Annotated in this window: 111 protein-coding genes, 2 tRNA genes, 1 pseudogene and 1 riboswitch (1 of these 115 only partly in view); of the genes and pseudogenes, 93 read left to right on the top strand and 21 right to left on the bottom strand. The window is 38.8% G+C overall.

Going from position 1 to position 115,343, the window contains the following annotated elements:
- Positions 1-91, top strand: partial view of a ribonuclease E inhibitor RraB gene (locus tag IGI37_RS12320; protein WP_438762275.1) — the final stretch only. The gene continues 260 nt to the left of window position 1, outside the view; the window shows 91 of its 351 coding nt (coding positions 261-351); its start codon lies off the left edge, out of view; its stop codon occupies positions 89-91.
- Positions 92-102: 11 nt separating this feature from the next.
- Here IGI37_RS12320 and IGI37_RS12315 read toward each other — a convergent pair whose 3' ends face one another.
- Positions 103-390, bottom strand: a complete 288-nt coding sequence (locus IGI37_RS12315) for a hypothetical protein (RefSeq protein WP_438762274.1) — start codon at positions 388-390, stop codon at positions 103-105.
- A gap of 382 nt (positions 391-772) precedes the next feature.
- Here IGI37_RS12315 and IGI37_RS12310 point away from each other — a divergent pair, with 382 nt between their 5' ends.
- The 15 genes from IGI37_RS12310 to IGI37_RS12240 all read left to right on the top strand — a co-directional run bounded on the left by IGI37_RS12310 (position 773) and on the right by IGI37_RS12240 (position 14,094).
- On the top strand, positions 773-2,263 hold the full coding sequence (locus IGI37_RS12310; protein WP_438759380.1) for an IS1182 family transposase: 1,491 nt from the start codon (positions 773-775) through the stop codon (positions 2,261-2,263).
- Between the two features lie 261 nt (positions 2,264-2,524).
- Positions 2,525-2,797 (top strand): (4Fe-4S)-binding protein, encoded by a 273-nt coding sequence (locus IGI37_RS12305; RefSeq protein WP_438762273.1) that lies wholly within the window; start codon positions 2,525-2,527, stop codon positions 2,795-2,797.
- A 2-nt stretch (positions 2,798-2,799) separates the two neighbouring features.
- The gene (locus IGI37_RS12300; RefSeq protein ID WP_438762272.1) at positions 2,800-3,075 is read left to right on the top strand and encodes a GNAT family N-acetyltransferase; all 276 of its coding nucleotides are present in this window, start codon (positions 2,800-2,802) and stop codon (positions 3,073-3,075) included.
- A 171-nt stretch (positions 3,076-3,246) separates the two neighbouring features.
- On the top strand, positions 3,247-3,483 hold the full coding sequence (secG, locus tag IGI37_RS12295) for a preprotein translocase subunit SecG (protein ID WP_438763648.1): 237 nt from the start codon (positions 3,247-3,249) through the stop codon (positions 3,481-3,483).
- A 127-nt stretch (positions 3,484-3,610) separates the two neighbouring features.
- Positions 3,611-4,378: an alpha/beta hydrolase gene (locus tag IGI37_RS12290; protein ID WP_438762271.1), complete on the top strand. Its 768-nt coding sequence runs from the start codon at positions 3,611-3,613 to the stop codon at positions 4,376-4,378.
- Positions 4,375-6,747, top strand: a complete 2,373-nt coding sequence (rnr, locus tag IGI37_RS12285) for a ribonuclease R (protein ID WP_438762270.1) — start codon at positions 4,375-4,377, stop codon at positions 6,745-6,747. The genes IGI37_RS12290 and rnr overlap by 4 nt, the downstream gene beginning before the upstream one ends.
- Before the next feature lie 15 nt (positions 6,748-6,762).
- The gene (gene smpB, locus IGI37_RS12280) at positions 6,763-7,227 is read left to right on the top strand and encodes an SsrA-binding protein SmpB (RefSeq protein WP_438762269.1); all 465 of its coding nucleotides are present in this window, start codon (positions 6,763-6,765) and stop codon (positions 7,225-7,227) included.
- Between the two features lie 332 nt (positions 7,228-7,559).
- Positions 7,560-8,282 (top strand): F0F1 ATP synthase subunit A, encoded by a 723-nt coding sequence (gene atpB / locus IGI37_RS12275; protein ID WP_438762268.1) that lies wholly within the window; start codon positions 7,560-7,562, stop codon positions 8,280-8,282.
- Positions 8,283-8,319: 37 nt separating this feature from the next.
- Positions 8,320-8,532, top strand: a complete 213-nt coding sequence (gene atpE / locus IGI37_RS12270; protein ID WP_438762267.1) for an ATP synthase F0 subunit C — start codon at positions 8,320-8,322, stop codon at positions 8,530-8,532.
- A gap of 124 nt (positions 8,533-8,656) precedes the next feature.
- Entirely contained in the window at positions 8,657-9,184 is a 528-nt protein-coding gene (gene atpF / locus IGI37_RS12265; RefSeq protein WP_438762266.1) for a F0F1 ATP synthase subunit B, read from the top strand.
- Positions 9,171-9,713 carry an ATP synthase F1 subunit delta gene (gene atpH, locus IGI37_RS12260; protein WP_438762265.1) on the top strand — a complete coding sequence of 181 codons (543 nt, stop codon included), beginning with the start codon at positions 9,171-9,173 and terminating at the stop codon, positions 9,711-9,713. The genes atpF and atpH overlap by 14 nt, the downstream gene beginning before the upstream one ends.
- A gap of 30 nt (positions 9,714-9,743) precedes the next feature.
- Positions 9,744-11,300: a F0F1 ATP synthase subunit alpha gene (gene atpA / locus IGI37_RS12255; protein WP_438762264.1), complete on the top strand. Its 1,557-nt coding sequence runs from the start codon at positions 9,744-9,746 to the stop codon at positions 11,298-11,300.
- A 17-nt stretch (positions 11,301-11,317) separates the two neighbouring features.
- Positions 11,318-12,229 carry a F0F1 ATP synthase subunit gamma gene (locus IGI37_RS12250; RefSeq protein WP_438762263.1) on the top strand — a complete coding sequence of 304 codons (912 nt, stop codon included), beginning with the start codon at positions 11,318-11,320 and terminating at the stop codon, positions 12,227-12,229.
- Between the two features lie 22 nt (positions 12,230-12,251).
- Entirely contained in the window at positions 12,252-13,658 is a 1,407-nt protein-coding gene (gene atpD / locus IGI37_RS12245; RefSeq protein ID WP_438762262.1) for a F0F1 ATP synthase subunit beta, read from the top strand.
- A gap of 13 nt (positions 13,659-13,671) precedes the next feature.
- A complete protein-coding gene (locus IGI37_RS12240) occupies positions 13,672-14,094 on the top strand; it encodes a F0F1 ATP synthase subunit epsilon (RefSeq protein WP_438762261.1) in 423 nt (140 codons plus the stop codon).
- Between the two features lie 182 nt (positions 14,095-14,276).
- Here the strand turns inward: IGI37_RS12240 and tnpC are convergent, their stop codons facing one another.
- The 3 genes from tnpC to IGI37_RS12225 form a co-directional block, all read right to left on the bottom strand.
- Complete coding sequence (tnpC, locus tag IGI37_RS12235; protein WP_438763647.1) at positions 14,277-15,869, bottom strand: IS66 family transposase; 1,593 nt, start codon at positions 15,867-15,869, stop codon at positions 14,277-14,279.
- A 117-nt stretch (positions 15,870-15,986) separates the two neighbouring features.
- Positions 15,987-16,340: an IS66 family insertion sequence element accessory protein TnpB gene (gene tnpB / locus IGI37_RS12230; protein WP_438759491.1), complete on the bottom strand. Its 354-nt coding sequence runs from the start codon at positions 16,338-16,340 to the stop codon at positions 15,987-15,989.
- 1 nt (position 16,341) lies between these two features.
- Complete coding sequence (locus IGI37_RS12225) at positions 16,342-16,524, bottom strand: hypothetical protein (RefSeq protein WP_438760623.1); 183 nt, start codon at positions 16,522-16,524, stop codon at positions 16,342-16,344.
- A gap of 1,159 nt (positions 16,525-17,683) precedes the next feature.
- Between IGI37_RS12225 and IGI37_RS12220 the strand changes: the two genes are divergently transcribed.
- From IGI37_RS12220 to IGI37_RS12150, 15 genes are all read left to right on the top strand, one after another.
- A complete protein-coding gene (locus IGI37_RS12220; protein WP_438762260.1) occupies positions 17,684-17,917 on the top strand; it encodes a DUF1146 family protein in 234 nt (77 codons plus the stop codon).
- 95 nt (positions 17,918-18,012) lie between these two features.
- On the top strand, positions 18,013-19,311 hold the full coding sequence (murA, locus tag IGI37_RS12215; RefSeq protein WP_438762259.1) for a UDP-N-acetylglucosamine 1-carboxyvinyltransferase: 1,299 nt from the start codon (positions 18,013-18,015) through the stop codon (positions 19,309-19,311).
- Positions 19,312-19,335: 24 nt separating this feature from the next.
- Complete coding sequence (locus IGI37_RS12210) at positions 19,336-19,512, top strand: DNA-directed RNA polymerase subunit beta (RefSeq protein ID WP_438762258.1); 177 nt, start codon at positions 19,336-19,338, stop codon at positions 19,510-19,512.
- Between the two features lie 78 nt (positions 19,513-19,590).
- Positions 19,591-19,869, top strand: a complete 279-nt coding sequence (gene yidD / locus IGI37_RS12205) for a membrane protein insertion efficiency factor YidD (protein ID WP_438762257.1) — start codon at positions 19,591-19,593, stop codon at positions 19,867-19,869.
- Entirely contained in the window at positions 19,866-20,321 is a 456-nt protein-coding gene (locus IGI37_RS12200; protein ID WP_438762256.1) for a GNAT family N-acetyltransferase, read from the top strand. The genes yidD and IGI37_RS12200 overlap by 4 nt, the downstream gene beginning before the upstream one ends.
- 102 nt (positions 20,322-20,423) lie before the next feature.
- A complete protein-coding gene (locus IGI37_RS12195) occupies positions 20,424-21,296 on the top strand; it encodes an ROK family protein (RefSeq protein WP_438762255.1) in 873 nt (290 codons plus the stop codon).
- A gap of 303 nt (positions 21,297-21,599) precedes the next feature.
- Complete coding sequence (locus IGI37_RS12190; protein ID WP_438762254.1) at positions 21,600-22,769, top strand: ABC transporter substrate-binding protein; 1,170 nt, start codon at positions 21,600-21,602, stop codon at positions 22,767-22,769.
- 149 nt (positions 22,770-22,918) lie between these two features.
- On the top strand, positions 22,919-23,797 hold the full coding sequence (locus tag IGI37_RS12185) for a branched-chain amino acid ABC transporter permease (protein WP_438762253.1): 879 nt from the start codon (positions 22,919-22,921) through the stop codon (positions 23,795-23,797).
- Positions 23,798-23,807: 10 nt separating this feature from the next.
- The gene (locus IGI37_RS12180; protein WP_438762252.1) at positions 23,808-24,785 is read left to right on the top strand and encodes a branched-chain amino acid ABC transporter permease; all 978 of its coding nucleotides are present in this window, start codon (positions 23,808-23,810) and stop codon (positions 24,783-24,785) included.
- Positions 24,766-25,542, top strand: a complete 777-nt coding sequence (locus tag IGI37_RS12175; RefSeq protein ID WP_438762251.1) for an ABC transporter ATP-binding protein — start codon at positions 24,766-24,768, stop codon at positions 25,540-25,542. The genes IGI37_RS12180 and IGI37_RS12175 overlap by 20 nt, the downstream gene beginning before the upstream one ends.
- Positions 25,542-26,246, top strand: a complete 705-nt coding sequence (locus IGI37_RS12170; RefSeq protein ID WP_438762250.1) for an ABC transporter ATP-binding protein — start codon at positions 25,542-25,544, stop codon at positions 26,244-26,246. Before IGI37_RS12175 ends, IGI37_RS12170 begins: the two co-directional genes overlap by 1 nt.
- Before the next feature lie 3 nt (positions 26,247-26,249).
- Complete coding sequence (locus tag IGI37_RS12165) at positions 26,250-26,903, top strand: CBS and ACT domain-containing protein (RefSeq protein ID WP_438762249.1); 654 nt, start codon at positions 26,250-26,252, stop codon at positions 26,901-26,903.
- Positions 26,904-27,101: 198 nt separating this feature from the next.
- Positions 27,102-27,335 carry a DUF2969 domain-containing protein gene (locus IGI37_RS12160; protein WP_438762248.1) on the top strand — a complete coding sequence of 78 codons (234 nt, stop codon included), beginning with the start codon at positions 27,102-27,104 and terminating at the stop codon, positions 27,333-27,335.
- Positions 27,336-27,424: 89 nt separating this feature from the next.
- Positions 27,425-27,508: transfer RNA gene (locus tag IGI37_RS12155), tRNA-Tyr, on the top strand.
- 1 nt (position 27,509) lies between these two features.
- Positions 27,510-27,581, top strand: a tRNA-Gln gene (locus IGI37_RS12150).
- 232 nt (positions 27,582-27,813) lie between these two features.
- Here the strand turns inward: IGI37_RS12150 and IGI37_RS12145 are convergent.
- A complete protein-coding gene (locus tag IGI37_RS12145) occupies positions 27,814-28,380 on the bottom strand; it encodes a TetR/AcrR family transcriptional regulator (protein ID WP_438763646.1) in 567 nt (188 codons plus the stop codon).
- Positions 28,381-28,600: 220 nt separating this feature from the next.
- Here IGI37_RS12145 and IGI37_RS12140 point away from each other — a divergent pair, with 220 nt between their 5' ends.
- On the top strand, positions 28,601-32,842 hold the full coding sequence (locus IGI37_RS12140; RefSeq protein WP_438762247.1) for an acyl-CoA dehydratase activase-related protein: 4,242 nt from the start codon (positions 28,601-28,603) through the stop codon (positions 32,840-32,842).
- A 45-nt stretch (positions 32,843-32,887) separates the two neighbouring features.
- On the opposite strand, the gene IGI37_RS12135 is transcribed toward IGI37_RS12140, so the two are convergent.
- The gene (locus IGI37_RS12135; RefSeq protein WP_438762246.1) at positions 32,888-33,523 is read right to left on the bottom strand and encodes an alpha/beta fold hydrolase; all 636 of its coding nucleotides are present in this window, start codon (positions 33,521-33,523) and stop codon (positions 32,888-32,890) included.
- Between the two features lie 206 nt (positions 33,524-33,729).
- Here IGI37_RS12135 and IGI37_RS12130 point away from each other — a divergent pair, with 206 nt between their 5' ends.
- The 3 genes from IGI37_RS12130 to IGI37_RS12120 all read left to right on the top strand — a co-directional run bounded on the left by IGI37_RS12130 (position 33,730) and on the right by IGI37_RS12120 (position 35,679).
- On the top strand, positions 33,730-34,164 hold the full coding sequence (locus tag IGI37_RS12130) for a MerR family transcriptional regulator (protein WP_438762245.1): 435 nt from the start codon (positions 33,730-33,732) through the stop codon (positions 34,162-34,164).
- Complete coding sequence (locus tag IGI37_RS12125) at positions 34,157-34,735, top strand: NAD(P)H-dependent oxidoreductase (RefSeq protein WP_438762244.1); 579 nt, start codon at positions 34,157-34,159, stop codon at positions 34,733-34,735. The genes IGI37_RS12130 and IGI37_RS12125 overlap by 8 nt, the downstream gene beginning before the upstream one ends.
- A gap of 236 nt (positions 34,736-34,971) precedes the next feature.
- Complete coding sequence (locus tag IGI37_RS12120) at positions 34,972-35,679, top strand: GntR family transcriptional regulator (RefSeq protein ID WP_438762243.1); 708 nt, start codon at positions 34,972-34,974, stop codon at positions 35,677-35,679.
- A gap of 65 nt (positions 35,680-35,744) precedes the next feature.
- On the opposite strand, the gene IGI37_RS12115 is transcribed toward IGI37_RS12120, so the two are convergent.
- The gene (locus IGI37_RS12115) at positions 35,745-36,377 is read right to left on the bottom strand and encodes a YigZ family protein (protein WP_438762242.1); all 633 of its coding nucleotides are present in this window, start codon (positions 36,375-36,377) and stop codon (positions 35,745-35,747) included.
- Between the two features lie 112 nt (positions 36,378-36,489).
- Between IGI37_RS12115 and IGI37_RS12110 the strand changes: the two genes are divergently transcribed.
- The 25 genes from IGI37_RS12110 to IGI37_RS11990 all read left to right on the top strand — a co-directional run bounded on the left by IGI37_RS12110 (position 36,490) and on the right by IGI37_RS11990 (position 60,536).
- Positions 36,490-36,792, top strand: coding sequence for a DUF7662 domain-containing protein (locus IGI37_RS12110; RefSeq protein ID WP_438762241.1), 303 nt, complete (start codon positions 36,490-36,492; stop codon positions 36,790-36,792).
- Positions 36,793-36,850: 58 nt separating this feature from the next.
- The gene (locus tag IGI37_RS12105; RefSeq protein ID WP_438762240.1) at positions 36,851-38,167 is read left to right on the top strand and encodes a DEAD/DEAH box helicase; all 1,317 of its coding nucleotides are present in this window, start codon (positions 36,851-36,853) and stop codon (positions 38,165-38,167) included.
- Entirely contained in the window at positions 38,157-38,837 is a 681-nt protein-coding gene (locus tag IGI37_RS12100) for a ComF family protein (RefSeq protein ID WP_438762239.1), read from the top strand. Before IGI37_RS12105 ends, IGI37_RS12100 begins: the two co-directional genes overlap by 11 nt.
- Before the next feature lie 144 nt (positions 38,838-38,981).
- Positions 38,982-39,536 carry a ribosome hibernation-promoting factor, HPF/YfiA family gene (gene hpf, locus IGI37_RS12095; RefSeq protein ID WP_438762238.1) on the top strand — a complete coding sequence of 185 codons (555 nt, stop codon included), beginning with the start codon at positions 38,982-38,984 and terminating at the stop codon, positions 39,534-39,536.
- A 267-nt stretch (positions 39,537-39,803) separates the two neighbouring features.
- A complete protein-coding gene (gene secA / locus IGI37_RS12090) occupies positions 39,804-42,341 on the top strand; it encodes a preprotein translocase subunit SecA (RefSeq protein WP_438763645.1) in 2,538 nt (845 codons plus the stop codon).
- 104 nt (positions 42,342-42,445) lie between these two features.
- A protein-coding gene (prfB, locus tag IGI37_RS12085) for a peptide chain release factor 2 (RefSeq protein ID WP_438762237.1) occupies positions 42,446-43,562 on the top strand; the annotation gives its coding sequence in 2 pieces (ribosomal slippage) (positions 42,446-42,517 and positions 42,519-43,562; 1,116 coding nt in all).
- Between the two features lie 103 nt (positions 43,563-43,665).
- Positions 43,666-44,352, top strand: coding sequence for a cell division ATP-binding protein FtsE (gene ftsE / locus IGI37_RS12080; RefSeq protein WP_438762236.1), 687 nt, complete (start codon positions 43,666-43,668; stop codon positions 44,350-44,352).
- Positions 44,345-45,229, top strand: a complete 885-nt coding sequence (ftsX, locus tag IGI37_RS12075; RefSeq protein ID WP_438762235.1) for a permease-like cell division protein FtsX — start codon at positions 44,345-44,347, stop codon at positions 45,227-45,229. Before ftsE ends, ftsX begins: the two co-directional genes overlap by 8 nt.
- A gap of 106 nt (positions 45,230-45,335) precedes the next feature.
- Entirely contained in the window at positions 45,336-46,784 is a 1,449-nt protein-coding gene (gene cls, locus IGI37_RS12070) for a cardiolipin synthase (RefSeq protein ID WP_438762234.1), read from the top strand.
- Between the two features lie 453 nt (positions 46,785-47,237).
- Complete coding sequence (locus IGI37_RS12065; protein ID WP_438762233.1) at positions 47,238-48,092, top strand: phosphate ABC transporter substrate-binding protein PstS; 855 nt, start codon at positions 47,238-47,240, stop codon at positions 48,090-48,092.
- A gap of 133 nt (positions 48,093-48,225) precedes the next feature.
- Positions 48,226-49,146 (top strand): phosphate ABC transporter permease subunit PstC, encoded by a 921-nt coding sequence (gene pstC / locus IGI37_RS12060; protein WP_438762232.1) that lies wholly within the window; start codon positions 48,226-48,228, stop codon positions 49,144-49,146.
- Positions 49,146-50,030, top strand: coding sequence for a phosphate ABC transporter permease PstA (gene pstA / locus IGI37_RS12055; protein ID WP_438762231.1), 885 nt, complete (start codon positions 49,146-49,148; stop codon positions 50,028-50,030). Before pstC ends, pstA begins: the two co-directional genes overlap by 1 nt.
- Positions 50,031-50,042: 12 nt before the next feature.
- On the top strand, positions 50,043-50,849 hold the full coding sequence (gene pstB, locus IGI37_RS12050; protein ID WP_438762229.1) for a phosphate ABC transporter ATP-binding protein PstB: 807 nt from the start codon (positions 50,043-50,045) through the stop codon (positions 50,847-50,849).
- A 46-nt stretch (positions 50,850-50,895) separates the two neighbouring features.
- A complete protein-coding gene (gene pstB, locus IGI37_RS12045) occupies positions 50,896-51,654 on the top strand; it encodes a phosphate ABC transporter ATP-binding protein PstB (protein WP_438762227.1) in 759 nt (252 codons plus the stop codon).
- Positions 51,655-51,664: 10 nt separating this feature from the next.
- Positions 51,665-52,336: a phosphate signaling complex protein PhoU gene (phoU, locus tag IGI37_RS12040; RefSeq protein ID WP_438762225.1), complete on the top strand. Its 672-nt coding sequence runs from the start codon at positions 51,665-51,667 to the stop codon at positions 52,334-52,336.
- A 173-nt stretch (positions 52,337-52,509) separates the two neighbouring features.
- Positions 52,510-52,734, top strand: a complete 225-nt coding sequence (locus IGI37_RS12035; protein WP_438762223.1) for a hypothetical protein — start codon at positions 52,510-52,512, stop codon at positions 52,732-52,734.
- Between the two features lie 168 nt (positions 52,735-52,902).
- On the top strand, positions 52,903-54,510 hold the full coding sequence (gene liaX, locus IGI37_RS12030) for a daptomycin-sensing surface protein LiaX (protein WP_438762221.1): 1,608 nt from the start codon (positions 52,903-52,905) through the stop codon (positions 54,508-54,510).
- A 73-nt stretch (positions 54,511-54,583) separates the two neighbouring features.
- Positions 54,584-54,892, top strand: a complete 309-nt coding sequence (locus IGI37_RS12025) for a PspC domain-containing protein (RefSeq protein WP_438762219.1) — start codon at positions 54,584-54,586, stop codon at positions 54,890-54,892.
- Positions 54,892-55,248: a phage holin family protein gene (locus IGI37_RS12020; RefSeq protein WP_438762217.1), complete on the top strand. Its 357-nt coding sequence runs from the start codon at positions 54,892-54,894 to the stop codon at positions 55,246-55,248. The genes IGI37_RS12025 and IGI37_RS12020 overlap by 1 nt, the downstream gene beginning before the upstream one ends.
- A 160-nt stretch (positions 55,249-55,408) precedes the next feature.
- Positions 55,409-56,344: an HPr(Ser) kinase/phosphatase gene (gene hprK / locus IGI37_RS12015; RefSeq protein ID WP_438762216.1), complete on the top strand. Its 936-nt coding sequence runs from the start codon at positions 55,409-55,411 to the stop codon at positions 56,342-56,344.
- A gap of 11 nt (positions 56,345-56,355) precedes the next feature.
- Positions 56,356-57,189: a prolipoprotein diacylglyceryl transferase gene (gene lgt / locus IGI37_RS12010; RefSeq protein WP_438762215.1), complete on the top strand. Its 834-nt coding sequence runs from the start codon at positions 56,356-56,358 to the stop codon at positions 57,187-57,189.
- A gap of 62 nt (positions 57,190-57,251) precedes the next feature.
- Positions 57,252-58,271, top strand: coding sequence for an NAD(P)H-dependent glycerol-3-phosphate dehydrogenase (locus tag IGI37_RS12005; RefSeq protein ID WP_438762214.1), 1,020 nt, complete (start codon positions 57,252-57,254; stop codon positions 58,269-58,271).
- 36 nt (positions 58,272-58,307) lie between these two features.
- Positions 58,308-59,228, top strand: a complete 921-nt coding sequence (galU, locus tag IGI37_RS12000; RefSeq protein ID WP_438762213.1) for a UTP--glucose-1-phosphate uridylyltransferase GalU — start codon at positions 58,308-58,310, stop codon at positions 59,226-59,228.
- A gap of 291 nt (positions 59,229-59,519) precedes the next feature.
- Positions 59,520-59,957 carry a DUF948 domain-containing protein gene (locus IGI37_RS11995; protein ID WP_438762211.1) on the top strand — a complete coding sequence of 146 codons (438 nt, stop codon included), beginning with the start codon at positions 59,520-59,522 and terminating at the stop codon, positions 59,955-59,957.
- A gap of 18 nt (positions 59,958-59,975) precedes the next feature.
- Positions 59,976-60,536, top strand: coding sequence for a YtxH domain-containing protein (locus IGI37_RS11990; RefSeq protein ID WP_438762209.1), 561 nt, complete (start codon positions 59,976-59,978; stop codon positions 60,534-60,536).
- A gap of 132 nt (positions 60,537-60,668) precedes the next feature.
- Here the strand turns inward: IGI37_RS11990 and IGI37_RS11985 are convergent, their stop codons facing one another.
- Positions 60,669-61,772, bottom strand: a complete 1,104-nt coding sequence (locus IGI37_RS11985) for an aminopeptidase P family protein (RefSeq protein WP_438762208.1) — start codon at positions 61,770-61,772, stop codon at positions 60,669-60,671.
- A gap of 200 nt (positions 61,773-61,972) precedes the next feature.
- On the opposite strand from IGI37_RS11985, the gene ccpA reads away from it, so the two are divergent.
- Positions 61,973-62,974, top strand: a complete 1,002-nt coding sequence (ccpA, locus tag IGI37_RS11980) for a catabolite control protein A (RefSeq protein WP_438762206.1) — start codon at positions 61,973-61,975, stop codon at positions 62,972-62,974.
- Positions 62,975-63,042: 68 nt separating this feature from the next.
- On the opposite strand, the gene IGI37_RS11975 is transcribed toward ccpA, so the two are convergent.
- On the bottom strand, positions 63,043-65,496 hold the full coding sequence (locus IGI37_RS11975) for a transglycosylase domain-containing protein (RefSeq protein WP_438762205.1): 2,454 nt from the start codon (positions 65,494-65,496) through the stop codon (positions 63,043-63,045).
- A gap of 356 nt (positions 65,497-65,852) precedes the next feature.
- Between IGI37_RS11975 and IGI37_RS11970 the strand changes: the two genes are divergently transcribed.
- From IGI37_RS11970 to IGI37_RS11940, 7 genes are all read left to right on the top strand, one after another.
- Complete coding sequence (locus IGI37_RS11970) at positions 65,853-66,761, top strand: AEC family transporter (RefSeq protein WP_438763644.1); 909 nt, start codon at positions 65,853-65,855, stop codon at positions 66,759-66,761.
- Positions 66,762-66,838: 77 nt separating this feature from the next.
- Positions 66,839-67,729, top strand: a complete 891-nt coding sequence (locus IGI37_RS11965; protein WP_438762203.1) for a deoxyribonuclease IV — start codon at positions 66,839-66,841, stop codon at positions 67,727-67,729.
- A 116-nt stretch (positions 67,730-67,845) separates the two neighbouring features.
- Positions 67,846-68,064, top strand: a complete 219-nt coding sequence (locus IGI37_RS11960; protein ID WP_438762202.1) for a YneF family protein — start codon at positions 67,846-67,848, stop codon at positions 68,062-68,064.
- Between the two features lie 160 nt (positions 68,065-68,224).
- A complete protein-coding gene (locus tag IGI37_RS11955; protein ID WP_438762200.1) occupies positions 68,225-69,976 on the top strand; it encodes an ABC transporter ATP-binding protein in 1,752 nt (583 codons plus the stop codon).
- A gap of 1 nt (position 69,977) precedes the next feature.
- A complete protein-coding gene (locus IGI37_RS11950) occupies positions 69,978-71,759 on the top strand; it encodes an ABC transporter ATP-binding protein (protein WP_438762199.1) in 1,782 nt (593 codons plus the stop codon).
- A 462-nt stretch (positions 71,760-72,221) separates the two neighbouring features.
- Positions 72,222-73,064, top strand: a complete 843-nt coding sequence (gene licT / locus IGI37_RS11945; RefSeq protein ID WP_438762198.1) for a BglG family transcription antiterminator LicT — start codon at positions 72,222-72,224, stop codon at positions 73,062-73,064.
- Positions 73,065-73,200: 136 nt separating this feature from the next.
- Positions 73,201-75,108, top strand: coding sequence for a beta-glucoside-specific PTS transporter subunit IIABC (locus IGI37_RS11940; protein WP_438762196.1), 1,908 nt, complete (start codon positions 73,201-73,203; stop codon positions 75,106-75,108).
- A 91-nt stretch (positions 75,109-75,199) separates the two neighbouring features.
- On the opposite strand, the gene IGI37_RS11935 is transcribed toward IGI37_RS11940, so the two are convergent.
- Positions 75,200-76,120, bottom strand: a complete 921-nt coding sequence (locus tag IGI37_RS11935) for a MurR/RpiR family transcriptional regulator (RefSeq protein WP_438762194.1) — start codon at positions 76,118-76,120, stop codon at positions 75,200-75,202.
- A gap of 241 nt (positions 76,121-76,361) precedes the next feature.
- On the opposite strand from IGI37_RS11935, the gene IGI37_RS11930 reads away from it, so the two are divergent.
- Together IGI37_RS11930 and IGI37_RS11925 are read left to right on the top strand one after the other, a co-directional pair.
- Positions 76,362-77,795, top strand: coding sequence for a 6-phospho-beta-glucosidase (locus tag IGI37_RS11930; protein ID WP_438762193.1), 1,434 nt, complete (start codon positions 76,362-76,364; stop codon positions 77,793-77,795).
- Between the two features lie 156 nt (positions 77,796-77,951).
- Positions 77,952-79,421, top strand: a complete 1,470-nt coding sequence (locus tag IGI37_RS11925; protein ID WP_438762191.1) for a glycoside hydrolase family 1 protein — start codon at positions 77,952-77,954, stop codon at positions 79,419-79,421.
- Positions 79,422-79,464: 43 nt separating this feature from the next.
- On the opposite strand, the gene IGI37_RS11920 is transcribed toward IGI37_RS11925, so the two are convergent.
- The 3 genes from IGI37_RS11920 to IGI37_RS11910 form a co-directional block, all read right to left on the bottom strand.
- Entirely contained in the window at positions 79,465-79,884 is a 420-nt protein-coding gene (locus tag IGI37_RS11920; protein WP_438762190.1) for a type II toxin-antitoxin system death-on-curing family toxin, read from the bottom strand.
- A 16-nt stretch (positions 79,885-79,900) separates the two neighbouring features.
- Positions 79,901-80,143 carry an AbrB/MazE/SpoVT family DNA-binding domain-containing protein gene (locus IGI37_RS11915; protein WP_438762188.1) on the bottom strand — a complete coding sequence of 81 codons (243 nt, stop codon included), beginning with the start codon at positions 80,141-80,143 and terminating at the stop codon, positions 79,901-79,903.
- Between the two features lie 879 nt (positions 80,144-81,022).
- Positions 81,023-82,405, bottom strand: coding sequence for an MATE family efflux transporter (locus IGI37_RS11910; protein WP_438762186.1), 1,383 nt, complete (start codon positions 82,403-82,405; stop codon positions 81,023-81,025).
- A gap of 244 nt (positions 82,406-82,649) precedes the next feature.
- Here IGI37_RS11910 and trxB point away from each other — a divergent pair, with 244 nt between their 5' ends.
- The 8 genes from trxB (at position 82,650) to IGI37_RS11870 (ending at position 91,741) form a co-directional block, all read left to right on the top strand.
- Positions 82,650-83,582, top strand: a complete 933-nt coding sequence (gene trxB, locus IGI37_RS11905; protein ID WP_438762184.1) for a thioredoxin-disulfide reductase — start codon at positions 82,650-82,652, stop codon at positions 83,580-83,582.
- A gap of 244 nt (positions 83,583-83,826) precedes the next feature.
- On the top strand, positions 83,827-85,554 hold the full coding sequence (locus tag IGI37_RS11900) for a phospho-sugar mutase (RefSeq protein ID WP_438762183.1): 1,728 nt from the start codon (positions 83,827-83,829) through the stop codon (positions 85,552-85,554).
- A gap of 183 nt (positions 85,555-85,737) precedes the next feature.
- Positions 85,738-86,031, top strand: coding sequence for an ArsR/SmtB family transcription factor (locus IGI37_RS11895; RefSeq protein WP_438762180.1), 294 nt, complete (start codon positions 85,738-85,740; stop codon positions 86,029-86,031).
- 132 nt (positions 86,032-86,163) lie between these two features.
- Positions 86,164-87,453: a homoserine dehydrogenase gene (locus tag IGI37_RS11890; protein WP_438762178.1), complete on the top strand. Its 1,290-nt coding sequence runs from the start codon at positions 86,164-86,166 to the stop codon at positions 87,451-87,453.
- A gap of 3 nt (positions 87,454-87,456) precedes the next feature.
- The gene (gene thrC, locus IGI37_RS11885) at positions 87,457-88,515 is read left to right on the top strand and encodes a threonine synthase (RefSeq protein ID WP_438762177.1); all 1,059 of its coding nucleotides are present in this window, start codon (positions 87,457-87,459) and stop codon (positions 88,513-88,515) included.
- Entirely contained in the window at positions 88,512-89,375 is an 864-nt protein-coding gene (gene thrB / locus IGI37_RS11880; RefSeq protein ID WP_438762175.1) for a homoserine kinase, read from the top strand. The genes thrC and thrB overlap by 4 nt, the downstream gene beginning before the upstream one ends.
- Before the next feature lie 166 nt (positions 89,376-89,541).
- Positions 89,542-90,813: an O-acetylhomoserine aminocarboxypropyltransferase/cysteine synthase family protein gene (locus IGI37_RS11875; protein ID WP_438762174.1), complete on the top strand. Its 1,272-nt coding sequence runs from the start codon at positions 89,542-89,544 to the stop codon at positions 90,811-90,813.
- A 1-nt stretch (position 90,814) separates the two neighbouring features.
- A complete protein-coding gene (locus IGI37_RS11870; protein WP_438762172.1) occupies positions 90,815-91,741 on the top strand; it encodes a homoserine O-succinyltransferase in 927 nt (308 codons plus the stop codon).
- A gap of 15 nt (positions 91,742-91,756) precedes the next feature.
- Here IGI37_RS11870 and IGI37_RS11865 read toward each other — a convergent pair.
- A pseudogene (locus IGI37_RS11865) lies at positions 91,757-91,879 on the bottom strand (DUF3788 family protein); the annotation flags it as partial.
- 98 nt (positions 91,880-91,977) lie between these two features.
- Positions 91,978-92,820: a pyruvate, water dikinase regulatory protein gene (locus tag IGI37_RS11860; RefSeq protein WP_438762170.1), complete on the bottom strand. Its 843-nt coding sequence runs from the start codon at positions 92,818-92,820 to the stop codon at positions 91,978-91,980.
- 92 nt (positions 92,821-92,912) lie between these two features.
- Between IGI37_RS11860 and IGI37_RS11855 the strand changes: the two genes are divergently transcribed.
- The 9 genes from IGI37_RS11855 to recO all read left to right on the top strand — a co-directional run bounded on the left by IGI37_RS11855 (position 92,913) and on the right by recO (position 100,355).
- On the top strand, positions 92,913-93,341 hold the full coding sequence (locus IGI37_RS11855; RefSeq protein WP_438762168.1) for a Fur family transcriptional regulator: 429 nt from the start codon (positions 92,913-92,915) through the stop codon (positions 93,339-93,341).
- 268 nt (positions 93,342-93,609) lie between these two features.
- The gene (gene rpsU, locus IGI37_RS11850; protein ID WP_002356740.1) at positions 93,610-93,786 is read left to right on the top strand and encodes a 30S ribosomal protein S21; all 177 of its coding nucleotides are present in this window, start codon (positions 93,610-93,612) and stop codon (positions 93,784-93,786) included.
- A 23-nt stretch (positions 93,787-93,809) separates the two neighbouring features.
- Entirely contained in the window at positions 93,810-94,259 is a 450-nt protein-coding gene (locus IGI37_RS11845; protein ID WP_438762167.1) for a GatB/YqeY domain-containing protein, read from the top strand.
- Positions 94,260-94,548: 289 nt separating this feature from the next.
- Positions 94,549-95,472: a PhoH family protein gene (locus IGI37_RS11840; protein WP_438763643.1), complete on the top strand. Its 924-nt coding sequence runs from the start codon at positions 94,549-94,551 to the stop codon at positions 95,470-95,472.
- Between the two features lie 22 nt (positions 95,473-95,494).
- Complete coding sequence (locus IGI37_RS11835; RefSeq protein WP_438762166.1) at positions 95,495-97,693, top strand: HD family phosphohydrolase; 2,199 nt, start codon at positions 95,495-95,497, stop codon at positions 97,691-97,693.
- Positions 97,693-98,169, top strand: a complete 477-nt coding sequence (gene ybeY / locus IGI37_RS11830) for an rRNA maturation RNase YbeY (protein WP_438762164.1) — start codon at positions 97,693-97,695, stop codon at positions 98,167-98,169. The genes IGI37_RS11835 and ybeY overlap by 1 nt, the downstream gene beginning before the upstream one ends.
- Positions 98,153-98,551, top strand: coding sequence for a diacylglycerol kinase family protein (locus IGI37_RS11825; protein ID WP_438763642.1), 399 nt, complete (start codon positions 98,153-98,155; stop codon positions 98,549-98,551). Before ybeY ends, IGI37_RS11825 begins: the two co-directional genes overlap by 17 nt.
- Before the next feature lie 18 nt (positions 98,552-98,569).
- Positions 98,570-99,469, top strand: coding sequence for a GTPase Era (era, locus tag IGI37_RS11820; RefSeq protein ID WP_438762162.1), 900 nt, complete (start codon positions 98,570-98,572; stop codon positions 99,467-99,469).
- A gap of 109 nt (positions 99,470-99,578) precedes the next feature.
- Positions 99,579-100,355 carry a DNA repair protein RecO gene (recO, locus tag IGI37_RS11815; RefSeq protein ID WP_438762160.1) on the top strand — a complete coding sequence of 259 codons (777 nt, stop codon included), beginning with the start codon at positions 99,579-99,581 and terminating at the stop codon, positions 100,353-100,355.
- Positions 100,356-100,486: 131 nt separating this feature from the next.
- Here the strand turns inward: recO and IGI37_RS11810 are convergent, their stop codons facing one another.
- On the bottom strand, positions 100,487-101,302 hold the full coding sequence (locus IGI37_RS11810; RefSeq protein ID WP_438762158.1) for an AraC family transcriptional regulator: 816 nt from the start codon (positions 101,300-101,302) through the stop codon (positions 100,487-100,489).
- Positions 101,303-101,418: 116 nt separating this feature from the next.
- Between IGI37_RS11810 and IGI37_RS11805 the strand changes: the two genes are divergently transcribed.
- The 3 genes from IGI37_RS11805 to glyS all read left to right on the top strand — a co-directional run bounded on the left by IGI37_RS11805 (position 101,419) and on the right by glyS (position 106,837).
- Entirely contained in the window at positions 101,419-103,425 is a 2,007-nt protein-coding gene (locus IGI37_RS11805; protein ID WP_438762156.1) for a beta-galactosidase, read from the top strand.
- Positions 103,426-103,836: 411 nt separating this feature from the next.
- On the top strand, positions 103,837-104,751 hold the full coding sequence (glyQ, locus tag IGI37_RS11800; protein ID WP_438762154.1) for a glycine--tRNA ligase subunit alpha: 915 nt from the start codon (positions 103,837-103,839) through the stop codon (positions 104,749-104,751).
- A gap of 1 nt (position 104,752) precedes the next feature.
- The gene (gene glyS, locus IGI37_RS11795) at positions 104,753-106,837 is read left to right on the top strand and encodes a glycine--tRNA ligase subunit beta (RefSeq protein ID WP_438762152.1); all 2,085 of its coding nucleotides are present in this window, start codon (positions 104,753-104,755) and stop codon (positions 106,835-106,837) included.
- A 134-nt stretch (positions 106,838-106,971) separates the two neighbouring features.
- Here the strand turns inward: glyS and IGI37_RS11790 are convergent, their stop codons facing one another.
- From IGI37_RS11790 to IGI37_RS11780, 3 genes are all read right to left on the bottom strand, one after another.
- Complete coding sequence (locus IGI37_RS11790) at positions 106,972-107,913, bottom strand: AEC family transporter (protein WP_438762150.1); 942 nt, start codon at positions 107,911-107,913, stop codon at positions 106,972-106,974.
- 196 nt (positions 107,914-108,109) lie between these two features.
- Positions 108,110-109,051 carry a membrane protein insertase YidC gene (gene yidC / locus IGI37_RS11785; protein ID WP_438762149.1) on the bottom strand — a complete coding sequence of 314 codons (942 nt, stop codon included), beginning with the start codon at positions 109,049-109,051 and terminating at the stop codon, positions 108,110-108,112.
- 136 nt (positions 109,052-109,187) lie between these two features.
- The gene (locus IGI37_RS11780) at positions 109,188-109,466 is read right to left on the bottom strand and encodes an acylphosphatase (protein WP_438763641.1); all 279 of its coding nucleotides are present in this window, start codon (positions 109,464-109,466) and stop codon (positions 109,188-109,190) included.
- A gap of 160 nt (positions 109,467-109,626) precedes the next feature.
- Here IGI37_RS11780 and IGI37_RS11775 point away from each other — a divergent pair, with 160 nt between their 5' ends.
- The 3 genes from IGI37_RS11775 (at position 109,627) to IGI37_RS11765 (ending at position 112,489) form a co-directional block, all read left to right on the top strand.
- Positions 109,627-110,388: a TrmH family RNA methyltransferase gene (locus IGI37_RS11775; protein WP_438762147.1), complete on the top strand. Its 762-nt coding sequence runs from the start codon at positions 109,627-109,629 to the stop codon at positions 110,386-110,388.
- A 133-nt stretch (positions 110,389-110,521) separates the two neighbouring features.
- Positions 110,522-111,025 carry an HD domain-containing protein gene (locus IGI37_RS11770; RefSeq protein ID WP_438763640.1) on the top strand — a complete coding sequence of 168 codons (504 nt, stop codon included), beginning with the start codon at positions 110,522-110,524 and terminating at the stop codon, positions 111,023-111,025.
- 73 nt (positions 111,026-111,098) lie between these two features.
- Positions 111,099-111,166, top strand: a riboswitch (Fluoride riboswitch).
- A gap of 54 nt (positions 111,167-111,220) precedes the next feature.
- Positions 111,221-112,489, top strand: a complete 1,269-nt coding sequence (locus IGI37_RS11765; RefSeq protein ID WP_438762146.1) for a voltage-gated chloride channel family protein — start codon at positions 111,221-111,223, stop codon at positions 112,487-112,489.
- Positions 112,490-112,573: 84 nt separating this feature from the next.
- Here the strand turns inward: IGI37_RS11765 and IGI37_RS11760 are convergent, their stop codons facing one another.
- Positions 112,574-113,776, bottom strand: coding sequence for a YdcF family protein (locus tag IGI37_RS11760; RefSeq protein WP_438762144.1), 1,203 nt, complete (start codon positions 113,774-113,776; stop codon positions 112,574-112,576).
- 221 nt (positions 113,777-113,997) lie between these two features.
- Positions 113,998-115,326, bottom strand: coding sequence for a serine hydrolase (locus IGI37_RS11755; RefSeq protein WP_438762142.1), 1,329 nt, complete (start codon positions 115,324-115,326; stop codon positions 113,998-114,000).
- Positions 115,327-115,343: the final 17 nt, after the last annotated feature.

Below are 115,343 nucleotides of genomic sequence, written 5' to 3'. Positions count from 1 at the left end.
CGCTCAAGTAATTCAAGAGGTCGAAACGCTTAGCGAAAAACATAACGGTGTCTATGATGGCTGGAGTTCGATAACGGTGAAAAAAAAGTGAGCATTCTGCTTCTATTTTTGGTAGAAGTCGAATGCTTTTTCATATAATTCTCTGGTTTGTTTCTCGTCCCCATAAGATAAACAGTCATCTGCATAACTTAAGGTCCAAAAAGGTTCTTCTTTAGCTAAACAATCTGGCAGATAGGTATTCCAGATGCTATACATCTTCCGGCCAAATTCATCAATTTGCAACTCATCAGAAAAATAAATTTTTTTGAGCTTCTCGAATAAGTATTGACCAAATAATGCCCCATTTAGCGCCTCCTGCCGTTTGTAGATGATTTTATGAATACGCTGCATGTATCCTGAGAGAGGGACTCTAGCTCCAATAGAAGGCTATTTTCGGGATTGTTTATGAAATAAGTATCTAGCCTCGTCTGAAAGCGCACTTGTTTGACTAATTTTTCTTCGGCTAAAATAGCCAGCACTAAAAGTTCTTCCACCATATAAAAATCGCCACCTTTCGTCCATTAATTTTAGCATAGAGAAACAACTAATTCTTTAAAAATAGACGAAAAATTAAGAGTGGAGAAGGGGGGCTGCTGAAAAAGTCTCTGACAATTTTACAAAAATAAAGAAAAATAGTGGTTGAGAAAACGTCTATTTTTCTTTTTTTTTGTATAAAAAACCCATTGTATAGCCATTTATTGGTATAATAGAAGAAGTGGAAGGAGTGCTTTAAATGCTAGATAAGGGACGTCAAACGAGCTTAGAAGTAGGCATGTATTCAGGTTTATATGATATTTTGATTGAAAAGGATAATTTTTGGAGACAAATCAATGAAACGGTTGATTTTTCTTTTATTTATGCTGAAGTAAAACAAAATTATTCAGAAACAGCTGGTCGGCCAGCTGAATGCCCCATTCTCCTCTTTAAACTAATCTTATTAAAAACCTCGTATAAGCTATCAGACCGCGATTTGATTGCTCGTTTACGTACGGATATGCAAATGAAATACTTCCTAGAATATGAACCAGAAGAAACTGAATTTATGGCTCCTAGCTTACTTTCTAAGTTCCGTCACCTACGCTTGAAAAATACGAATCTATTGGACTTACTTCTCACAAAAACTGTCGAAATCGCCTTGGACAAAGGCGTAATTGAAGTGGAAAATAAATTAATTCAAGATTCTACCCACTCGAATGCCATGTTCCAACACGTTTCGCCAAGAGAAGAAATTATCAAACGAGCGAAAGAAGTAAGAAAAGCCGTGTATGCTGTTGCCCCTCAAATGAAAGAAAAAATGCCAAAGAAAAAGGAACATACGGGGATCCTTGAAGACACCCTCCACTATGCAAATGAAGTGATAAAAGTGATTGAAACAGAGGGTGGTTTTGATAACTGCACAGCCGTGATGGAGCGAATGAATTACTTAAAAGAAGGCATCGAAGAAACAGAGGGAGCGTTTGAATTTTCTAAAGATCAAGAGGCAAAAGTTGGGCATAAGACGGCGGACACCGCTTTTTTTGGCTACAAAACACACCTTGCTTTAACTCCTGAACGAATCGTTACAGCCGCGACGATTACCAGTGGCGAAAAACCTGACGGCAAAGAAATGAAGACACTCGTCGAAAAAAGCCAACATGCAGGGATTGAAGTCAAGGCAATTATTGGAGATGGTGCGTATTCAGAGACGGATAATTTGAATTACGCAAAAGCAAACGGAATGAAACTAGTATCGAAGTTAAGTAAGTCAGTCACTCATGGGAATGGAAAAAACAAGGATAAATTCGCGTACAATAAAGATGCAGAAATGTATGTTTGCCTAGCAGGACACATGGCAATTAAAAAGAGAAAGTCAGGAAGTAAATGCGATAAAAAGGGAGTAGACTCGCGTGTAGAGGCCTATTTCTTTGACGTGGAAAAATGCAAAAGATGTCCGTTTCGCGAGGGTTGTTATACTGATGGAGCGAAAACAAAAACTTTCTCAGTAAAAATAAAGTCAGATACACATATCGCTCATATGGATTATATGGAAACCGAAGAATTTAAAGAGCTTTATAAAGAGCGGTATAAAATAGAGGCTAAGAATGCGGAGTTGAAAGGTCGATACAATTATGGAACCGCACAAAGCTGTGGTCTATTAGGGATGACCATCCAAGGGGCGAGTACGCTGTTTTTAGCTAATATGAAACGAATTATCAAGTTAGAAAAGGAAAATACGGGGAAATAGAGGGTAGATTCCCTTTATTATTATGAAAATACACAAAAAACAGTGAAATTCTTTTTTTTTGAAGAATTCCACTGTTTTTTTGTGAGTGTTTTTCAGCAGCCTCTGGAGAAGGTGTCCTCCCTTTTCTCGTTTCCTTCTACAGATGCCGCGACACATCTAACCATCCATTCAAATGATCAGCTCGCCGTGTGCAAATAGTTGTGGTTTTAACAATTACTTGCTAGAATTAGTTAACATTTATAAAAAAGGGGCGTATTAAAAATGGATGGAAGCAAGTTAGGTAATCAGACCGCAACCGAAGAAGCTTTAGTTGCGAATGGTTATCGGAAGTATACTGGAAAAGAAATTGATATTTTTTATAACAAAGAGGTTTGTATTCATGCAGGGAAGTGTGTGGCTGGTAATTCAGACGTTTATGAAGTGGGGCGGCGTCCATGGATTATAGCCGATCATGCAGCACCTACAGAACACACTCAAATTATTTCGACTTGCCCAAGTGGTGCTTTGAAATATGTGAGAAAGGATGGCATCTAATCATGGAAATAAAAGAAGAAAAGAATCGTTTTGTCCTATTCAACGATGCGTCAAAAAAAATAGGGGAGATGACCTGGTCTGATGCAGGTGAAAAAATCATGATTATTGACCATACCTTTGTTGAACCAGCTTATCGTGGACAAAAACTAGCAGAGAAACTTGTTTTAGCAGGCGTTGAGAAAGCTCGCCGTGAACACAAAAAAATTGTACCATTATGTCCATTTGCCAAAAAAGAATTTAATCAAAAACCTGAATATGACGATGTTTTAAGAAAATAAACGGTCATTTTTAGCAAAAAAATAAAAATAACAGACAATGAAGTGCCTGAAATTATTTATTTCCTACGCTTCATTGTTTATTTTTAGAAAATTCCACTAGATATCTGAGTCATTCTGTGATACATTAAAATAGATGAATTTTCGTGAAAAAGGAGGTTTTATTACGTGAACTTGTATAATCTTATTTTAGGCGCTGTAATCGTCTTGTCTGTTTTATTAGTAATTGCTATTATGATGCAGCCAAGTAAACAAAATAGTGCTGCTAGTGCCTTTACTGGCGGAGCAGATCAATTATTTGGGAAACAAAAAGCACGCGGTTTTGAGGCCGTTATGCAAAGAGCCACTGCTGTGATGGGTGTGCTTTGGATAGCTTTGTTATTCGCATTAGCTTATCTTTCTTCTCGCTAAACAATTACACGGTTACTGTAGGATGATTTACTTCCTGTGGTAACCTTTTTCTTTTGCCAAAAAGATGCTCTGGCCGAAAGTTCATAAACAATCTATGGTAGAATAGGAACTGAAGAGGTGAGTCTCAATGAAACAACCAATTAATTTACCCAAGCCGCTCTTTGCACCTCACGGCAAACGAGCTGTCTTATTGCTTCATGCATACTCGGGGAGTTCAAACGATGTCCGAATGATGAGTCGTTACTTAGAAAGTGCCGACTACAGTGTGTATTCACCCATCTTTTCGGGGCACGGAACATTAGATCCATTAGATATTTTAAAGCAAGATAAAAACACATGGTGGCAAGACACTTTGCGCGCGCTATCGTTTTTAAAAGAGCAAGGCTATGCACAAATCGCTGTCTTTGGTCTTTCAATGGGCGGTATTTATGCGATGAAAGCTTTGGAGTTACAAGATCCGACAATTATTGGTGGCGGCTTATTCTGTTCGCCTATTTTTCCGGAAAATAATCATGTGTATCCAAACTTTATGTTATATGCCAAACAAGTACTAAAAGTTGCAGGTGCCACACCGGACGAGCTTCAATCAAGACTTGCAGTATTTGATCCACTGGCTAAAAATCAACTGCTAGCCATTCAAGATGTCGCACAGCAAGTATCGACTGAGTTAGCAATGATTAACGTCCCCGTCTTTTTGGCACAGGCCGGAAAAGATGAGATGATTGAGGCAACCAATGTTTTTAAAACTGCACAGGCATTAAAAAATAGTCGATATACACTTCAGTGGTACCCAAACAGTACACACGTAATCACTGTTGGACAAGATCGACGACAATTACAGCAAGACGTATTGAATTATCTAAACGACTTGCCTTGGAATGAGGAAAAAGAATGAATCAAGAACTAATACAAAAGAAATTATTGTTCTATATGGAAACCAGTCAAAAAAAGACGTTTTCGATGGAACAAATTGCAGAGGCACTAGGTCTTCAAAAAAGTGCAGACTTTAAGAGCCTCGTTCAAACCGTTGCCGCAATGGAGCGGTCTGGACAAATTGAATTTAATAAAAAAGGCAAAATCAAACTGCCTTTTTCGCCAGCTTTAGTTGAAGGAACCTTCCGCGCAAATGAACGGGGATTTGGGTTTGTGACGATTGATCCTGAAGAAGGGGATATCTATATCCCCAAAGAAGCAACTGGTTTTGCGATGGACGGAGATACAGTGGCGATTGATATTTTAAAAACCTCTGACCCGTTTTCAGACAAAGGGGCAGAAGGAAAAGTTGTCGAAGTTCGACAACGGAAGCTTACCCAAATTGCTGGGGAGTTTGTCGCCTACACAGCCGACGAAACTGCTGAAACAGATTTATATGGCGTTGTTTTGCCGAAAGATAAAAAGTTAGGAAACTTCAAGGTGTATGCCATAGCAGAAGGCGTCCGTCCTGTAGATGGTAGCATTGTTCTAATTGAAATTACCCATTATCCAGAGCCAGGCTACTCAACAAGTCTAGAAGGAATTATCAAACAAGTGATTGGTCATAAAAATGATCCCGGAATGGATATTTTATCGGTGATTGTCGCTAATGGGATTCCAACAAGCTTTCCAGATGATGTGCTTTCAGAGGCCGATAACGTCCCTGATGAGATTGAGGAAGCTGACTTAGCTGGCCGTAGAGATTTACGCGATCAATTGATTGTTACAATCGACGGGGCAGATGCCAAGGACTTGGATGATGCTGTGACCGTGAAAAGATTACCAAATGGCAATTATTTCCTTGGTGTGCATATCGCTGACGTTTCTTATTATGTGACAGAAAAAAGTCAGTTGAACCGTGAAGCTTTTGAGCGTGGGACCAGTGTCTATTTAACGGACCGGGTAATTCCGATGATTCCTCAAAGACTCTCAAACGGCATCTGCTCATTAAATCCCAAAGTACCTCGTTTAACCATGAGCTGTGAGATGGAGATTGATTCACTAGGAAACATTGTCCAACATGAGATTTTTCAAAGTGTGATTCAAACAACCGAACGAATGACGTATACGGCTGTCAATGAGATTTTGGAAGAACAGAATCCAGAAACAATCTCACGATACGAAGCATTAGTCCCGATGTTTAGAGAGATGGGGCAACTCCATCAAATTTTGGAAGCAATGCGAATTAGACGGGGGGCGGTTTCATTTGAAGATCGCGAAGCCAAGATTTTGGTTGATCCTGAGGGCCATCCAGTGGACATTCTATTAAGAAGTCGAGGAATTGGTGAGCGTTTAATCGAATCCTTTATGCTCGCTGCAAATGAAACCGTTGCTGAGCATTTTACGCGCCAAAAGCTCCCTTTTATCTATCGTATCCATGAACAACCAAAAGAGGAAAAGATGCAACGTTTCTTTGATTTTGCTGCAGCTCTAGGAATCGTTGTACGCGGAACAAAAGGAACGATTACGCCTAAAGACTTGCAAAAGGTCGTTGAAGAGGTTGAAGGCAAACCAGAATCGGCTGTTATTAACACCATGCTTTTACGTAGTATGCAACAAGCAAAATACTCTGAAACCAATTATGGACATTACGGCTTAGCAGCTGAGTACTACACTCATTTTACTTCACCCATCCGTCGATACCCAGACTTGATTGTTCACCGTTTAATTCGTTCGTATGGCATGGATAAAAGCGAAACAATGCAAGATAAGTGGGCAGAAGCTCTGCCAGAGATTGCCGAGCATAGCTCTCGAATGGAACGTCGTGCAGTAGAGGCAGAACGAGAAGTTGATTCACTGAAAAAAGCAGAATTTATGGCGGATAAGGTTGGGGAAGAGTTCGATGGTATTATCAGCTCTGTTGTCAAGTTTGGTCTGTTTATTGAGCTGCCCAATACCGTTGAAGGTTTGATTCATATTAATGAGTTAAAACAAGACTATTTCCACTTCTTAGAAAATCATTTAGCTTTGGTGGGTGAACGAACGGGAATGACCTTCAAAATTGGTCAAAAGGTTCGAATTAAAGTCGTCAAATCAGATCCCGAAACACGAGAAATCGACTTTGAATTGTTAGAAGCTGAAGAAATTGCCAAACTTCAAGCACCGAAAAAAGAAAAACGCCGAAAACCGACAGATGAATACCGCTCACACAAATCCAAACAAAAAACAGAAGGGCCGTCTTACCGAAATAAGAAAAAACAAAAAGGTAACGGGAAATCATCGGGTACTGGTAAAGGAAAGAAACCATTTTATAAAGGAATTGCCAAAAAAGGCAAGAAAAAGAAAAAATAGCTAGGAGAGACTTTTATGCCTAAAGGAGAAGGGAAATTAATTGCCCAAAATAAAAAGGCACGCCATGATTATGCCGTGCTGGATACGATGGAAGCTGGAATGGTCCTCCAAGGGACTGAGATTAAGTCAATTAGAAATTCACGAATAAATCTAAAAGATGGATTTGTTCGTGTCCGTAATGGCGAGGCCTTTTTATACAATGTCCATATCAGTCCTTATGAACAAGGAAACATCTTTAATCACGATCCGTTGCGAACACGCAAACTGTTGCTTCACAAAAAACAAATTGCGCGACTAATAGGAGAAAGTAAGACTACAGGGATTACAATTGTTCCATTAAAAGTCTATATTCGCGATGGGTACGCGAAGGTTTTAATCGGAATTGCTAAAGGGAAAAAACAATACGACAAGCGTGAAGACCTAAAACGAAAAGACGTAGATCGACAAATTAGTCGTACTTTAAAAAATTATTCTAGATAGGGTAAATATACTTTTTCACATATTCAATAGATTTTCTTTTACTATTTACGAAAGTTTGATAGCATTACACTATCTAGGAAACAATTCATGAATTTTGGGCGCTTATTTTTTGTCACTCTTATATAGGAAGAAACTCATATTTTGACAAATAATTTATTAGGAAAATTCTTCTTTTTTAGTCAAAGTGAAAAAAATGTCTATTTTTCATGAAAATGCTTTGAAATTTCTGATTCATGGTGGTATGATACCCAATGTCATCATATATTTGTAACGACATACCACCACTGGATCAGTATCTAGAGATGAGTTTACGGGAAAAGAGGTGAAATGAATTGGATGAAAAATCATTAACTTTTCACATTGGCCCCATTTGGTTTGATGGAACGATTTGTTTGATGGTCTTACTAACGTGCGCAATTGTTTTTTTCACCGTTTATTTTTGCACACGAAATTTGACCATGAAGCCAAAAGGAAAGCAGAATGCCATCGAATGGGCAATCGACTTTGTCAGGGGAATCATTACTGACAATATGCCAAAGAAAGAGTTGAATAATTTTCATTTATTAGCCTTTACATTATTCTTATTTGTTTTTGTATCAAATATGTTAGGTTTAGTAACGAAGATTGTCTTGCCTGGTGAGTTATCTGTTTGGAAAAGCCCAACCGCAGATCCGATAGTGACACTAACCTTAGCATTCATGGTAATCGTTCTTTCAAACTTGTATGGAGCTGCTAGATTTGGATTAAAAGGATACGTAACAAATTCCTTCTTTAAACCTGTTTCTTTCTTAGCACCAGTAAAATTTATGGAAGAATTTACCAACGTTCTGACTCTTGGTTTGCGTCTATATGGAAACATATACGCAGGCGAAGTACTTCTTACCTTAATTTCATCAAAATTAGGTGGACTAGGTGGAGGCTGGGGTATCCCGTTGGCCATCCCGCTAGAAATGATTTGGATTGGTTTTTCAATATTCATTGGTAGTATCCAAACCTTTGTTTTTGTCTCATTATCAATGGTTTACATGAGTCACAAAATTGAAGTCGAGGAATAAAATAAAAAAGCTACATTATCTTAGGAGGAAAATAATCATGCAATATATCGCAGCAGCAATCGCAATTTTCGGCGCATCAATCGGTGCAGCATATGGTAACGGACAAGTAATTTCAAAAACAATTGAGTCAATGACTCGTCAACCTGAAATGTCAGGACAATTACGTACAACAATGTTTATCGGGGTTGGTATGATTGAAGCTGTGCCAATTCTAGGGGTAGTTGTTGCTTTACTACTTATCTTTATCTAAATTTTTCAAAGAAGGCAGGACGCCGATTACTCGGGACACCGTCGCTGCTTTCTTTCTATATGTGGCGTTTCATCTCAGACTCTTTAACGAGAAACTCTGACACAGGAAGGAAGTTGAAGCATCTATGTTTAATCAATTGGTTATTGCCGAAGCACAGGGGAACTCTATGATAGGCACTATGCTAGTTGTTAGTGGTGCGTTTTTAATCCTCATACTTCTATTAAAAAAATTCGCATGGGGAGCAATCACTGATCTACTAAAACAACGTGAAGACAAAATCGCCAATGATTTAGATTCTGCTGAACAATCTCGACTATCAGCTGCTAAACTTGAACAAGAACGTCAGCAACAATTACTTGCTTCTCGTTCAGATGCAGCCGATATTCTTAAAACAGCGAAAGAAAACGGAGAAGCTAGTCGTCAAACCATCTTAAAAGATACAAAAGAAGAAGTTAGTCGCTTAAAAGAAAAAGCGCAAAACGATATTCTTTTGGAACGTGACGCAGCTTTAACATCTGTCAAAGACGATGTGGCTGATCTTTCACTACAGATTGCAGCAAAAATTCTTAAAAAAGAATTGACACCTGAATCACATGAATCTTTAATTAATCAATATATTGAAGGTCTAGGTTCAACAAATGAAACTAGATAAATACACAGTTGGTAAACGCTATGGGAAAGCCTTGTTCAACTTGGCGATGGAAGAGCAAGCAACAGAAGAGATTTACCAACAATTATTAAGTTTAAGAGACGTTTATGCAGAATTGCCTGACCTTGGGAATATCTTAAGTGATACACGTTTAGAACCTAATGAAAAACGGGCGATTATGGATAAACTAGTGTTGCATTACGAAGGAACAATCAAAAAGTTTTTAGAAGTCGTTTTTAACTATAACCGGATGGACGATTTGCTCTTAATGATTGAAGAATATGAGCATCGGTTCGGTGAACAACAAGGCTTGATTTCAGGTGTTGCAACTACAGCAGTGCCCCTTTCAGAAGAACAAAAATCAAAACTGGAAGTAAAAATCGCACAATATTTAGGTTACAAAGAGGCCAAACTTGCCAATAAGGTGGACCCATCAATTGTCGGTGGCGTCGTGGTCGAAGCGAATCACCAAGTTATAGATGGTAGCATCGGGAAACAATTAGAAACGATCACTAGACTCATTAAAAAATAAGAACAGAAATGTATTAAAGAGGTGAATCGAATGGCTATCAAAGCAGAAGAAATTAGTGCCTTGATTAAACAACAAATTGAAAATTATCAAAACGAGCTTTCTGTAGAAGAAATTGGGACAGTTACCTATGTAGGTGACGGGATTGCTCGTGCCCATGGATTAGACAACGCAATGAGTGGGGAGCTATTGGAATTCTCAAATGGCTCTTACGGCATGGCGCAAAACTTAGAATCAAATGACGTTGGGATTATTATCCTAGGTGATTTTGAAACCATTCGTGAAGGGGATAAAGTAAAACGCACAGGTAAAATTATGGAAGTTCCTGTTGGGGAAAGCCTAATTGGTCGTGTCGTGAATCCTTTAGGTCAACCAATTGATGGTTTAGGAGAAATAAAAACAGATAAGACTCGTCCAGTCGAAGCAATGGCTCCAGGAGTTATGCAGCGTAAATCAGTTAACGAACCGATGCAAACAGGCTTGAAAGCAATTGATGCACTCGTTCCTATCGGTCGTGGCCAACGTGAGTTAGTCATTGGTGATAGAAAGACTGGGAAAACATCGATTGCCATTGATACAATCATCAACCAAAAAGGGCAAGATATGATTTGTATTTATGTTGCGATTGGTCAAAAAGATTCAACCGTGCGTGCACAGGTTGAGACTCTTCGTCAATATGGTGCCCTTGACTACACAATTGTCGTTACAGCTGGTGCCTCTGAACCTGCGCCATTACTTTATATCGCACCTTATGCTGGAACTGCTATGGGTGAAGAATTCATGTACAATGGCAAACACGTTTTGATTATTTTTGATGACTTATCAAAACAAGCCGTTGCTTATCGTGAACTTTCTTTACTACTTCGCCGTCCACCAGGTCGTGAAGCTTACCCAGGGGATGTTTTCTACTTGCATTCACGTTTATTAGAACGTGCAGCCAAATTGAGTGATGAACTTGGTGGTGGTTCAATGACTGCCTTACCATTTGTTGAAACACAAGCTGGTGACATTTCTGCTTACATTCCAACAAATGTTATCTCAATTACAGATGGACAGATCTTCTTAGAAAGTGATTTATTCTATGCCGGTACAAGACCAGCCGTAGATGCAGGACTATCTGTTTCTCGTGTTGGGGGTTCTGCCCAAATTAAAGCGATGAAAAAAGTAGCTGGAACGCTTCGTCTAGATTTAGCAAGCTTCCGTGAACTTGAAGCTTTCACTCAGTTCGGTTCAGATTTGGATGCAGCTACACAAGCAAAATTAAATCGCGGCCGTCGAACAGTTGAAATTTTGAAACAAAAACTTCATGCACCATTAGCTGTTGAAAAACAAGTCGTTATCCTTTATGCATTAACTCACGGCTTCTTAGATAGCATTGCAGTGAATAAAATTTTAGAATTTGAACAATCTTTATTTGAATATATTGATGCCAATCATGCAGATTTATTCCAAACGATTCGTGAAACAAAAGACTTACCAGATGAAGAGAAGTTGAATGAAGCAATCAAGAACTATCAAGAAATTTTTGTTGCTTCTAATAGAGAAGGTTTGTCGGCAAAAGAACAGTTACAATCGATCCAAAATGCCTAATAAAGGAGTGAAAAACAATGGGCGCTTCCTTAAATGAAATTAAGCAACGGATTGCTTCGACTAAAAAAACGAGTCAAATTACGAAAGCCATGCAAATGGTTTCCGCAGCAAAATTGACGAAATCAGAAGCTTCTTCAAGAAATTTCCAAGAGTATGCTTCTAAAGTACGCTCAATTGTTACCCATTTAGTGGCTTCACAATTGGCAGATTTGGAAGAAATTACGGAAGCTACATCAAATGATGCCTTAAATTATCACAGCATGCTGTTAAAACGTCCGGTTAAGAAAACGGGCTACATCGTAATCACTTCAGATGGTGGACTTGTTGGAGGTTACAACAGCTCCATTTTGAAACAAACGATGGGCATGCTTTCTGATGATCATACTTCACAAGATGAGTACGTAATGATTGCGATTGGAGCAACAGGTGCTGATTTTTTCAAAGCTCGTGGCATCAACTTAGCTTATGAACTACGTAATCTATCTGATCAACCTAGTTTCGAAGAAGTTCGTAAAATCGTCTCAATGGCAACAACTATGTATGAAAGCGAAGTGTTTGATGAGTTATATGTTTGTTACAACCATCATATTAACTCATTAACCAGTCAGTTTCGTGTTGAAAAAATGTTACCTATCTCTGACTTGGATGCAGATGAAGCAACAACGTATGAACAAGAATACATCTTAGAACCATCTAAAGATATTATTTTGGACACGTTATTACCTCAGTATGCAGAAAGTTTGATTTATGGCGCCATTGTTGATGCAAAAACAGCAGAGCATGCTGCCGGAATGACCGCAATGAAAACTGCGACCGACAATGCACAAAATATTATTAGTGATTTAACTATTTCATATAACCGTGCTCGTCAAGGAGCAATTACTCAAGAAATTACCGAAATCGTAGCTGGAGCAGCTGCATTAGAGTAATGTCATGATTGGAGGAATACAAATGAATTCAGGCAAAATTGTTCAGGTTATTGGTCCCGTTGTTGACGTGGAGTTTTCACTTGACCATTCATTACCAGATATTAACAATGCCTTAGTCGTTTATAAAAATGATGAAAATCGACAAAAAGTCGTCTTAGAAGCTACCCTAGAACTAGGAGATGGCGTCATTCGTTCAATCGCAATGGAATCTACAGACGGTCTTCAACGTGGAATGGAAGTTATCGATACAGGAAAAGCGATTTCTGTTCCTGTCGGGAAAGAAACTTTGGGTCGTGTGTTTAACGTATTAGGTGACACAATTGACTTGCAAGAACCGTTTCCAGAAGATGCACCTCGTAGCGGAATTCATAAAAAAGCACCTAATTTTGATGAATTAAGTACAAGTACTGAAATTCTTGAAACTGGGATTAAAGTAATTGATTTATTAGCCCCTTATCTTAAAGGTGGGAAAGTTGGGTTGTTCGGTGGTGCCGGAGTTGGTAAAACCGTCCTTATCCAAGAGTTAATCCATAACATCGCGCAAGAACATGGTGGGATTTCTGTATTTACAGGTGTGGGTGAACGAACACGTGAAGGAAATGACTTATACTATGAAATGAAGGATTCTGGCGTTATTGAGAAGACTGCCATGGTGTTTGGGCAAATGAATGAACCACCAGGTGCACGTATGCGTGTTGCCTTGACTGGTTTAACCATTGCTGAATACTTCCGTGATGTTGAACAACAAGACGTTCTTTTATTCATTGATAATATCTTCCGTTTCACTCAAGCGGGTTCTGAAGTATCAGCACTTTTAGGTCGTATGCCTTCTGCCGTTGGGTACCAACCAACATTAGCAACAGAAATGGGCCAACTTCAAGAACGAATTACATCAACGAAAAAAGGCTCTATCACATCAATCCAAGCGATTTATGTGCCAGCCGATGACTATACTGACCCGGCTCCAGCAACAGCCTTTGCCCATTTGGATGCAACCACTAACTTAGAGCGTAAATTGACTGAACAAGGGATTTATCCAGCCGTTGACCCACTGGCTTCTTCTTCAAGTGCTTTGGCACCAGAAGTTGTTGGCGAAGAACATTACGAAGTAGCAACAGAGGTTCAACATGTCTTACAACGTTACCGTGAATTACAAGATATTATTGCTATCTTAGGGATGGACGAACTATCTGATGACGAAAAAGTGTTAGTTTCTCGTGCACGTCGGATTCAGTTCTTCTTATCACAAAACTTTAACGTAGCTGAACAATTTACTGGTCAACCAGGTTCTTATGTACCAGTAGAAGAAACAATCAAGGGGTTCCGTGAAATCTTAGACGGCAAACATGATGCTCTTCCTGAAGAAGCCTTCCGAAGTGTCGGTCGTATTGAAGACGTCATCGAAAAAGCAAAAACATTAGGTTACTAGAAAGGGGTGCCCCATGGATAATTATTTAACCGTGAATGTGGTTACTCCAAATGGCCTTGTCTATGACCATCATGCCGTGATCGTTGTTGCAAAAACTCTTGATGGTGAAGTGGGGATTTTACCTCGACATGCACCAATCATTGTTCCTTTAGCCATTGACGAAGTTCGGATTAAACGCGTTGACTCAGACACCCATGTGGATTGGGTTGCTGTGAACGGCGGGGTTATGGAAGTCAGAGAGAATGTTGTTTCTATTATTGCCGATAGTGCCGAACGTGAACGTGATATTGATGTTCCACGTGCCGAACGTGCAAAACAACGCGCTGAACAGATGATTAAAGAAGCAAAACAAAATGAGGATATAGATGAGCTTAGTCGAGCAACCGTTGCATTACACCGAGCAATCAATCGTATCAAAGTATCAAAACACAGTTAATATACTGATTATTGAACCAAGATAGAAAGTCGTTTACACAAGACTTTCTATCTTTTTTGAACTGCAAAGGGATTATATAATGTTGAGGTGTAAGAAAGCTATTGGTAATAGGTAAGTGCCTAATAAAATAGTACCTACACGCCAAATAACCCAAGTCTTATACTAAGCTTAGGTTATTTGGTCTATTTGTAAGTGGTTGTACATAAAGCTTGAACGTCTGGTTTCCAAGGAAGTAAGGCATCTAACCCTTCATCTGATAGCGTCTCCATATTTGGCACGCGATCAAATAGGAATTCTATATACCGAATCGGGTCGAGACCATTAGCCACTGCCGTTCGATAGATACTCAAAATCACGCCTGATGTTCGTGCGCCTTCTAAACTACAGGAATGCATGTAATTTTTTCGCCCAATCACCAGCTCTTTTATGTGACGCTCGGCCAAATTATTACTTAATTCCAATCGTCCATCCTCAAAGATTCGCTCAAAACCGCTTCGTATCTTCCGTACATATTCAACGGCGTTCGCTAGCTTCGATTTGGGGACGGCAACGAACGTATCTAACCATTCATAAAAGTTATTCACTAATGGCTTCAGATAAGCTTGACGCTTATCAAAACGATCCTCAATGGTGACTTCCTTCCATTTACGTTCCAGCTCGAACCAGATGTCAAGCATTTTCACAGCGACAACTGCTGGCGTATGTTCGGCCTTACCATTTTTTGGAATGGCTTCAAAAAACTTTCGACGTGCGTGCGCAAGGCAATAGACGAGCTTCACATCCGTTACATAATTATACCCTGCATAGCCATCACAATGAAGATACCCCTTAAAGTCAGACAAAAACTCTTTCGGTACTGTCCCAGATTTAGACTCTGCATGATGGTAATAGGCAATAGGCTGTGCACTATGTTTCCCGGTTGAGAAGAGCCAGTAATAGGTTTTTGCTTTTTTACTCTGAATCACTTGATAGCTCGTCTCGTCTGCATGAAGAATCTCTTCTTGATTCAAATAATGTTTGAATCGTTCGGCAACCGGATCTAACGCATGATGACAAGCTTTGATATGCCAGTTTGTCATATTATCGCGTGAGATATCGAGTCCGAGTGTTTCTCGCCAATAAATTTCTTGGCGATTCGCTGGACTTTTTTGACCGAATTTTAGACGGATTGTTTCCGCAATAATACTGTTTGAGCCTAAACTATTTGGGACGACTGGTTTAGGAACAGGTGCCTTCTTATAGGAAGAAACATCTGCCTTTTCACATGCCTTACAACAATAAGTGTGTTGAATGTGAGCCAATCGATCCAACATTGCTTGATGGAATCGGACCTCTTCACGTAATTTTGTTGTACCGATATCAATCATTTGAGTACCACACTGTTCACAAGAACGTTCTTCTTGTGGAAGTTCATGGTGTATTTCAGTTAAAGGAAGGTGCGCGATTTTCTCAGCTTTTTGGCCACTCTTCCTTTTAGACTTTTTTTCAGGGGCCGGTTTTTCTTCTTTGGGTACGGTAAATATAGAGGCCTCTTCGAGTTCCTCTGTGAATAAATTTAATTGACCACTAACATCTGAGGAAATAGTTTCCTTTGAGCGCCCGAATTGGCGATTCATAAAGTAGTTGAGTTTTTCATTCAGTAGTTGAATTTCGGTGGTTAATGCTTGGTTGGTTTTCTTTAGAGAATCAATCGTTTCAGTCTGATTTTTTAAAAGTTCAAGTAAGACATTTACATCAATCTCAACGTTATTTGTTGAACTTACATCTGTCGATATATCCAAAAAAATCCACCACCATTCTATCTATTTTCCTTCCCTTTATTATACCATTTTTTAGAACAAAAAAACAGATAAAAACCGCATTAAATCAATGTTTATTACGGTTTTTATCTATTAGAATTGGCCTCTTTTCCCTGGCTTTATCGCCCTGGGTTGATCGATGTCCAACCCTTCAAATAACCAACGAATTTGTTGACTAGTTAGTTGTCGAACCTCTTCTTTTTTTCTAGGCCACTTGAGTCGGCCATCTTGAATCCTTTTATAACATAAGAGGAAGCCGTCACCATCCCAATACAAAATTTTGAAACGATCACATCGATTACCGCAAAAAAGGAAGAGGGCATCTGAATAAACATCTAGCTCGTACTCTTGTTGGATGAGACTCGCCAATCCGTCAATTCCACGACGAAGGTCTGTTTTCCCAGTGACGATATACAAGTTCTTTACTTTAGTGAAATCAAGAAGCACGTCATCTCAACTCCCTAAGCACTGCGGCAAGAATATAACTACTGATACCATTATAAAGATGTATTTCAGAGCCATCTTTTCTTTTTATTCGTGCAGCTAGCTTCGCACTCGCTACTTTCTGATTTTGTTTCTGGTCTGGCTGTGTATGAATCTGAATGGGTACAATTTCGTTTGTCTTGGTCAAACAAACACCTCCAATTTACTTGTTAAGCCAAGTATACTCGGAGGTGTTGCTTAATTATAGGTACCTAGTTATTAGGCACTTACGGTAATAGGCTTTCCAGCACCTTTCATGAGACCAACGTAGCAAGGCCCATCCATGATTTCTTCCATCAAAAAGTTCGCAGTCTGGTCGCAAGCGAGGTTGGGACAGAAGTGTTTAACTCCGAGAACCGGGTAGGTACTGTTCTACATCAACTCATACTTCGTTGTGTTTTACAGCACCGAGTAGGTACTGTTCTACATCTATTTACTTTGTAAATAGATGTAGAACAGCAATTTCAGCTTATTTTTCGAACCTTCAACTCTAGCATGTCCCATGCGTAGAAGTTGTTGAGAGCGGAACAACGTCCTTCAATTCTTAAGGTGTTTCACCTTTAGAGAATGGTCCTGAAAAAGTGGAACTGGCAATTGTCAGCTGTTTGCCAAGTATTTACAGTTGGCTCGAGCCAAACAATGGAATCACCAACGTTCTTAGGTGAGTCGCTTGCGGCCAGACTATAAACTTTTTGATGGAAGGAATTCTGGATGCAAACTGCTTTATTCATAGATGATTAAAGCAGGATGGTAGGAATTGATTGCCTAATGGAAACTCAAAACCTCGGCTTGCCGAGGCTATTTGATGATTCTTAGATTTATCGGCTCTACCTCAAATGATGGGAATGACTAGAATATTTATCATTACTACTCACGATTATTTGAACAATTTTACCTGAGTCTTATAGGAGTCATAACCAGATTAGCCAAAATAGTGTACATGATTATTCTTTTGCTTTTCGCTGTAGGATTTACGAAAAAAAAGAAGACGGCAGCCAAATTATCTTCATTTTTTATTAAGGGAAAATCTGAATTACGAGTGTCACATTCTTGATTTGTCCGTGAATAATAACGATTCATTTCCCACATATGAGGATGCCATTATTTCCAGAGAGCTTCGTAGTTTGAAAATAAAAACTATAAAATTTATTCTCAATTCTTAAAATGACAATGACCCTTTATCTGTTTTAGTTTTCTTAAAGACTTTTAATAATCTTTCGAGTGCGCAACGATTTTCCTTTTCCTCTATTTGTGTTATTATCAGTATGTTAATATTCTATACTCAAAGAATTGGCAAGGAGAGACTTATGCAAGTTTATGGAGTGGATGCAATCGTTCGTATCGTTAGCCACCTAACATTTATTTATTTGGCTTTTTGGGCCTTACGTTCTTTGCGAGTAGAAACACTATTTAAAGTCATGATGCCAACCCAAGTTCGCATGGTGATTGTCTTATTTTCTATTTTTTTAGGCTATACAGCAAGTAGTTTTTTCTTAGAACTAATTGCTCTCTGCCGAAATTTATTCTATGTCGGGTTATAAATACAAGAAAGGCTACTATTTAGGGACAAATAGTGCTATAATAGAAAAGATTTTTGTGTGAAGAAACACGCAAAAGAATGTGTGGAGGGGACAAAATGGAACAAATTATTGTTCAAGGTGGAAATCAATTACAAGGAACTGTTGAAATTGAAGGTGCCAAAAATGCTGTATTACCAATTTTAGCTGCAAGCTTACTAGCTGAAGAAGGCACGACCACTTTAAAAAATGTACCAATTTTATCAGACGTATTTACCATGAATCAAGTGATCCGTCACTTAAATGTAGATGTTGATTTTAACGAGGAATTAAAACAAGTAACATTGGATGCGACAAAAGAGTTAGAAATCGAAGCACCCTATGAGTATGTGAGTCAAATGAGAGCGTCAATCGTTGTCATGGGACCATTGCTTGCACGTAATGGCCATGCCAAGGTTGCAATGCCTGGTGGTTGTGCAATCGGTAAACGACCAATTGATTTACATTTAAAAGGCTTCCAAGCATTAGGAGCGAAGATTATACAAAAAAATGGCTATATTGAAGCTATTGCTGACCAATTAATTGGAAATTCTATCTATTTAGATTTCCCAAGTGTTGGTGCAACTCAAAATATAATGATGGCAGCCGTTAGAGCAAAGGGTACGACTATTATTGAAAATGTCGCTCGTGAACCTGAGATTGTTGACTTAGCAAACATCTTAAACAAGATGGGGGCCAGAGTTTATGGTGCTGGAACTGAAACGATGCGTATTGAAGGCGTAGATTCGCTACATGCTGTAGAACATTCAATCGTTCAAGACCGAATCGAAGCCGGCACATTTATGGTTGCTGCAGCGATGACTCAAGGAAATGTTTTGATTGAAGATGCTATCTCTGAACACAACCGTCCACTAATCTCAAAACTAATTGAGATGGGTGCAACGATTACAGATGAAGAGAATGGGGTTCGCGTAATTGGACCCAAAGAATTAAAATCAACTGACGTAAAAACAATGCCACACCCTGGCTTCCCAACAGATATGCAAGCACAAATGACAGCTATCCAATTGGTTGCTAAGGGGACAAGCGTAACGACAGAAACAGTCTTTGAAAATCGTTTCCAACATCTTGAAGAACTACGCAGAATGAATGCACATGTTAAGATTGATGGAAATATTGCGATTATCGATGGTGCACATGAATTACAAGGTGCTGAGGTCTATGCGACTGACTTGCGTGCGGCGGCAGCCTTAATTTTAGCTGGCTTACGTGCAAACGGTATGACTCGTGTTCGCAACTTAAAATATTTAGACCGTGGTTACTACCAATTCCATAAAAAATTACAAGGTTTAGGAGCAAATGTAGAGCGTGTTGGAGAAAATGAAAAAACTCCCTCAGCTGCTACCGTAACTGCTTAAGTCCCAAGTTAAGGAGGCGTTTCAATGGGTGCTACGCGACATATTTTATTTTCACTACTTAAAATAGTAGTGGTCATTGTCTTAATTATGCTTCTTTTCGTCATCGGAATGATGATTGGGTATGGTGTGATAGGTGGAGGAAAACCTTTGTCTGTGTTCAGTCATGACCTTTGGGATCACATTTTTACTTTTTTCAAATAACAATAAAAGAGACAAAGACCAAAACATTCGTTTTCGTTCTTGTCTCTTTTTCAAATCAAATGAAGGACTGCATAATAAATGAAAAAAATATTAATCGGATTGGTTCGAGCCTATCAGAAATATATTTCGCCTGCATTTCCTCCAAGGTGTCGGTATTATCCGACCTGTTCTGGGTACATGATACAGGCGATTACTGTGCATGGTGCGTTTAAGGGGACATTAATGGGGATTTCTCGCATCTTGCGCTGTCATCCACTAGTTAAAGGTGGACTAGACTACGTCCCACGAAAATTTAGTTTAAAAAGAAATACAATCGATCAAATTCAACCAGAATATACCTATAGGAGAGAAAGATGATTCGGTCATTACTACAAACAGAACCACTTCCTTGGCACTTACTGTTAGATGCCGATCCAGAAAAAGAGATTGTCGAAGGTTACATTAACCATTCAGAGATTTTAGTAGCCGTCAGAGAAGAGAAAATCATTGGCTGCTTAGCTTATCAAATACGTGAAGAGGAAGCGGAATTGATGAACGTAGCAGTGGATTCTGCTTATCAAGGTCAAGGTCTTGGCAAACAGCTAGTTGAACAAGCGTTAATAGAGATTGGCGCGAATAAACCTTACTCACCATTTCCAGTCTTGGTTAAAACGGGGAACAGTACACTTTCTGCCTTGGCGCTCTACAAAAGCCAAGGGTTTCAAGAAGTGGCACGAGTGAAAGACTATTTTTTAACTCATTACAGTGAAAAAATTTATGAAGAGGGTATTTTATTAACGGATCAAGTAATCCTGAATCAAATGATCTAAGGGAAAGTAACTATTTTTTAAATAGCTGATTGAAAGCTCTTTCCTAATGTCGTACAATAAGATGAATTGATTTTTGAATTTAACTTATTGGAGGCACAAATTATGGGTTTATTAGTTTTTGATTTTGGTGGTTCAGCTGTTAAATATGGTTACTGGAATGGAAAAGCCTTAGAAAAACAAAACCAATTTACGACACCAGCTAGTTGGGAAGAAATGAAAGTACAATTAAAAAAGGTTGCCGATCAAATGGATCAGCCTTTTGATGGAGTCGGAATTAGTGCACCAGGAGTGGTGAATGTTGAAACGCAAAGAATCGAAGGAATTAGTGCAATTCCTTATATTCATGGATTTGATATTTTTAGCGAGTTGAGAGACTTGTTTGGCCTACCGATTACCATAGAAAATGATGCCAACTGTGCGGGTATGGCCGAATTTTATCAAGGAGCGGCAAAAGACTACGATAATGTCGCCTTTGTTGTCATTGGTACAGGTGTTGGTGGTGCCTTGTTTATAAATGGGGAAATCTCTAAAGGTGCTCATTTATATGGGGGAGAATTTGGCCTTATGTTCTTAAATGGTGGAAAAACATTCAGTAATTTAGGAACTGCCGTACAAATGGCTTGGCGCTACTGTGAACGTAAAGGACTTGAAAAAACAGCTTTCTCAGGAAAAGAAGTTTTTGAGTTTGCTGAAGCAGGTGACGAACTAGCAAAAGAAGAAGTGGAGAACTTTTATGAATATTTGACACAAGGATTGTTTAGTATTCAATTTGCTTTTGATCCTGAAGTGATTGTACTAGGTGGTGGTATCTCTTCAAAAGAAGGCCTTCTAGACGAAATTAATCGACGAATGGGCGAAAAATTAGCATTACAACAGCTAAATGACTTTGTTCCAAAAATTCTTTTATGTGATTATCGAAATGATGCCAATCTAGTCGGTGCCGCTGCAAATTACACAGCGCTAATAAACCAATAAGTAAATAGTTGATACAAATAGATACACGAACTCGAACGAAAAGCTTTTGAAGCTCTTAGATTCTGGTTCGTGTCTTTTTTTATTTCACTTTATTCGAATAAAAAATAAAGTAGCGAAACCGCGCTAAACCAATGTATGCGCTTCACTTATTGTCTTTCTTGACTTCTTTAAAAATCCAAAAATAAACAGAGTAATTTTAATTGACTGAATTATACAAATTTTCTGATAATTCATTGACAAGCCCTTGATTTTTCAGTATATTGATATACATATCTTAAAAAAAGATTAAAAGGGGGAAATAAAATGAAGAAAAAATTTGCGTTTTTGTTTGCGAGCTTGCTGTTGTTATCAGCCTGTGGTGCAGGAGGAGCAGCCGGACCAAAAAAATCTGGAAACTCAGCAGAAGGAGATACAATCAAAATTGGAATGAATATGGAGCTTTCCGGAAAAGTTGCTGCTTATGGTTATGCTGAAAAAGAAGGAATCGACTTAGCCGTTGAAGAAATCAATGCAGATGGAGGCGTCCTAGGAAAGAAAATTGAATTAATCGAAAAAGATAATAAGTCCGATAATGATGAAGCTGCTTCAATTGCAGCCAACTTAACAACAAATGATAAAGTCGTAGCTGTTGTTGGACCAGCAACATCAGGTTCTGTTAAATCAACCATTCCAAACATGACAAAAGCAGCGGTACCTGCAGTTACACCGTCTGCAACAGATGATAGTATTACAATTCAAAATGAGACGGTTCAGGAATTTATCTTCCGTGTCTGTTTCCAAGATAGCTTCCAAGGAGTTATCCTAGCCAAATATGCACAAGATAATTTAAAAGCTGATAAAGCCGTAATTATCGGAGACAACTCAAGTGACTATGCAATTGGTTTGACAAAAGCCTTTAAAGATACGTATAAAGGAACGGTTGTTAAAGAAGAGAACTTTGTAGCAGGAGATAAAGATTTCCAAGCAATCTTAACAAAAATCAAAAATGAAGACTTTGACGTTATCTATATCCCAGGATATTACACAGAAGCTGGCTTAATTATTAAACAAGCACGTGAAATGGGTATTGAACAGCCTATCATCGGAGCAGATGGTTTTGGAGATGAAAAACTCGTTGAAACAGCTGGCGCAAAAAATGTCTCAAATGTCTTCTACACGGGACACTTCTCAACCGAAGCACCTGCGACAGACAAAGTAACACCATTTGTGGAAGCCTTCAACAAAAAATATAACAAACAGCCTTCTGCATTTAATGCACTAGGATACGATTCTGTTTACATGCTAAAACAAGCAATTGAAGAAGCTGATTCAGCTGATTCAGCAAAAATTACTGAAGCGTTAACTAAGATTAAAGGATTTGTTGGCGTTACAGGTGAGATGGCGATGGATAAAAACCATAATCCGGAAAAACCAATCGTTGTCCTTGGTTTAACAGAAGGAAAAGAATCTTCTGCTGAAACGGTAACACCCTAAAAATCAAAAATTAATCGTTGTCTAGTCAAAAAATAAAAAGTATAGATAATGATAGAATGACTCGTTTTATGAAAATATTGGCTGGCACAAGAGTTTTTTGTTCCAGCCTCTTTTTAAGCAACACGAAAAAAACATTGGAAGTGATGGCAATGGAACTAATTTTACAACAATTAATCAACGGCCTATTCCTTGGAAGTATCTACGCTCTTATGGCGCTTGGATATACCATGGTATACGGTATTATCAAACTAATCAATTTTGCGCATGGTGAGATCTATATGATTGGAAGTTTTATCGGCTATTATTTAATTAATCAATTCAATATGGGCTTCTTTCCTGCCCTTGTCTTATCCATGGCGTTAAGTGCGGTCGTCGGGGTAACAATTGAATTTTTAGCCTACAGACCTTTGCGTAAATCAACAAGAATTGCGGCTTTAATTACTGCAATTGGGGTTTCATTTTTCTTGCAAAATATCATGATTTATTTCTTCAGTTCAAGTACTCGAGCGTTTCCTCAAGCCATACAACGTCATTCTTATAAATTGGGCTTTATCGAAGTCAGCAACATTCAACTATTAATCTTAGGAATCTCCTTAACTTTAATGATTCTCTTACAATTGATTGTGAAACAGACAAAGATGGGAAAAGCCATGCGTGCCGTTAGTGTAGACGCAGATGCTGCTCAATTAATGGGAATTAATGTCAACCGAACAATTTCATTTACCTTTGCATTAGGTTCAGCCTTAGCAGCCGCTGGTGGGATGTTAATTGGGCTTTACTACAATTCTATCGACCCAATGATGGGAGTAGTTCCTGGTCTAAAATCCTTTGTTGCAGCTGTTTTAGGTGGAATTGGAATTATTCCTGGCGCAGCATTAGGCGGGTTTGTAATTGGGCTGATTGAAACAATAACAACAGCGATTGGTTTTTCTGACTATAAAGATGCCGTTGTTTACGGGGTGCTAATTCTTATTCTACTAATTAGACCTGCAGGAATTCTAGGCAAAAATCTGAAAGAGAAAGTGTAGGTGAACAACCATGAAAAAAAATCTAAAATTTAATCTTGTCTGGTTGCTCATTGCCGCTGGTGTTTATGGTATTTTATATGCGTTATACAGTGCTGGAATCATTACTATCTTCACTGACTTTATTATTGTCAATATTGGAATTAATATTATTCTAGCTTGTGGGTTAAACTTAATTATCGGTTTTTCTGGGCAATTCTCATTGGGACATGCTGGGTTTATGGCGATAGGTGCCTATAGTGCGGCAATTATGAGTGTCAAGAATCCAACAATCGGAGGATTCTTTTCAGGACTTGTTTTGGGAATCTTTTTATCAGGATTAGTTGCGTTAGTCGTTGGAATTCCGACGCTTCGCTTAAAAGGAGATTATCTAGCGATAGCTACTTTAGGTGTCGCTGAAATTATTCGAATTCTGATTGTCAACTTCCGCGACATTACAAATGGACCTTCTGGCATCTTTGGGATTCCGTCAATTGCGAACTGGTCAATAATCTTTGGTTTTGTCGTGATTACAACTTTAGTCATTGTTAATTTTCTTCACAGCGGACCAGGGCGTGCCACAATAGCGATTCGTGAAGATGAAATTGCTGCAGAGTCTATGGGAGTTAATACAACCAAATATAAAGTGATCGCCTTTATGATTGGCGCAATGACAGCTAGTATCGCTGGTGCTCTCTCAGCGAGCTATGTTCAATCTATTGCACCACAAAATTTTGGTTTCATGAAATCAATTGATATTTTAATTATTGTGGTATTCGGTGGTATCGGTAGTATCACAGGAACATTTGTAGCAGCGATTGTTCTAGGTGTTCTAAATATGTACCTTCAAGATTTTGGTGCATTACGAATGATTATCTACGCATTAGCTTTGATCATCATCATGATCTTTAAACCAGGCGGTCTTTTGGGGACTTGGGAATTTTCTGTAAAACGTATTTTTGAAAAATTTGGAAAAAAGGAGGACGATTCTGATGCCTCTATTGGACGTTAAAAATTTAACAAAAAACTTTGGTGGATTGGCGGCTGTATCAAATGTCAATTTACATTTAGAATCAAATGAACTAATTGGCTTAATTGGGCCAAATGGTGCAGGAAAAACAACTTTATTCAATCTTTTAACAGGCGTTTACGAACCTAGTGAAGGCGACGTTCTCTTTGAGTCATTAGGACAAACACATCGTTTGAATGGGCAAAAACCTTATAAAATTGCCGATTTAGGTTTGAGTCGAACTTTTCAAAATATTCGTCTCTTTAAAGATTTAACGGTGATGGATAATGTCCTAATCGCGATGAATAGTAAAAATAAAGAGAGCTTAGTTTCTAGTATTCTTCGTTTTCCAAGCTTTTATAAAAAAGAAGAAGAAATGCAGAAAAAAGTAATGGAGCTATTAGCAATTTTTAGTATGGAAAATAAAGCCCAAACCTTAGCTAAAAACCTGCCCTACGGTGAACAACGTCGGTTGGAAATCGTCCGAGCACTAGCAACCCAACCAAAGATTCTCTTTTTGGACGAACCCGCAGCAGGAATGAATCCTCAAGAGACGGCAGAATTGACCGATTTAATTCGGAAAATTCAAGCAGAATTCCAGATTACAATTCTTTTAATTGAACACGACATGAGTTTAGTTATGGAGGTCTGTGAACGAATTTATGTATTAGAATATGGCCGTTTAATTGCAGAGGGGCAACCAGAAGAAATCAAAAATAATCCTCGAGTAATTGAAGCCTATCTTGGAGGTGAGCTGTAATGTTAAGTGTTCAAAATTTATCGGTTCACTATGGAATGATTCAAGCGGTTCGTGAAGTCAGTTTTGAAGTGAAACAAGGTGAGATTGTCTCTTTAATCGGCGCAAATGGTGCTGGAAAAACCACAATTCTACGAACAATTTCTGGTCTGATTCGACCTTCTAACGGTAGCATTACATTTGAGGGAACTGAAATTCATAAAACTGTTCCACAAAAAATTGTTGCCTCTGGACTTTCGCAAGTGCCAGAAGGGCGTCATATTTTCGCAGGGTTGACTGTGCAAGAGAACCTTGAGATGGGGGCTTTCCTACGTAAAGATTCTTCAGAAATGAAAACAGATTATGACCAAATTTTTAAAAAGTTCCCTATTTTAGCTGAAAGAAAGTCTCAAGATGCAGCAACACTTTCTGGAGGAGAACAACAGATGTTAGCAATGGGACGGGCATTGATGTCCAAGCCAAAGCTATTGTTACTTGATGAGCCTTCTATGGGGCTAGCTCCTATTTTTATCAAGGAGATTTTCAACATCATTCAAGAAATTCAACAACAAGGAACAACTGTCCTACTGATTGAACAAAATGCCAAAATGGCCCTCTCAATTGCTGATAGAGGGTATGTATTGGAAACAGGTAAAATAGTTCTTGAGGGGACAGGCGCAGAGCTATTAGAAAGCGAAGAAGTCAAAAAAGCTTATTTAGGAGGGTAATTCATGAGCGTTCAAGATTTTATGACAAAAAACTTAATTGTAGTGCGACCTCAAACAAAAATTTTTGATGCGGTTGACTTAATGAAAAAAAATGACATCCACCGATTACCAGTAGTAGAAAACGAACGTTTGGTTGGTTTGATTACTGAGGGAACGATTCAAGAAGCTTTACCCTCTAAAGCCACTAGCCTAAGTGTTTATGAAGCAAACTATTTGTTAAACAAAACGACCGTCGCTGATGTCATGGTCAAAAATGTCCAAACTGTTTTGCCAGAAGCCTTATTAGAAGAAGGCATTAGTTTGATGCGAAAAAATAATGTCGGTGTTCTTCCCGTAGTTGATCAAAAAGAAAATCTCGTTGGAATCATTACGAACAATGATATCTTTGATGCTTTCTTAAAAATCACTGGCTACAAAGATGGTGGGACACGCATTCAAATTCAGATTACTGATGATCACAAAGGAATCTTAGCAGACTTAACGAAGCTTCTTGCGGACAATGACTTCAGTATTTTGACGGTTATTGTGAATAGAAAAGAACTCGAAACAATTGTTGAATTGCAAATTCAAACAAGAGAAACAGAAAAAGTTCAACAGGTACTGCAAAATGCAGGTTACCAAGTCCTTGAAGCCGTTTTAACCAACAATCAGGACTAAAACATAGAAGAGGAGGATGGGACATGACTTAAAACGTTATGTCCCATGCTCTTATTTCTCGGAGTTAAACACTTCTGTCCCAACCTCATTCTCAATCTTATTTTTGTCTCAAATCATTCCAATAAAAAACTACAGAGTGAAAACATCTCAGATACAAATAGACTGGAATATGGTAAAATAGGCATCGAGGTGAAAATTATGTCAAAAAAAAATAAAGATATTGAAGTACGTGTTGAAGAAACATCAAAAAATGTCAATGGACAAGCAATTGATGTGACACAATTATTTATTGGAAAAAAAATGATTGGGGAAGTTCTAACAAACGATGCCAAACATTTCGAAATTTTTATGGATAACGAATCTCAAGGCGTGACAAAAACTTTAGATGAAGCGTTAGAGTCAGTGATTCGACAATGGAATCTTCACGATTAAAAAAATAACTAAAAAAATTTGAATTTTCCTCTTGCAATAACACGCATTTTTATGTATTATAACTAAGTCAGGTTTTTTACTAGACTTTTGGAGGAATAGCGAAGTGGCTAAACGCGACGGACTGTAAATCCGTTCCTTAGGGTTCAGTGGTTCGAATCCACTTTCCTCCACCATTGGGGTATAGCCAAGCGGTAAGGCAAGGGACTTTGACTCCCTCATGCGTTGGTTCGAATCCAGCTACCCCAGTTTTTAACCGAATCAAATGATTCGGTTTTTTTTTGCCCTTTTTCGCACACAAAAAAAGCGATTGGGTTACTTTATCTATGCGTTAGACTTTAAATAACACGTACATAACTCTCTCCAATATCCCCCTAACTAAAAAGATAACATTACAAAAAATAAAAAAATTAGCTAGCTAAACCAGTCAAAAAAGAAGAGACGTGGACTAGTCTGACCACGTGCTCTTCTTTTCTATCGCTTACTTTTCTACATCAATTCCTAAAACAGTCAAATGACCATTTCCGACAAGCTTAATCACTAATCGCGCTAAGTGATTCGGTGTCATATCTGTGTCACTTGTAATCCACCAGTGAAGTGTCCCAATAAAAATCGACGTCATATACTCAATAATAAAGTCGATAGGGACTTCAATCTCATTTTCGGTGATTTTCAGCTGGCTAAAGATATGTTCGTATTTGTCATTCAGAATATCCGCTAGCTTTTGACGAAGAAGTTCATTGGAAGAACCATCCATAATTGTCAAAAAGAATTTTTTATTCTCATGAATTTTCATATAGATGCCTGTTAAAACAAATTCAACCTTTTTAATCTGTAATTTATTTCCTTCAACTAGCTGCTCTGGATCCAAAACAGAGGTAAATGCGGACACTGACAAATCGAAAATTCGGTCATATAAATCAGGTTTATCTTTAAAATGTGAATAAAAAGTAGCCCGATTAATCATTGCCTCATCTGCGATATCTTGAATCGTCACGTTTTCATAACCTTTTTCCTCAACTAAATGGATAAATGCATCCACAATCATCTTTTTAGTTCGTATCACTCGCAAGTCTGTTTTCTTCAAGTTGTGAACCTCCTAACAAATCAAGCAACAATTACAAGCGTTCTGTTGTTTATCTCACAAAACAGCTTGAATTGCTTATTGAATTTTTCTTGATTTCTCAATAAAATATACACTAGTAGTATATCAGACACTTTGTTAGATAATCAACAATCTGTCGAAAAAAAGGAAGTAGGGGAAGAATATGACATTACGAGCAGGGATCGATGTCGGTTCAACTACTGTAAAACTGGTTATTCTAAACGAAAAGAATGCAACCGTCTTTGCAAAGTACGAGCGGCATTATTCAGACGTCAAAGCAGCAACTGAGCGCGTCCTAAAAGAAGCACAAACACTTATTAAAAACCAAACATTAACAATGAATATCACAGGTTCTGGCGGTATGGGATTAGCTGACGTGCTAGATATTCCTTTTGTCCAAGAAGTCATCGCCTGTACAAAAACGGTAGAAGAAATGATACCAGAAACAGATGTCGCGATTGAATTAGGGGGCGAGGACGCCAAGATCACCTTTTTTGAAGGGGCCCTTGAACAGCGAATGAACGGAAGCTGTGCAGGTGGAACAGGCGCCTTTATTGATCAAATGGCAGCCTTACTTAAAACAGATGCCAATGGAGTCAATGAACTCGCTAAAAACTACCAGAATCTCTATCCGATTGCCTCACGCTGTGGCGTATTTGCCAAAACGGATGTCCAACCCTTAATTAATGAAGGCGCGGCAAAAGAAGACATCTCAGCGAGTATTTTCCAAGCGGTCGTCAATCAAACCATTGCAGGTCTTGCCGCTGGACGTAAAATTAAAGGGAAGGTTGCCTTTTTAGGCGGACCACTTTTCTTTATGTCTGAGTTGCGTAAACGATTCATTGAAACGCTAGATATTAAACCAGAAAATGTGATTTTCCCAGAAAACCCTCAACTCTTTGTGGCGATGGGTGCGGCTCTTTACTCAGAATCGGCTGAAGAAAACACATTGGCAAGTTTGTTAGATAATCTATTAAATGGGGACCGTGAACAATTAAGTCCTTCTGATACTTTAGAACCTTTATTCCATAATGATGAAGAACTGGCAGAGTTTCGAGCACGTCATAACCGCGCTCAAGCAAGTGAAAAAGATCTCGCCTTACATACTGGTGTGACTTTTTTAGGAATTGATGCAGGCTCTACAACCACCAAAGTGACCTTAATTGATGAGGATGCCAATATTCTCTTTTCATTTTATGGTAACAATCAAGGACAGCCACTTGAAACAACCATGAGTGTGTTAAAAGATTTATACAAAAAAATGCCCAAAGATACCTTTATTGGGAAAGCAGCAGTTACAGGATATGGCGAGCATTTAATCAAAAATGCTTTGAAGGTTGATATAGGTGAAGTCGAAACGATGGCTCATTATAAAGCAGCCAACCATTTCCAACCTGGTGTTGACTTCATTTTAGATATTGGTGGTCAAGACATGAAGGCTATGACAATTAAAGATGGTGTTCTTTCTTCTATCCAATTAAATGAAGCTTGTTCTTCTGGCTGTGGTTCGTTTATTGAAACCTTCGCAAAATCATTAAAATATGACGTCAAAGATTTTGCGTTAGCGGCCTTAGAGTCACGCAAACCCGTTGATTTGGGTTCTCGTTGTACTGTCTTTATGAATTCTAAAGTCAAACAAGTTCAAAAAGAGGGAGCATCTGTTGGCGATATCTCAGCGGGGCTTTCCTACTCAGTGATTAAGAATGCGATTTATAAAGTTATCAAAATTCGTCGGCCTGAAGAGCTTGGGAAAAAGATTGTCTGCCAAGGCGGAACTTTCTACAACGAGGCTGTTTTAAGAGCATTTGAGCAAATTAGTGAACGTGAAGTGGTTCGTCCTTCAATTGCTGGTTTGATGGGGGCATACGGTGCCTCATTAATTGCGTTAGAGGACTATCAACTAGGCGAAGAAACAACAACACTTTCCTTAAAAGAACTAGATGAATTTACTTCTGAAAAAGAATTTACACACTGCGGCCTTTGCGAAAATAACTGTATGTTAACGGTGACGGTCTTTTCAGATGGACGTCAATTTGTTACAGGAAATCGTTGTGAACGTGGGGCACGTATCAAAATTAAACGTGAAGAACGAAAAGTCAACTTAGTGGATTATAAATACCGTCGTTTATTTAAATATCGCGCGCTTCGTAAAAAAGACGCTGTTCGTGGCTCTATTGGAATCCCACGAGTCTTAAATATGTACGAAAACTATCCATTATGGCATACCTTCTTTACCGAATTAGGTTTCAGAGTAGAATTGTCACCACGCTCCAATAAAGATTTATATGAACAAGGTATGGATACGATTCCTAGTGATACAGCCTGTTATCCAGCTAAAATTGCACACGGACATATTCAAGCACTGATTGATTCTGGGGTACCTAAGATTTTTTACCCAGGGATTATTTTTGAACGTCAAGAGTCAGCTGGTGCTGAAAATCATTTTAACTGTCCGATTGTTCAAAGCTATCCAGATGTCTTGAGAAACAATGTGGATGATATCCGCGAAGGAAAGGTTGACTATCGGAATCCGTTCTTAAACTTAGCGAATGAAGAATCCATGGTTGGTGTATTAACCAAAACCTTTGCAGATTTAGGGATTTCAGAAGGTGATATAGCCAAAGCGCTTCGTCATGGCTTTGAAGAATTAGATGCCTTTAAACAAGATATTCAGCAAAAAGGTGAAGAAACCTTGATGATGCTGAATCAAAAGAGGCAACGTGGAATTGTTATCTCTGGTCGTCCATACCATTTGGATCCTGAGATTAATCATGGGATTGCTGAAGTCATCACACAAGAAGGCTTCCATGTCTTAACAGAAGATAGCATTTCTCATTTAAGTGACGTTGGCAACCTGCGTGTGGTTAATCAGTGGGTCTACCATTCTCGTCTATATGCGGCCGCACGCGTTGTAGCCAAATCGAAAAACTTAGAGCTTGTTCAGCTGAACTCGTTTGGCTGTGGGATTGATGCCGTAACAACTGATCAAGTGGAAGAAATCATGGACCAGTACGGGAAAATCTATACCGTGCTAAAAATTGATGAAGGGTCAAACTTAGGAGCGATTCGGATTCGTTTGCGCTCATTAAAAGCAGCTGTCGGAGAGCGAGAAAAAATGAACTTCGAACCTGTTCAGCGCTATGAAGAACCTGAAAAAATTATTTTTACCAAAGAAATGAAGGAAAAACATACGCTTCTTTTACCGATGCTAAGCCCGATTCATCAAAGTGGTTTAGTTGATGTGGCTCTGCAAGCATCTGGATACAATGTCGTTTGTCTGCCTGCAAAAGATAATCAAGCAGTTGACATCGGGTTAAAATACGTCAATAATGACGCCTGCTATCCAGCAATTATTTCGATTGGACAATTGGTTGAGGCCCTTCAAAGTGGCGAATATGATGTTGAAAACACGAGTGTCATGATGACGCAAACAGGGGGTGGCTGTCGAGCAACTAACTACATCCCACTCCTTAGAAAAGCACTTAATGATGCTGGGTTTGATAAAGTGCCGGTTGTTTCTATTTCGATGGGGAACAAAGGGGTTGAATCTAATCCTGGGTTCAAATTTACTTTGCCAATGTTAAAACGTGTCGCTGTCGCTTTTCTTTATGGTGATTTGTTCGAACGTGTCGTCTATCGAACACGTCCTTATGAATTAGAGCCAGGGGTGATTGATGCCTTACATGATCAGTGGATTAAACGAATTGAACCCAACATTCGGAGTGGTTCACTGACGGCTTTTAACAGAAATATGAAAAAAATTGTCCGCGAATTTGATGAGATACCATTGTCTGATGAAGTCAAACCAAAAGTTGGTGTTGTCGGTGAGATTCTAGTAAAATATTCACCTACTGCCAATAACGATATCGTTCGCTTACTTGAAGCGGAAGGGGCTGAAGCAATTGTTCCTGATATTGTTGGCTTTATGAACTACTCTTTGTACAATCAAATTTGGAAATACGATAATTTAGGCATGTCTAAACAAAGTAAGCTAGTTGCACAATTTGCCATTCGACTGATTGAAATGGTTGAAAAACCAATGGATAAAGCGCTCAGAAAATCGAAGCGATTTGATGGGATCAACTCTATTTATGACATGGCCGAAGATGCTGAAAAAATTCTTTCTATCGGAAATCATACAGGTGAAGGCTGGTTCTTAACTGGTGAGATGATTGAGCTTTTAAAAGCCGATGTGAATAATATTGTTTGTATGCAACCATTTGGCTGTCTGCCTAATCACGTAGTCGGAAAAGGTGTCATTAAAGAATTGCGTCATCAATATCCTAAAGCAAACATCGCAGCAATTGATTACGACCCAGGAGTTTCCTTAGTCAATCAATTAAATCGAATTCGTTTGATGATGGCCACTGCCAATAAAATGTTAGACAAAGAAAAAGTCAAGTAACTAAATGAAGAAGCAAGGAGCGTGGCTCCTTGCTTCTTCATTTAGTTACAAATCGTTCCTACTTACTTTAAGATGGTCGGCAATACAGGTTGCTAGTTGAACGGGCGCCTCTTTATTCACTTCATGACCTACATCGCCAATCATCGTTAAAGAGCTTGTAGTAATCTTTTGGCGAAGCTCGTATGCAGCTGCTTTATTGGGCTGATCTTTTTGACCATAGATAATCAATGTATCAGCCTTAATCGTTCGTAAGTAATTGGAGAAGTCAAGGGTCTCCATCGAATGTGTTAAACTCAATACTTCTTCCTTTAAAAAACTCATTTTTTGAAAAAAGTTTGCAGGTAAAAGTTTAAACACTTGGTTTTGTAGCGAAAATAGTACTTGAGGAATTTTGTATTGCGTACTTATCAGGATTAATTTTGAGACTTTGTTTGGAAAATCAATCGCATAATTTAAAGCAATCATTCCACCTAGTGATAGACCACAGATCGCAAACGGAGGCTCAATCTTTTCAAGCTCAATATACACCTTCGTATAGATTGACTCATAAGTGACGTCTTCACCACGAACTAATTTGCCAAGATCGACATAAATACTCTCAAAATCACTTGGCAGATTTTGTTGAACAGCGGCCCAACTTTCGGCTGTTTGACCCAACCCATGCAAAAAAATAGTTTTCAAATAGACTCCCTCCAAATCATCATTTTACCTTTAGTCTATAGGAAGCCTTTTGCTGAGTCAAACGAGACTCAAATAGAAAATAACTGAATAAAAAAGCCTCCTCAAAAAAGGGCTTGACTCTGAAGTTAGGTTGAGTGTTATTCTAGCTGTACAGTCAAACCAAGTGCTGTTTCATTGACTAGAAAATTTCAGAAGGGATTAATTTTATGAAAATCAGCCAAGTTAGCCAAGAATTAAATCTACCTATTTCGACCTTACATTACTATGAAAAAGTTCACTTGATTCAGCCAAAAAGAACCATTGGCAACTATCGGAGCTACTCAGAGCTAGACAAAACAAAAATCAAATACATTATTCTGCTGAAAGAATTTGGTTTATCTATCGATGAAATTAGAGACACACTCCTTCGTTTCTTTCAAGATAGTTATACGCAGGAATGTATCGCAGAAGCCAGACAGCTGTTTGATGGAAAAACTCAAATGATGAAAAAGAAAATTGAACGCTACCAGATAATGATAAAATTAGTTGAAAGCTTACCCGTTTTTATGGAACAATCAGACGACAAAATCCGCCAAGAAACGCAACAGATGGTCGACTTTCTCTATGAGCAAAAGGGAGAGGGGAGCACTATTTATGAGTAAGGTGTTGATTATTCAAGGAGACGCTAGAAGTCAAGGAACTATGAAAAGAATGGCGGTAGAATACGCACAAGTCATGGCCGAACAACATGAAATTAGAGTCGTCGATTTAGCAAGCTTGGATTACGATATCGCCTTATCAGAAGGTTATCAAACAAAACGAACGCCTGAAATGTTGGCCATCTCCGAGTTTGCTAAAGAAGCTGATTTATTGGCTTTTTTCTATCCCATTTGGTTTGCCAATATTCCGGCTTCCTTAAAAGGCTTTATCGAAAACTTATTTTGGGTCAAAGAAACCTATAGTTTTAAAGAAAAAGAATATTTATGGAACGGAAAGTGGCGTGGCAAAAAAGCGAGTGTTTTTTATTCAATTGGTGGAAGGGAAGTCTACCACAAACTATTTGGTCGTGCAGGATACAAGGCAGTTCGTCAGCCGTTATGGTTAAGTGGGATTTTCGATATTCAGCTTAGTGTTTTTGAAAAAAGAGATCGTTCAACACGCAGACCAGAAGATGAAATCAGACAAAAAGTCCTAAAAAAAGCGGCCGCCGATTTAAAACGTTTAGCAAAATAACTGAAATCGGCAAGTAAAAATGAATAGACAAAAAATAAACCGTGATGCCTGTTAAACAGCTAAGGACACCTAGCCCAAAACATATTTGAGCCCACTATTTAGTTTGAATCTACCTTATATTTTCTTTTAAAACAGCTTTATTTCGGCATTTTCCCGAATAAAAATAGTCGAATTGTAGTTGTGAACCAGGTATATACCAGTTATAATAAAGAAAAGAAGTAGAGGAGGGTGTTTACATGCCTGGAAGTTTACCAGTCTATATACAAATTCATGATCAGCTAAAAGAAGAAATCGAGAACGGCCTCTGGAAAATCGGGGATCGTCTTCCTTCTGAACGAGAGCTGTCTGTAAAGTTTGGCGTCAGTCGTATGACCTTACGTCAAGCGATTCAAACCTTGTCAGATGAAGGAATTTTAGAAAGAAAAATTGGTTCAGGGACCTACGTTGCTCGAGAAAAAGTCCAAGAAAAAATGACCGGAACTACTAGTTTTACTGAGATTATGGAATCACAAAATCGGGTGCCTTCTAGTAAAACCGTGTCCTATTTTGTGACCTCTCCAAGCTCTAGTGAGATGGATAAGCTAAAGCTCTCAAAGACCGATTCTATTTTGCGAATGGAACGAATTCGTTATGCTGATGGTGTCCCGATTTGTTTTGAAGTAGCGAGCATTCCTAGTAAGTTAGTAGAAGAATTTACCAAAGCAGAAATCACCGGATCATTCTATCGAACACTTGAAACAAAAGGAAAAAAGAAGGTTGGTCGTGCCAACCAAACAGTCTCTGCGATGCTCGCCTCTGAACGAATCGCTGAGTATTTAGAAATTAAACGAGGTGACTCTATTCTACGTTTACGCCAAGTCTCTTATTTTGAAGATGGCACACCGTTTGAATATGTCCGAACACAATATGTTGGCAATCGTTTTGAATTCTATTTAGAAAAATAATCAAAAAAACTGATTGATCTCCTAATTAACGGTGACCAATCAGTTTTTAATTATTTTACTAACCCTTACGAGATAAGCGTTTCAACATAACTAGTGTCGCCTTCTTCAAAGCTTACTTGTCCATTCAAAAGATCCGTCACAGAAACTTTGAAGACATCTATTTCAAATTGATCAACCATCGCCACAACAATCACTACATCAGTATAAAGCGTCTCTTTAATCACATATTGGTTCAGCTCTAGAAAATTCTGAACTTTGCCTAATAAGGGGTAGCTAATATGAATCAAGACTTCCTGCTGTCGAACGCCACGCACAATACCGACTTCCTCCATCGCTTGCGCAACCGCACCAGAATACGCCCGAATTAAGCCTCCTGCACCCAATTTAATTCCACCAAAATAACGCGTGACCACAGCCGCGACGTTGATGACTTCTCGTTTTTTTAGCACCTCAAGCATTGGCACTCCGGCAGTTCCGCTCGGCTCACCATCATCACTACTTCTTTGGATGGCATTCTTTTCACCAAGCACAAAGGCACTGCAATTGTGGTTTGCCTTCCAATGTTCTTTTTTTACTTCTTGAATAAATGTTTTTGCTTGTTCTTTTGTCTCTATTCGTTTTAAGGAACAGATAAACTGAGACTTCTTGATTTCAATTTCTGTTTGATAATCTTTTTTAATTGTTATGTATTGGTCCACTTTGGTCACCTCTCAATAGACAGTATAGAAAAAAAGACGACAATTTTCAACTTTGTAATCATTTGCAGCTCGGCGATTTTGTGCGATAATAGAAAGAGAAGGTGGGTGAGTGATGATGAAAGACCGTTCAAAAAAATATGACGCAATCACTGAATATTTGAAAGACAATGGCGGTTCACAGGTCACCTTGACCTTTACGCAGTTTGACGAACTACTCTTTCCACATTCTGGCTTACCAAAAACGGCACGTACAGACGCTGATTGGTGGGCAAATGATTATCGTCATCCAGAAAAAGGGGCTTACGGGTGGTTAAATGCTGACTATGAAGTTGTTCAAATTAATCTTTTTAAAGAATATGTCGTTCTCAATCAATTGGTCAAGTCCAATTGGTTTGCGACGTACGAAAATAAATAAACTCTTCACTTCAAAAAAGAGACGCACATTTGCGTACTTTATTTTGAGGTGATTTTTTATGGAGGAGCTTTGGGGAAGAAGAGTCCTACTGACAAAACAGTTTTCAGCAGTATTAGATGCGTATCAAACATTTCCTGCCATGATAGACCAAGGTGCTTATATGCGTTGTACAAGGTGTAACACAGAGTTACTCAAAACGGCGATTTTATTGCCTTCTGGATTCTACTATTGTCCTTCTTGTATACAAATGGGGCGAATTGATAGTAGCCTACAGCTCATTCACCAGGCAGAGCCGGCCAATCAGACACGGGAAGTTTTTTTGGACTGGCAAGGAACACTGACTCCTGCACAAGAAGAAATTTCAATTGCTTTATGTCACAGTCTCGCTCAGAAAAAGCCTCATTTGATTCATGCCGTCACAGGTGCTGGCAAAACAGAAATTCTTTTTGAGGCGATTTATCGTGCACTAAAAAAGGGTGGGCGAGTCGCGCTTGCCTCTCCCAGAGTGGATGTTTGTTTGGAGCTCTATCCACGACTGCAAGAGGTCTTTCCTAAAGAAACGATTGCCTTATTGTATGGCGGCAACGAGCAAAAATATACCTATACCTCGTTAGTTATCTGCACAACACATCAGCTTTTGCACTTTTATCACGCGTTTGATTTTTTAATTGTTGATGAAGTCGATTCTTTTCCTTTTCAAGGAGATAAAAAGTTAGCCTATGCCGTATCACAAGCTACAAAAGAAGACTCATGTCTAACCTACTTGACAGCGACCCCTCCACAGGCACTTTTAAAGGAGATTCAAGCGTCATTTATCATCAGTCAATTACCGGCTCGCTTTCATCGACGTCCACTGCCTGAACCAGAGTTTATTTGGTGGAATCATTGGGCGGCTCATAGTAAAAAGGGCACACATCTAGGCAAGCTCTATCAACTCATCGACCAACTAAGCCAAAAGAATCATGTGCTGCTTTTCTGCCCAAGTATTCATCTGATGGACTGTCTATTTCAACATGTACAGAAACACTTTCCTGATTTACAGGTAGAAAAAGTCCATGCTGATGATGATCAAAGAAAAGAGAAAGTCACCAAGATGAGACAGCACCACTACCAGCTTTTTTTATGTACGACTATTTTAGAACGGGGCGTTACCTTTGAAAACGTCTCGGTCATCATATTAGGCGCCAATCATCCCGTCTTTACAAAAGCCACACTCGTTCAAATATCCGGTCGAGTGGATCGAAAAGGGGCGTATAATTTCGGCCGCGTCTGTTTTCTTTATGATGAGCAGACGGTCGCTATGAAACTTGCCTTAAAAGAAATTAAGCTAAATAATCAGCTAGCAAGAAAGAGAGGGCTAGTTGATGAACTGTAGTTATTGCAAAAAAAAGATTATTCGGACACTGACACTCCCAGAAATCTTAGGACTTGTGTCTATTCCAACGGTCGAGCTTTGTCCCATCTGTCATCAGTTATTTCACTTGATTGCACAAAATCTTGCTTGCCCAGGCTGTGGTCGAGAAAATGGTGGCTTTTTGTGTGAGGATTGTAAACAATGGCGACAAATATACCCACACTATCTTTTCCAAAACAAGGCACTCTACATGTATGATGCACCGTTTAAAGAATGGATTTCGAGCTATAAATTTTCGGGAGACTATCAACTTAGATATACGTTTGTCGCCTCGATAAAGCAGGCTCTAAAACCCTACAAAAACTATCTTATTTGTCCTTTGCCGCTATCAGAAGAACGGCAGAAGACAAGGGGATTCAATCAAGTGGAGGGGGTATTGAGCGCGGCTTCGGTTTCCTTTACTTCTTTATTACAACGAGTCGACTTACCTGCTCAGTCAGGGAAAGATAAACAAGCACGAATGAATATGGCACAACCTTATACCTTGGCAGTGGAAAAAACGCAAATTCAAAATCAGAAAATTTTGTTAGTGGATGATGTATATACCACGGGTAGAACCTTATTTCATGCAGCAGAAATCCTCTTATCAAAACAGCCAAAACGAGTAGAAACCTTGACCCTTGCACGATAGCACTCAGCTTTTTGGATTTTCTTTAGAAATGATAGCGATTTAATTTGCAAATAGACCAATTTCCGATATAATAAGAGTATAAAGAAGGACAAAAGAGTGGTCCTTATCCTTCTTTGGATGTGGTAGACGAAAGGGGTAATTTTTATGTTTAGATATAATGTCCGTGGAGAAAATATTGAAGTTACAGACGCTATTCGCGACTATGTAGAAAAGAAAGTCGGGAAATTAGAACGCTACTTTAGCGAAGCACCTGAAGCGACAGCTCACGTGAACTTAAAGGTTTACACTGAGAAAACAGCTAAAGTTGAAGTAACAATTCCACTTCCTTATCTTGTATTACGCGCAGAAGAAACTTCACCAGATCTATATGCAAGTATTGATTTGGTCGTAGATAAATTAGAGCGCCAAATCCGCAAATTCAAAACAAAAATTAACCGTAAGTCTCGTGAAACTGTAGCGAATCCTGCAGTAGCAGCTACTTTCTTCAATGAAAGTAACGGTGAAGACGAAAATGAATCAGAATTAGATATCGTTCGTACAAAACGTCTATCTTTAAAACCAATGGATAGCGAAGAAGCAGTTCTTCAAATGAATATGTTAGGTCATAACTTCTTCATTTTCGAAGATGCTGAAACAAACGGAACGAGCATTGTTTATCGTCGTAAAGATGGCAAATATGGATTAATCGAAACAGATTAATCACTTCTGACAAATGAGAACTGGGTCATAACTTCGGTTATGACTCAGTTTTTATTTGGTATAAAAATAAATTTCTGTTGTTTTATTGCTAAAAAAGCTATCTTTTTATATAAAAAAAGTACATAATAAACTAGAATGTGTCAAAGTTTGTGTGTAATTCTCACTAGGTTATTTCATTTGAGCGTAAGAAATGATAAAATATACGGGAGAATTTACACTTTGGTGTATTATAATAAAAGAAGTGATATAAAGGAGAAGAATAAACGAATGGCCAATCTTTTAAAAAGAATAATTGAAAATGACAATAAGGAATTAAAGAGGCTGGAAGGAATCGCGAAAAAAGTTGAAGCTCATGCGGATGCGATGGCTGCCTTAACTGATGAACAGTTAACAGCTAAAACCGAGGAATTCAAATCTCGTTATCAAGCTGGTGAAACGCTAGATCAACTGTTACCTGAAGCTTTTGCGGTTGTTCGTGAAGCAGCAAAACGTGTGTTGGGATTATATCCATACCGCGTTCAGTTAATGGGTGGGGTTGTCTTACATGATGGGAATATCCCTGAGATGAGAACTGGTGAAGGGAAAACCTTGACTGCGACAATGCCTGTATACTTGAATGCTATAACAGGAGAAGGGGTTCACGTAGTAACGGTTAATGAATACTTAGCGACCCGTGACTCAACAGAGATGGGAGAATTGTACAATTTCTTAGGATTATCTGTAGGATTGAACATCAACTCAAAATCTTCTGAAGAAAAACGTGCCGCTTATAACTGTGATATCACATACAGTACAAATAATGAACTTGGGTTTGACTACTTAAGAGATAACATGGTTGTTTATCGTAGCCAAATGGTTCAACGTCCACTAAACTATGCAATTGTCGATGAGGTTGACTCGATTCTGATTGATGAAGCAAGAACGCCATTGATTATTTCTGGTCAAGCGGAAAAATCAACTGCTCTATATACAAGAACAGATAATTTTGTAAAACGTCTGAAAGAAGAAGAAGACTACAAAATTGACATCCAATCAAAAACAATTAGCTTAACTGAAGCTGGGATAGAAAAAGCAGAAGAAACATTTACACTAGAAAACCTATATGATATCGAAAATACGGCTTTAACTCATCATATGGATCAAGCGCTTCGTGCTAACTATATTATGATCCGCGATATTGACTATGTGGTCCAAGAAGGCAAAGTATTAATCGTTGACCAATTTACAGGACGTATCATGGATGGTCGTCGTTATTCTGATGGCTTGCATCAAGCAATCGAAGCCAAAGAAAGTGTTGAAATCGAAGACGAAACAAAAACAATGGCTACTATCACATTCCAGAATTACTTCCGTATGTATAAAAAATTAGCTGGGATGACAGGGACTGCGAAAACAGAAGAAGAAGAATTCCGTGAAATCTACAATATTCAAGTTTTCCAAATCCCAACGAATAAACCAATCGTTCGTGATGACCGTGCTGATTTACTCTATCCAACATTACAAAGTAAATTCCATGCGGTTGTTCAAGATATCAAAGAACGCTATCGTAAAGGTCAACCTGTCCTTGTCGGAACCGTTGCGGTAGAAACATCTGAGCTATTATCAGATATGCTAAACAAAGAAAAAGTTCCACATGAAGTATTAAATGCGAAGAATCACTTTAAAGAAGCAGAAATCATCATGAATGCTGGTCAAAAAGGCGCCGTTACTATCGCGACCAACATGGCTGGACGGGGAACAGATATCAAACTAGGCTTAGGCGTTATTGAGCTTGGTGGTCTTGCAGTTATCGGAACAGAACGTCATGAATCTCGTCGTATTGATAATCAGTTACGAGGACGTGCTGGACGCCAAGGGGATCCTGGGGTTTCTCAATTCTATCTATCATTAGAGGATGATTTGATGAAACGTTTTGGTTCTGAACGAATCAAAGCTTTCTTGGATAGAATGAAAATTGATGAAGAAGATGCTGTTATCCAAAGTAAAATGTTAAGTAGACAAGTCGAATCTGCTCAAAAACGAGTAGAAGGAAACAACTACGATACACGTAAAAACGTCTTACAATACGATGATGTTATGCGTGAACAGCGTGAAGTTATCTACAAACAACGTTTATCTGTCATCATGGAAGAAGATAACTTAACTGAAGCATTGATGAATATGGTTAAACGGACGATTGACCGTGTTGTAGATGCGCATACTCAACTTGAAAAAGAAAACTGGAATCTTGAAGGAATTGTTGACTTTGCAGCTAGTGCATTGGTTCATGAAGACTCAATTGCTATCTCAGATTTAGAAAATAAATCTGCAGAAGAAATTAAAACTAGCCTATATGACCGTGCAAAAGAAGTCATGGAAGTCAAATCAGGTCACTTGAATGGTCCTGAACAATTACTAGAATTCCAAAAAGTCGTTATCTTGCGCGTTGTTGATACAAAATGGACAGATCATATTGATGCAATGGATCAACTTCGTCAATCAGTTGGTTTACGTGCTTATGGTCAAAACAATCCATTAGTTGAATACCAAACAGAAGGCTACAAGATGTTTGAAGATATGATAGGTGCGATTGAATATGAAGTGACTCGTCTCTTCATGAAAGCTGAAATTCGCCAAAATGTAGAACGCGAGCAAGTAGCTCGTGGAGAAGCAAACTATCAAGAAGAACCTGCCGATGCAGCAGCTCAAAGTAATACAAGTGACAAAAAGTCACCTGTTCAAGTGACTAAAGTTGGAAGAAATGATCCGTGTCCTTGTGGAAGCGGCAAAAAATTCAAAAACTGTCACGGCAAAAATGCTGGCTAGAGTGCTTGCTTAGTCCAAATGAAACGTAAACGCTGAGGCAAAATTCTTTTGAGTTTTGCCTCAGTTTCTTGTCACTTTAACCGATACAGAAAGAAGGAATAGAAATGGAAATTGCTGAAATTCGTAATTTGCTAGAATCTATGGAACAAAAAATCACAAGCTTTAGGGGGTCTCTTTGACTTAGATCAATTAGAAGAGGACATTGCAGAAGCCGAACACCAAATGGCCGAACCTGGCTTTTGGGATGATAGTGTACGTGCACAACAAATAATTAATGAAAACAATGCGAATAAAGAAACCTTTGACCAATTTAATCAATTGGCGGAGGAGCTAGATGAACTAACCGTCATGGCTGAGATGCAACAAGAAGACTTTGATGCAGATTTACAAACAGAGTTGGAAGCTCGAATGAAGGCGCTGGATGAAAAACTAGCTACGTATGAATTATCAATGCTTCTAGATGAACCTTATGACCGTAATCACGCGATTTTGGAATTACATCCTGGAGCAGGTGGGACAGAATCTCAGGATTGGGGCAGTATGCTTTTGCGAATGTATACAAGATGGGCGGAACAACACGGCTATCAAGTAGAAATGCTAGATTATCTGGCAGGAGACGAAGCAGGGATCAAGAGCGTTACTTTACTGATTAAAGGGCATAATGCGTATGGTTATCTAAAATCAGAAAAGGGCGTACACCGACTTGTTCGAATTTCACCTTTTGACTCAGCCAATCGTCGACATACCTCCTTTTGTTCGGTAGATGTCATGCCTGAGTTAGACGGAACGATTGAAGTAGATATTAACTCAGATGATTTAAAAATTGATACTTATCGTGCGAGCGGTGCAGGTGGACAGCATATCAATAAAACCGAATCGGCCGTTCGAATTACGCATATTCCAACGGGGACAGTGGTAGCCAGTCAAGCACAACGTTCACAGTTAAAAAATAGAGAACAAGCGATGGGCATGTTAAAGGCCAAATTGTATCAACTTGAGTTAGAGAAAAAAGAACAGGAAGCGGCTGCCTTAAAAGGGGAACAAATGGAAATCGGTTGGGGTTCACAAATCCGTTCGTACGTCTTCCACCCCTACTCTATGGTAAAAGATCATCGGACAGATTATGAAACAGGAAATGTACAAGCTGTTATGGATGGTGATTTAGATCATTTTATCGATGCTTATCTAAAAATGCGCTTAACAAAAAACGAGACACGTTAGAATTTAATCAAATGAAATATAATTGTAACCTCTTGAAAGATAGTTGCAATATTTACGTGTTATAATTACGTGTGATTGAATAAAAAGATATGGAGAGATAGCCATGATTGAAATGAAGGATGTAATGAAGAAGTACCCGAATGGGACAACTGCCATCCGAAATGTCTCGATCAACATTGATCAAGGTGAGTTCGTCTACGTTGTAGGTCCTTCTGGAGCTGGAAAATCAACGTTTATCAAATTAATGTATCGTGAAGAAAAAGCAACAAAAGGCGTTTTAAATGTTGCGGGGCACGATTTATTAAAAATTAAAAACCGCGAAGTTCCTTATTTGCGTCGTGATATTGGTATTGTCTTCCAGGATTACAAATTGTTACCTAAAAAAACAGTTTATGAGAATGTTGCCTACGCTATGCAAGTGGTCGGCAGGAAACCTCGCGAAATAAAAAAACGCGTTATGGAAGTTTTAGACCTTGTCGGCCTAAAACATAAAGTCCGCGTCTTTCCAAGTGAACTATCTGGTGGGGAGCAACAACGGGTATCAATCGCACGTTCTATCGTGAATACCCCGAAAGTTTTAATTGCTGATGAGCCAACTGGGAATCTCGATCCTGATAATTCATGGGAAATCATGAAATTATTAGACCGGATTAATGGACAAGGAACGACCGTTGTGATGGCGACGCATAATAGTAATATCGTGAATACCATTCGTCATCGCGTAATAGCCATTGAGAATGGTCGAATTATTCGAGATCAAGCGGAAGGGGAATACGGATACGATGATTAGAACGTTTTTCCGCCATCTATTAGAAAGTATCAAAAGTCTAAAGCGCAACGGCTGGATGACTGTTGCTTCAGTCAGTGCGGTCACAATTACATTAACTTTAGTAGGTATTTTCTTAGCGGTTATCATGAATGCAACTAAATTAGCAACAGACATTGAAAACAACGTAAATGTTTCTGTCTTTATCGATGTCGGTACCAAACAAGACGAAATCGATCAACTAAAATCAGAGCTACTTAAGTTGGATAATGTTGAGGATATCAAATTTTCAAGCAAAGACGCAGAGTTGAAAAAAATTCAGAGTGCCATGGGTGATGCTTGGAACCTGTTCGAAGGAGATAGCAACCCACTTTACGATACCTTTATCGTCAGCACAACGGACCCAGCACACACGAAGTCTGTATCAGCCAAAGCAGCAAAATTACCATCTGTCTACAAAGCCGATTATGGTGGTGATTCTTCTGATAAAATTATGAAAATTGCTAACTCTGTTCGAACATGGGGACTTGGCGCTGCTGCATTATTGATTTTTGTAGCGATGTTCTTAATCTCCAATACCATTCGAATTACCATTCTTTCACGTAAACGCGAGATTCAAATTATGCGTTTGGTGGGAGCAAAAAATGGCTATATTCGCTGGCCGTTCTTCTTAGAAGGAGGCTGGATTGGTTTAATTGGAGCAATTGTTCCAATTCTAATCCTAACATTTGGTTATCAAGCGGTTTATAGCTTAACAAATCCGATGTTACTGCGCTCTAATTATTCGTTACTAAAGCCAGATGACTTCATCTGGAAAATTGATTTACTTATAGTTGGAATTGGCGTAATCATTGGTTCATTAGGATCTGTCATTTCTATGCGTAGATTCCTTAAAATTTAGGTATACTCAAAAAGCGAGCAATTTTGCTCGCTTTTTCTTTACTTCTAATTTCAACTTGGGTATGCTTGTTAGTGGGTTTATTACATATTAAAAGGAGGTGGAGAATGTGCAGTTAATTACGAGCAATCTCTCATTGATTATCGTCCTAGCCAATATTTTACTTTCATTAGTCATTGTTTTTAGGGAACGAAGACAGACAGCTCAAACATGGGCCTGGTTGATGGTTCTAATGTTTATTCCCGTATTAGGCTTTATTCTCTATATCTTTTTTGGTCGTGGAATCTCAAAAGATAAAATTTTTGATTTGAAAATGCAGGCTAAACTAGGGATGAATATCGAGATTGAACAAGAAAAAAATGCTTTACGAAGAGGACTGTATCCGCATCCACCAACAGGGGAGGCAGATCCTAAACAATTAATTTATATGTTAACGATTTTTGAAAGTTCTTTGTATACAACAAAAAATCAAGTCAAATTGTATACAGATGGCCGAGAAAAGTTTGATGCACTTATAGAAGATATTAATCAAGCTAAGAATCATATTCATTTGCAATATTATATTTATCGTAGTGATAGCTTGGGAATTGAGGTGCGCGATGCTTTAATCAACGCTGCCAAACGGGGAGTGACGGTCCGAGTTCTATTAGATGCGTGGGGCTCTACGCAAGTCTCTATGAGCTTTTTCGACACATTAAAAGCCGCGGGGGGTGAAGTAGCTCTGTTCTTCCCTTTATTTGTTCCTTACTTGAATCCACGGATTAACTATCGAAACCATCGGAAAATTGTCGTGATTGACGGTGAGATTGGTTACACTGGAGGCTTTAATGTCGGCGTTGAATATCTTGGCCTTGTTGAACGGTTCGGCTACTGGAGAGACAATCATTTACGCATTCATGGTGAGGCTGTCTACGCCTTGCAAAACCGTTTTTTAATGGATTGGAACTCCCAGCATACAAAAGAAGTCAGCTATGAAAAAAGTTTCTTTCCAACAATTGTCTCAGATGGCGATAAGGCTATGCAGATTGTCACAAGTGGGCCTGACTCAGAGCATGAACAAATCAAAATGACTTACTTAAAAATGATTTCAACAGCAAAAAAAGAAATCTTGATTCAAACGCCTTACTATATTCCGGATGAATCTATCCACGAGGCTCTTAAGCTTGCTTTGTTATCTGGGGTTAAGGTACAGATTCAAATTCCTAACAAACCTGACCACATGCTAGTCTACTGGGCGACCTATTCATTTGCAGCAGAACTGATTGACTATGGGGCAATTATTGAAACCTATGAAAATGGTTTTATTCATGCCAAAACGATGATTGTTGACGGAGGAATCGTTTCTGTTGGCTCAGCAAACATCGATGTTCGCTCCTTTAGACTTGATTTTGAAGTGAATGCCTTAATCTATGACGAAACATTGGCAGAGGAGCTGCGTAAAGAATTTTATAATGATTCAAAGGTTTCTGCTTTATTAACTGCTGAGCGCTACGAAAAACGTGGCGTACTAATTAAAATTAAAGAAGGCCTCGCTCGATTGATTTCACCATTGTTATAATTTGAGAAAAGAATAGGCCCCAAATAAGAACACCGCTTAAATGACAGATGTGTAATCTGCATTTTGAGCGGCGTTTTTTTAACGTGTTTTGTGAAAAAAAGAAAGTGCATCATCATATAGACAATACACCTTCAAAAGGGATGATCATTTCAGCAAACATATGGGGAATGTCGAAGAAATGATGAAACCGTCCAGAAACTATTCTATTTCAATACTTTTGGGGAATCTATGATTTTGGGGAAATCAATAGATAAGTAGCGAGTAGAACGTTCTTTTATAGAGACGCATTTCAAGAATAGTATAGCACATAGTTAAGATTCGAGATAGTATTTGTGTCAAAAAAAATAAGTTTTTTTCAGTTTATTTGTTATTCATAACTGTTGAGAGATTTTCAATCTGCCGATAACGTGTTAAACTATAGTTGTTTTTATCTTTCTAAAGAGGAGTTTACACATGAAAAAAAACGGAATCATTCTTGCCCTATTTGGCTCATTAATTTTACTAACAGGATGTGCAAAATGGATTGATCGCGGAGAGTCAATCACCGCGGTTGGTTCGTCTGCGCTTCAACCTTTAGTTGAAACAGTCGCTGAAGACTATCAGACCAATCATCCTGGAAGATTCATTAATGTCCAAGGTGGAGGTAGTGGTACAGGACTTAGCCAGGTTCAATCTGGTGCTGTTGAAATTGGTAATTCCGATCTATTTGCTGAAGAAAAATCAGGAATTGATGCCACCAAGCTTGTAGATCACAAAGTGGCAGTTGTCGGAATTGCCCCCATCGTCAATAAAAACATTGGCATAAAAAACATTTCCATGGAGAATTTACGCAAAGTCTTTCTTGGTGAAATTACAAACTGGAAAGAGCTTGGCGGAACAGATGAAGAGATTGTCATTTTAAACCGAGCAGCCGGTAGTGGGACTCGTAGTACCTTTGAAAAATGGGTTCTAAATGGAGAAACGGCGGTCAAATCTCAAGAACAAGACTCAAGTGGCATGGTTCGGCAAATTGTAGCAGATACCCCAGGAGCAATTAGTTACACGGCTTTTTCTTATATCACAAATGAAGTTGCAACTCTAACAGTGGATAATGTTGCCCCAACGGATGAAAATGTTACCACCAATGATTGGCAAATTTGGGCTTATGAACATATGTATACAAAAGGGAAGCCAACCGATCTAACTAAAGAGTTCCTAGACTATGTTCTTTCAGATGAGATTCAAGAAAAAATCGTTGGTGAACTTGGATATATTCCCGTTTCTAAAATGACCGTGGAACGAGATTGGCAAGGAAAACTAATCAATTAACCAGTCTTTACACAAAATTTACAATCTACACAAAACCTTTACATGAAGTTAAAACCAAATTGATGTTCTAACAGTAAACTAAAAAGCGTATGCAACTAGACTTTATAGTTGCACGTTTAGAGGAGGAACAAACTTGGAAGATGTAAAAAAAGTGTTACTAACCAAATCAAAACGGGCGAGAATGGAACAACGAGGAAAGCTTCTGAGTTTTCTATGTATCGCTTTGATCGTCCTAGTCGTCATTTCAATATTCTTTTTTGTCGCAAGCAAAGGATTAGCTACATTTTTTGTGGATAAAATCAATGTTTTCGATTTTCTATTCGGCTCTGATTGGAATCCTAGTCAATTAGGTCCAGAAGGCAAGCCCATGGTAGGTGCATTGCCGATGATTGCCGGTTCATTTATCGTGACGTTTCTGTCAGCAATCGTCGCAACACCATTTGCTATTGGTGCAGCAGTCTTTATGACAGAGATTTCGCCAAAAAAAGGCACCAAAATTTTACAACCAGTTATTGAATTACTGGTCGGTATTCCATCAGTTGTTTATGGTTTCATTGGGTTATCAGTTATTGTACCAGCTGTGCGCTCTGTCTTTGGTGGCACTGGATTTGGGATTTTAGCTGGAACGTTTGTCCTATTTATCATGATTTTACCGACTGTTACAACGATGACCGTCGACGCGCTTAAATCTGTGCCCAGACATTATCGTGAGGCCTCTCTTGCCTTAGGGGCAACACGCTGGCAAACGATTTACAAAGTGGTGCTAAGAGCCGCTATCCCAGGTATTTTGACAGCCGTTGTCTTTGGTATGGCTCGCGCGTTTGGTGAAGCTTTAGCAATTCAAATGGTCATTGGGAATGCTGCCTTAATGCCTTCTAGTTTAACAACACCGGCCTCAACCTTAACTTCTATTTTAACGATGGGGATTGGGAATACGATTATGGGGACAGTCGAAAATAATGTCTTATGGTCACTTGCATTGATCCTATTATTAATGTCACTGTTCTTCAACATTGTGATTCGTTTGATTGGGAAGAAAGGGGCGCTTAAATAATGAATGCAAAAAAATCAGATAAAATTGCTACAGGTGTCCTGTACACCGTCTCAGGAATTATCGTCTTAATTTTAGCGGCCTTACTTCTTTATATCTTAGTACGAGGTGTGCCACATATTTCTTGGGCCTTCTTAACAGAACCTTCAAAAGCTTACCAAGTGGGTGGAGGAATTGGGATCCAACTATTTAACTCATTATATCTACTATTTATTACCATGCTTATTAGTCTGCCGATTTCATTAGGAGCAGGAATTTACTTATCTGAGTATGCTCCTAAGAACTGGGTGACTGATATCATCCGTACATCGATTGAAATATTGAGCTCTTTGCCTTCTGTTGTTGTTGGTTTGTTCGGCTTCTTAATTTTCGTTATTCAATTTGAATATGGTTTTTCTATCATCTCAGGTGCGTTGGCTCTAACACTATTCAACTTGCCTCTTTTGACAAGAAATGTCGAAGAATCTTTACGAGCAGTTCACTATACACAGCGCGAAGCAGGGTTAGCTCTTGGACTTTCTCGTTGGGAGACTGTCACCAAAGTGGTGGTTCCAGAAGCTCTGCCCGGAATTTTAACGGGGATTATCTTAAGTTCTGGTAGAATTTTCGGTGAAGCTGCGGCCCTTATTTATACAGCAGGTCAAAGCGCACCAGCACTAGATTTCACGAACTGGAATCCATTAAGTATTTCCAGCCCGATTAGTATTTTTCGACAAGCAGAAACCTTGGCTGTTCACATTTGGAAAGTCAACACTGAGGGAACGATGCCTGATGGTGCAGCCGTTTCAGCTGGAGCCTCAGCTGTCTTGATTATCGCCGTACTGCTCTTCAATTTCGGCGCTCGAGCACTCGGAAAACGACTACACAAAAAGATGACTTCAGCTTAAGGAGACGATTAGATGAAAGAATACGACTTAAATGATACCAATATCATTTCCGTACCAGATAAACAAAATATTGCCCTTCACACCAACGATTTACATGTTTGGTATGGTGAAAATGAAGCCATCAAGGGTGTCGGTCTGGAATTTGAAAAAAATAAAATCACCTCTCTAATTGGCCCATCAGGCTGTGGGAAATCCACTTACCTGCGCTCACTTAATCGAATGAACGATGGGATCGCTAACACCAAAGTGACTGGCGAAATCATGTACAAGGACGTCAATATAAATTCTAAAGAGGTTGATGTCTACGAAATGAGAAAACGCGTTGGAATGGTGTTCCAACGACCGAATCCATTTAGTAAATCTATTTATGAGAATATTACGTTTGCACTCAAACAGCATGGAGAAAAAGATAAGAAAAAGCTAGATGAGATTGTGGAAACCAGTCTCAAACAAGCTGCTTTGTGGGATCAAGTCAAAGATACTTTAGATAAAAGTGCCTTAGCTTTATCTGGTGGGCAACAGCAACGCCTTTGTATCGCTCGAGCCATCGCTATGAAGCCAGATATTTTATTACTAGATGAACCTGCTAGTGCCTTAGATCCTATTTCGACGGGAACGGTAGAAGAGACCTTAGTTAATTTGAAAGAACATTATACGATTATTATCGTGACGCACAACATGCAACAAGCAGCGCGTATCAGTGACTACACAGCATTTTTTTATTTAGGAAAAGTTATCGAATACGATGAGACTAGAAAAATCTTTACTCGTCCAAAAGTCCAAGCAACAGAAGATTATGTTTCTGGACATTTTGGTTAAGCTTTTGCTTTGAGAACACAGGAATGCTAAAATGGAGGTTCGAGAGATGATAAACGAAATCATCGTATCTAAAGACTTACATCTTTATTATGGAAAAAAAGAAGCATTAAAAGGAATTGATATGCAGATTGAAAAAGGCCAAATCACTGCTATGATTGGCCCATCTGGTTGTGGGAAATCAACCTATCTGCGCTCACTAAACCGCATGAATGATCTAATCCCTGATGTGACAATTACTGGAAGTGTGATGTATAAAGGTCGTGATATCTACAGTCCTAAAACGGATACTGTGGACTTACGAAAAGAAATTGGCATGGTGTTTCAACAGCCGAATCCATTCCCTTTCTCCATTTATGAAAATGTCATTTATGGTCTGAAACTAAAAGGAGAAAAAGACAAACAAGTGCTCGATCGGGTCGTCGAAGAAAGTCTAAAAGCCGCTTCTGTCTGGGAAGATGTCAAGGATAAACTACACAAGAGTGCTCTTTCTCTTTCTGGTGGGCAACAACAACGTGTCTGTATCGCGCGTGTGCTAGCTGTCAGTCCAGAAATCATCTTATTGGATGAGCCAACTAGTGCACTTGACCCAATTTCAACAGGGAAAATTGAAAACATGCTGCTTGAGCTTCGTGAACAGTACACCATGATTATGGTGACTCATAACATGTCTCAGGCTTCACGGATTTCTGATAAAACGGCTTTCTTTTTAGATGGTCATTTAATAGAATACAATGATACAAAAAAAATCTTTTTACAACCGGAGAAAAAAGAAACGGAAGATTATATTTCTGGTAAATTTGGATAGGAGGAGAAATATGTTACGTACACAATTTGAAGAAGAACTTTTGAACCTTCACAATCAGTTTTATGAAATGGGTATGATGGTTAGTAGCGCCGTCCACAAATCGGTTCGTTCATACATCAAACACGATAAAGCCTTGGCTAAAGAAGTAATTGAAAATGATGTGGCTATAAACGACATGGAAGTGCGTTTAGAGAAAAAGAGCTTCGAGATGATTGCTTTGCAACAACCTGTAACAACAGACTTGCGGATGATTATTACCGTGATGAAAGCAAGCTCTGACTTAGAAAGAATGGCCGACCATGCTGTGTCTGTCGCTAAGTCAACGATTCGCGTTAAGGGAGAAACACGGATTCCTGAAATTGAAAAAGAAATTTCTGATATGTCTGATTATGTAAAAAAAATGGTGGATAACGTTTTGGTGGCTTATGTCAAAACGGATGAAAAAGATGCCCGAACGATTGCTAACATGGATCAACGGGTCAATGAATATTTCACTCAAATTTATAATCGCTCAATTAAAAAGATGGAAAATCATCCTGAAACAGTCGTTAGTGGGACAGATTACTTGCATGTAGCGACGTACTTAGAAAGAATTGCTGACTATGTGACGAATATTTGCGAATGGATTGTTTATCTAGCGACAGGTAAAATCACAGAGTTAAACACAAACCACGACGAATAAACCACGATAGTTTTCATTTAACATTTGTAATAGGAAGAGACTTGCTTTAGCAATTAACCAAATTGTGGAAAGGTAAGTCTCTTCTTGTATAAAAAATCACCATAAGAAGGTCTGATAAATGAGCGGTGGGATTTATCTCAAAATTGATAGTTTAGAGAGAAGGTTAAAAATAAATGGATAATTACTCTGGATATTATATTGTACCTAATTTTGGCAACGGTATATTTAGTGAAACGGTTAATGGAAAGAAAAAGATTTCAATAAGTTTAGCTGAGAAGAAATTAGCAGAGGTTCAATTCATTGACAAGCAGTACACTTTCAATTTTGATTTAGATTCATTTGAAATTTTGCTTAATCAGATGCAGAGGTTATATGATTCAATGAATATTGAAAAATAATTACCAAAATCGATGAATTTATTTGTCCTTTCATAAAAAAAAGACACTTTCACCTTGAGACAGAGAAAAAGTTACAACTAAAGTCCTATGACATTTATCAAAAAAAAGGGCATAATAAGCATGTAAGGAAAACCTTGCAAAATAAATTTGCTCAAGGAGGCAATTTCCATGAAAGAAAGAGAACGTATTTTAGAATTAGTTAAACAAGGTGTGCTCTCCACTGAGGAAGCATTAGATTTACTTGAATCTATGGCAACTGCAAAAGACGAAAAACACATTGACCAGGCGGCGGACAAGGTGTCTTCCACTAATCAAGACCTAACTAATAAAGCAACAGATCCTTCTACAGAAGATAATGATCAAGTCAATAAGTTAATCGATGCTTTAGAAAATGGTCAAGAGCTGGAAGAGCCTACTCTAGATTTTAAAGATAAAGAACGAGAAGATAAAGAAAACTTAGAAAAAATCCTCGATGATTTAGCAACGGAAGCAAATAAAGCATCTGTTGAACTGGATGAAGTCAATGCTGAAATTCAAGGCATTCGTACAGAAATCAAAGAAAAACAAGAACAGACGATGCAATTAGATACTAAAGAAGAGTTAGGGACCTTGACTGAAGAAGAACTAGAAGCTAGACAAGTTCTTCAAACGGAAACAGAAGCCCTAGAAGATTCTCTAAATGACTTACTAGAAGAAAAGGTCACTTTGGAAGCTGAGCTCAAAAACATCCGTAAAAATCAATGGTCTGAAACAAAAGACTCAATTGGTTCTAAGTTTGACATTCCAGATGATTGGAAAGAACAAGCCAACGATACACTTAGTCAAGTCGGTGAAAAAATGGCAGAAGCAGGCACACAATTAGGAAAATTCCTAAAACAAACATTCCAAACAGTTTCTGAGTCAGTCAATGACAATATGGAATGGAAAGATGTTAGTTTACGAGTACCAGGCATCGCAACAACAAAATTTGAGCATGAGTTCTACTACGAAGCTCCCCAAGCAAGCCTTTTAGATGTTAAAGTGGCTAACGGGAATGTTCAATTCAAAACATGGGATAAAGAAGACGTCAAAGTAGAAGCGAAAATTCGCCTATATGGCAAGATGGATGCAGCAACACCATTTGAAGCGTTCGAACAAAGAAGTCAAATTGAAGTCGATGACGAACGAATTTCATTCCAAATTCCCAACAAACGGATTCGTGCAGACTTAGTGTTCTACTTACCAACACGCACGTATGATCATGTTTCTATCAAATTATTAAACGGAAATATGACCATTGACGAATTGGAAGTAAAAGATGCTTATGCAAAATCAACAAATGGGAATATTCAATTTAATAAAGTGAAGGCTACAATGCTTGAAATCGAAGGCGTCAACGGCAATATTGACGTTCGTGCGAGTGAAATTTTAGATTCAATCATTGAAACAGTTAATGGGACCGTCACACTTGATGATGCCCCACAAAATCTATCTGTTTCTCTAGTTAACGGCGATGTTCGTGTCACAGCGAAAAATCCTGAACTACACAAGATTGAAGCAAGCTCAGTTAACGGAAATGTCAAAGTTGCTTTACCAATAGAAGTTGGTGTTGATGGTTATGCGAAGACAAGTCTTGGTCGCATTAACAGCCGCATGAGCAACTACGAAGTCATTCGTGAAAAGAAAGAACGCACAAACCAAATGCTTCAATTCCGTCGCGTATCTGAAACAAAAATGGCCCAAGTAAGCTTATCTACAACAACAGGCAGTATCTACCTAAAAGATACAGATAAATAAATATTTTTTGAACTAGAGAGGTGCATTCTGCATCTTTCTAGTGTAAAATTTGAAGGGATAGAGGTGAGGAACATTGAGAAAAAAATTAACGAAATCTAATAAAAACGTAGTCCTTACAGGGACATTAGCAGGGATCGCTGAATACTTTGGGATTGATCCAACCATCGTACGTGTCATTTATGTTGCAGCAAGTATGTTCTTAATTGGCAGTCCAATTATCTTATATATTATCATGGCGTTTATCATCCCTTCAGGTCGAACAAGAACCCAGAATTATGGTCATGATAATCCTTATTACCAAAGCAACAATTACCGTGAATCAAACAAAACAACACGCAAACAAGCAGAAAAAATTGATGAGGACGACTGGAGTGATTTCTAATGACTTATTTCCAACGACTAGTCGTTAATTCGTTGACCTTTATCTCATTAGCCGTCCTGTTTCCTAACATGGTGCATGTTCATGGGATTCCAACAGCGATTATCGCAAGCTTTGTTCTTTCCTTGCTGAACATGCTAGTCAAACCAGTGTTAACAATCCTATCTCTACCGTTTACACTGGTAACATTTGGTTTGTTTAGCTTTGTCGTTAATGCGATTATGTTAAAAATGACTTCATTTTTTGTCGGTACAGAACAATTTGGCTTCTCTTCGTTTGGCGCAGCAATTTTGGTCGCTGTGATTATGACATTTGTTAATACGATAGTCAGCGAACATACCATGACCAAATATAAATAATAGTTAAAAGAGGATGGGACAAACTTATAAAGTTTTGTTCCATCCTCTTTTTATCCGAATAAACGGTGGGTACAAAAGCAACTCGGTTATTTCTTTCTAGTATCTTGTTTGGGATAATGATAAAATAGGACAGGAATACTATATGAAATGAGGGACTGTAATGACAGAGATTGTCAAAGTAAGCCAACTAGTCGAAAAGTTATCACTTGAAGTTGTAACTGGAAGCCCAACTAGTTTAGACCGTGACATAGTAACAGGAGATATTTCTCGACCTGGTTTGGAATTAACCGGTTATTTTAATTATTATTCCCATGATCGCTTACAATTATTTGGAAGTAAAGAAACGACTTTCGCTGAACGAATGACACCGGAAGAACGACTGATGGTGATGAGACGGATGTGTAGCCCAGATACTCCTGCGTTTATTATCTCTAGAGGACTTGAAGCTACCAAGGAAATGATTCAAGCAGCTGAAGAATTTGATATAGCCGTTTTACGATCGCCAATTTCAACTTCGCGCTTGTTAGGTGAAATTTCAAGCTACCTAGATAGCCGTTTAGCACCACGCACAAGCATTCATGGCGTTTTGGTAGATGTTTATGGCCTAGGCGTCTTAATCCAAGGAGACAGTGGGATAGGTAAGAGTGAAACTGCTTTAGAATTAATTAAACGAGGGCATCGTTTAATTGCGGATGACCGTGTTGATGTCTATAAACAAGATGAGTTAACTGTTGTCGGTGAACCGCCTAAGATTTTACAGCATTTAATTGAAATTCGCGGAATCGGCATTATTGATGTGATGAATTTGTTTGGGGCAAGTGCGGTTCGTGGCTCGACAGAGGTTCAGCTGACCGTTTACTTAGAGTCTTGGGAAAAAGATAAAAAATATGACCGCTTGGGCTCAGATGATACAACCGTTGAGATTGCAGCAGTGCAAGTACCACAGATTAAAATCCCTGTGAAAACTGGGCGAAATGTCGCTATTATCATTGAAGTAGCTGCCATGAATTTCCGTGCGAAAACGATGGGGTATGATGCAACGAAAACATTTGAGGAACGACTAACCAAACTAATTGAAGAAAATTCAACAAATTAAGGAGTTTTTATATGTTAGCGCAAATTGACCGTGTCGCGTTCGACTTCTTAGGCTTTCCAATTTATTGGTATGCACTTCTAATTGTCTCAGGTATTGCTATTGCCATGTGGTTAAGTAGCCGTGAAGCTGTTCGAGTTGGGTTAAAAAAAGATGATGTGACTGATTTTATGCTTTGGGGGCTACCCATTGCTATTATTGGTGCACGCTTATATTATGTTTTATTTGATATCCAGCTTTATTTAGAAGATCCTATTCAAATTTTCAACATCCGTTCTGGCGGATTAGCAATCTATGGTGGGTTAATTGCTGGGGGGCTGACACTCTACTTTTTCACTAGATATCATTTTATCTCTTTGTGGACGTTTCTTGACATTGCGGCACCAAGTGTAATTCTTGCGCAAGCAATCGGCCGCTGGGGCAACTTTATGAATCACGAAGCTTTTGGGGCAAAGACAACTGAAGCATTTTTAAAAGGCCTACATTTACCACAATTTATTATCGATAATATGTACATCGAGGGCGCCTTCCGTCAGCCAACTTTCTTTTATGAATCAACATGGAACGTGCTTGGGTTCATTCTTCTGATTGTTTTCCGAAAAAAGAACCACTTATTAAAACAAGGCGAAGTTTTTCTTGGTTATATTATCTGGTATAGCTTTGGGCGCTTTTTCATTGAAGGGATGAGAACAGACAGTCTCTATCTTTTCGCTGATATCCGTGTCTCACAAGCGCTATCTGCCGTTTTATTTGTTGGCGCAATCGTTGTTCTTATCTGGCGTCGAAAAAAAGACACAAATTTACAAGACTACGATCGAACCTTAGGAAACAATCAATCGCTGTTATAAATGAAAAGATTCGAATACTGTGGTAAACTAGCAATGCAAAGCTACAGGAGGGGGAGCATTAATTGAAACAAACAATCGCTGTATTAGGCCCAGGTTCATGGGGGACTGCCTTAGCGCAAGTTCTTGCTGAAAATGGCCACGATGTCCGCATTTGGGGCAACAATGAAGCCCAAATTGATGAGATTAATACCTATCATACCAACCGTCATTACCTACCAGATTTAACGATTCCATCATCTATTCGTGGTGAAAAAGAGTTAGAGGTAGCTATCGATGGCGCTGATGCCATACTTTTTGTTGTTCCAACGAAGGCAATTCGTATCGTGGCACAAGAATTTGTAGCAAAAGTGAAAAACAAACCGTTAATCATCCATGCCAGCAAAGGTTTGGAACAAGACTCACACAAACGTATTTCAGAAGTTTTATGTGAAGAGATTCCAGCTGATAAAAGACGTGGTTTGGTTGTTTTATCAGGACCTAGCCATGCAGAAGAGGTTGCTGTTCACGATATTACAACAATTACTGCAGCAAGTGAAGCCGTTGAAGATGCGACTTATGTTCAAAGCCTATTCATGAATGATTATTTTAGAATCTATACAAATACTGATGTCATTGGCGTTGAGATGGGCGCTGCCTTAAAAAATATTATCGCCATTGGAGCAGGAGCGATTCACGGTCTTGGTTTTGGAGATGACGCTAAAGCAGCTATTATGACACGTGGTCTTGCTGAAATTAGCCGTTTAGGAGTAGCTATGGGCGCAGATCCACTAACCTTTATCGGATTAAGTGGTGTGGGTGATTTAATTGTTACCTGTACGAGTGTCCACTCTAGAAACTGGCGAGCTGGAAATCTTCTTGGAAAAGGGCATAACCTACAAGAGGTCTTAGATAACATGGGCATGATTGTTGAAGGAGTCTCTACAACAAAGGCTGCCATCGAGCTTGCTCATCAAGTAAACGTAGAGATGCCCATTACAGAAACCATCTACAGTGTGCTTTATGAAGGAAAAGATATTAAAACCGCAGCAAAAGATATCATGTTACGCGACGGAAAAGTTGAAAATGAATTTTCAATTAGTTAAAAATTTTTTTATTAGTTAACTTAGGAGGCAATACACATGAAAGTCAAAAAAGCAGTCATTCCAGCAGCTGGATTAGGCACTCGTTTTTTACCAGCAACTAAAGCTATGGCCAAGGAAATGTTACCCATTGTTGATAAACCAACCATTCAATTTATCGTTGAGGAGGCCCTTAAATCTGGCATTGAAGACATCTTAATTGTTACAGGAAAAGGCAAACGTCCAATTGAAGATCATTTTGATTCAAATGTAGAATTGGAAACAAATCTTCGCGAAAAAGGTAAGACTGAATTATTGAAGCTTGTTGAAGAAACAACAGATGTTAATCTTCACTTTATTCGCCAATCCCATCCAAAAGGTTTAGGTCACGCCGTTCTTCAAGCACGCGCTTTCGTTGGTAATGAACCATTTGTCGTTATGTTGGGTGATGATTTAATGGAAGATACGATTCCGTTAACCAAACAATTGATTAACGATTACGAACGTACCCATGCTTCAACACTTGCTGTCATGCGTGTACCACATGAAGATACCTCTAAGTATGGAATTATTAACCCTGGTGAAGAAGTTGAAAAAGGCTTATTCAACGTTAAAAACTTTGTTGAAAAACCAAAACCGGAAGAAGCGCCAAGTGATTTAGCGATTATTGGACGTTACTTGTTAACACCTGAGATTTTTGATGTCCTTGAGAATCAAGCGCCAGGTGCCGGAAACGAAATTCAATTAACCGATGCCATTGATACACTAAACAAAACACAACGTGTGTTTGCTCAAGAATTTACTGGAAAACGATACGACGTTGGAGATAAATTTGGCTTTATGAAGACAAGCATCGAATATGGTTTAACACACCCAGAAGTGGGAGAAAATCTAAAACAATATATTATCGACTTAGGTGCTGAGCTTTCTGGTGAACCAACAAAGACTAAAGAAACTGCTCCTAAAAAAGAAAAAAAGTAATACAATAACAAGATAAAGAGGTTAGGGACAGAGCTTTATAAATTATGTCCCTACCTCTTTATCTTATCTATCAAGTTACTCAGTTGAATTGATTAAGAATTCAGATACATAAAAAGCCTTCTTTTATTTCTTTTACGACAGATAGCGGAGTCTGTACTATTTGCAATGGCTCTGTTTTCTAGTACAATAGAGGTAGCAAACTAATTATAATTAGCGCGTGTTTTATTTGTACAAAAAATAGTGAAATGCTATGCTAAGTGTAAGTTTTATATGCAGAAAAGGAGTGTTGGCATGTCAGGTGGAGAAATCGCAGGATTATTAGCAGCACTAGCACTAGTTGTGCTTGTGATCTTTTTAATCCCTGTATTATTACAAGTATCAAAAACGCTTAAGAATGTGGATAATGTTGTATCAGAAGTGAAGACGACCGTTAATGTGGTCACAAATGACGTCGATGTTTTATCTCGTCAAGTGGAGGGGTTACTTGTCAAAAGTAACGAGCTTTTAAACGACGTCAATGGAAAAGTGGCAACTATCGATCCGTTGTTTACGGCCGTCGCCGATTTAAGCGAGAGCGTTTCGGATTTAAACAGCTCAAGTAAGAGTCTATTATCAAAAGTAACTTCTGTTGGTAAAACAACAGCAAAAGCAAGTGTCGCCTCAAAAGTGGGTGGCACAGCTATTAAGTTCTTTAGAAACAACAAATCAACAGAAAAAAATACAAAATAGAGTGGGAGGAAACACAGTATGTCAAAAAAAGGTGGATTTTTATTAGGTGCAGTCATTGGTGGTACGGCAGCCGCTGTAGCAGCCTTGTTATTAGCGCCTAAGTCAGGAAAAGAGTTACGTGAAGACTTAGCAACACATGCAGATGACCTGTTGGATATGGCTTCTGACTACACTGATTATGCCAAAGATAAATCAACAGAGCTTAGCTCAATTGCCAAAGAAAAAGCAACGATTCTTTCTCAACAAGCAGGCGACTTAGCTGGAAATATCAAAGAAAAAACAGCGAGCTCTTTCGATGATGCACATGATATTTCTGATTCAATGCTACACAGATTAAAACAACAATCAGCTGATTTAACTGATCGTTTCAAAAAAACGGCGACTGACTTAAAAGAGGAAACAGATGAATTGTCAGACCTAGCTGAAGAAACTTCTGAAGATATCGTCATCAATGTAAAAGAAACAGCTGAAGAAGCAAAAGGAACGGTTGAAGAGGCTGTTGAAGAAACAAAACCTGTTTTAGATGAAAGTAAAGAAGTAGCAAAAGAAGCTGTAGAAGATAGTAAAGAACAAGTCTAAGATATGATCGACGATACAAAAGAATAGTATAAGAAACCCTCGGGCAGATTGTTTGCTCGAGGGTTTCTACTAAGACCTCCAAGTCAGATATGAATCTTTTTTGAGGCAGTATACAATCATAGCTATCGTCGTTTATTGAATAATTTGTAACTCTTTTGTCGTTTTCGTAAATGATTCACAGCCATCTTCTGTTACGTAGACACAATCTTCAATTCGAACGCCGACTTTTTCAGGAATATAAATACCAGGTTCTAGAGAGAAACACATGCCTTTTTCAATCACCAAATCGTTTCCTTCAACCAAAGAAGGGTACTCATGAACCGTCGTCCCAATTCCATGACCAAGACGATGATTAAAATACTCGCCATAACCGTAGCCTTCAATTACGTCACGCGCAATCTTATCCAATTCACTTGCTTTAACACCTGGTTTCACCGCTTTTTGCGCTTCTAACTGTGCTTCTAAGACAATATTGTAGATTTTTTCTTGGAACTCCGTTGGTTCATGAAACGCAACAGTTCTTGTTGCATCACTACAATAACCATTCCAAACAACACCTAAGTCAAATAATACTAATTCATTTTTAGCAACTGCTTTTTTGCCTGGGTTACCATGAGGACTTGCCGCATTTTCACCGGCCAATATCAGTGTATCAAACGACATAGACATAACACCTTGACGTTTTAATTGATATTCCACTTCTGCAACAAGTTCTTGTTCTGTTACGCCTTCTTTAATCGTTCTAAAGCCAATCTCAAAAGCGACATCTGCCCATGAGCCAGCCTCCATTAGTTTATTTTTTTCTTCCTCTGTCTTAATCAATTGTAAACGTTGAATAAGAGGGGTTAAGTCTGTTGAAAAGTCAGTCTCAGAAAAGGCCTTTTCTAGTTCATTAAAACGATCCAGCGTCAAATTGGCTTTTTCAAGACTCATTGATTGAGGTGTGCCATAACGACTTTCAATTTCTGCTGCAATTTTTTTCCAAGGATTTTCACTATCTAAATAGCCAATCACATCATACGTCCAAGAGCTATTTTGTGCATCTTCTACTTCAAGAGCGGGTGTAAATAAAAAAGGATCACGGTCAGTAGAAACAAAAAGGGCTAGGATTCGTTCATGCGGTTCACTCTCATAGCCGGAAAAGTAAGCAATATGCCCTGGATCACTAATGTAAGCCAAATCGGTCTGATTTTGTTTCATCCAATTCTTTAATTCTGTTAATTTAGTCGCGTTCATTTATTCTCCTTCTTTCTGATAGCGTTTATATCTATTATTGTACCACTATTCGAATCGACACACTAATTGAAATGAATGTAAAATTTTCATGAAAACACAAGTAAAACGGTTGCATTATTTTACAGAAAATGCTATTCTAGTTTAGAAATGTAAATAGCATTTTCAGAAAATGGAATATAAAAATGAATAGGAGAATTTTCATGGAAAAACAAACAATTACAATCTATGATGTTGCTCGTGAAGCAAACGTTTCTATGGCAACTGTTTCTCGTGTTGTTAATGGTAATCCTAACGTGAAGCCTGCCACTCGTAAAAAAGTGTTGGAAGTAATCGATCGTTTGGATTATCGCCCAAATGCTGTCGCTCGTGGTTTAGCAAGTAAAAAAACAACCACTGTTGGTGTCTTGATCCCTGATGTGAGTAATATGTTCTTCGCATCATTAGCACGCGGAATTGACGATGTTGCTACGATGTATAAATACAACATTATTTTAGCAAACTCTGATGGAAACGACCAAAAAGAAGTCAATGTTTTGAACAATTTATTGGCAAAACAAGTGGATGGCGTGATCTTTATGGGGCACCATATCACAGATGAGATTCGTGGCGAATTCTCTCGTTCGAAAACACCAGTTGTCTTGGCTGGTTCAATCGATCCAGACGAACAAGTCGGTAGCGTAAATATTGACTATGCAAGTGCCACAAAAGATGCGACAGACCTACTAGCAAAAAATGGCAACAAAAAAATTGCTTTTGTTAGTGGCGCGCTTATTGATCCAATCAATGGCCAAAGTCGTATGAAGGGATATAAAGAAGCACTTTCTGAAAATGGTTTATCTTACAATGAAGGACTTGTATTTGAGTCAGCTTACAACTTTAGAGACGGTTTAGCATTAACTGATCGCATTAAAAATAGTGGGGCAACTGCCGCTTACGTAACAGATGACGAATTAGCTATTGGAATTTTGGATGGCATGTTAGATGCTGGCGTAAAAGTTCCTGAAGAATTTGAAATCATCACAAGCAACAACTCATTATTGACGGATGTTTCTCGTCCACGTCTATCAAGCGTAACCCAACCTTTATATGATATCGGTGCGGTAGCGATGCGTCTATTGACAAAAATGATGAATAAAGAAGACGTTGAAGAAAAAACAATTATCTTACCTTATGGAATTGATAAAAAAGGCTCAACAAAATAATTGAGAATCACAAAAAAGGAATCAGCGAAAGCTGATTCCTTTTTTGTGATTACTTATTCCTCTACAACTCAATCGTCTTTTGTATCTTTTTTATCCTCAGATTTCTTTTCTGTAGAGCTATTGTTATTTGTTTTTTTCTTTTCTTTTTCTGCCTTCTCGTTATCCGTTTGCTCTTTGGCTTTTTTCGCTTGTTCCGCTTGTCTTTGCTGAGCAGCAATTCTATCCAAGTAAGCTTTCCAGTAAGACGAGTAATCGGCCTCTGTTCCGCCAATTCCGAACTCAAAGGTACTATCAACTGGACCATCCTTCGCCCAAAGAGAAGTGACTTCTTTTCCAGGTGATTGAAGCTTATAGTTTTGATAATCAACAGTTGCTGGAAGAGCACCAGTAAAGTCTGACACTTTGACTTGTTTGACCTCATTAGACAAATTAAACCGCTCGTTAGTTCCAAACACATCGCCGTTTGTCTGATGTACTTTATTAATCACGTAGGCTAGGTAATTCGCCGAACGATCACCGCTACCATCATACATTGGCACATTTGCTTCTCCATGTCCTGACCAGTTACTGATTGTGACTTTCGGCGTAGAGACGACTAGCCATGAATCCGCATAATGATCGGTACTCCCAGTTTTCCCAACCCAATCGGCATTGCCTAAATTCCAATCAAGCCCACTAATCACAGACTTAAACGGGGTCGTGATTTGAGCATCAATCACACTGCGCATCAAATCATTCATAATAGAAGCAGTCGCAGGGGAGAAGACCTTAACAGGTTTGGGCTCGTGCTTGTAAACAACATTGCCTTCATTGTCCTTAATAGACTCGATTAAATAGCCTTCTTGGTATACACCACCATTGGCTAAAGTTTGATAGCCGTTTGTTTGACTCAGTGTGGTTACATCCGTCGTTCCTAAAGGCGCAGCCTCAACTCCCCAGTCATGTGAAGCAGGGTAGTTCATTTTCTTCAAATAGTTATCGTACGCAAACTGATCTGAGCCTGTTTTTTCAATCAAGTTTTGATAAATATGGTACGCAGGAATATTGTTAGACCACTCAAGAGATTCACGAACCGTCTGGAAGGTCTTTGAGCCTGTGTTCGTTGCATTGGCCAACACAGCGCCACCATCTTTATACTTCATCGGATAATCCGCCACACGCGTCTCAGAGCCCATTAATCCTTGATCGATTGCTGGACCATAAACTAATACAGGCTTGATGGAAGAACCCGCTTGTCGGACAGTATCAAACGCATGATTATTTTGGTCCGTATTGTAATCCCGACTACCAATAAAACCTAAAATTTTCCCGGTTTTATTTTCCATCAAGACACTACCTGTTTCAATTCGTGAGCCAGAACCATCATCTAACATATATCCGTAGTCACGGACAGCATCCTGCATCGAATTATAGATGTTTTTATCAATGGTAGATTGAACCGTATAACCACCATTTTCTAATTCCTTTTTGGCCCGGTTTAAATAAGCGGCATAGGTTGCCTCATCTGCAAAATCTTCATCACTGATGCCATCTTTTTTGGCATTTTTCTTTGCAATAGCCTCTTGAGCGGCATCCAACACAGCGTAGTATAAGAAGCCTTGGTCATCTGCTTTCGCTGTTTCTTTCTTTAAAAAGTCCTTAGATAAATCATACGCTTTGGCTTCTTCATATTCTTTTTTAGTAATCGCCTTTTCACGATACATACTGAATAACACGAAGTCCTTTCTTTCTAAGCCGAGTGAGTAATCTTCTTTTAAATCGCCTGTATTGGTATAAGGGCTGTAGACGATTGGACTTTGTGGGAGACCTGCGATAAAGGCTGCCTGGGCTAAATTAACATCTTTGGCATTCACACCAAAAATTCCTTTTGCCGCTTCTTGAACCCCTGCAATGTTTTGGCCTTTGTTGTTTCGACCAAAAGGGGAGACATTTAAATAGGTCGTCACAATCTCATCTTTTGAGAAATACTTTTCAATCTGCATAGATAAAATAATTTCATTGGCTTTTCTCTTAAACGTGGTCTCATTAGATAAGATTTGTTGTTTAACCAATTGCTGGGTTAACGTTGATCCCCCTGACGAACCCATTCCAGTTGCCTCAGATAATAATGCTCGAACCACAGCTTTAGGAACAAACCCGTTGTGCTCTTCAAAATACTCATCTTCTGTATTAATAATGGCTTTTTTGATTAAATCAGAGATATTTTCGGAGCTGATAGCTGTTCGCATTAAATCCGAACGAATGGTGGCAATATTACTATTATCCGCGTAGGTTAACTTGGAGGTTTGCGTAATATTCCCTAAATCACGTGCTAATTCATTTTTGGTAGGCATGTTCGTATCCTCAACCAAATAGGCGAAATAGCCTGTCCCAATTCCCAAGGCCAATGAGCCGCCAAGAATTAACAGAACAACGCCAAAGGTTACTAGAGATTGGATAACTCGTAAAACAATGTTTATCCGAAATAACCATTGATCTTTTTTAGTGTTCCGATTATGCCTTTCATTATCTAATGGGGGCAATGAATTCACCTCGATTTTTTAATTTATACCGTATAATTATAGCAAATAAACAATCATATGAATAGCTTAGTGGGAAAAACACCCTGATTTACCAAGAAAAACTTCCTATTTTGTGGATGTTTTCCCATGATTTTCTTTTATTTGTCCCGTGTTTCAGTTAAAATTAACGGATAATGCATAAATGATAGATAAAAACTTATTAGGTAGAAAGAACCTTAAAATTTTTTTAAGAAAGTGACTGAGGGTCTCAAATGAAGGAACCCCTAGAGAATTCAATAGAAAAAAACTATTTTCTAGTACCACATCCACCTAACTATTCACCTATTTTGGTTTTATAAGAAAGAAGGAAGAGCACAATCAAAACCATTTTGTTTAACGCCTTAGGACTGTTTTTGATTATTCTGATTGGGTACGGCTTAAAACGGTTGAACCTTTTATCAAAAGCAGATGGCAATACCTTATCCAAAATCATTTTAAATGTCACGTTACCTGCCGCAATCGTAGTAAATTTAGCTAGTCTTACCATCCAAGTGAGCTTATTTAGCTTGTTATTCATCGCACTTATCTTAAACTTTTTTATGATTGGCATCGGCGCGTTCTTTTCCAAAAAGAGCTCCGTGACTGAACAAGAATTTATGATGTATAGTGTTTCTGGCTACAATGTCGGGAATTTTACGCTACCGTTTCTCCAAAGCTTTTTACCTGCTGCAGTACCGCTACTTGCGATGTTTGACATGGGCAATAGCATCATGCTAGCCGGAGGAACCACTGTAACAGTCGATAAAATAGTAGGTGAAAAAGCCCCTATATCCCTGGGTGGTATTGTCATCAAGCTGCTCAAATCTGTTCCATTTTCAGCCTATTTGCTGATGTTGATTCTTCGTTCAAGCGGAACTTCATTACCCCAGTCACTCGTTGAAATGTTACAAGTAATCGCAAACGCAAATACCTTTTTATCTATGTTTATGATTGGGTTGTATTTAGAGCTGAAACTCCCAAAAATGAGCTATTCACTTGTCCTAAAAACGTTAGGTCTGCGTTATGCATTTGGCCTTGGCTTATTCGGCCTATTTTACCTGCTACCTATTCCACATGATATGAAGCTCGTCTTATGTTTGTTAAGCGTTGCACCCATTCCGACATTTTCTGTTATTAATAGTGTCAAAGCAGGGATGTCCGAAGAAGTAGTTGGGATTACCTCATCTGCTAGCTTCATCATTGGTTTAGTTTTTATGACAGCAGGCTTACTGATTATCGGTATTTAACGAGCGACAAACAGATTTCTTTAAAAAAAAGCAAATATCTGTTACAAAGAAGAGAGTAAATGAAAAGGAGAAAAAGTATGTTATTAGGATCTCACGTTAGTATGAGCGGTAAAAAAATGTTCCTTGGTGCAGCAGAGGAGGCCGCGAGCTACCAAGCAACGACCTTTATGATTTATACAGGGGCACCACAAAACACACGCAGAAAACCAATTGAAGAAATGAATATTGAAGCTGGGCAACAATTCATGACCGAGCATCACTTATCAAACATCGTGGTTCACGCACCCTATATCATCAATTTAGGTAATACGATAAAACCTGAAAATTTTGGTTTTGCGACTCAATTTTTGCGTGAAGAAATTATGCGCGCGCAAGCTCTAGGTGCGACTCAAATCACACTACATCCAGGAGCCCATGTTGGTGCGGGTGTTGATGCAGGACTAAAACAAATTATTAAGGGTCTCAATGAAGTCTTAACCAAAGAACAAACGGCTCAAATCGCTTTAGAAACAATGGCTGGTAAGGGAACAGAGCTTGGGCGAACCTTTGAAGAATTAGCTACGATTATTGATGGGGTGACGTTAAATGAAAAACTTTCAGTGACCTTTGATACGTGTCATACCAACGATGCGGGCTACAATATTCGAGAAGATTTTGATGGTGTACTAAATGAGTTCGACAAAATTATTGGCTTGGATCGTTTGAAAGTCTTGCATATCAATGATTCAAAAAATCCTCAAGGCTCTCACAAGGATCGTCATGCCAACATCGGCTTTGGAACGATTGGCTTTGATGCTTTGAGTCAAGTCGTTCACCATGAAAAATTAATGGCTTTACCTAAAATTCTTGAAACGCCTTATGTTGGGGCAGATAAGAAAACAGCAAAAGCACCTTATGGCTTTGAAATTGAGATGTTAAAAGCCAAAAAATTTGATCCAAAAGTGCTAGAAAAGATTGAAAACCAATAAATAAAGCGCGTAATCCCAAAAAAGTTTAACTATTTTGGAATTACGCCTTTTCTTTTCTAGCTTTATCTAGTAAAATAATTTCTTGAGAGCAATTCGAGAGGAAAGGAGAGATTTATATGTCAGTAGGAATAGTTGTACTTATCGCGGTTATCGCTTTATTAGTAGGCGCTGTTGGTGGATTCTTCATCGCGCGTAAATATATGCAAGACTATCTTAAGAAAAATCCTCCCGTTAATGAGGAAATGTTACGATCAATGATGGCGTCAATGGGTCAAAAACCCTCTGAAAAGAAAGTACGTCAGATGATGCAACAAATGAAGAACCAAAACAAGTAATCTATTCATTTGTTTGTCGACACATCATATTATTGAAAAAATTACGGGCTGAAATTTCTTTCGGCCTGTTTTTTTGTGTCTTATTTTAGGGAGAATCGGGATAATTGAAGGTACAAACGAGTGATTTACTCTCAAAATGACTCGAGAAAAGGAGGAAAGTATGTCAATATTTAGAAAGTTAGGTTGGTTTTTTAAACAAGAAAGGAAACATTATTTTTATGGTGTCACGGCACTTATCTTAGTTGCGCTCGTTCAATTAGCACCACCCAAAATCATTGGTATCATTATTGATGAAATTGCGAATAAAAATATTTCAATCCAGACGATTGGTCTTTGGATTGCGATACTTATACTGGCAGCAATCGGTCAGTACACGTTTCGTTACATATGGCGAATGAATATTTGGGGAAGTGCTGCACGTTTAGAGAAGGACTTGCGTCGTCAATTATTTGAACATTTTACTCGCATGGATCACGTCTTTTATCAAAAATATCGGACGGGTGATTTAATGGCCCATGCGACCAATGATTTAAATGCAATTCAAAATGTGGCCGGAGCTGGTATTTTAACCTTTGCAGATTCATTAATTACAGGAGGCGCCACGATTATTGCAATGGTTTTGTTCGTTGACTGGCGGCTAACTTTAATCGCCTTGATTCCATTGCCACTATTGGCGGTTACTTCAAGAATCTTAGGCTCTAAACTACATGATGCCTTTCGTGAATCACAAGAAGCTTTTTCGACCATTAACGACAAAGCACAAGAAAGTATCACAGGAATGAAAGTGATTAAAACGTTTGGTCAAGAAAAAGAAGACTTGGCTGACTTTGCGGAAAAAGCTAGCGATGCGATTGTCAAAAACCGCCGAGTGAACTATTTGGATGCCTTATTTGATCCCTTTATCACGTTGATCATTGGTATCTCTTATGCTTTAACGATTATCGTCGGTGGCAATTTCATTATGCAAGGTGAAATTACGATTGGGCAATTGGTTTCTTTTATTAGTTATATTGGTATGCTCGTTTGGCCGATGTTTGCAATTGGCCGTTTGTTTAATGTTTTAGAACGTGGGAATGCAAGCTACGATCGGGTCAATGAACTACTTCATGAGAAAACACATATTGTGGAACGAATAGATGCGATAAAAGAGCCAGCAAAAGGCACACTTACAATGGCTCTAACGGCATTCACTTATCCAAAAGATGAACAGGCGACCCTTAAGGACATTCATTTTTCGATTAATGAAGGGGACACATTAGGCATTGTTGGTAAAACAGGCGCTGGTAAAACCACAATCTTGAAGTTACTTATGCGCGAATATGATAATTACGAAGGAAAGATTACATTTGGTGGCCACGACAATAAGGATTATTCTCTAGATGCACTTATGAAGTCAATCGGCTATGTTCCGCAAGATCATTTCCTATTCTCCATGACAATTAGAGATAATATTCGGTTTGCAAGTCCTGATTTCACACAAGAGGAAGTCGAACAGGCAGCTGATATGGCTTATATTAATGAAGATATTACAGCTTTTCCTGAAGGGTATGACACAATGGTTGGCGAACGGGGCGTCTCTTTATCAGGCGGTCAGAAACAACGACTATCGATTGCTCGTGCACTAATTGTCAACCCAGAACTGTTGATATTAGATGATGCGTTGTCTGCAGTTGATGCAAAAACAGAAGAAGCAATTCTTAAAAACTTAAAAGCGGCAAGAAATGACAAAACAACAATTATTTCTGCACACCGCTTAAGTAGTGTCATGCACGCAAAAGAAATTATCGTCATAGAAGAAGGACGAATTGTTGAACGAGGCTCTCACGACAACCTACTGTTAGCAAATGGTTGGTATAAACGTATGTGGGACAAACAACAACTCGAAGCAAAAATCGAAGGGAGTGAGAGTTAAGATGGAAGAATATAAGTCAGAATGGACCAAATCAATTCCTTTACGCGAACAAAAAACAATTATTAAACGCTTGATGCAATTTGCCAAGCCTTTTCGGACAACTTTTTTTGTTGCTATTTTGTTTGCATTTGTTTTATCCATAATTAATGTGCTGTTGCCAAGAATCATTCAAACCTTTATGGATGATTACTTATCCACACAAACAGCCACAACCCAAGTAATTCTTTACTTTGCAGGACTATATTTGATTGGCGTCATCTTAAAAAGTATCATTTGGTTCTTCCAATGGTTCTTATATTCAATGGCCTCATTAAAAACGTATCAGCATATTCGTGTCAAGCTTTTCGAGAAGCTCCACACGTTAGGTATGCGTTACTTTGACCAAACACCTGCTGGTTCCATCGTTTCTCGTGTCACCAATGATACGGAAACATTATTTGATTTTTGGTATGTCTTTTTAATGGTTTTAACTGGGATTTTTGCAGTTGCTTCTTCCTTTATCGCCATGTTCCAAATCAATACCAAAATTGCCTTGTGGAATCTAGTTTTCTTACCTATTTTGGGTGTTGTTATTTGGTACTATCAAAAATTTAGTTCACGAATTTACCGAAATATGCGGGAGAAGCTGAGTCAGTTAAACACGAAGTTAAATGAATCGATTTCGGGTATGCAAATTATTCAACAATTCCGCCAAGAGAAACGGTTAGAGAGTGAATTTGAAGCAATAAATGATGATTATTTAGGGACGCGCTATTCAATGATCAAAACAGATTCCATACTATTGAGTCCGATTATCAGTTTTTTACATGCGATTGCCATTGCGATGTCTTTGAGCTTGTTTGGCTTTGACGCCTTACATTCACCGATTGAGGTTGGATTAATTTATGCCTTCACCACCTATGTTCAAGGCTTTTTTAATCCAATGTCTCAAATGATGGATTTTCTGAGCGTCTTTACAGATGGAATGGTGGCTGGAAGTCGGATTCTGAAAATTATGGATAACGACGAATACACGCCTCAACAAAATGAACACGCAACAGGTGAAGTGTTAGAAGGGAAGATTGAATTTAAAAATGTCAGCTTTTCTTACGATGGAAAAAACAATGTCTTAAATAATATTTCATTTGTGGCAAATCCAGGTGAAACCGTCGCACTAGTCGGACACACGGGTAGTGGAAAAAGCTCCATCATTAATGTGTTGATGCGCTTTTATGAATTTTATGAAGGGCAAATTTTGATTGATGATACAGACATTCGGGACTTCCCGATTGAGGAGCTTCGCCGAAAAATGGGCCTTGTCTTACAGGATGCCTTTATGTTTTATGGCGATATTGCTGGTAACATTCGAATGCTAAATCCTGAAATTACAGATCACCAAATTAAAGAGGCCGCTAGATTCGTTCAAGCAGATAAGTTTATTGAGACTTTACCAAACGACTATCATGCCAAAGTGATTGAACGTGGTGCAAGTTATTCTAGTGGTCAACGTCAATTAATTTCATTTGCTAGAACGATTGTGACGAACCCCAAAATTCTTGTCTTAGATGAGGCAACAGCTAACATTGATACGGAGACAGAGGGCCTCATTCAAGAGGGCTTAGCCAACATGCGGCAAGGACGAACAACGATTGCGATTGCTCATCGATTGTCAACAATCCGTGATGCGAATCTAATCTTAGTCTTAGATAAGGGGCATATCGTCGAACGCGGCTCACATGACGAGTTATTAGTCAAAGATGGCCTTTATGCCGATATGTATAAACTACAAAATAGTGAAATCTAAGGTTAGGAGAGGATTCAAAAAAGGCTATCCTACCTTAAAAATCCGAGTACACGACGGGCGCAGAAGCCGCTGCTTCTGCGCTTGACCTCAGTATAAAACCAGCGAAAGGACACCTGTTCATTCGCTGGTTTTTTTGATAGAAATTCTACACACAATCGCCGTTACCAATTTTTTTGATCACTCCAAAAAAACTGTCAAAAGGGATGCCTGTTATTTGTTTTCGAGGTGATTCCTTCTTTTCTAATAAAAAACTAAATTAACTCTAATCATATTTCTTTTAAGAAAGCGTTGACATCCAATGAAGACATGTTTATTATAGGGATGTACCCAATATACTGGATGGTGATTGCTCCGTGCAAGCCAAACCTAATTAGTTCATTCTTGGTAGCATTCTACCTATAATGAAGTGATTAGGTTTTTCTTTTTTTCAGATACTGTACAAACACCTTGGAGGGAAAAAAGATGATAATTGAAAAAGTGTTAAATAACAATGTCGTCGTGACAAAAGATGAATCGCAAGCGGAGATTGTTGTTATGGGGAAGGGACTAGCTTTCAACAAAAAACCGGGTGACTTTATCTCAAAAGATAAAATAGATAAAATCTTTAAATTATCTAATCAAGGAATGTCTCAAAAGTTTCAGGAGCTGGCACATGATATTCCCCTTGAATATTTTACGATTGCCGTTCAAATCATTGAATACGCCAAAGAAAAATTGAACAAAACCTTAAATGAATCGATTTATTTATCCTTAACCGATCACCTCTATACAGCGATTGAACGAACCAAAAAGAACATTCAAATGCCCAACGTTTTGCTATGGGATATTAAGCGACTATTCCCTGATGAGTTTGAGATTGGCAAACGAACGGTTGAGAAGATACTAGAGGAATACCATGTTCATCTGTCAGAAGATGAAGCCGGTTTTATCGCCCTCCATATTGTCAACGCACAAACAGAGAATCCCGAGATGGATGACATGTATGCCTACACCAAAACTTTACAGGATATTCTAAATATCGTTCGCTATTATTATAAAATTGATTTGAATGAAGAATCTGTTTATTTTTATCGTTTTACCACGCATTTGCGCTTCTTTTTATCAAGAGTAGTGAATCAAACGCAACACGATGGGGAGGTCGAAGAAGAGCTTCTCTCAATCGTTCAAAAAAAATATGGTACCGCAATGACCTGTGTAGAAAAGATTCAAAGCTATCTGATTGATTCATTTGATTATCACATGTCTAGCGATGAAAAGATGTACTTAGCGATTCACATTGCCCGCTTGGCCGATATGAATCGATAAAATAACTATTAAGGACAAAGGAGGGGCGAAGAACAAAAAAGACCCATAATTTGCGATATCAGAAATGATGTGGCTTTTGGATAGTGACATTCAGTTGGCTAAACCTTCAATCAAAAACAAATTGGAGGAAGAAAAAATGGGAAAATACAATGAATTAGCAAAAAAAATTGTAAAAAATGTCGGTGGAGAAGAAAACATCAACAGCTTAACACACTGTATCACACGCTTACGCTTTAAGCTAAAGGATGAGAGTAAAGCAAACGATGACATCCTGAAAAATATGGATGGTGTCGTGACCGTCATGAAAAGTGGCGGACAATACCAAGTCGTGATTGGAAACCATGTACCCGATGTCTATGCAGATGTTATTGAGGTAGCACATCTATCCGGAGAATCTGAAGAAACACCTTCAGATGGCAATATCTTTAATCGTCTGATTGATATTCTTAGTGGTTGTTTCCAACCGTTCCTTGGCGCGATGGCCGCGGCTGGGATGGTTAAAGGGGTTAATGCACTTTTTGTTTTCTTAAAACTTTATACAAACACTTCAGGAAACTATACGATGTTAAACGGTATCGGCGACGCTGTATTCTTCTTTATGCCTGTTATTTTAGGCTATACAGCCGCTAAAAAATTCCGTCTAAATCCGATGGTTGGGCTTGTGATTGGTGCTGCCCTCTGTTATCCAAGTATTCAAGGTGGCGCATTAAAAGCTGCTTATGAACTAACGGCTGGAGCAGGCGCTGCTGCACCTTATAACTTGTTCAGCTTACCTGCCTATGATACGTTTCTTGGAATTCCATGGGTAGGGGCGAGCTATACAAGTAGTGTTATACCTGTTATCTTCATCATTGCATTTGCTGCTCAAATTCAAAAAATTGCGAAAAAGATCGTGCCTTCTGTTGTACAAACGTTCTTAGTTCCTTTTATCGTCTTCTTGATTGCTTTACCGGTCGGCTTTTTAATCATCGGCCCAATCATTAGCATGTTGACAGAAGTGTTGAGTACAGGATTCCGTTCATTAATGGCCTTCTCACCAGCACTCTATGGCGTCATCTTAGGATTTTTCTGGCAAGTATTGGTTATCTTCGGTCTTCACTGGAGTGTTATCCCACTTGCAATTATGCAAATGCAACAAGATGGTGCAAGCCAAGTTTTAGTTGGTTCTTTCTGTGCCAGCTTTGCCCAAACTGCGGTTGTCCTTGCGATGTACTTCAAACTAAAAGATAAAAAGTTAAAAGCACTTTGCCCGCCAGCAATTATCTCAGGGATTTTCGGGGTAACTGAACCGGCGATTTACGGAATTACTTTACCGAAAAAGAAACCATTTATTTTCTCAATGATTGGCGCAGCAGCTGGCGGTTTTTATTTAATGGCCAATGGTGTTATCTCTTATGTAATGGGTGGTTTAGGAATCTTCGGTGTTGTAAACTTCATTAAAGATGGGGATGCAAGTGGGATGATGAAATCATTTGTTGGGATCATCATCGCAGCTGCTATCGGCTTTTTATTAACGTTTTTCTTCTGGAAGGATGACGCAAAAGAAGAGAGCGAAATGACTGTTTCCTCTGATTCAAAAATTAGTGTGAACAAAGAAATCGTAGCAACACCTGTGCAAGGAACCATCGCCCCATTATCAACATCAAAAGATGCGGCGTTTGCACAAGGGGCTTTAGGAAAAGGTGTCGTTATTCATCCAACAAAAGGCGAAGTAGTCGCGCCGTTTGATGGCACGGTCATGACTCTTTTCCCAACAAAACATGCGATTGGCTTAATTTCTGACCAGGGTCTTGAACTATTGATTCACATTGGTTTAGATACGGTACAGTTGGATGGGAAATATTTTGAGTCATTCGTAAACCAAAATGATCATGTCAAAAAAGGACAGCTTCTTGTTCGTTTTGATATGGAGGCGATTGAAAAAGCTGGTTATAGCATTGAGACACCAATTATCGTCACAAATGCTGCGGACTATCTAGATATTTTAGAATCACAAAACAAAACAATTAGCAGCGGAGAAGAATTAATCACCGCACTCGTGTAAATTCTTAAAGCTAGACTCACACAGACCTGTTTAAAGCCTTCAACTTTCACTGTATTCATGCACAAAGTTGAAGGCTTTGAACTACATTCATTTAATTAGGAATCCAAGAATCTAGCTCATGTAAGACATCTTGAGGATTCTTTTCTCGAATAATTTCTGAGGTGGAGCTTCGATTATCGACCTTTTGAGAAACTTTGAAAACATGGTCAAAGTTTTTGCGGTAGTGCTCCCCAAAGACACAGCTATAAAGAACATCGAGTAAGTAGCAGATTGAATTATTGATAGTAAAGCTACCAATTTTAGAATACAGGCGTTCTCTTGTAGTCATGCGAAGAACACAGTCACTTTTTTCAGCCAATTGGTTGGTCCCAATGCTGGTAAGAGCAATCACGGGAATTTTTCTCTCTTTTAGGACAGCTAAAATTTCTAACATATATCTATTTTCACCGGTATAGCTAATCAAAATGGCACAGCTGTTTTCAGGTAGATTGTAGGTCTCATAAAGACCTTCGCCAAAAGTTGTGCTCACTGAAGCTGATTTACCTAGGCGGCTCATCTTCAAAGCAAAATCTTGAGAGATCAATGTATTGGCATTTCCTCCAAACACTTTGATAGTCTCCGCTCGTAAAAGATATTGTTTGGCTTTTTGCAAATCATCATGATGCAACAGAGACAAGGTGTCATCAATAGTCATTTTTTGAAGGGTGCCAATTTTGGACGCAATCGACATGACGCCATCACTTTGATCAAAAGGGAAATTGGCGTCTATAGACGAAAAGTGACTAGTTAAGTAAGTGATTTCTTCTATATACGCTTCCTTCAATTCTTTCCAGCCTGTGTAGCCCATCTTTTTGGCTATCCGGATTAAGGTGGATGGATGCGTATAGACTTGATTGGCAATCTCTTTAATGGTTTGTTCATGCAAGCCTTCTGTATGTGTTAATAAATAATCGACAACTTGCTGCTCAGAGCTAGAGAAGCTCGTTTGTTGCATTTTTTCTTGAATTAGCATGGAATCCCTCCTCATTTACACGAATTATAATATTTTTGTAAATCAAAAGAAAGCTTCTTTTTTAGAAAAAGACAATAAATTTATCAATTCCAGCTGATTTGTAAATGAAATTTACAAATACATGCGGATAAACCGACTATTTTGCAAATCAATATGTAATTTTAAGAATTGACCTTGTAAAAAGTGTTTACAAGATAGAAAATAAAGTTGTAAATAAAATAAGAGATGGAGTGACCAGAATATGGGATTTAGAAAAGACTTTTTATGGGGCGGCGCAACTGCGGCTAACCAATGCGAAGGCGGCTATAAAGAAGACGGTAGAGGACTTGCGAATGTTGACTTAGCACCAGTTGGACCCGATCGTTTTGCTGTAATTACTGGTGAAAAGAAAATGTTTAACTTTGATGACGAGCATTTCTACCCAGCTCAAGAAGCAATTGATATGTACCATCATTATAAAGAAGACATCGCTTTATTTGGCGAAATGGGCTTTAAAACTTACCGTTTATCTATTGCATGGAGTCGTATTTTCCCATTAGGAGACGAGACTGAACCAAATGAAGAAGGCTTAAAATTTTATGAAGACTTGTTTAAAGAATGTCACAAACACGGAATTGAGCCACTAGTTACCATCACTCACTTTGATTGCCCAATGCATTTAGTTGAAAAATACGGTGCGTGGCGTAGTCGTGAAATGCTTGGTTTCTATGAAAATCTTTGCCGAGCAATCTTCACTCGTTATAAAGGTCTTGTAAAATACTGGTTAACCTTTAATGAAATTAATATGATTCTTCACGCGCCGTTTATGGGGGCTGGTTTGTATTTTGAAGAAGGCGACAATAAAGAACAAATCAAATATCAAGCAGCACACCACGAATTAATGGCTAGTGCAATGGCAACAAAAATCGCACATGAGATTGATCCAGAAAACCAAGTAGGTTGTATGTTAGCAGCTGGTTCAAACTATGCATACACATGTAAACCTGAAGACGTTTTTGCTGCTCGTAAAGCAGATCGAGAAAACTACTTCTTTATCGATGTACAATCACGCGGCGAATATCCTGCCTATGCGTTAAAAGAAATGGAAAGAAAAGGACTTAACGTTGTTATGGAGGAAGGCGACTTAGCATTCCTTAAAGAGCATACCGTTGATTTCATTTCATTCTCTTACTATTCATCACGTGTTGCTACAACAGATCCAAAATTATTAGAACAAACAGCTGGAAACATCTTTGCTTCTGTTAAAAATCCTTATTTAGAAGCAAGCGAATGGGGTTGGCAAATTGACCCTCTAGGTTTGCGTATTACGATGAACGATTTATACGATCGTTACCAAAAACCATTATTTATCGTTGAAAATGGTCTGGGTGCAGTAGATGTTCCTGATGAAAATGGCTATGTTGAAGATGATTACAGAATTAGCTATCTAGCAGAACACATTCAAGCGATGCGTGATGCTGTGGATGAAGATGGCGTTGACCTATTAGGGTACACAACATGGGGCTGTATCGACTTAGTTTCTGCGGGAACAGGCGAAATGAAAAAACGTTACGGCTTTATCTATGTTGATCGCGATAACGATGGGAACGGAACTCTTAAACGTTCGAAGAAAAAATCATTTGATTGGTATAAACAGGTCATTGCTTCAAACGGCCAAGACTTATCAAATAACTAATTAATAGGAAACTATCTGGTTGGTACAGAAGGATTTAACTCCGAGAACCGGATAGGTACTATGTGCTTCATTTATTCGAAAAAAGGAGGGGGATTAATCTTTCTCCTCCTTTTTTCAATTTTAATCAATCTAATTTAGTAAGAGAGGATGACAACAATGAGCTTTCCTAAAAATTTCCTTTGGGGTGGCGCAACTGCGGCTAACCAATATGAAGGCGGTTACCTATCAGGCGGCAAAGGACTTAGCACACTAGACGCGATTACTGGGGGGAGTCACGAAGAACCCAGAATGATTACGTATAAAACAAAAGAAGGCGTAATCGAGCGCGTGACAAGAGAGCAAGCATTACCAGAAGGGGCTGTTGGGTATATCGATGAAAAAACGTACTACCCAAGTCATGTAGCAACTGATTTTTATCATCACTATAAAGAAGATATTGCGCTATTTGCTGAGATGGGCTTCAAATGTTTCCGGATGTCGATTTCATGGGCACGAATTTGTCCAAAAGGTACAAAAGAAGTGAATGAAGAAGGCTTAGATTTTTATGACCGCGTGTTTGATGAATTATTGGCTCACAACATTGAGCCTGTCGTAACTATCAATCACTTTGATATTCCTATGTATTTAGCCGATGAATATGATGGCTGGGCAGATCGCCAAACCATCGACAACTTCATTTTCTTTTGCGAAACCATCTTTAAGCGCTACAAAAAGAAAGTCAACTATTGGATGACCTTCAATGAAATCAATTTCTTAAGAAGCTGGACACAAATCGGCATTCATAAAAATGATGCACAAGCAAAATACCAAGCAGCCCATCATTTGTTTGTTGCTAGTGCCAAAGCAGTCTTGTTAGGAAAAGAAATTAATCCAGACTTTCAAATCGGAATGATGGTAGCTTACATTCCAAGTTATCCACTTTCTTGCCGGCCCGAAGATGTGTTTGAAGCATTACAGTTTAATCGTGAACAAGAATTCTATATTGATGTTCAGGTGAACGGGTACTATCCTGCACACAAAGTGAAACAATTTGAACGTGAAGGCGTGACCATTCAAAAAGAAACCGGCGATGACGAATTGATTGCTCAAGGCACTGTTGATTACATTGGGTTTAGTTACTACATGTCAACTGTTTCTACGGCGAATCCGGACAAGGTAAAATATGTTGGTGGCAATCAAATGCCAGCTGTAAAAAATCCTTATTTGGAAGAATCTGAATGGGGTTGGGGCGTCGATCCTTTAGGTTTGCGGATTGCATTAAGCTCTCTTTATGATCGTTATAATGTTCCCTTATTTGTTGTCGAAAACGGCTTTGGCGCAGTCGATACGATAGAAGCGGATGGCCGTATCCAAGATGATTATCGTATTGATTATTTCCAAAAACATATTGCAGCAATGAATGATGCAATTACCTTAGATGGCGTGGATTTAATCGGCTACACAACATGGGGCTGTATCGATTTAGTTTCTGCAGGGACAGGTGAAATGAAAAAACGTTATGGCTTCATCTATGTTGATATGGATGACAAAGGCCACGGCACACTTAAACGGACAAAGAAAAAATCCTTCGACTGGTACAAACAAGTGATTGCTTCTAATGGCGAAGACTTAGCCAACGAGAAATAAAAAATGTGCTTGAGAAATCTGCTTCGGCAAATTTTTCAAGCACTTATTTTTTTGAAATATACTCTGAATTTTTAAAATATTCTTCGACAAAGCCCTTTAGAGAATCAAAATTATCAGAAGTAAAGCTAAAAGTTGTTACGGTTAAAGTAAATTTGATCCCTTCATCTGTTGGAAAGAAAGTCCTATCCCCGTTGATATCTAAAAAAGAAATCAACACTACCCAAGCAGTTCTTTTATTTGCATTGTTAAAAGGGTATTTTTTTATCAAATTTATAAAAAGAATCGCTGCCTTAACAAAAACAGTTGAATAAAGAACCTCACCAAATACTTCTTGTTTTGGTTGTTCTATGACCCTTTGTAATGCATTAGCGTCTTTCAATCCAACGATTTCTTTAGGCGTAAATTGCGAGATAACCATTGCATTTATTTTGATTACATGTTCTACGGTTAAGTATCTAATCACTACATGATGCTCCTTCTTAGTGATTCGCTAACTCACCAATTAATTCATGATATTGATTAATCGTGTTCTTTATTACTTCATCAATAGGAATCTCTTCATTTTTTTCTAGTACAACTTTATCATTTTTAATAGAAAAAGAGATAGTACCACCACTTTTGATACCTAAATGTTCCCTAACTTGTTGCGGAAGAGTGATTACATCACTGTTTTCAGCCTTGCACACTTTATAGGTAGTCTTAGTTCCTGTTTTCTCTGACATCATCAGTTCCTCCTAAATAAGTGTTGGTGTATGCACATTAACACCATGTAAGTCTTTTGTCAAAAAGATAGACACGATGGTTTGTAGATACATTTCATTATAAAGCCAGACTGATTATCTCTATTTCTAAATAACACCTAATAACTAGCTATTTATTTTTTAGTAGCAAGAATCCCTTTAATCGTAAAAAAAGAGGTTGGGACAGAAATGTTTAACTCCGAGTACTGTGCAACATCAACTCATGCTTCGTTGTGTTTTACAGCACCGATTAGGTACTGTGCAACATCAACTCATGCTTCGTTGTGTTTTACAGCAATAAGAGGGAATCCACGGAAATAACAAGAAACACGAAAGCCTTTCTTTCGATGTTGATTGATTCCTACGTGGTGCTCTTCAAATTTTTGTGACCAGGTAGGTACTGTTCTACATCTATTTACTTTGTAAATAGATGTAGAACAGCAATTTCAGCTTATTTTTCGAACCTTCAACTCTAGCATGTCCCATGCGTAGAAGTTGTTGAGAGCGGAACAACGTCCTTCAATTCTTAAGGTGTTCCACCTTTAGAGATTGATGAGATCGAAGTGGTTTTACGGAGTGAAGACCTTCAACTCTAGCATGTCCCATGCGTAGAAGTTGTTGAGAGCGGAACAACGTCCTTCAATTCTTAAGGTGTTCCACCTTTAGAGATTGATGAGATCGAAGTGGTTTTTACGTAGTGCAGACCTTCAACTCTAGCATGTCTCATGCGTAGAAGTTGTTGAGAGCGGAACAACGTGAAGATGGAGTTGCTTCTGTGCCCACCGTTTATTCGGGAAATAGGAGCATGGGCATAACTTTTTGAGTTATGTCCCATGCTCCTCTAACTATCAAAAATTTTTCCTACAGCGTAGCAGCTGTTTCTTTCGTATCATCTTTGTGGACGACCGCTTTGTTTTTCCAGACACCTGAACGCCAACGGATAATCATAAAAATACTTCGTAAACCTTCGTCAATCGCATAAGCAATCCAGACACCGATAAGTCCGAATTTGAAGAAAATAGCCAATGAATAAGAGAAGGGTAGACTAATAACCCAAAGAACAAGTAGGCTACAGATAAGCGGGAATTTCACATCGCCACTTGCATTTAACGCACCGACCAAAATCATATTGATGGCGCGTGCACATTCTAAGAAAATCTCAACAAAGAAAACGCCCTTAGCGATGGCAATTACTTCAACATTGGTTGTGAATATCCCCATTATCGGTTCAATAAAAATCCATGTAACAATACAGATACTAACGGAGGCAACAACACCAATCTTCATCGTCCGCATCCCTCGTGCACGAGCGCGTGAAAATTCACCCGCCCCAACATTTCGCCCAATCATAATTTGATTTCCTTGGCTTAATGAAGAAGCAATCAGATAAACAAACTGAGAAATAGCTGTTACATAAGATTTCGCGACCAGGACACTTGAGCCTAGAGAGGCAACAATCATCGTTACGACCACCTGTGCTCCTTGATAGGACAAAGATTCCCCTGACGAAGGGAGCCCATAAGCGAGAATCTTTTTGACAAACTCCATGGAGATGTTGCGAATACGAACCGAAAGAATTGAAAATCCAATATGCTTTTTCAATAAATAACAAGCAATCAATAACCCAATTGTATTCCCAAAAACACTGGATGCTGCTAATCCGTCAACACCCAAATGTGGTAGCCCAAATGGACTATATAAGGCGACATAATTGCCAATAACTGCTAAAATACTTGCACACATTGGGACTAAAAGAGCCGGCTGGGTGAACCCATGACTTCTCATCACCGCAATAATCGTTGCAGTGATTGCCGAAATAAATAGACTGCCACCAAAAATTCGTAAATAACCATCACCTATAGAAATCAATTCTTGATCTAAATTCATAAAACGAAGTAAGGGACCTGCAAAAAAAAGAAACATCAAGCTAATAAATAGCCCGATTACCAAAGCCCCAAATAATGCTGAATTGATGACGGTTGGGATTTTTTCTTTTTGTTTAGCACCAATCAACTGGGCAATAATAATTTGCGTGCCCACTGTAATAAATCCGTAAATGAAGACCGTCAGATTTAACAGCTGATTGGCCGCACCGACTGCCGCAACAGCTGGTTCTGAGTAATGTGAAATCATCCAGACATTAATATTTCCGATGACCACACGTAAAAACATTTCAATAAAAATTGGCCAACTTAAAAAAAATAATTCTCTGTCAGAAATCGTTAAAAACTTCCTTTTATTCAATTGTATGTAACCCTCCACTTCTATATAATAGATATATCGTGATGATTTTACAGGAGAGAAAATAAATGTCAATAGACTATCTTCTCAGTTTTACTGGACTATATTATTCGTTTTTTTCATAGATGATTGCTGAAATCAAAGAATCACTTATAAGTAGAAAGTCGAACAAGCAGAAAAGTAGACATTTAGCCGTTTCACTTGTAAAGTAAATTTACTTTGAAATTTAATTGGAGGTATTCCTACTATGTATGACGTAATTATTATTGGAGCTGGCCCCGCAGGAATGACGGCTGCTCTTTACGCATCTCGCTCAAATTTATCCGTTTTAATGATTGAACGTGGCGCGCCGGGTGGTCAAATGAACAATACAGCTGAGGTTGAAAACTACCCTGGATTCGAGTCAATTATGGGTCCTGAGCTCGCTTATAAAATGTATGAGAGTGTCACTAAGTTTGGGACAGAAAACGCCTATGGGATTGTTCAAGATGTCATCGACCATGGCGACTATAAAGAGATTGTCTGTGAAGATGCCAGCTACAAAGGGAAAACAATTATTATTGCGACTGGCTGTGACCACCGTAAATTAGGTGTGAAAGGCGAAGAAGAATTTGCCGGTCGTGGGGTTTCTTATTGTGCGGTTTGTGATGGCGCCTTTTTCCGTAATCGTCGCTTAGTTGTTGTCGGTGGCGGAGATTCCGCAGTCGAAGAAGCTATCTATCTAACACAATTTGCCTCTGAAGTGGTGATTGTGCATCGCCGTGATCAGTTACGTGCACAAAAGATTATTCAAGACCGCGCGTTTGCCAATGAAAAAATTTCCTTTATTTGGGATACTGTAGTTGAAGAAATTGTGGGGGATGAAATGGTTATGACAGGCGTGAAGCTTCGTAATGTCAAAACGAATGAAACCTCTGAAACACCTGCAAACGGCATCTTTATCTATGTTGGTTTAGATCCTTTGACCGCGCCTTTCAAAAAAATCGGCTTAACAAACGAAGCAGGTTGGATTGAAACGGATGAAGAAATGCGTTCAAAGATACCTGGAATTTACGCTATCGGAGATGTTCGTGAAAAAACCTTACGTCAAATTACAACAGCAGTAGGTGATGGTGGAATCGCTGGCCAACAAGTTTACAAATATTTAGAAGAGTTAGAAACACCTGAAACGATTAGTTAAAGGTAATCGTGGATCAATATTTATCAAAAAAGACTATTTATACGTTGATTTCTAGTACAGTGACCACCAAAACGTCCGACCTAACATCGACCTTTTGGGTGGTTACTTTACTACCAACGATAATGGTCTTTTTTACATTTATTCTAGATGAAAGACGTCTTTTTCATGTAGACGACTTTCATCTAGAATTCATGAATGGTATACTCTAAAAAGAAATCATTATTTTAGAAAGAGGTGTCGTGTCATGTCTTGGGAACAAGTCTATGAACAATGGCTAAACGAAACAAGTCTTGAAGAGAACCTAAAACAACAATTAAATACTTTAAAAGAAGATCCTGTTCAACTAGAGGATGCTTTCTACGCACCACTTGAATTTGGAACAGCGGGCATGCGTGGAATCTTAGGCCCAGGAATCAATCGTATGAATATCTACACCATCCGTCAGGCGACAGAAGGATTGGCACGTTTTATGGATGCACAGGATCCTGATACTAGACGACGTGGCGTAGCGATTGCTTATGATTCTCGTCATATGTCACCAGAATTTGCTATGGAAGCAGCGAAAACTTTGGCAAAACATGACATCCCATCTTTTGTTTTTGAAAGCTTACGCCCAACACCAGAACTTTCATTTGCCGTTCGCCACTTGAATGCTTTTACAGGAATTATGATTACTGCGTCTCACAACCCAGCAGCCTATAATGGCTACAAGGTGTACGGAGAAGACGGCGGACAAATGCCCCCAGCAGATGCGGATGCTTTAACAACTTATGTACGTGGGATTGAGAATCCTTTAGAAGTGGCTGTTTTATCAGATGAAGAAGCAAAACACAGCGGCCTAATCTCGATTATTGGAGAAGAAGTTGATTTGGCTTACTTGAAAGAAGTAAAAGCCGTCACCATTAATCCAGCCCTTGTAAAAGAAATGGGTAAAACGTTAAAACTAATCTATACACCCCTTCATGGAACAGGAAAAATGTTAGGTGAAAAAGCCTTACAACAAGCTGGGTTTGAACAATTCAAATTAGTTCCAGAGCAAGCAATTGCTGATCCTGATTTCACAACAGTTAAATCACCTAACCCAGAAGAACATTCTGCCTTTGAGTATGCGATTCGTTTAGGTGAAAAAGAAAATGCGGACTTACTGATTGCAACGGATCCAGATGCTGACCGTTTAGGCGCAGCTGTTCGTTTGCCAGATGGTCGTTACCAAGTCCTGTCAGGTAACCAAATTGGTGCGTTGATGATTCAATATATCCTTGAGGCCCACAAACAAGCAGGAACACTTCCTGAAAATGCAGCTGTCTTAAAATCAATCGTTTCTAGTGAATTGCCAACTGCGGTAGCTAATAAATATAACACTAAGATGATTAACGTCTTGACTGGTTTCAAATTTATTGCTGAGAAGATTCAACAATTTGAAGAAGATCACACACAAACGTTCATGTTTGGTTTTGAGGAAAGTTATGGCTATCTTGTGAAATCATTTGTTCGTGACAAAGATGCGATTCAAGCACTTGTTTTATTAGCCGAGGTTGCGGCCTTCTATAAAAAACAAGACAAGACTCTCTACGATGCTTTAACAGCGATGTTTGAAGAGTATGGCTATTTTGCTGAAAAAACAATTTCTGTCACAATGAGTGGGATTGAAGGCTCAGCCAAAATTGCAGCATTGATGACGAAATTCCGCGAAGAAGCACCTAAAGAGTTCGCAGGCGCTAAAGTGGTTCAAACAGAGGACTTCCAGTTATTAACAAAAACAGATGCAACTGGAGCAACCAAAGCCCTAACGACACCACCATCAAACGTTTTAAAATATGTGCTTGAAGATGAATCTTGGATTGCCGTACGCCCATCTGGAACTGAACCAAAAATCAAATTCTATATTGGGGTTAAAGGGAGCACACAAGCACAAGCAGATGAAAAGATTGCGGCTTATGAAGCAAGCATCAACCAAATCACTGAAGGCTAGAGAAAAAAATGGCATGCAGTACGCGTAGAGAACGACCCTCTGTCTATAAAACGGAGGGTTTTTCTTTCGCCTACAAAACAAAATTTTTGAGCAAAGTAAAACGAATTTCTCGAATAATTCAGGAATTCTGCTATACTAGATTTAGCTTTTCTAACAAACGACCAACTAAAGGAGGGACTGTCCGTGAAAGGAAAAACGCAACAAGAAATAGAAAAAGTGAGTCAGTTATATAAAGTTTTAAGTGACCCTACGCGTTTGAAAATTTTATTTTTCTTAAAAGCCGGCGAACAAAACGTGACGTCGATTAGTCAAGAAGTCGACATGGAACAATCGGCCGTTTCCCACCAGTTAAAGCTGTTGCGTGATAACCGTGTCGTGAAAGCACGTCGAGAAGGAAAAACAATGCTGTATAGCTTAGATGACCATCATGTATTGGACATCTTAGATCAAACCTTTGAACATGTTCAACATCACTAAAAAGTAGCTAGGATTTTTCCGGTTTTTATCGGGAAAACCCTAGTTTTTTTTTCTGATTTTCGGTATACTAAGACGGTGAACATTAAAGAAAAATGATAATATTTTAATGTAGATATTATTTTTGGAGGATGTATGGAAGAAAAGTTGAAGATTGGTTTACTAGGACTAGGCGTTGTTGGTTCTGGGGTACCAGAAATACTCATTGCACATCAAGAAAAAATTCGTCAAGTAACTGGGATGGATATTGTCGTGGACAAAGCCTTTGTTCGTGAGATTGAGACCAAACAAGCCTTAGGAGACGCCTTTAATATTCAGTTAACGACCTCAATTGAAGATATTTTAGATGATCCTGAGATTTCAATTGTCGTGGAGCTCATGGGAGCCATTGAGCCAGCCAAAACGTATATTTCTCAAGCCTTAGAAAAGGGCAAACATGTCGTAACTGCCAATAAGGATCTTCTCGCTTTACACGGTGGGGAGCTTGTTGCTCTCGCTCAGAAAAACAAGTGCGATTTATACTATGAAGCAAGTGTTGCAGGTGGCATTCCTATTTTGCGAACCATTGCCAATAGCTTGGCAGCAGATGATATTACTAACGTTCTAGGCATCGTTAACGGAACCACAAACTACATGCTCACTCAGATGGTCTCTCACTCAAAAAGCTATGAAGAAGCGTTAAGAGAAGCACAAGAGCTAGGGTTTGCTGAATCGGATCCAACAAATGATGTGGACGGCATTGATGCAGCCTACAAGATGGTTATCCTTAGCCAGTTTGCTTTTGGTATGAATATTGGTATGGAACAGGTTGCGGTCAAAGGGATTCGCGGTTTATCCTTAGAAGATGTTGCCACAGCCAAACAATTGGGCTATGAAATTAAACTAATTGGTGCGGCCAAAAAAGCCGGAAACAGTATTCATGTAGAGGTTTCGCCAATGCTAGTCCCTGTGAAGCATCCATTAGCTTCTGTCAGCAATGAATTTAATGCAGTCTTTATTGAAAGTTCAGGAGTGGGCGAATCGATGTATTATGGTCCAGGTGCGGGCGCTAAACCAACTGCTACAAGTGTGGTTAGTGATCTGATTACCATCGCCAAAAACATTCGTTTAAAAACAACCGGGCACATGTTTAATTCTTACCGACATGAGACGCTTTTAACTGAGGATAATGAAATATTCAGTAAGTATTATCTTTCCTTAGAGGTCCCTGATGAGCGCGGACAATTTTTAAAGCTGGCTGAGATTATGAATCAAGCGGACGTTAGCTTTGACCAAGTCGTACAACAAAAATCAGATGGAAAAACGGCTCGTGTAATCGTCATTACGCACACGACAAGTAAGAAAAATTTAGAAACTGTAAGCAAAAAAATAAATGAAACAACTTCATTTTCTTTAGAAAATACAATGAAAGTTTTGGGGGAATAATGTATGTATGAAGGATTATTAAAACAATATAAAGACTATTTACCAATCACTGAAAAAACGCCAATGATTTCTTTAGCAGAAGGGAATACACCCTTAATTCCTTTGCACAATTTGTCAAAAGAACTAGGCATTACTTTGTATGGGAAATACGAAGGCTTAAACCCGACTGGCTCATTTAAAGATCGTGGCATGGTGATGGCTGTTGCCAAGGCCGTCGAGGAAGGGGCCAAAGCGATTGTCTGTGCCTCTACAGGAAATACCAGTGCCGCAGCCGCAGCTTATGCCACACGTGCGGGCGTCAAAGCCTATGTAGTGATTCCAGACGGTAAGATTGCTATGGGTAAATTGGCGCAAGCGATTGTGTACGGTGCTGATATCATCTCGATTCCAGGCAACTTTGATGAAGCCTTAAAAGCCGTGAGAGATATCGCCAAAACAGAAGCGGTGGCTTTGGTCAATTCAGTGAACCCTTATCGTTTGGAAGGGCAAAAAACAGCGGCCTTTGAAGTCTGTGAACAATTGGGACAAGCACCTGACGTGTTAGCCATTCCTGTAGGTAACGCAGGGAATATTTCTGCTTACTGGAAAGGGTTTAAAGAGTGGCATGAAGTCAAAGGAACTGCTTTACCACGAATGCATGGATTTGAAGCTGAAGGTGCGGCAGCGATTGTTCGCGGTGAAGTAGTGGAGCAGCCAGAAACTGTCGCCACAGCGATTCGTATCGGTAACCCTGCTAGCTGGAAATTGGCAGAAGCGGCCCGTGATGAATCATCTGGTTATATTGATGCCGTAACTGATGAAGAAATTCTAAATGCTTACCGAAAAGTGGCTGCTCAAGATGGGGTCTTTGTTGAACCCGGCTCAGCTGCTTCATTGGCAGGCGTTATCCAACATGTTCAGTCAGGCAAAATTAAACCTGGCGAAACAGTGGTCGCAGTCTTCACTGGAAACGGGTTAAAAGATCCTGATACGGCAATTAACGCAACTGATGTGACCATCTCTAAAATGAGTGACTTAGAAGAAATGCGCATGCATCTACGTGAAGGAGTCGCAAAACTATGAAAATCAGAGTCCCTGCTACGAGCGCTAATTTAGGCCCAGGATTTGATTCTTGTGGAATTGCTTTATCAGAATATCTTTTCATTGAAGTATTAGAAGACACCGACACTTGGATTATTGAACACAACCTTTCTGGAGAAATTCCAACAGATGGGTCAAACTTACTGTTACAGACAGCTTTAGCTTTGGCACCGAACTTATCTCCTAAACGCTTAAAAATGACTTCAGAAATCCCTTTAGCACGTGGTTTAGGCAGTAGCTCGTCAGTCATTGTCGCGGGTATAGAGTTAGCCAATCGCCTAGGAAATTTACATCTTTCAGTAAAGGATAAAGTTCAAATTGCTACAGAGCTTGAAGGACATCCCGACAATGTTGCTCCAGCTATTTGCGGTGGTTTTGTTGTTGCTAGCTTTTTAGATGGCGCGGTTCACTATGTTAAACACCATTTTCCAGATTGTGATGTATTAGCCTATGTACCTAGCCACGAACTATTGACGACAGAAAGCCGTAGTGTCTTGCCAGAGTCAATTTCGTATAAGGAAGCAGTGGCAGCTAGCGGCATTGCTAATGTTATGATTGCAGCGATTTTGAATGGCAATCTGCCTCTTGCAGGTGTCATGATGGAAAAAGATAAGTGGCATGAAAGTTATCGAATGCACCTAGTTCCTCATTTGAAAGATATTCGTGAAATTTGTCATGAAGAAGGCGCCTACGCTTCATTTTTAAGTGGTGCTGGACCGACTATTTTAGTTCTCTCTCCTGAAGAAAAAACAGAGGCTCTTATGGCTCGTCTCACCGAACTAGACGAACAGGCCCAAATCAATTTGTTACATGTTGATAAAGAGGGCGTTCAAGTATTTTAGATGACCAAATGACGAGAGGCACACCAATCACAGGGAAGCAGGAATTGCGTTATGCGCTGAAATGGCCGGCTTTCGTTTAAACTAAGTTCATAAAAAAGGGCTGGTGAGTACGGGATTACTTACCACCTTTTTTTCATAAAAAAACAAAAAATGGAGGATGTTCATTATGGAATTTGAAACAAAATGTCTACACGCGGGGTACCAACCAAAAAATGGCGAACCACGAGTGTTACCAATTGTTCAGAGCACGACTTATACTTATGATTCAACAGAAGAAATCGGTAAACTTTTTGATTTGGAAAAAGCGGGTTATTTTTATACACGGATTGGTAACCCAACCACTGATGCTGCTGAACAAAAAATCGCGGCCTTAGAAGGAGGCGTCGGTGCTCTATGTACTTCTTCTGGGCAAGCCGCAACCTTCTTTGCGTTGTTAAACATCTTGGAAGCCGGAGATCACTTCATCTCTTCTAATCTAATTTATGGAGGCACGTATAACTTATTTGCCCATACCTTTAAAAAAATGGGGATTGAAGTAACCTTTGTTGACCAAACCGCAACTCTAGAGGAATTAAAAAAAGCCATCCAGCCAAACACAAAAGCTGTGTTTGCAGAAACAATTGCCAACCCTGCAATGGCTGTGCTAGATATAGAAAAATTTGCAGACTTAGCACATGATTCTAATGTACCATTTTTTATTGACAATACCTTTGCGACGCCTTACTTCTGTCGCCCAATCGAATTTGGGGCAGACATTGTGATTCATAGTACCACCAAATATCTTGATGGACATGCCGTTCAAACAGGTGGTGTGATTGTTGATAGCGGCAACTTTGATTGGACGAATGGTAAATTCCCGCAACTTAGCACGCCTGATGTGACCTATCATGGACTAGTCTATACAGAAACTTTTGGAAAAGCTGCGTACATTACAAAAGCGCGCGTTCAATTGATGAGAGATTTAGGTGCGACGCCTTCTCCACAAAACTCATTTTTGCTGAACTTAGGGATGGAGACATTAGCTGTCAGAATGGATCGTCATTATCAAAATGCCCTTGAAGTTGCCGAATATTTAGCGACACAGCCTCGCGTTTCGTCTATTTCTTATCCAGGACTAAAAACAGATTCGGAATATGAGTTAGCTCAAAAATATGTCCCAAACGGTTTATGCGGGGTGATTTCCTTTACGATTGAAGGTGGGAAAGAGGTGGCTGCCGCTTGGTTGGATAAGCTTTCCTTAGTGAGTTTAGAAGTTCATGTGGCAGATATCAGAACTTGCGCACTCCATCCAGCAACCTCAACTCATCGACAATTAAGCGAAGAAGAGTTGAAAGCCGTAGGGATCTCAGCCGGACTTGTTCGACTTTCTTGTGGAATTGAAAATAGTCAAGATATCTTAGCCGACTTAGCCCAAGCATTTGCTTTATTGGAGCAATAGTATGCCCATTAAATTACTTGACGGGTTTCCCGCAAAACAAATAATTGAAAAAGAAGATATTTTTGCCATTCAAGATGAACGGGCAGCACACCAAGATATTCGTCCTTTAAAACTTTTAGTGTTGAATCTAATGCCAAACAAAATTGATACAGAAATTCAGCTTCTTCGCTTAATTAGCCAAACACCGTTACAGATTGATGTTGAATTCTTGAAAATTACTGGACATGTCCATAAAAATACCAGTCTTCATCATCTATCAAAATTTTATTTGGAGTTTTCGCAAGTAAAAGACCAATGTTACGACGCGTTGATTATTACAGGCGCCCCGATTGAAACATTGGCTTTTGAAGAGGTTAATTATTGGCAGGAGCTGCAAGAAATTATGGATTGGTCACAGACAAATGTCACCTCGACACTCCATATTTGTTGGGGGGCTCAAGCAAGTCTGTATCACCATTACCAAATAGAAAAAATTCGCTACTCAAAAAAATTGTTTGGCGTTTATTCCCAAGAAACACTTGGAAACCCGCGTCTTCTTAGGGGCTTTGATGATATTTTTTATTGTCCTCAGTCTAGATACACGGGAATTGATGAACAAAAATTATCTGAGTGTCCACTGACTGTCCTTGCTCGTTCAGAAGAAATCGGTGCGACAATCATCGCTTCAGAGAATTATCGAAACATCTTTGTTCTCGGGCATTTTGAATATGACACGCTTTCCTTAGAAAATGAATACACGCGCGATAAAGCTAAGGGACTTGATACGTTACCACCTGCAAATTATTATTCGAAAAGCTCCCATGGACAAGTCAAAAACAATTGGCGCGCCCATGCGAACTTGCTCTATCATAATTGGCTGAATGATGTTTATCAATTCACCCCATATGAACTTGAAGATATCAAGCAAGAAAAATGGACTATAACCTAAGTTACAGTCCATTTTTATCCGAATAAACGGTGGATACAGAAGCAACTCCTTCGGAAATAAGCTGAAATTCACAAAAATTTGAAGAACAATTTCCGTGAATTCCTTCTTATTTCTCGGAGTTAAACACTCCTGTCCCAACCTCTTTTTCTACGAATAAACGGTGGGCACAGAAGCAACACCATCTTATTTCTCGACGTTAAACGCTTCCGTCTCAACCTCTTTTTTAAGGCTCTAGTTTACACCGCTCCGTAATAGCTATGATCTTCTAAATTAAGCGCGTTTAGGATAATCGACGCTGTTTCTTCAATTGAAAGAGTCGCTACATTAATTACTTCACAACCTAGCTTTTTATACAAATCATTAGCGAAGACTAATTCAGCTTTAATTTTTTCAATATCTGAATAAGCCGTGTCGGGGTTTAAACCATAAGACTTCATTCGTTCTTTTCGAATATTGTTCAAAATATCTGGATCATTGGTTAGTCCAACAATTTTCTTAGGATCGACTTCCCAAATTTGTTTTGGAATATGTGCTTGTGGAACGAGTGGAAGATTCGCTACTTTAAGATTTTTGTTGGCTAAAAACAAACTCAAAGGAGTTTTAGATGTCCGCGAAACACCTAGTAACACCACATCTGCTTCTAAGAACCCACGAGGATCTTTTCCATCATCGTATTTTACGGCAAACTCCATTGCTTTAATTCGCTTAAAGTAATTTTCGTTTAGATGGTGTAAAGCACCCGGTTCTCTAGAAGGGGCGATACTAGATCGGCGCTCGATTTCTCTCACTGCCGGTGTTAATACATCAAAACTAAAGAGATCATTTTTCTCACAAAAGTCATTCGTAATCGTTACTAATTCTTCATTAATAATCGTATGTAAGACCATTGCATTTTCTTCTTTAGCATCCTCTAATGCTTTTAATAGAAGCTCCTTGTCATTCACAAAGGTTCTGCGGAATAAATTAAACTCTACAGAAGGGTACTGCGCCATAGAAGCTTGTGCCAATTTGGTTGCTGTTTCACCAGCGGAATCTGAAATTACATAAAACGTGACAATTTCCATTGTTTCATCTGTCATAATAAAAACCTCTCTTGCAAAATTTGATAATTTATTATACCATAAAATCGAAGTCGTAATTCGGAATCGTTTGGATTTAGGAGGGATATTAAATGAATCAACAAACACTTATCCAACAATCGCTTGACTGTTTAAAAGATAATGGTCTAAAGTACACTAAAAAAAGAGAAGCCTTACTGACTTATTTAATCAAAAGAAATCGATATGTTTCTGCAAAAGAGGTCCATCATTTTATGCAAGAATCATTTCCTGGCTTAAGTTACGATACGATTTATCGAAACCTTCATGATTTTTCTGAGCTTGACTTATTAGAGGAAACAGATTTGAACGGGGAGATGAAGTTTCGTTTTCACTGTTGCCAGGGGAATGTAGGGCATCACCATCATTTTATCTGTACGGTTTGCGGGAAAACAAAAGAAATCCATATGTGCCCGATGAACTTTTTTGAAGAGCAGCTTTCAGGCTGTACTATCGAAGGACATCGATTTGAAATTTTAGGTCGCTGCGAAGAATGTCAATAGGGGAAAAATAAAGAATAATAGAAAAAATTTTTTTATTTTTTAATAAAAAAACAAAGAATTCTCGAAATTTCTAGTGATTTTTGCCAAAATAAGGAAAATCCTACCTATTTTCTCATAGTTAGACGAATAATTCACAAAACTTTCCCTGAATGCCTTGACGGTCTTAGGGGCTTTCGATATAATATTTTAAGGACAGTCTTGTTTTTTGAGATATTAACTTTCAATAGCAAAAACGGTTACTTTTTAAGCTCGGAGGGAGGGAATTAACATGTCAAAAACAGTCGTTCGTAAAAACGAATCTCTTGACGATGCTCTTCGTCGCTTCAAACGTTCCGTGTCAAAAGCGGGTACATTACAAGAATCTCGTAAACGTGAATTCTACGAAAAACCAAGTGTAAAGCGTAAGAAAAAATCTGAAGCAGCTAGAAAACGTAAAAAATTCTAGTTCATTGATGAGGAGCTGGTAGTGTGTCACTACTAAGTACGTTGAATGATGATATGAAAACTGCGATGAAGGCAAAAGACAAGGAAACCTTGCAAGTCGTTCGTATGTTAAAAGCAGCCATTCAAAACGAACAGATTAAAGCTGGCCACGACTTGGATAATGAAGAAGAATTAACCGTGTTGTCTCGCGAAATGAAACAACGACGTGATTCTCTATCAGAGTTTGAAAAAGCGGGGCGCGATGATCTAGCAGACAAAGTCAAAAGTGAAATTATTATTGTTGAGAAGTATATGCCTGAACAACTTTCTGATGAAGAGATTCGTCAAATTGTCCAAGGTGCGATTGAAAAAACTGGTGCCACTTCTCCAAAGGAATTTGGAAAAGTTATGGGTCTTGTTATGCCCCAAGTAAAAGGCAAAGCGGATGGCAATCAAGTCAACGCAATAGTAAAAGAACTTTTGCAACCTGAATAAGAAACGTCTAAACACCACAGACTTCGTGTCTGCGGTGTTTTTTTGGCTGCCATTCTTCATTCTTGTTAAGGAAAAATCTGATAGACGAGTGTCGCTTTCTTAATTTGTCCGTGAATAGTAACCGATAATCCAATATCACTGAGCCTTGTAGGTATCATCTGCTATTTTTTCTTTTTCCCAGAATGTGGTATTATAGGAAGGAATATAAATTGAAGGAGATGACGCATTTTTGACAGCAGAAGAGTCAAAATCTTTGGAAATAAAACTGAGCGCGACCGATGACATCAGCATGCTCTTAGGCGCGCACGATAAACATATTAAATTTCTTGAAGACAATACAAAAACAGACATCCACACCCGTGGAGAAATGATTCAAATTATTGGTGAACCTGATGAGGTTGATTTAGTGGCAGAAGTGATTCGTATGCTTCAAGAATTAATCAATCGAGGAATTCACATCAGCACACCTGATGTGGTGACGGCTCTAAAAATGGCCCGTAAAGGAACCATTGATTATTTTGTTGACATGTATGAAGAAGAAATTGTCAAAGATCATCATGGAAAACCCATTCGTGTGAAAAATATTGGTCAAAAAAATTATGTTGCTTCTGTGAAACGACACGATGTTGTCTTTGGCATTGGACCTGCTGGAACGGGAAAAACGTTCTTAGCTGTGGTCATGGCTATTGCTGCCTTAAAAAAAGGCGAAGTACAAAAGATTATTTTGACTCGTCCAGCCGTTGAAGCAGGGGAAAATCTAGGCTTTTTACCTGGTGATTTAAAAGAAAAGGTCGATCCTTATCTTCGCCCAGTTTACGATGCCCTATATCAAATCTTTGGAACAGAGCATACCAATCGTTTAATGGAACGAGGGGTCATCGAGATTGCGCCTTTAGCGTATATGCGTGGCCGAACCTTAGATGATGCATTTGTAATTCTAGATGAAGCTCAAAACACAACGATTGCTCAAATGAAGATGTTTTTAACACGTTTAGGTTTCCAATCAAAAATGATTGTTAACGGCGATAGTAGTCAAATTGACTTGCCACGTGGCGTAATGAGTGGTTTAATCCATGCAGAAAAGACCCTAAAATCAATCAAAAAAATTGATTTTGTCACTTTTGAAGCAAGTGATGTGGTCCGACATCCGGTTGTGGCAGAAATCATTCAAGCCTATGAACAAGAAAACTTACGTCAAGAAGCCAAAGACTGAAACCAATTTAGGAGGGAAATAAGTGTTTAATAGAACCGTCTTAAAAATACGTGAGAAGCTAGGACACTTCTTTTTACCCAGCGTTTTAGTTCTCTTTGCCCTCTTTTTATTTGGGATTACATTTAGTAGTGTCAAACAAAAAGCAGTTGATTACAAAGAAGGACAAGTCGCCACAGAAAGCATTCGTGCAAACAAAACGATTGAAAATACCGCTGAGACTGAGCAGAAGCGTAAATTAGCGGCTGAGGCTGTAACACCAGAATATAGTTATCAAGAAGATCTAGCTACGCAACAACATGATCGTTTAAACAATCTGTTTTCTCTGATTACAAAAACGAATGAACAAGTGGATAGCGAGTATAAAGAAAAAGTAGCGAAAGCCAAATCTGGTACCAACGTCCCAAAGCCAACCGCCGACGAACGAGTCGCTGCTTTAAAGAAGGAATTTGAAGGGGCTAAGGATGAAGACGTCGCACTTTATCAGAAATTGCCGAATCAGTTTTATCAAACGATTATGTTGATGACCACAGAAGAGATTGAAACCATTCGCACAGAGACATTAACATTGGTTGATGAGCAGATGGCTAAACAAATTCGTGAGAGTGATTTAGAAAACTTTCAACAAGAAGCAACAGATAAATTACAATATTTAAATATCACCGCTGCACAACAGCAGGATATCCGTTACTTAATCAATCTAGGAATTGTTGTCAATGATTTCCCTAACGAAAAACGAACAGAAGAATTGCGTGAAGCAGCTCGTCAGGCCGTTTTACCTGTCATGATTATTCAAGGGGAAGTGATTGTGCGTGAAGGAAATCAAATCGATGCTAACGCGATTGAAAAGTTAAAATTATTAGGACTTACAAGCACCAACACATCAATTTTTCCGTTAGTTGCTTTAGCCTTAACGATTATTTTACAAATTTTAGTGTTACTGTACTTCTCTTATCAATTCCAAGAAGATCAACGACAAAAGTTTGTTTTCTTTTATGTTGCAGCGATGGCGATGAGTGTCATCTTAATGAAGTTTTTCCAAATGTTCCAATCTGAGCAGCTGATGTATATTGCGCTCTTTTTCCCAGCTGCCTTTACGCCGTTAGTTCTAAGTTACTTTTTAAACAGGCGAACAGGGGTCGTATCAGCGCTGTTTCAAGTGATTTTTGCACTCTTTGTGTTCTATGATTCCATTGGCACAAACTTCCTTGTCATCACCCTGATTACGTATTTATTTACTGGGCTTATGGCAACGGTCGTAAAACATCAAAGAATCTCGGAGCAAGGCTGGCCAGCCGTCATGTGGGTGATTATCTTCCCAGTGTTGATGAATGTTATTTTAATCATCTATCAAGGAATGAACTTTAGTGATGGTAAAACGTGGACCGCATTAGTCTGTGGACTAGCAGGCTGTTTGCTTTCTTTCTTATTAAGTATGGGACTACATCCTTATATCGAATTAATGATTACCGATGATAGTATGATTGTCTTAAACGAGTTAAGTAACCCTAATCATCCATTATTAAAACAGCTGTTAGAAGAAGCACCAGGGACGTATCATCACAGTATGATGGTTGCCAACCTAAGTGCCAATGCTGTAGCAGAAATTGGTGGGCGTTCACTGTTAACACGAGTGGCTTGTTACTACCATGATATTGGAAAAATCAAACACGCCAACTTTTTTGTGGAAAATCTTCCTTCAGGAGCTGAAAATCCACATAACTTCTTACTCCCTGAAGATAGTAAACAAATTATTTTCGGTCACGTGATTGATGGCGCCAAGATATTGGAAGAATATGGCATGCCAGAGATGGTTATCGATATTTGTAAACAACACCACGGAACAACTTTAATGCGCTACTTTTATGTAAAAGCCAAAGAACGTAATCCTGAGGTAACAGAGGAACAATTCCGTTATCCTGGACCAAGACCGCAAAGTCGGGAAGCGGGGATTGTTAATATTGCCGATAGTTGTGAAGCTGCCGTACGTGCAATGGATCATCCAACCAATGAAAAAATCGAGAAATTTGTTTCTGACTTGATTGAAAGTCGAATCCTAGATGGGCAATTAGATGATACAGGACTGACGTTAAAAGAAATTCGTAAAGTTGAAAAATCATTAATCAATGGATTAAGCAGTACTTTCCATTCACGGATTAAATACCCAAAAATGAAATCTGAAGCTGAAAAGATGAAAGAAGAACAAGAAAGAAGAGATGCCTAATGGATATTACTTTTATCGATGAGACAACCAAAGTTTCTGAAGAAAAAATAAAAGAAATTGAAAATCTGCTACAGTTTGCAGCAGATTACTTATCCCTTCCAAAGGATACTGAAATGTCTGTCACTTTTATGAATAATGCAGCGATTCAAGTTATTAACCGTGACTATCGTGGGAAAGATGCGCCAACTGATGTCATTAGTTTCGCCTTAGAAGAAGAAGGGGAAGATGAAGTCCCTGTGATTTTTGAGGATGACGAACTAGATATTCCTAGAAATTTGGGCGATATCATGATTTCTATCGAGCGTGCAGCTGAACAAGCCGAAGAATTTGGCCACACGTATGACCGAGAGTTAGGCTTTCTTGCCGTTCATGGATTTTTACACATCAACGGTTATGACCACATGACTGCTGAGGATGAAGAAGAGATGTTTGGCCTACAGAAAGAGATACTTGATGCGTATGGACTCAAAAGATAAGCAACCTATTGAAAAAAACAAACATTTTGTTCGTTCTGTCGAGTTTGCCATTCAAGGAATCAAAACGGTCTTTCAAGAAGAAAGAAACATGCGTAAACATGGACTGTTCGGCGTTCTTGCCATCGGGGCAGGATTCATCTTCAAATTGTCCCAAATGGAGTGGCTGTGGTTATTATTAGCTATTTTTTTAGTTTGGGTCGTCGAAATTATTAATACTATTTTTGAAAATGTGGTAGACATGGTAACCGACTTTCATTTCCATCCCATTGGCAAAAGAGTCAAGGATATGGCAGCAGGCGCTGTTTTACTAACTGCTTTATTTGCGGCATTAATCGGGGCGATTTTATTTATCCCAAAACTATACCAACTTATTTTTCGTTAAACAATCTAGGGGGAAACTATGACTACACATAAATCAGGGTTCGTTGCCATTGTGGGCAGACCAAATGTTGGAAAATCAACACTACTTAATCGAATCGTGGGGCAAAAAATTGCCATCATGAGTGACAAAGCACAAACAACAAGAAACAAAATTCAGGGTGTTTACACAACCGCTGATACGCAAATGGTCTTTATTGATACACCAGGAATTCATAAACCAAAACATCGCCTAGGGGACTTTATGGTCGAGGCGGCTTACAGTGCTTTACGCGAAGTGGATGCGGTTCTGTTTATGATTAGTGCCGATGAAAAACGTGGCCGTGGTGATGACTTCATCATTGAACGTTTAAAAAATGTTTCTTCACCTGTCTATTTAATCATCAACAAAATAGATAAGGTTCATCCAGATGCTTTATTAGGAATTATTGAAGATTACACCTCACAAATGGAATTTTCAGAGATTGTACCGATTTCAGCAGCTGAAGGCAATAATGTCGAACATTTAATGGCTATCTTAGTAGACAAAATGCCTGAAGGACCTCAATATTTCCCTGATGACCAAGTAACCGATCACCCAGAATACTTCATTGTATCTGAATTGATTCGAGAAAAAGTCTTAGAGTTGACTCGAGATGAAGTCCCTCATTCAGTGGCGGTTGTGATTGATAAGATGCACCGCGATGAAAACGACAAGGTTCGTATCCTCGCCACAATTATTGTGGAGCGTGATAGTCAAAAAGGAATTGTGATTGGTAAAGGCGGCAAGATGTTGAAACAAATCGGCACAAAAGCCCGCAAAGATATTGAACTATTATTAGGAGATAAAGTCTTCTTAGAGGTTTGGGTAAAGGTCCAAAAGAACTGGCGCGATAAACAAACCTATTTACAAGATTACGGCTACAGAAAAGACGAGTATTAACACAAGCGTTGACAGGAATCACCAAAGCTAAAATGAATCAGACTGATACGCATATCTATCGATTTGTGTCTCAGTCTTTCTTTATGAAGCACAGGAAGGAGCGAGTGAAATGAGTCATCTTGTCGAATCAAAAGGGATTATTCTGAGAAGTCGAAACCACAAAGAAAAAGATAAACTAGTCAAAATATTTACCGAATCAGCTGGAAAGATGATGTTTTTTGTGAAGGGTGCTCATCGCCAAAACAATCCCTTAACCCCCGCATTATTACCTTTTACAGAGGCCGTTTATATCGGGGATTTTCGTGAAGAAGGGCTTTCGTTCTTAAACAATGCCAAAGAGATTCACGGCTTTAGAAAAATTCAAGAAGATATTTTTCTAAGTGGCTACGGCACCTATCTGTTGAACCTTGTCGATGCTGCTGTCGATGATCGTGTGTACGACCCACACCTGTATCATTTTCTTCATCAAGCATTGAGTTTAATGAATACGGAGGTCGACGCAGAAATCATTACGAATATCTTTGAGGTTCAATTATTGCAGCGCTTTGGTATTTCGCCGACTTGGAAGCAGTGCGTTATTTGTGGGCAAACGCAAGGAAAATTTGATTACTCCTCAAAATATAACGGTGTCCTTTGCCAAGCACACTGGTCGCATGACGAACGCCGTTATCATGCAGATCCTAGAGCTGTTCATTTTGTTCGAATGTTCTCAGAGATTTCCTACGATAAGCTACAGGAGGTCAATGTCAAAGCTGAAACCAAAGCACAGATTCGTCAGTTTATCGATCTTCTCTACGATGAATATGTCGGGATTCATTTGAAAAGCAAAAAATTTATTGATCAAATGAAGTCCTGGGAAGGCATGTTAACTAAAAAGGAAGAATAAGTAAAAACCCAGACAGACAGAACGATTTTTGTTTTGTCTGGTGGGTTTTTTGGTCTCTAATCTGCAACTGAGCTGGCAATTCCTGTTAGACAAGTCCCGCTTTCTCAATTCAGCTGTCAATAAACAAAAATTTACCGATGCAAGCGGCGAAACTCCAAGGGTGTGTAAGAGCTCTCCTTTTTAAAAGTCGCCACAAAATGACTCGTGTCTTTGAAACCAACGAGATAGGCCACTTGCTGAACTTCTAATTCTTGGCGATTAATTAATAGCTCTTTTGCCTTGTTTAAGCGATAGCGCAATAAAAAAGCATAGGTTGACATCCCTAAGAAGCGTTGGAACAAACGCGAAAGATACTGAGGGCTAACAAAAACTTTTTCAGCCAATTGTTCGACCGTTAAGGCTTCTCTATAGTTTGTTTCAATTTCCTCAATTATTGGCTGTACATAGGTTACATACAGCTCATGTTTTTGGCTAGAATGTTTCTCTTGAAACCGACTAAGCTGCATTAAAAATTGATAACAAGCAATAGATAATTCGACTGAATCCATCGAAGGGTTACTTACTTGTTGTTGAATTTGCGTTTCGACCCACTCAAAAAATGAAAAGTAAGGTTGTTCCTCGGCTAGTAGGTAAGGAGCGTTGCCAACAATTTGCCCAATTTCATTAGCTAAGCTGCCGTTAAACGTCGCAAACGAGGTTGTCCACTCAGATGAACGATGAGAAAAGTATTGATGTGCAACAAATGGGGCAATCAGAATGCCTTGGCCTTCTTTTAAAACAATCCGTTTTCCTTCAAGAAATATTTCTCCCACACCAGACTCTGTTTGCATCCAATGATAATAAGGATATCCAGATGGACGGCTGACAGTCGGTTGCTCCCAGTGAGAACCAATACTGTCAATGGACAAGGGCTCATCTTGATAGGTCAAATTATAGTAAACAGGCATCGAGTCATCTTCCTTTTTTGTTTCGTTTTTTTATATCCAATAGTTTAACATATTATACTTAACAATTGAAATCGCTTCTATAATTAGGGTAATTAATCAAGAAGGAGCGACGAATTATGACAAAAAAAGTGTTCAATCGAATTTTATTTGGAGGAGACTATAACCCAAATCAATGGCCAAAAGAGGTCTGGCAAGAGGATATGCGAATCTTTAAAAATGCCAAAATTAATAGTGCAACAATCAATGTGTTCTCTTGGGCCAAAATCCAACCTTCAGAAACGGACTATTATTTTGATGAGTTAGATGAAGTCATCGAGATGTTAACCGAAGAAAACTATGACATTGTCCTAGCAACCTCAACTGCTGCTTTGCCTGCTTGGATGTTCAAAAAATATCCTGAAGTGGCCCGAACAGATTTTGAAGGCCGTCATCATAAGTTTGGTCAGCGTCACAATGCTTGTCCCAATAGTTTGGTGTATCAAAAATATGCAGAAAAATTAGCAGGCAAATTAGCGGAGCGATACGGTGCGAATCCTCGTGTAACTTGTTGGCATATTAATAATGAATACGGTGGGGAATGTTACTGCGACAATTGTGAGAAGGCCTTCCGCGTTTGGGTGAAGAATCGTTACCAAACAATTGAAGCGTTAAACAAAGCCTGGAATCTAGAATTTTGGGGACACACCATTTATGAATGGGATGAAATTGTCCTACCTAATGCATTAGGTGAAGGGATTGACTATGATAATACAGCATTTGCCGGAATTTCCATTGATTATCGACGTTTCAACTCTGACGGCTTGTTAAATAACTTCAAAATGGAGCGCGAGGCCATTCGTCGATACGACAAAGCAACACCTATCACCACAAACTTAATGGGAACGTACAAGACGTTAGACTACTTCAAATGGGCCAAAGAAATGGATATCGTCTCTTGGGATAGTTATCCTTCTTATAACACACCTTGGAGTTATGTTGCCTTAACACATGATTTAATGCGTAGTTTGAAAAAAGAACCGTTTATGTTGATGGAACAAACACCAAGTCAACAAAACTGGCAGCCGTATAATTCATTAAAAAAACCTGGACAAATGAGAGCACAAAGCTATCAAACAGTCGCTCATGGTGCTGATACGATTCAATACTTCCAGCTTCGTCGTTCAGTCGGGGCTTGTGAAAAATTCCATGGTGCTGTGATTGAACATGTGGGAACAGAGGATACTCGTGTCTTTAGAGAAACAGCTCAGTTAGGTACGGAGCTTGCTGCATTTGGTGATTCTTTACTAGGGGCCAAAAACGAAAGCCGGGTCGCAATTTTATTTGATTGGGAAAACTATTGGGCGCTTGAATATACGAGCGGGCCAAACAAAGACTTAAAATATGTCGATCAAATTCATCAATATTATCGTTATTTCTATGACAAAAACATTGCTGTAGATTTTGTGTGCAGCGAAGAAGATTTAAGTGCCTACTCACTAGTGGTTGCTCCGGTCTTTTATATGGTGAAAGAAGGCGTGAAAGAAAGTATTGAAGCGTTTGTTCAAGCAGGAGGAACGTTTGTTACTGGTTTTATGAGTGGGATTGTTGGCGAATCAGATAATGTTCATTTAGGTGGTTACCCTGGACCTTTACGACAATTAGCTGGTGTTTGGGTGGAAGAAATCGATGCCTTAGCGCCCGAACAAACCAATAGCATTCAATTTATTGCTGGAAAAGAGGGAACTAGCCGTCTACTTTGTGATATTATTCATCCAGAAACCGCTGAAGTTTTGGCGAACTACACAAGTAACTTCTATGCACAAACACCGGTTGTTACTAAGAATTCGTTTGGGGAAGGAACCGTCTACTATATCGGTACAGAATTAGATGCTGATAGCTTGGATTACTGCCTTGAACAAGCTGTTTTATCTGCTGACGTTCACGCTGTTCTTGATGAACATACGCCACTAGAGGTTGTGCTTCGCCAAACAGACACGGAGAAATTTTATTTTGTTATGAACTTCCATGAAGAAACGCAAAAACTACCCGCTGCCTTTGTTGGAAAGAGCGATCAATTAACTGGCCAAGTCTTAACAGAAGCTACACAACTTTCACAATATGACACGTTTGTAATCAAAGCGTAGAAAGACTTGTTTGGTTGGGGGTTCGCAGACTTAAATGCTTGCTTTTAAATCTCTGGGGTAGACACAACTGGACAGCTCAAAAAGACACACTAAAAAACGAGTCAGTCGACAACTTTTTGAAATTTCATGAAAATTGGTTGACAAACCCTTTGATTTCGGACTATTATTAAGCATATTGAATCGTACGTAGACCAAGCAAAGTAAAAAACAAGAAGCCAAGCGAGTCTGGGAGAGTGGAAGCCGGATGCAATCAGTTTTTGAACTAGGCACTTGCGAGTACAAGTAACGAAGCTGCCGAAGATTTTTTTTCGGAAGTAGGGTGGAACCGCGAATGATTATTCGTCCCTATGTCTCTAAATGGAGACATAGGGACTTTTTTTATTCTCACACAAAATAGGAGGGGTACGTAAAATGAGCAAAAAATTAACTGTTCAAGAAATGATTCTCACATTACAAAAGTTTTGGTCAGAAAATGGCTGTATGTTAATGCAAGCCTACGACACAGAAAAAGGGGCAGGAACAATGAGTCCTTATACATTCCTACGCGCAATTGGTCCTGAGCCTTGGAATGCAGCGTACGTAGAACCATCAAGACGACCAGCAGATGGACGTTATGGGGAAAATCCTAACCGTCTGTATCAACATCATCAGTTTCAAGTTGTGATGAAACCATCGCCAGAAAACATTCAAGAATTGTACTTAGAAAGCCTACGTTTATTAGGAATTGATCCACTAGAACATGATATCCGTTTTGTTGAAGACAACTGGGAAAACCCTTCAATGGGCTGTGCCGGCCTTGGTTGGGAAGTTTGGTTAAACGGAATGGAAATCACACAGTTCACTTATTTCCAACAAGTAGGTGGGCTGCCTTGTAAACCAGTTACTTCTGAAATTACTTATGGTTTAGAACGCCTTGCTTCTTATATTCAAGAAGTTGAAAGTGTCTATGATTTAGAATGGACAGATGGCGTAAAATATGGAGAAATCTTCAATCAACCTGAATTTGAACACTCAAAATATTCATTTGAAATCAGTAACCAAGAGATGCTGTTAGAAAATTTCAATAAGTTTGAACAAGAAGCCAAACGTTGTATCGATGAAAGCTTAGTTCATCCAGCCTATGATTATATTCTAAAATGTAGTCATACCTTCAATTTACTGGATGCTCGAGGGGCTGTATCTGTAACAGAACGAGCAGGTTATCTTTCACGTATTCGTAATATGGCAAAATCAGTCGCAAAAATCTTTGTTGCTGAACGTAAAAAATTAGCCTATCCTCTACTAGATAGAGAAACGGCTGAATCATTACTGAAGGAGGACAAATAAGATGGCAAAAAATCTATTACTAGAAATTGGCTTGGAAGAAATGCCTGCCCATGTTGTAACTCCAAGTATGGAACAGTTACAAGAAAAAACAGTCAAATTTTTGGAAGAACAAAATTTAGGTTATGAAACGGTCGAAGTGTTTTCAACGCCTCGACGTCTAGCCTTAAAAATCACAAATATCCCAGAACGCCAAGAAGATACGCAAGAAGAAGTCAAAGGCCCTGCCAAAAAGATTGCCCAAGATGACCAAGGAAACTGGTCAAAAGCGGCAGAAGGGTTTGTTCGCGGTCAAGGACTAACCACTGATGCAATTACTTTCCGTGAATTAAACGGCGTTGAGTATGTTTATGTTACAAAACATACAAAAGGTCGATCTGCTCTTGACGTCTTGACTGGATTAAAAGAGGTTATCACAAGCTTAACCTTCCCTGTCACTATGCATTGGTCAAACTTTGATTTTGAATATATCCGTCCAATTCATTGGATTGTCGCGTTACTTGACGAACAAGTTGTCCCTTTCTCTATCCTTGATGTTGAGACGGGTAGAACTTCTCGAGGCCATCGTTTCTTAGGCGAAGAAGTCACTTTCCAACATGCCGATCAATATGAAGAAAAAATGAATGCAGAGTTTGTAGTTGTTTCATCAACCATTCGTAAACAAATGATTGTTGATCAAGCCAACGAGTTAGCTGCCAAAAATAATTGGTCACTTGACTTAGATGAAAACTTATTAGAAGAGGTCAACAATTTAGTTGAATACCCAACTGTTTTTGTGGGAAGCTTTGATGAAAAATATCTGTCAATCCCCGAAGAAGTACTAGTGACTTCGATGAAAGAACATCAACGTTACTTTGAGGTTCGCAACAAAGAAGGCTTGTTACTTCCGTATTTTATTGCAGCTCGAAACGGTAACCAAGTCAAAATTGACAACGTAGTCAAAGGAAATGAAAAAGTTCTAACTGCCCGTTTGGATGATGCCGAATTTTTCTATAATGAAGATAAAAAACTAACGATTGAACAATGTGTTCAAAAGTTAAAACAAGTCACTTTCCATGAAAAAATTGGAAGTATTTATGAAAAAATGCAACGGGTCGGTGTTTCTGCTCAAATTATCGGGGAAACAGTTGGTTTGTCTTCTGAAGAGCTTGTTGATTTACAACGTGCTTCTGAAATCTACAAATTCGACTTAGTTACCAACATGGTCGGTGAATTCCCTGAACTTCAAGGGATTATGGGTGAAAAATACGCGCTGCTACAAGGTGAAACACCCGCTGTAGCTAAAGCTATTCGTGAACATTATCTGCCAATTTCTAGTGAAGGGGCACTTCCTGAATCAGCTATTGGCTCAGTTCTAGCTATCGCAGACAAACTAGATAGCGTCCTTTCATTCTTTGCAGTTGGTATGATTCCGAGTGGGTCAAACGATCCTTATGCATTACGTCGTCAAACGTACGGAATTGTTCGCATCATTGAAAACAATCAATGGGAATTCCCATTAGTTGATTTACAAGAAAAGATTGGCCAACAAGTCAATCAAGATATTGCTACTTACGGCTTAGAGTTACCAACCAATCAAAACGAAGTGCTTGAGTTTGTCAAAGCTCGTTTACGTCAGTTCTTGAGTACAAAAAATATGCGCCACGATGTCATTGATGCGGTCATTTCAGCTGAGCAAAAGAACTTAACTAAACTATTCAGCTCAGCTAAAATTCTACGTGAGCATTTATCAGATGCCGACTTCAAACCATCTATGGAAGCTTTGACACGTGTCATCAACTTAGCGAAAAAAGGGCACAAGAATGATTTGAGCAAACTTCCTTCTGTTGATGCCGCCCTGTTTGAAAATGCAGCAGAAAAAGAGCTACACGAAGCGGTTCAAACGATTTCAGGAAACTTTGCCAACCAAGGTATGGCAGATAACTACCAGGCCCTTGTGGCATTACGTCCTCTAATTGATGAGTACTTCAATCAAACGATGGTTATGGTCGATGATGAAAAGGTGAAAAATAACCGACTCGCTCAATTAGGTCAAATTGCTTCTATGGCTTTAGCCCTAGCAAGTTTAGATCTTCTTATTACTAAATAATTAAAAAGTCCTACAAGAGGTTGGGGCAGGAGTTGCTTCTGTACCCACCGTTTATTCGGATAAAGAGAGGCTAGGACATAACGTATGAAGTTATGTCCCCGCCTCTTTTGTAGGACTTACTTGTTTTTTATTTGTTAAAGAATCAGATGTAGCAAAAATGGAATATAGATCAGATATAAGAGGACACTATAGCCTAAACTTGATGCTGCAAATTCGACATCGCCACCATAAGAACGTGTAAGAATTGGAACAGAATTTTGAATGGGCATCGCTGATTGAATGATAAAAACCTGAAGCATCATATCAGGAACTTGAATCCATTGACCCAACAACCAAACAATTAAAGGCGAAATAATGTAGCGACCCAATAAAACACCAAAAATATCATGATTCATTCGCAAGTTTTTGACACCAATTTGATAAACAATAATGCCAATTGCAAACATCGATAAAGGCGTCGTTAAATTGCCTAAGTAGCCTGTAAAAGAAGCGATGAACTTAGGAACAGAAAGGGAGCATAACACCCAGATTAACCCTACGATAAAACCAATCAGAGCAGGAGAGAAAATCTTTTTCAGGGCAGCAACTGGATGAAACTCAATTTTTGCTTGCTGACTCTCAGGATTATCTTGCGCCATTTTATAGACACCGGCTGTCCAAAACAAACTCGTATTAATAATGTAGTAGAGTAGAACGAAGGGCACAGCGACTTCGCCAAAAATTGCTAAGTTAATGGGTAGGCCCATAAAAATAGTATTTGAAAAGGTAAACATCGTGATAAATGTCCCTTTTCTTGTTGAAGAGACGCTGAAAAACTTGGTATAAAGTGTACTTAAAATGAACGTTACTAAAATCGAACATAAAGGGATCAACATCCCAGAAAACAAGGCCAAAAATTCATCTCTAGAAAAGTTTTTTGTTATATTTAAAAACATGTTGCAGGGGAGCGCAATCGTTAATACCAGCTTAGAGAAAACATCCGCTGTTTGATTGGTAAATAGTTGACGATAACTTAACCAGTACCCCATAAACATCAAGACAAAAATGACAAATATATTTAAATATGCATCAACCACAGAAAACCCACTCCTTTATTTCTATAGCGTACCATAGGAAAAACAATAAGAAAAGATACGTCGGACGCATAGTGGCACAACACATAAAAACGACTATAAATCATTCTTAATTTTGAGACTTTAAGCTCTTAATAGTAAAAGGAGGCTAGGACATAACTTTTCGAGTTGTGTCCTAGCCTCTCAGTGATTCATGTATTTATTTTCTATTTCTTTGTTGTTTGCCTGCATTGCGGCCTTTTCCAGAATGATTGGCATTCTTAGGGGCATTCGCAGCTTTTTTTGTTGTTTGTTTTGGTGTAACATCTTTCATCGGTGTCACAACTTGTTTTGGCGGATTCAAACGGAATTCTTCTGCTACCTGTGCTTTAATTTTTGGTTTCATTAAGACGTTCGTAATGAAGGTTTGTAAACAGCTGAAAATCCCTCCGACTACCCAGTAAAGCGTCACTCCAGCAGGGGAGCTGATTGACATGAATACAATCATTAATGGAGAAACAATCAACATCGTACGCATGGTTTTCTTTTGTTCTTCTGGAATACCAATTGTTGAAATGTATCCTTGAATCAAGTAAGAAATCCCTGCAATAGCGACTAAGACCAGACTCGGTTTACCCAAATCAATAACATTTAAGAAAGTTGATGATTGAATTCCTTCAGTATAACGTGCCGTAAAGTAAAGTGCTGAGAATATTGGCATTTGAATCAGTAACGGTAAACAACCAATCCCACCGGTCATACTCATGCCATTTTCTTTGTAAACCTTTTGTAATTCAGTTTGAGCTTCCATTTGTTCTTCACGTGTTGTTGCTGCTTTTAATTTCGCTTGTGCTGCATCAACTTGTGGTTTTAACATTTGCATTTTTTCTGCTTGGAGCATCGATTTTTTCGATTGACTAATCCCCAATGGTAAAATAATTAGACGCACGATAATGGTCATTACAATAATCGCCCAGCCATATTCCCAGTGGAAATTATCTACTAAGTATGTAATCATACTGCCCATTGGTTTAACTAATGCGCGATAGATTAGTCCATTTGTATCCGGATTTCCATTTTTGTCCATTCGTACACACCCAGATAAAAATAGGGTGATTGTAAGTAGACCAGAGCCTAACAGCCAATTCTTCCATTTATTCATTTGATTCTTCCTCTACATTTAATTTACACAAAAACAACTATACTAGAAAAACGCCTTGCTTTCAATTAGATTCACAGAAAAATCATACAATGTTTCGTTAATTCTCATCATTTTAGCCAAACAAGAACTGACTTTTCTAATAGTAAACAACGTCAAATTTCTTACGCTCTTTTATGGAAGGATCCTTTTCCATGCTAAATTGAGTCACTCGACCACTAGGGCTAGGTGAGGCTTTAATTTTATCGATAAATAACGACATCTTATCCGCTTCACCAATCGCTTCAATTGTAACAGAACCATCTGTTTCATTCTTGACTGTTCCTTTAATGCCAATTTTGTCAGCAACCATCTTCGTCATATAACGAAACCCAACTCCTTGAACACGACCATTCACATTCATCCGAACTTTCTCCATGTCGTCACATCCTCGTTTGTTTTCTTTTATCATATCGAGATTTTCATCCTCTTTCAAGTAAATTATTCCCACAACTTTTCCATTAGAAACTGTTTCAAAAAAACGGGGATTCAAATTAAAATAGAGAATAAACATGCTATAATGAGACGAGGTGAAAATTTTGGACGAAATTTTATCAGTAAAAAATACCCGGATTAAAGAAGTAAAAAAATTGCATAAAAAAAAATACCGCGAAGAAAATCAAGCGTACTTATTAGAAGGCTTTCATTTGATTGAAGAGGCGCTCAAAAATAATAAAGAACTCCAACACATCTATTTAACCCCTAAAGGACGAGAACAGTGGGGGGCATGGTTAGAGAGCCAGACGTCCGCGATTACTTTAGTCAGCGAAGAAGTCATGAAAAGCCTCTCAGATTTACCCACACCACAAGGGATACTAGCAGTCGTTGCTATGGAAAACTTGGCCATTGATAACTGGGCGGGTTCCTGGTTATTGTTAGATAACGTACAAGACCCCGGCAATGTTGGAACTATGGTTCGCACAGCAGATGCTGCTGGACTGACAGGTATTATTCTAGGGGAAGGGACAGCAGATATTTACAGCACCAAAGCGCTAAGAAGTATGCAAGGGAGTAACTTCCATTTGCCGATTGTCTCATTGACTCTTTCTGAGGTCATCAGTCAACTAAACACGCAGGAAATCCCCGTTTATGGTACAGAACTTAACGAATTTGCGGTTTCCTACAAAGAGATCAAACCTAGTCAAAACTTTGCGCTGATTATGGGAAATGAAGGGCAAGGCGTTGACAAGAATTTACTGGAGCAGACCGATAAAAACCTGTACATTCCTATTAAAGGACAAGCCGAATCTCTCAACGTCGGAATTGCGGCGGGTATTTTAATGTACCATTTAGCACTCTAAATGAGTATCATTCTTATTAAGGAACTGTTAAGCTTTGATTACACCGTTCAAAAATCCTAGGATATTTAGAATCACGATGTTATACTATGAACAACTTAATCGGTTAGATAAAAAAAGGTGGCAATCAACGTATATGACAGAAAAATGGCAAAATGATCCAGAATATATGACATATGTAGAAGACTTACTTGCAACTGAAGCCGTACAAAAACTAGCAAATTACACACAACATGTGCATTCTACACGCTTAGATCATTCAATTAGCGTCTCATACAATAGTTATAGATTAGCAAAAAAATGGGGCGGTGACGCACGGGCAACTGCGCGGGCAGGCTTGTTACACGATCTCTTTTATTATGATTGGCGAACAACCAAGTTTGATGAAGGCTCGCATGCTTACATGCATCCAAGGATTGCTGTAAAAAATGCCGAAAAGATTACTGAGCTTTCAGATTTAGAACGTGACATTATCATCAAACATATGTGGGGGGCAACCATTGCACCACCCAAGTATAAAGAAAGTTATATCGTTACAATGGTGGACAAATATTGTGCCATCAAAGAAGCTGCTGAACCCATGACCAAAACAGTTAAATCAAAATGGCGTCAGTACTTTGGCAAAAAACAATCTGTATAAGCTTCAACTAAATCACAGAACGAGCGGAATTCTATTTGAAATTCGACTCGCTCTGTGTTATTCTTTTTTTGACGAATCTATAGGTGATGGTGTTCGCCCTTAACTATTTATCATGGATAAATTAATGACGCCTACTAAAGGGGCGGAGTCTGCCCTTTTAGTAGGCGTCTTTTGTTTGTAGGAGGAAAACTTATTTTGAAAACGCAATACGCAACACATACACGAATCCCTATATATATGGGGAAATGGCTAATTTTAACCGCTCTTCTTGGTCTTTTTATGGGAAGTCTTTCCGCCTTTTTTTTGACTAGCTTGACCTGGGTCACCAATACACGATTGGCTCATCCTTGGCTGCTCTATTTATTACCTGTTAGTGGAGCCTTTTTTGCCTTTCTTTATACGTATTATGGCAAAAATGCCAATCGCGGAAACAACCTAGTCATTGATCAAGGAAATGGTGGCACGGAGAAAATTCCTTTGCGTCTGATTCCGTTGACTCTGTTTGGGACGATTACCACACATCTTTTTGGTGGTTCTGTGGGCCGCGAAGGAACCGCTGTTCAAATGGGTGGAGCAGTCGCTGATAATCTCGGACGTCTCTTTAAATTAAGCGCTGTTGAACGAGAAATTTTGATTGTTAGTGGGATAAGCGCTGGCTTTAGTTCCGTGTTTGGCACGCCTCTTGCAGGAACCCTGTTTGGTTTAGAGGTGTTAGCCATTGGAAAAGTTCGAACAGAAGCATTATTTCCCAGCTTTTTTGCGGCATTCTTTGCAAATCTGGTCACAGGATGGTACGGCGTAGGACACACCCATTATCAAATGGGACCAATCCCAGAATGGTCTATTTTACTTTTTTTCCAATTGCTTTTAGCGGGCATCTTATTTGGCATTATCGGTTGGATCTTCAGCCGTTCGATTGTTTTTATCAAAAAAACTTATGCTAATTGGTTCAAAAATCCTGTCCTCAGAAATTTTATGGGTGGTGCGATTGTTGTTTTGATTGCGATTGTGTTAAACAATCAACGTTACCTAGGCTTGAGTCTACCGCTTTTAACGGATGCCTTTAACGGTGATGCGCATCTTTTTGATTTCATTGGTAAACTGGCTTTTACGGTTCTCTCTTTAGGAGCTGGGTTTCAAGGTGGGGAGGTTACCCCGCTGTTTGAAATTGGTGCGACATTAGGCTCAACTCTTGCTCAACTCTTCCATCTATCCATGCCATTTTTAGCAGGTCTTGGCTTTATCGGCGTCTTTTCAGGAGCCACAAATACACCAATTGCCTGTTTTGTGATGGGTATTGAGTTATTTGGGAGTGAAGCGAGTGTCTATCTCTTTATGATCTCTCTTGTTAGTTTTATGTGTTCTGGTAACAGTGGCATCTATTCTTCTCAACAAGTGATTAAGAAAAAAGGCGAGCTCTTTTTACCTCTAAGAATCATCAAACAAAAAGAGCCCTCAGATTAAATAAACGCTTCATTCATCAGAAAAATCGCAGGAGATTAGGCTTGATTGCCAGAACTCCTGCGATTTTTTTAATTTTTAAACTGATTACCCTGCGACAAGTAAAATACCAGCGAAAAAGACAAACATAGCTGCAATCAGCCCAATAATCACTAGATGTCGTTTTTTATTCATCATAAGAATGGCCACAAATTCACGTAAAAAAGCATTTGGTAGATAATAAAAGGCTGTTTTAGACCCTAAGCCATCGATTTTTAGATTGGCCTGTCTGGCGTAGATACCTGCTCGAAAAATATGGTAATTATTCGATGCAAAAATTGCACGATAGGGTTGAATCGAGCCTCTATCCATGATTTCTTTTGAAAAGCGCATATTTTCTAACGTCGTTGTAGAATTCGTTTCAACCAAAATATCCTCTTCAGGAATCCCTTGGGCCAACGCATAATTTTTCATAGCGATTGCTTCAGGAATTTTCTCATCACTTCCTTGACCACCCGACATAATTAATTTGGATCTCTTCATGGTCGCACGCCTTTGTGCCTTATAAAAAGCAATTGCTTTATCGATGCGTTTGGCTAGCAGAGGCGTTACACGTTCGCCATCAATCAAACCTGCACCCAAAACAATAATATAGTCTTGCTGGTAACGAGGCCGGTTAAATTGATATAACACCGTAACAGTTAGAAAATTATATAGGACCACTAAAAGATACATCAAAACAGTGGGCACAATAAAGGACAGCATCGCGACTGGTTCAGGTAAGTAACGAATAATCACCATGTAAAAAACCAGAGTTAGTGTTAAAAAGACCGCTAAGAATAACGTCAAAAGATTCGCTAACGAGTGGGACTCTTTTCGTAAAACCACCCAACCATTCCAATATAAAAACAGAATCAATGCATAAAGTCCAAACATCAATAAAAGAAAGACTGGAATACCAATCAGTACTAATAGTCCGCCTAAAATAAAGTCGCTTGCTTGGAGCATCAAAACGACCAAGTAACCACCGAAGCTAATGAGAAAGAGATTGAAGAGTAGGCCGTTGATCAGCCGACTTTTCGCTTGGAAATAACTAAATAAAAAAATACCTAGAAAGATTAAGGGAACAGCTAGAAAATAATTGCCATAACCAATACTTAAATAAATGACATACCCAGCTAAATTTAGCGAAGACCAGCCTATAAAATAAAAGAAATACGCGTGATCCGTCTGTCGCTTTCGCCATTGCCAAATTCCTAAAATACCTATCAAGTATATAAGCGCTGCCCCTATATATCTTGAACTATCCATAAACTCAACTCCTTTGTTGTCTATAGTATACCAAACTCACGTAAAAAAAGCCTAGTGGTCTAGCCCATAAACCAGCTTGTTGATAGGCATGCCAATAATATCCTTCGTTTAAAAAGAGGAGGGAGTGGGCGCCACTATTCCATAAAAAAAATCAGTGAGCGCCCCAAACGAGCAACTCACTGATGTTTGATGTTCAAATTATTTGGTTAGATTGGCGATTATTAGAACAGATTAGAGAAGAAGTCTGAAATAGAACGCCAAGCTAATTCAATAAAGTTGGCTTTATCAATGGTGCTATCTATTTTGATATCCGTTTCATGTTTAACTGAGTTGTCAAGATACCCCAATGTATCTTGAATCAGAGAAAGTTCAGCTTTACCAATCACATCACCTTCAGTAATTGGCGCTTCAACGGTTCCATCCACAACTATTTTGTCATCAACGGTAGGGATGATTGTTAATTTATTAGTATCCATATCGTTTCTAACCCACATTTTTATTGGCTCAGCTAGGCTAACAGTAACCGTTTCTTTTTTTCCGTCTTGTACTTTAACCGTCTCTAAATTTGGAATTACAGTACCTTTCTGACTAATTTCTTTTTGCGACCAGTTGTCAAAACTATAATCCATTAACTTACTCGTTTCATCAAACCGAGCACTTGGATTCTTTGAATGATCCGTCGCATTAAGGACGACGGTAATAATTCGTTGTCCATCTTTACTCATGGTTCCCACAAAACAAGCCCCTGCCAACTCCGTAGTTCCTGTTTTTAACCCATCAACGCCTTCTTTTGCGTTAATAAACCCAGGCAACATCCAATTCCAATTCACCATTTCAACAGGATCAGAGGTATTTTCTCCGAACATTTTCGAAGCTATTTTTGTCACATCCAAAATTTCAGGATAATCAAGAATCAGGTGACGTGCGACAATCGCGACATCTCTAGCAGAAAGCTCATTTTCATCTGCTGATGAACTACCTTCATAAATATTTTCGCCAAGGTAAGAGTTATTTAGGCCTGAGCTATTCACCACTTTAGCGTCTTGGATTCCCCAATCTACTAGCTGCTTTTTCATTAAATCAACAAAATTTGGCTCGCTACCTGCGATTTTTTCCGCCAAAGCAACGACTGCGGCATTCGCTGATTGAATCATACTCGCATCAAATAAATCTTTCACTGTATACGTACTTTCTTCATGTAAAGGGACATTAGATAAATCAGGAGTGATACTCAAGTCTGCAGCATATGCTGAGATAGGTACGGTATCTTCCCAAGAAAGATTTCCCTTGTTCACTTCACTTAACACAATGTACATACTGATAATCTTTGTCACAGAGGCAATTCCCATCGGTGAATCCCCCTCTTGATTGTACAAAACCTTACCGCTATTAACATCTATAGAGAAAGCAGCAGCAGCCTTAATTGAAAAAGTCCCACTTTTTTCTGGGGCCGTTTCTTTTGCAAAAACAGAAACATCGGTAAATAATGGCGTACAACATAATAAAAGACTGATTAGTACTAAAAGAAACGGACTTTTTTTTCGGGACATGTGTCATTCTCCTCATA

The organism is Enterococcus sp. AZ194, assembly GCF_051713825.1.
In the GTDB taxonomy this organism is placed as follows: domain Bacteria; phylum Bacillota; class Bacilli; order Lactobacillales; family Enterococcaceae; genus Enterococcus_K.
Note: the sequence above shows the minus strand (reverse complement) of the source record. Positions and strands in the feature narration are given on the sequence as shown.

Bases quoted from the DNA above. Each gene is read 5' to 3' on its own strand.
- IGI37_RS12315 (WP_438762274.1), bottom strand. From the start codon at position 390: ATGCAGCGTATTCATAAAATCATCTACAAACGGCAGGAGGCGCTAAAT.
- IGI37_RS12310 (WP_438759380.1), top strand. From the start codon at position 773: ATGCTAGATAAGGGACGTCAAACGAGCTTAGAAGTAGGCATGTATTCA.
- IGI37_RS12305 (WP_438762273.1), top strand. From the start codon at position 2,525: ATGGATGGAAGCAAGTTAGGTAATCAGACCGCAACCGAAGAAGCTTTA.
- IGI37_RS12300 (WP_438762272.1), top strand. From the start codon at position 2,800: ATGGAAATAAAAGAAGAAAAGAATCGTTTTGTCCTATTCAACGATGCG.
- IGI37_RS12290 (WP_438762271.1), top strand. From the start codon at position 3,611: ATGAAACAACCAATTAATTTACCCAAGCCGCTCTTTGCACCTCACGGC.
- rnr (WP_438762270.1), top strand. From the start codon at position 4,375: ATGAATCAAGAACTAATACAAAAGAAATTATTGTTCTATATGGAAACC.
- smpB (WP_438762269.1), top strand. From the start codon at position 6,763: ATGCCTAAAGGAGAAGGGAAATTAATTGCCCAAAATAAAAAGGCACGC.
- atpE (WP_438762267.1), top strand. From the start codon at position 8,320: ATGCAATATATCGCAGCAGCAATCGCAATTTTCGGCGCATCAATCGGT.
- atpF (WP_438762266.1), top strand. From the start codon at position 8,657: ATGTTTAATCAATTGGTTATTGCCGAAGCACAGGGGAACTCTATGATA.
- atpH (WP_438762265.1), top strand. From the start codon at position 9,171: ATGAAACTAGATAAATACACAGTTGGTAAACGCTATGGGAAAGCCTTG.
- atpA (WP_438762264.1), top strand. From the start codon at position 9,744: ATGGCTATCAAAGCAGAAGAAATTAGTGCCTTGATTAAACAACAAATT.
- IGI37_RS12250 (WP_438762263.1), top strand. From the start codon at position 11,318: ATGGGCGCTTCCTTAAATGAAATTAAGCAACGGATTGCTTCGACTAAA.
- atpD (WP_438762262.1), top strand. From the start codon at position 12,252: ATGAATTCAGGCAAAATTGTTCAGGTTATTGGTCCCGTTGTTGACGTG.
- IGI37_RS12240 (WP_438762261.1), top strand. From the start codon at position 13,672: ATGGATAATTATTTAACCGTGAATGTGGTTACTCCAAATGGCCTTGTC.
- IGI37_RS12220 (WP_438762260.1), top strand. From the start codon at position 17,684: ATGCAAGTTTATGGAGTGGATGCAATCGTTCGTATCGTTAGCCACCTA.
- murA (WP_438762259.1), top strand. From the start codon at position 18,013: ATGGAACAAATTATTGTTCAAGGTGGAAATCAATTACAAGGAACTGTT.
- IGI37_RS12210 (WP_438762258.1), top strand. From the start codon at position 19,336: ATGGGTGCTACGCGACATATTTTATTTTCACTACTTAAAATAGTAGTG.
- yidD (WP_438762257.1), top strand. From the start codon at position 19,591: ATGAAAAAAATATTAATCGGATTGGTTCGAGCCTATCAGAAATATATT.
- IGI37_RS12200 (WP_438762256.1), top strand. From the start codon at position 19,866: ATGATTCGGTCATTACTACAAACAGAACCACTTCCTTGGCACTTACTG.
- IGI37_RS12195 (WP_438762255.1), top strand. From the start codon at position 20,424: ATGGGTTTATTAGTTTTTGATTTTGGTGGTTCAGCTGTTAAATATGGT.
- IGI37_RS12190 (WP_438762254.1), top strand. From the start codon at position 21,600: ATGAAGAAAAAATTTGCGTTTTTGTTTGCGAGCTTGCTGTTGTTATCA.
- IGI37_RS12185 (WP_438762253.1), top strand. From the start codon at position 22,919: ATGGAACTAATTTTACAACAATTAATCAACGGCCTATTCCTTGGAAGT.
- IGI37_RS12180 (WP_438762252.1), top strand. From the start codon at position 23,808: ATGAAAAAAAATCTAAAATTTAATCTTGTCTGGTTGCTCATTGCCGCT.
- IGI37_RS12175 (WP_438762251.1), top strand. From the start codon at position 24,766: ATGCCTCTATTGGACGTTAAAAATTTAACAAAAAACTTTGGTGGATTG.
- IGI37_RS12170 (WP_438762250.1), top strand. From the start codon at position 25,542: ATGTTAAGTGTTCAAAATTTATCGGTTCACTATGGAATGATTCAAGCG.
- IGI37_RS12165 (WP_438762249.1), top strand. From the start codon at position 26,250: ATGAGCGTTCAAGATTTTATGACAAAAAACTTAATTGTAGTGCGACCT.
- IGI37_RS12160 (WP_438762248.1), top strand. From the start codon at position 27,102: ATGTCAAAAAAAAATAAAGATATTGAAGTACGTGTTGAAGAAACATCA.
- IGI37_RS12145 (WP_438763646.1), bottom strand. From the start codon at position 28,380: ATGATTGTGGATGCATTTATCCATTTAGTTGAGGAAAAAGGTTATGAA.
- IGI37_RS12140 (WP_438762247.1), top strand. From the start codon at position 28,601: ATGACATTACGAGCAGGGATCGATGTCGGTTCAACTACTGTAAAACTG.
- IGI37_RS12130 (WP_438762245.1), top strand. From the start codon at position 33,730: ATGAAAATCAGCCAAGTTAGCCAAGAATTAAATCTACCTATTTCGACC.
- IGI37_RS12125 (WP_438762244.1), top strand. From the start codon at position 34,157: ATGAGTAAGGTGTTGATTATTCAAGGAGACGCTAGAAGTCAAGGAACT.
- IGI37_RS12120 (WP_438762243.1), top strand. From the start codon at position 34,972: ATGCCTGGAAGTTTACCAGTCTATATACAAATTCATGATCAGCTAAAA.
- IGI37_RS12110 (WP_438762241.1), top strand. From the start codon at position 36,490: ATGATGAAAGACCGTTCAAAAAAATATGACGCAATCACTGAATATTTG.
- IGI37_RS12105 (WP_438762240.1), top strand. From the start codon at position 36,851: ATGGAGGAGCTTTGGGGAAGAAGAGTCCTACTGACAAAACAGTTTTCA.
- IGI37_RS12100 (WP_438762239.1), top strand. From the start codon at position 38,157: ATGAACTGTAGTTATTGCAAAAAAAAGATTATTCGGACACTGACACTC.
- hpf (WP_438762238.1), top strand. From the start codon at position 38,982: ATGTTTAGATATAATGTCCGTGGAGAAAATATTGAAGTTACAGACGCT.
- secA (WP_438763645.1), top strand. From the start codon at position 39,804: ATGGCCAATCTTTTAAAAAGAATAATTGAAAATGACAATAAGGAATTA.
- ftsE (WP_438762236.1), top strand. From the start codon at position 43,666: ATGATTGAAATGAAGGATGTAATGAAGAAGTACCCGAATGGGACAACT.
- ftsX (WP_438762235.1), top strand. From the start codon at position 44,345: ATGATTAGAACGTTTTTCCGCCATCTATTAGAAAGTATCAAAAGTCTA.
- IGI37_RS12065 (WP_438762233.1), top strand. From the start codon at position 47,238: ATGAAAAAAAACGGAATCATTCTTGCCCTATTTGGCTCATTAATTTTA.
- pstA (WP_438762231.1), top strand. From the start codon at position 49,146: ATGAATGCAAAAAAATCAGATAAAATTGCTACAGGTGTCCTGTACACC.
- pstB (WP_438762229.1), top strand. From the start codon at position 50,043: ATGAAAGAATACGACTTAAATGATACCAATATCATTTCCGTACCAGAT.
- pstB (WP_438762227.1), top strand. From the start codon at position 50,896: ATGATAAACGAAATCATCGTATCTAAAGACTTACATCTTTATTATGGA.
- phoU (WP_438762225.1), top strand. From the start codon at position 51,665: ATGTTACGTACACAATTTGAAGAAGAACTTTTGAACCTTCACAATCAG.
- IGI37_RS12035 (WP_438762223.1), top strand. From the start codon at position 52,510: ATGGATAATTACTCTGGATATTATATTGTACCTAATTTTGGCAACGGT.
- liaX (WP_438762221.1), top strand. From the start codon at position 52,903: ATGAAAGAAAGAGAACGTATTTTAGAATTAGTTAAACAAGGTGTGCTC.
- IGI37_RS12020 (WP_438762217.1), top strand. From the start codon at position 54,892: ATGACTTATTTCCAACGACTAGTCGTTAATTCGTTGACCTTTATCTCA.
- hprK (WP_438762216.1), top strand. From the start codon at position 55,409: ATGACAGAGATTGTCAAAGTAAGCCAACTAGTCGAAAAGTTATCACTT.
- lgt (WP_438762215.1), top strand. From the start codon at position 56,356: ATGTTAGCGCAAATTGACCGTGTCGCGTTCGACTTCTTAGGCTTTCCA.
- galU (WP_438762213.1), top strand. From the start codon at position 58,308: ATGAAAGTCAAAAAAGCAGTCATTCCAGCAGCTGGATTAGGCACTCGT.
- IGI37_RS11995 (WP_438762211.1), top strand. From the start codon at position 59,520: ATGTCAGGTGGAGAAATCGCAGGATTATTAGCAGCACTAGCACTAGTT.
- IGI37_RS11990 (WP_438762209.1), top strand. From the start codon at position 59,976: ATGTCAAAAAAAGGTGGATTTTTATTAGGTGCAGTCATTGGTGGTACG.
- IGI37_RS11985 (WP_438762208.1), bottom strand. From the start codon at position 61,772: ATGAACGCGACTAAATTAACAGAATTAAAGAATTGGATGAAACAAAAT.
- ccpA (WP_438762206.1), top strand. From the start codon at position 61,973: ATGGAAAAACAAACAATTACAATCTATGATGTTGCTCGTGAAGCAAAC.
- IGI37_RS11965 (WP_438762203.1), top strand. From the start codon at position 66,839: ATGTTATTAGGATCTCACGTTAGTATGAGCGGTAAAAAAATGTTCCTT.
- IGI37_RS11960 (WP_438762202.1), top strand. From the start codon at position 67,846: ATGTCAGTAGGAATAGTTGTACTTATCGCGGTTATCGCTTTATTAGTA.
- IGI37_RS11955 (WP_438762200.1), top strand. From the start codon at position 68,225: ATGTCAATATTTAGAAAGTTAGGTTGGTTTTTTAAACAAGAAAGGAAA.
- IGI37_RS11950 (WP_438762199.1), top strand. From the start codon at position 69,978: ATGGAAGAATATAAGTCAGAATGGACCAAATCAATTCCTTTACGCGAA.
- licT (WP_438762198.1), top strand. From the start codon at position 72,222: ATGATAATTGAAAAAGTGTTAAATAACAATGTCGTCGTGACAAAAGAT.
- IGI37_RS11940 (WP_438762196.1), top strand. From the start codon at position 73,201: ATGGGAAAATACAATGAATTAGCAAAAAAAATTGTAAAAAATGTCGGT.
- IGI37_RS11935 (WP_438762194.1), bottom strand. From the start codon at position 76,120: ATGCTAATTCAAGAAAAAATGCAACAAACGAGCTTCTCTAGCTCTGAG.
- IGI37_RS11930 (WP_438762193.1), top strand. From the start codon at position 76,362: ATGGGATTTAGAAAAGACTTTTTATGGGGCGGCGCAACTGCGGCTAAC.
- IGI37_RS11925 (WP_438762191.1), top strand. From the start codon at position 77,952: ATGAGCTTTCCTAAAAATTTCCTTTGGGGTGGCGCAACTGCGGCTAAC.
- IGI37_RS11915 (WP_438762188.1), bottom strand. From the start codon at position 80,143: ATGTCAGAGAAAACAGGAACTAAGACTACCTATAAAGTGTGCAAGGCT.
- trxB (WP_438762184.1), top strand. From the start codon at position 82,650: ATGTATGACGTAATTATTATTGGAGCTGGCCCCGCAGGAATGACGGCT.
- IGI37_RS11900 (WP_438762183.1), top strand. From the start codon at position 83,827: ATGTCTTGGGAACAAGTCTATGAACAATGGCTAAACGAAACAAGTCTT.
- IGI37_RS11890 (WP_438762178.1), top strand. From the start codon at position 86,164: ATGGAAGAAAAGTTGAAGATTGGTTTACTAGGACTAGGCGTTGTTGGT.
- thrC (WP_438762177.1), top strand. From the start codon at position 87,457: ATGTATGAAGGATTATTAAAACAATATAAAGACTATTTACCAATCACT.
- thrB (WP_438762175.1), top strand. From the start codon at position 88,512: ATGAAAATCAGAGTCCCTGCTACGAGCGCTAATTTAGGCCCAGGATTT.
- IGI37_RS11875 (WP_438762174.1), top strand. From the start codon at position 89,542: ATGGAATTTGAAACAAAATGTCTACACGCGGGGTACCAACCAAAAAAT.
- IGI37_RS11870 (WP_438762172.1), top strand. From the start codon at position 90,815: ATGCCCATTAAATTACTTGACGGGTTTCCCGCAAAACAAATAATTGAA.
- IGI37_RS11860 (WP_438762170.1), bottom strand. From the start codon at position 92,820: ATGACAGATGAAACAATGGAAATTGTCACGTTTTATGTAATTTCAGAT.
- IGI37_RS11855 (WP_438762168.1), top strand. From the start codon at position 92,913: ATGAATCAACAAACACTTATCCAACAATCGCTTGACTGTTTAAAAGAT.
- rpsU (WP_002356740.1), top strand. From the start codon at position 93,610: ATGTCAAAAACAGTCGTTCGTAAAAACGAATCTCTTGACGATGCTCTT.
- IGI37_RS11840 (WP_438763643.1), top strand. From the start codon at position 94,549: ATGCTCTTAGGCGCGCACGATAAACATATTAAATTTCTTGAAGACAAT.
- ybeY (WP_438762164.1), top strand. From the start codon at position 97,693: ATGGATATTACTTTTATCGATGAGACAACCAAAGTTTCTGAAGAAAAA.
- IGI37_RS11825 (WP_438763642.1), top strand. From the start codon at position 98,153: ATGGACTCAAAAGATAAGCAACCTATTGAAAAAAACAAACATTTTGTT.
- era (WP_438762162.1), top strand. From the start codon at position 98,570: ATGACTACACATAAATCAGGGTTCGTTGCCATTGTGGGCAGACCAAAT.
- recO (WP_438762160.1), top strand. From the start codon at position 99,579: ATGAGTCATCTTGTCGAATCAAAAGGGATTATTCTGAGAAGTCGAAAC.
- IGI37_RS11810 (WP_438762158.1), bottom strand. From the start codon at position 101,302: ATGCCTGTTTACTATAATTTGACCTATCAAGATGAGCCCTTGTCCATT.
- IGI37_RS11805 (WP_438762156.1), top strand. From the start codon at position 101,419: ATGACAAAAAAAGTGTTCAATCGAATTTTATTTGGAGGAGACTATAAC.
- glyQ (WP_438762154.1), top strand. From the start codon at position 103,837: ATGAGCAAAAAATTAACTGTTCAAGAAATGATTCTCACATTACAAAAG.
- glyS (WP_438762152.1), top strand. From the start codon at position 104,753: ATGGCAAAAAATCTATTACTAGAAATTGGCTTGGAAGAAATGCCTGCC.
- yidC (WP_438762149.1), bottom strand. From the start codon at position 109,051: ATGAATAAATGGAAGAATTGGCTGTTAGGCTCTGGTCTACTTACAATC.
- IGI37_RS11780 (WP_438763641.1), bottom strand. From the start codon at position 109,466: ATGGAGAAAGTTCGGATGAATGTGAATGGTCGTGTTCAAGGAGTTGGG.
- IGI37_RS11770 (WP_438763640.1), top strand. From the start codon at position 110,522: ATGACAGAAAAATGGCAAAATGATCCAGAATATATGACATATGTAGAA.
- IGI37_RS11760 (WP_438762144.1), bottom strand. From the start codon at position 113,776: ATGGATAGTTCAAGATATATAGGGGCAGCGCTTATATACTTGATAGGT.
- IGI37_RS11755 (WP_438762142.1), bottom strand. From the start codon at position 115,326: ATGTCCCGAAAAAAAAGTCCGTTTCTTTTAGTACTAATCAGTCTTTTA.